This is a genomic window from Rhodoferax sp. SPJ4 (assembly GCF_058216275.1).
This window is the reverse complement of record NZ_JBYZMN010000004.1, coordinates 55501-166277: the sequence shown is the minus strand read 5'-3', so window position 1 is coordinate 166277 and position 110777 is coordinate 55501. Positions and strand designations below refer to the sequence as shown.

Sequence of the window (110777 nt, the reverse complement as noted above, 5' to 3'; positions counted from 1 at the left end):
AGCGGCGGGTGTGGGGGCTGGCGCGGGGGCGGTCACACCGCCCGAGCGGCCCAGGTGGGAGGGGGCGGCACCTTCGTGGAACTCGAAGTCACCGCGGAACATGGTCACCAGGTGTTCTTCCAGGCCCATCATCAGCGGGTGGACCCAGGTGTCGAACAAGACGTTGGCGCCCTCGAAGCCCATTTGCGGCGAGTAGCGGGCCGGGAAGTCCTGCACATGCACTGGCGCCGAAATCACCGCACAGGGAATGGCCAGCCGCTTGGCGATGTGGCGTTCCATCTGCGTGCCCAGCACCAGCTCGGGCTGCAGCTCGGCCACCTTGGCCTCGACCTCCAGGTAGTCGTCGGTGATCAGTGCCTCGATGCCATAAAGCTTGGCGGCCTCGCGCAGTTCGCGGGCAAACTCGCGCTGGTAGGTGCCCAGGCCGACCACGGTGAAGCCCAGCTCGGTGGCGGCCACCCGGGCCGCGGCCACCGCGTGGGTGGCGTCGCCGAACACGAACACGCGTTTGCCGGTCAGGTAGGTCGAGTCCACCGAGCGGGCGTACCAGGTGGCGCGGGCGGCCGCACCCTGCAGCGCGGTGTCGGCGTCCAGGCCGGCCAGACCGGCCACCTCGCTGATGAAGGCGCGGGTGGCGTGGGCGCCGATGGGGATGGTCTGGGTGCTGGGCTGGCCGAAGTTGCGCTGCAGCCATTGCACGGTTTGCGAGGCGGTTTCGGGGTAGAGGTTGACGTTGAAGTCGGCCTCGCCCAGCCGGGCCAGGTCGTCCGGCGTGGCCCCCAGCGGTGCCACCACGGCCACCGTGACGCCGATCTGCTCGAGCAGCTGCGAGATTTCGCGCACGTCGTCGCGGTGGCGAAAACCCAGCGCGGTGGGGCCCAGGATGTTGCAGCGCGGCCGCTGGCCAGCGGGCCGCGCTGCGCGCACCGTGCCGGGGGCGGGCCGGTGCGGGCTGGCCAGGGTGCGCACCAGTTGGTAAAAGGTTTCCGAAGCGCCCCAGTTTTCCTTGCGCTGGTAGGACGGCAGCTCCAGCGCCACCACCGGCACCGGCAGGCCCAGCGCGAGGGCCAGGCCACCGGGGTCGTCCTGGATCAGCTCGGCGGTGCAGGACGCGCCCACCAGCATGGCTTTGGGCTGGAAGCGGTTGTAGGCGTCGAGGGCGGCGGTCTTGAACAGCTGGGCGGTGTCGCCGCCGAGGTCGCGGGCCTGGAAGGTGGTGTAGGTCACCGGCGGCCGGGTGGGCAGCCGCTCGATCATGGTGAACAGCAGGTCGGCGTAGGTGTCGCCCTGCGGCGCGTGCAGCACGTAGTGCACGTCCTTCATGGCCGTGGCCACCCGCATCGCGCCCACATGGGGCGGTCCTTCGTAGGTCCACAGGGTCAGTTGCATGGGGTTGCCTCAGGCCACCAGCCGGGTTTGCCGCTGCAGCGGCCGGGTGAACAACTCGGCCAGGTCGGCCGCCTGGTCGTAGCCCTGGATGGGGGTGAAGACCAGTTCGATGGCCCACTTGGTGGTCATGCCTTCGGACTCCAGCGGGTTGGCCAGGCCCAGGCCACAGACCACGATGTCGGGCCGCAGTGCGCGGCAGCGGTCAAGCTGTTTGTCGACGTCCTGGCCTTCCGACAGAGCCGTGCCCGGGGGCAGCAGCGCCAGCTCTTCGGCCAGGTGCTGGCGGTGCAGGTAGGGGGTGCCGACCTCGGTCAGGCCCATGCCCAGTTCGCGGGCCAGAAAACGGGCCAGCGGGATCTCCAGCTGCGAGTCGGGGAAAAAGAACACCCGCTTGCCGCTGAGCAACAGCTTGTGGCGGGCCAGCGCTTGCTGGGCCCGGCTCTGTGCGGGCGCCACCACCGCGGCAAAGCGCTCGGCGGGCACCCGCCAGGCGTCGGCGGCGGCTTTCAGCCAGGCGGTTGTGCCTTCCACGCCCAGCGGGAAGGGCGCAGCCAGGCGCTGCGCACCGCGTGCCTCCAGGCCCCGGGCGGTGTCGGCCAGAAAAGGCTGGGCCAGCAGAAAACGGGTGTTCGGGCCGACCGGCGCCAGGTCGCTGGCGTGGCGGGGCGGGAAGAAGCGCACCGGGCCCAGGCCGAGCTGGTCGAACAGCCGCCCAAACTGGTCTTCCACCACGTCGGCCAGCGCGCCCACCACCAGCAGGCTGGGCGCGGCGTCGGGGGCCTCGGCGGGCAGCTCGGGCAGCATGGAGGCGAGGCAGGCGTCTTCGCCCTGGGTGAAGGTGGTTTCGATGCCGCTGCCCGAGTAGTTCAGGATGCGCACCTGCGGCGCGAAGCGGGTGGAGAGGCGGCCGGCGGCGCGCGACAGGTCGAGCTTGATGACCTCGGACGGGCAGGAGCCCACCAGAAACAGCAGCTTGATTTCGGGCCGGCGTTCCAGCAGCCGGGTGACCACGCGGTCGAGTTCGTCGTTGGCGTCGGACAGGCCTGCCAGGTCGCGCTCGTCGATGATGGCGGTGGCAAAACGCGGCTCGGCAAAAATCATCACCCCGGCGGCCGATTGCACCAGGTGGGCGCAGGTGCGCGAGCCCACCACCAGGAAAAACGCGTCCTGGATTTTGCGGTGCAGCCAGATGATGCCGGTCAGGCCGCAGAACACCTCGCGCTGGCCGCGCTGGCGCAGCACCGGCAGTTCGTCGCAGCCGGCGGCGGGCTCGACACGCAGCGGAATCACGGGGCTCATGCGGCCACCTCCGGGCGGGGGTGGTGGGGGGCGGCGCTGCCGGCCTGCTGCAACCGGGCGGCGCGCAGCTTCAGCAAAAACTGGGTGGCGTTGATGGCGTAGGCGGCGTAGGCGCACAAGGCCAGCTGCATCTGCTGGGTGACGTCCAGGCTGTGGGTCCACCAGGCCAGCAGGTAGGCGGTGTGCAGCGCCAGCACCAGCATGCTGAAAACGTCTTCCCAGAAAAAGGCGGCAGCAAACAGGTATTTGCCAAAGACCACCTTCTCCCAGATGCAGCCCGTCACCATGATGGCGTAGAGCAGGCCGGTCTTGACGACAATCGACGCGGTGGCGGCGGCCTCGCCCTGGCCGGTGGCCAGGAATTTCAGCACCAGCACCAGGCTGATCAGAAAGGCCAGGAACTGCACCGGCGCCAGGATGCCTTGCACCAGCGTCCAGCCGCTGGAATCGCGCCGGACCCGCTCTTCCGGGGTGTACAGCGGCGGCCGGGCGGCGGCCTGCCGGGGCGCTGGCAGCGGCATCTCGGGAGCGAATTCCTTGTCCATGGATGCACTCTAGGGACGCGCATGGAAACTGTCAATCTAAGTTGACGTAAATATTTATTGACATATCTAGGGGTTTTCGCCATCCTTCGATGAAGCCTTTGACACTACCGTGGCTGGGGGTTAAAAAGCAGCAACGTTCGCTGCCCGGCCGTGGGCAGCGAATCCCGGAGACAGTCAAACGCGGTCGAACAAAACAGTTTGGTCCCACGTACCTGCCAGGGCTTCGGCCCCGTGCCTTGACGCGCAAACCGACACCACTCTGGAGGAAACGCGCAATGGACGGAGTAGCAGGCGGCGGCGTTCGCCACACACCCACCTCCCGTGACGGCTGGGGCTCGAAAGAGTCCTCCTCCCGTCACACCAACGGGCACGACGATGGCAGGCCGTACCGCGAGGAAGCGGCCGACCGCATGCAGTGGTTGATGCGCACCATCGAGACCGAGATCATTCCTCGGCTGATGCTGGCGCACAAACCGGTGGACGAACACCTCAGCCCCCAGGGCGCACCCTGCGCCATGCCCACCCCACACGACGTGGCGGAGCTGGCCCGCGTGGTGCTGGAGCAGGGGGCCGAGGCCAGTGCGGTCTATGTGGCCGGGGTTCGGGCCAGCGGGGTTGCGCTGGACCACATCTACACCGAGTTGCTGGCGCCGGTGGCGCGCCGCCTCGGTGAGCTGTGGGAGGCCGACCTGTGTGATTTCACCCAGGTCACGGTGGGCCTGTGGCGCTTGCAGCAAGTCATGTACGACCTGAGCCCCATCTTCCAGCGGGGTGCGGCGCGGGGCGTGCCGCCCAAGCGCGCGATGCTGGTGCCGGTGCCCGGCTCGCAGCATTCGCTGGGGGTGTTCATGGTGTCGGAGTTTTTCCGCCGCGCCGGCTGGGACGTGTGGGGCGACCCCAAGGTCAGCCGGCAGGAGCTGCTGCAGGCCGCCAACAAGAGCTGGTTTGACGTGATCGGCTTCTCGGTCAGCACCGAAACCCAATTGCCCGAGCTGGCGTCGGTTATCCTTGCGCTGAGAGAAGTGTCGCGCAACCCGGCCGTGACCATCATGGTGGGCGGGCCGTTGTTGGCCCTGCGACCTGAACTGGTCAAGGGGGTGGGCGCCGATCTCTTGGCCAGCGACGCCTCGGAAGCTGTTTTCCGGGCGGAAAGTCTGGTCGGCCGGCCGGCCAGTCCCTGTTGACCTGTTGATGTGTCTGCCCAAGCCACACCTGACACCGGCAAGACGGCCCTGACGTAAAAGGAGTGGGTGGTTGTGAAGCTATTTGAAGCCCCGAAGCAGTCGCTTGGCGGGCTTGACGCTGAGACAGCAGCTCGCCTGATTGCCGCCGCGGCCGACGTCGCCCTGGTGGTGGACAGCGACGGCGTGATCCAGGACGTGTCCTTCGGCGGCGCGGAACTGCCCATTGACGGCATTGCCCAGTGGGTGGGTCGTCGCTGGGCCGACACCGTCACCATCGAGAGCCGGTCCAAGGTCACGGCCTTGCTGAAGGACGCCGACAACCCCGAAGCCCGTCGCTGGCGGCATGTCAATTACGCCTGCAAGGAAGGCGCCGACATTCCCCTGATGTACTCCGCCGTCCAACTCGGCCCCGACGGTTCCGTGGTGGCGCTGGGGCGCGACCTGCGCGGCATGGCCTCGCTGCAGCAGCGCCTGGTCGACGCCCAGCAGTCCATGGAACACGACTACCTGCGGCTGCGCCACATGGAAGCCCGCTACCGCCTGCTGTTCGACATGGCCTCGGACGGCGTGCTGGTGGTCGACGGCAGCAGCCACAAGGTGGTGGAAGCCAACCCCGCGGCCCTGCGCCTGCTGGGTTTGCCACCGAAGAAATTGATGGGTCAGTCGCTGGTCGAGCAGTTCAGCACGGCCAGTCGCAGCGATGTGGCCAGCCTGCTGGGCACCGTCATCGCCGACGGCCGGGCCGACGAGTTGCCGGTCAGCCTGGGCGGTCGCCCCGACAAGCTGGTGATGTCGGCCTCGGTCTACCGGCAGGACAGCGGCGCGCTGATCCTGGTGCACTTGCGAGCCCCCACGGCCGACCAGCCGGCCGCCGCCGACGGCACCACCGCGATGACCATGCGGGTGCTGGCGCAGGCACCCGACGCCTTCATCGTCACCGACATGGAGGGCCAGATCCTCACCGCCAACCCGGCCTTTCTGGCCATGTGCCAGCTGTCGCGGCTGGACCAGGTGCTGGGCGAGTCGCTCGACCGCTGGCTGGGCCGCTCCGGTGTGGACCTCAGCGTGCTGGTGGCCAACCTGAAGCAACGCGGTGCGGTGCGGCTGTTTTCCACCTCGGTGCGCGGCGTCAACGGCACGGTGATCGACGTGGAGATTTCCGGCATCGCCGTCACCACCGGCGAGCACCCCTGCCTGGGCTTCACCATCCGCGACGTCGGGCCCCGGATGGGATCGGACGCGCGGGTCCGGCGCGAGCTGCCGCGCTCGGCGGCCCAGCTCACCGAACTGGTGGGCCGGGTGCCCCTGAAAGACATCGTCGGCGAGACCACCGACATGATCGAGCAGCTGTGCATCCAGGCTGCGCTGGAGCTGACCCAGGACAACCGGGCCTCGGCCTCGGAGATGCTGGGCCTGTCGCGCCAAAGCCTGTACGTGAAGCTGCGCCGCTTCGGCCTCGGCGACCTGTCGCCCGACGGCGAGAAGTGAGGCCTGCTGCCGCCCGGTGCGGCGGCAGCGGCGGCTTTCCGGTGGGCCGCCACCGGATTAAGTGTAAATCTTAGTTGACAGTCAAAAGCGTCAAATGCAAGATGCTTGCATGGCTCTTCCCGCGCTCTCGGCCGTCACCGAACTGTTCAAACCCATCACCTGGTTTCCGCCGATGTGGGCCTTTGCCTGCGGCGTCGTGGCCTCGGGTGAGGGACTGGGTGCGCGGCCCCTGGTGATTGCCACCGGCGTGCTGCTCGCCGGGCCGCTGGTCTGCGCCACCAGCCAGGCCGTCAACGACTGGTTCGACCGCCATGTCGACGCCATCAACGAGCCGCACCGCCCCATTCCCTCGGGTCGCATCCCCGGCCACTGGGGCCTTTACCTGGCCGTGGCCTGGACGCTGTTGTCGCTGGTGGTGGCCAGCACGCTGGGCCTGTGGGGGTTTCTGGCCGGCGCGCTGGGCCTGTTGCTGGCCTGGGCCTACAGCGCACCGCCGCTGCGGCTCAAGCGCAACGGCTGGTGGGGCAATGCGGCCTGCGGCCTGTCTTACGAGGGCCTGGCCTGGGTCACCGGCGCGGCGGTGATGGCCGGCAGCACCCTGCCGGGCAGCCGCTCGCTGGCGCTGGCGCTGCTCTACAGCCTCAGCGCCCACGGCATCATGACGCTGAACGATTTCAAGGCCATCGAGGGCGACCGCCAGATGGGCATCGGCTCGCTGCCGGTGCGCCTGGGCGTGCAGAACGCCGCCCGCGTGGCCTGCTGGGTCATGGCCGTGCCGCAGGCGGTGGTGATCGCCCTGCTGTTCGCCTGGGGCGCGCCCTGGCATGCGATGGCGGTGGTGGCGCTGCTGGCTGGCCAGGGCCTGCTGATGCGGTATTTTCTGCAGGCCCCGGTGGCCCGCGCGCTGTTTTACAGCGGCTTCGGTGTGCCGCTGTTCGTCATCGGCATGATGGTCAGCGCCTTCGCGCTGCGGGCGGTGGGGGGTAGCGCACCATGACCGCGCCGGTGCCCACCATCGGCTGGGGTGGCATTGTCCGGCTGGGGCTGGTGCAGGCCTGCCTGGGCGCGGTGGTGGTGCTCGCCACCTCCACGCTGAACCGCGTCATGGTGGTCGAATGGGCGCTGCCGGCGCTGCTGCCCGGGGTGCTGGTGGCGGTGCATTACCTGGTGCAGGTGCTGCGGCCGCGGATGGGGTTTGGTTCCGACCTGGGGGCCCGCCGCACGCCGTGGATCGTCGGCGGCATGGCGGTGCTGTCCACCGGTGGCCTGGTGGCCGCGCTGGCCACGGCCATGATGGGCCGCCAGCCGGTGGCCGGCATGGCGCTGGCGCTGTTGGGTTTTGTGCTGATCGGTGTGGGCGTCAGCGCCAGCGGTACCTCGCTGCTGGTGCTGCTGGCCAAGCGGGTGGCCGACGCGCGCCGCGCCGCCGCTGCCACCACGGTGTGGGTGATGATGATTGCCGGCTTCGCCCTCACCGCCGGTGTCGCCGGCCACCTGCTCGACCCGTTTTCGCCCACCCGCCTGGTGGCGGTGGCGGCCGGTGTGTCGGCCCTGGCGATGGTGGTGACGCTGCTGGCCTTGCACGGGGTGGAGGGCCACCCTGCACCGGCCGCTGAGGTGCTGCCCGACCCCGGCCCGCGCCCGGCCTTCCGCGACGCGCTGCGCCAGGTCTGGGCCGAACCGCTGGCCCGGCAGTTCACCGTTTTTGTGTTCATCTCCATGCTGGCCTACAGCTCGCAGGACCTGATCCTCGAGCCCTTTGCCGGCGAGGTGTTTGGCTACACGCCGGGTGAGTCCACCCGGTTGTCGGGCCTGCAGCATGGCGGCGTGCTGGCCGGCATGCTGCTGATGGCCGCCGCCGGCAGCCTGTTCGCCGGCCGCCGCTGGGGCTCGCTGCGTCACTGGGCGGTGTACGGCTGCCTGGCCTCGGCATTGGCCCTGCTGGGCCTGGCCACGGCCGGCCTGATCGGGCCGCAGTGGCCGTTCAAAACCACGGTGTTTGTGCTGGGGCTGTCCAACGGCGCGTTTTCCATCGCCGCCATCGGCTCGATGATGCGGCTGGCCGGCGAAGGCCGGGCCTCCCGCGAAGGGGTACGCATGGGCCTGTGGGGGGCGGCGCAGGCGGTGGCCTTTGGCCTGGGCGGCCTGATCGGTACCGGCGCCAGCGACCTGGCCCGCTGGGCCCTGGGGTCGCCCTCGGCGGCCTACTCTGCGGTGTTTGTGTTCGAGGCGGCGCTGTTCGCGGTGGCCGCCCTGCTGGCCATGCGCCTGGGCCAGGTGGCCAGTGCCCGCGCCGAGCCGGTGGTTTCCCCTTCTGTCCCTGTTGCTGCGCTGCAGCCGAGGTCTTCGCCATGAACAGCACCGAAACCTTTGACGTGGTGGTGGTCGGTGGCGGGCCCGCCGGCGCCACCGCCGCCCATGACCTGGCGCGCCGCGGCCGCCGCGTGCTGCTGCTCGACCGGGCCGGCCGCATCAAGCCCTGCGGCGGCGCGATCCCGCCCAAGCTGATCGAGGAGTTCGAGATTCCCGACCAACTGCTGGTGGCCAAGGCCCGGGCCGCGCGCATGGTGGCGCCGTCCGACACCTGTGTGGACATGCCGATCGAAGGCGGTTTTGTCGGCATGGTCGACCGTGACCAGTTTGACGAGTGGCTGCGGGTGCGGGCGGCCGAGGCCGGGGCGGTGCGCCGCATCGGCAGCTTCGAGCGCCTGAGCCGCGACGCCGACGGCGTGTGTGTGCTGCACTACCAGGCCCGTGACCGCGCCGGCTCGGGCGAGGCGGTGGCGGCCCAGGTGCGGGCCCGCATGGTGGTGGGGGCCGACGGCGCCAAGTCCGGTGTGGGCCGGCAGGCCCGGGTGCCGGGCGCCGAGCGCAACGACTACTGCTTTGCGTACCACGAGATCATCCGCCGGCCGCAACACCCCCCGGCGGGCTACGACGGTGCGCGCTGCGACGTGTATTACCAGGGCAAGCTGTCGCCCGATTTCTACGGCTGGGTGTTCCCGCACGGCGACACGCTGAGCGTGGGCACCGGCAGCGCCGACAAGGGCTTTTCGCTGCGCGGTGCGGTGGGCCAGCTGCGCCGCCAGGCCGGCCTGGAAGGCGGCGAGGTGCTGCGCCGCGAGGGCGCACCGCTGCCCATGCGGCCGCTCAAGCGCTGGGACAACGGCCGCGACGTGGTGCTGGCCGGCGACGCCGCCGGTGTGGTGGCGCCGGCCTCGGGCGAGGGCATTTACTACGCGATGTGTGGGGGTCGGCTGGCCGCCGATGCGGTGGAGGCCGCACTGGTGAGTGGCAATCCGCAGGCACTGCGCCAGGCCCGTGCGCGTTTCATGAAATTGCACGGCACGGTGTTCCGGGTGCTGGGCATCATGCAGTGGTTCTGGTACTCGAGCGAGAAACGGCGCGAGCGCTTTGTCAGCATCTGCCGCGACAAGGACGTGCAGCAGCTGACCTTCGAATCCTACATGCACAAGAAGCTGGTGCGCAAAAAGCCGCTGGCCCATGTGCGCATCTTTTTCAAGGACCTGGCCCATCTGCTGGGCCTGGCCCATGTGTGAAGGCCGGTCATGAGCAGCGCCAAGCCAGTGGTGGTGGCCGCCGCTGCGGCGCTGGGCGTGGCCTTGCTGGGCGGCCTGATGACCGACATTGGCCCCTGGTATTTCGCGCTGCGGCAACCGGCCTGGAAGCCGCCGGACTGGCTGTTCGGCCCGGTCTGGACGCTGATTTTTGCGCTGGCCGCCGCGGCCGGCGTGAGTGCCTGGCGGCGGGCCCCCCGCCAGGCCGACCGCGAGTGGCTGCTGGCCTTGTTTGCATTGAACGGCTTTCTCAACGTGCTGTGGAGCCTGTTGTACTTCCGGCTGCGCCGGCCCGACTGGGCGCTGTGGGAGGTGGGTTTTCTGTGGCTGTCCATCCTGCTGCTGATGGTGGTGCTGTCGCGCTACGCCCGGCGGGCGACTTGGCTGCTGCTGCCCTATTTGCTGTGGGTCAGCGTGGCCGCCGCCTTGAACGCGGCCACGGTGCAGCTCAACGGGCCCTTCGGAGGCGCGCCATGACGCGCGGCGGGGGCGCCCATGCTTGAGCTGCGTGGCCTGGGCTGTGTGCGGGGCGGCCGGCCGCTGTTCAGCGGCGTCTCGGCCTGCGCCCGGTCGGGTGAGCTGCTGCGCATCCGCGGCGGCAACGGCGCGGGCAAAACCAGTTTGCTGCGCATGGTCTGTGGCCTGGCCCTGCCGGCCCAGGGCCAGGTGCTGTGGGGCGGTGAGCCGGTGCCGGGCTTGCGCGAGGCCTTGGGCCGCCAGCTGGTCTACATCGGCCATGCGGCGGCGCTGAAAGACGAGTTGTCGGCGCTGGAAAACCTGCACAGCGCGGCCCGCCTGGCCGGCCAACCCTGCAGCGACGCCCAGGCCTGGCGGGCGCTGGCCGACAGCGGCCTGCGGGGCCGCGAGCGCCTGCCGGTGCGGCTGCTGTCGCAAGGCCAGCGGCGCCGTGCCGCGCTGGCCCGGTTGGCCCTGCCGGCCCCGGCCGCGCTGTGGGTGCTGGACGAGCCCTTCAACGCCCTCGATGCCACGGCCAGCACCTGGCTGGCGGCCTGCATCAGCGGCCAGCTGCGGCGCGGTGGGGTGGTGGTGTTGACCAGCCACCAGGACACGCCGCTGGACGGCGGCGCCCACGAAGTGGCGGTGGCGCTGTGAGCACCGCTGTGGCCGCCGCGGCCCCGGCCCCGCTGGCCGGCGGGAGCCTGTGGACCGGCGTGAAGGAAATCTGCCTGCGTGACCTGCGCATCGCCTGGCGGCGCCGGTGGGACACCCTGGCCGCGCTGTTCTTTTTTGTGGTGGTGGCCAGCCTGTTCCCGCTGGGCGTGGGCCCCGAGCCGGCGCTGCTGCGCAGCCTGGCGCCCGGCGTGTTGTGGGTGGCGGCGCTGCTGGCCTCCATGCTGTCGCTGGGCCGTTTGTTCACCGACGATTTCCACGACGGCACGCTGGAGCAGCTGCTGTTGTCGGCCACGCCCTTGCCGCTGCTGGTGCTGGGCAAGGTGCTGGCGCACTGGCTGGGTTCCGGCCTGCTGCTGGTGCTGGTGGCGCCGCTGCTGGCGCTGCAGTTCGATCTGCCGGCCGAGGCCAGCGCGGTGCTGGTGGCCTCGCTGCTGCTGGGCACGCCGCTGCTGAGCCTGGTGGGTGCCATGGGCGCCGCGCTCACCGTGGGGGTGCGCGGCGGCAGCGTGCTGTTGTCGCTGCTGGTGCTGCCGCTGGTGGTGCCGGTGCTGGTGTTCGGCGCCGGTGCGGTCGAGGCGGCGCGCAGCGGCCTGGGCGTGGCGGCGCATTTTTCGCTGCTGGCGGCGATGGGGCTGGTGGCGCTGTTTCTGGCCCCGCTGGTCACCGCCGCGGCGCTGCGCATCGCACTGGACTGAGCCGCCGAGGTCGTCATGCAAGCCAAAACATTCCACTGGTTCCACTACGCCGCGCCCCAGCGCTTCCATGCCCTCACCGGCCCCTGGGTGGGCTGGTGTTTTGCGGCCGCGACGGTGCTGGCCATGGCCGGCCTGTGGGTGGGGCTGCTGGTGGCGCCCACCGACGCCCAGCAGGGCGAGGCCTACCGCATCATCTTTGTCCATGTGCCCGCCGCCTGGATGTCCATGGTGATTTACGTGGCCATGGCCTTCTGGGCCGGGGTGGGCCTGGTGTTCAACGCCAGGCTGGCGTCGATGATGGCGCTGGCCCTGGCGCCCACCGGCGCGCTGATGACTTTCCTGGCGCTGTGGACCGGCGCGCTGTGGGGCAAACCCACCTGGGGCGCCTGGTGGGTCTGGGACGCGCGGCTGACCTCCGAGCTGCTGCTGCTGTTTCTGTACCTGGGCTATTTGTCGCTGCACGCGGCGATCGAAGACAGCCGGCGCGCCGACCGCGCCGCCGGCCTGCTGGCGCTGGTGGGGGTGGTCAACGTGCCTGTCATCTATTTCTCGGTGCAGTGGTGGAACACCTTGCACCAGGGCGCGTCGGTCAGCATCAGCCGCGCGCCCAGCATGGCCACCCCCATGCTGCTGGGCATGCTGCTGATGGCGCTGGCCTTCTGGCTCTATGCCATCGCGGTGGCCTTGTCGCGGGTGCGTACGCTGGTGCTGGAGCGCGAACAACACACGGCCTGGGCGCGCCGGGCGGTGCAGGCCGAATGGGGGACCCCATGAACTGGCACAGCCTCTCCGATTTCCTGGCCATGGGCGGCCAGGGCCTCTACGTCTGGGGCTCGTTCGCCATGGTGGCCGCGGTGCTGGCGGCCGAGTTGCTACTGCTGAAGGCGCGGCGGCTGGCGCTGGCGCGCGCGCTGCAGCAAGATGCCGACTTCGGCGCGGCCGACCCGCACGGGGAGGGCGCATGAAACCCCGCAACAAACGCCTGGTGGTGGTGCTGCTGGGCCTGACCACGCTGGCCACCGCGTCGGCGCTGGTGCTCAACGCCTTCCAGAGCAACCTGGTGTTTTTTTTCAGCCCCTCGCAGGTGCAGGCCCAGGAGGCGCCCCGTGAGCGCAGCTTTCGCATCGGTGGCCTGGTGCAAGACGGCAGCCTGCAGCGCGCCCCCGGCGGGCTGACGGTGCGCTTTGTCGTGACCGACCTGGCCCACACCGTGCCGGTCAGCTACACCGGCCTGTTGCCCGATTTGTTCAAGGAAGGCAAGGGTGTGGTGGCCCAGGGCCGGCTCGGGCCCGACGGCGTGTTCCGCGCCGACCAGGTGCTGGCCAAACACGACGAGAACTACATGCCGCCCGAGGCCGCCGAGGCCTTGAAGCGGGCCCAGGCCGGTGTGCAGAGCGGCCAGCCGGCCACGCTGTCCAGTCTGTCGGGCGCGGCCACGGGCGTGCGGCCATGATCCCTGAGCTGGGCCATCTGGCGTTGATCCTGGCCTTGCTGGTGGCCACAACCCAGGCGCTGCTGCCGCTGTGGGGCGCAGCCCGCCACAACGCGGCCTGGATGGCGGTGGCCCGGCCGGCCGCGTTCGCGCAGTTCGTGCTGGTGGCGCTGGCCTTTGCCGCGCTGACCCAGGCCTTTGTGGCCCATGATTTCTCGGTGCGCTACGTGGCCCAGCACTCCAACTCGGCCTTGCCGCTGGCCTACCGCATCAGCGCGGTGTGGGGCGGGCACGAGGGCTCCATTTTGTTGTGGAGCCTGATGCTGGCTGGCTGGACGCTGGCGGTGGCGCTGCGCTCCCAGCAGCTGCCGCAGGCCATGGTGGCCCGAATCCTGGGCGTGATGGGCCTGGTGAGCTGCGGTTTTTTGCTGTTCACGCTGTTCACCTCCAACCCCTTTGTGCGCCTGGTGCCGGCCGCGGCCGACGGCCAGGACCTGAACCCGCTGCTGCAAGACCCCGGCATGGTCTTCCACCCGCCGCTGCTCTACATGGGCTACGTCGGTTTCTCGGTGGCCTTTGCCTTCGCGGTGGCGGCGCTGTTGTCGGGCCGGCTCGACAGCACCTGGGCCCGCTGGTCGCGGCCCTGGACCACCGTGGCCTGGAGCTTTCTCACCTTGGGCATCGCGCTGGGCAGCGCCTGGGCTTATTACGAACTGGGCTGGGGTGGCTGGTGGTTCTGGGACCCGGTGGAAAACGCCTCCTTCTTGCCCTGGCTGGTGGGCACGGCGCTGATCCATTCGCTGGCCGTCACCGAGAAACGCGCCAGCTTCAAGATGTGGACCGCGCTGCTGGCCATCCTGGCGTTTTCGCTGTCGCTGCTGGGCACCTTCCTCGTGCGCTCGGGCGTGCTGAGTTCGGTCCATGCCTTCGCCACCGACCCGGCGCGCGGCATCTTCATCCTGGCCTTTCTGGCCCTGGTGGTGGGCGGCTCGCTGGCGCTGTTCGCCTGGCGTGCGCCCAAGGTGGGCCTGGGCCATGGTTTTGGTGCGGTGTCGCGCGAATCCATGCTGCTGGCCAACAACCTGCTGCTGCTGGTGGCCGCCGCCGCGGTGCTGCTGGGCACGCTCTACCCGCTGGCCATCGACGCGCTGGGCCTGGGCAAGCTGTCGGTGGGGCCGGCCTATTTCGAAACCGTGTTTGTGCCCTTGATTTCACCGGCCTTGTTCCTGATGGGCGTGGGCCCCATCGCCCGCTGGCAACAGGCCTCGCTGCCCGAGCTGGGCCGGCGGCTGCGCTGGGCGCTGGCGGTCAGCCTGGCCAGCGCCTGCATCGCGCCGCTGGTGCTGGGCCAGTGGACGGTGATGCTGGGTTTTGGCCTGCTGCTGGCGGTGTGGATTGCCGCCACCGCGGGGGTCAGTCTGCACGGCAAACTGCAAGGCCACCGGCCGCGCGACTGGCCAGGCCGGCTGGCGCTGCAGTCGGGCAGCTATTACGGCATGCTGCTGGCCCACCTGGGGGTGGCGGTGTTTGTGGCCGGTGTCAGCCTGGTGCGCGGCCTGGAGGCCGAACACGACGTGCGCATGGCGCTGGGCGACACCACCACGCTGGCCGGTTACACCGTGCGGCTGGACCGCGTGCGCGAGGTTCAGGGGCCCAACTACACCGGCGCCCGCGCCACGCTGGCGGTGCTGCGTGACGGCGAGTTGCTGACGGTGCTGGAGCCGGAGAAGCGGCTGTACACCGTGAGCCGCATGCCCATGACCGAGGTGGCGATCGACCGCGGCTTCACCCGCGACCTCTATGTGTCGCTGGGCACGCCGGTGGGTGCCGACGCCTGGAGCGTGCGGGTCCACCACAAGCCCTTCATCAACTGGATCTGGGGCGGCTGTTTGCTGATGGGCCTGGGCGGCTTTCTGGCCGTGGGGGACAAACGCTACCGGCTGCGCCAGCAGCGAAAGATGGCGCCAGCGTCTGAACCGGTGGGCCACGCGCAGGCGCTGCAGCCCAGCGCCGCCCGGGTGGGGGGCTGAGCATGCGCCGCCACCTGTGGCCGCTGGCCTTGTTTGTGGTGCTGCTGGGTTTTCTGGCCGCCGGCCTGCGGCTGGACCCGAAGGCGCTGCCGTCGCCCCTGGTCAACCAGCCGGCGCCGGCCTTTTCGCTGCCCCAGGTGCACCACCCGGAGCAGCGCCTGGGCCTGGCCGATTTGCGCGGCCAGGTCTGGCTGCTCAACGTCTGGGCGTCCTGGTGTGTGGCCTGCCGGGCCGAGCACCCGCTGCTGGTGGACCTGGCGCGCAGCGCCGAGGTGCCACTCTATGGCCTCAACTACAAAGACCAGCGCGACGACGCGGTGCGTTGGCTGGCCCGCTTTGGCAACCCCTACCAGGCCTCGTTGTCCGACACCCAGGGCCTGGTGGGCATCGACTACGGTGTGTACGGCGTGCCCGAAACCTTTGTCATCGACCAGCAGGGCGTGATCCGCCACAAGCAGACCGGCCCGCTGACGCCCGAGGTGCTGGCCCAGACCATTCTGCCCCTGGTGCGGAGGCTGCGTGGTTAGGTGCTTGGCCATCGCCGTGGTGGCTGGGTTGCTGGCCATGCCGGCCCTCGCGCGCGAGGCGCAGCCGCTGGCCGAAGACCCGGTGCTGGAGGCCCGGGTGATGGCGATCGCGCAAGACCTGCGCTGCCTGGTGTGCCAGAACGAGACCATCGCCGCCTCGCAATCGGCGCTGGCCAGCGACCTGCGCCAGCAGGTGCGCAGCCAGCTGCAGCGTGGTGACTCCGAGGCGCAAATCCTCGACCACATGGTGGCCCGCTACGGCGACTTCGTGTTGTACCGCCCGCCGGTCAAGGCCCGGACCTGGCTGCTGTGGCTGGGGCCGTTTGCCCTGCTGCTGCTGGCCGGCGCCGCGCTGGCGCGCACCCTGAGGCGCCGCCCGGCGGAGGACGCCGCCGCACCGCTGAGCGCCGCCGACCGCCAGCGCGCCCACCGGCTGCTGGCCGGGGAGACGCCGCCATGACCGCCTTTGTGCTGGCCGCGCTGGCGCTGGTGGTGCTGGGCACCGCGCCGCTGCTGTGGCCGCTGCTGCGCCGCCCCGTCCAGACCCAGGGTGTCAGCGCCTCGGCGGCCAACCTGGCCGTGCTGCGCCAGCAGCTGGCCGAGCTGCAGCGCGAGCGCGCCACGCTGGGCGAGGCGCGGTTCGCCCTGGCCGAGCAGGGCTTGCAGCGCCGGGTGCTGGCCGAGGCTGGCCAGGTGGAGGCCGACCAACCGGCCCGGCCCGACCGCCGCACCGCGTGGCTGTTGGCGCTGCTGGTGCCGGCGCTGGCCGGGGCCTTGTACAGCCAGCTGGGCAGCGACGCCGCCCGCGCCAGCTGGGCCCCGGCGCCCGCCGCCAGCGAGGCCGCGATGGACGATGTCCAGGCCATGGTGGACCGGCTGGCCGAGCGCCTGGCCAGCGCGCCCCAAGACCGGGATGGCTGGGTCATGCTGGCCCGCTCGCAGGCGGCGCTGCAGCGTTTCCCCGAGGCCGCCCAGGCCTACCGCCGCGCGGCCGATCTGTCACCCGACGACGCCCAGCTGCTGGCCGACTTTGCCGATGTGCTGGCGGTGGCCCAGGGCAACAGCGCCGAGGGCGAGCCCGAGTTGCTGGTGGCCCGTGCCCTGCAGCTCGACCCGGCCAACCTCAAGGCCCTGGCGCTGGCCGGCAGCGCCGCCTACGCCCGTGACGATGTGGCCACGGCCCGCCGCCACTGGCAGCGCGCGCTGGCCCAGGCCGAGCCCGGCAGCCCGTTTGCGCTGGCGGTGGGCGACAGCCTGGCCCGCCTGCCCGCCGGCGTGGGCCCCGGCCCCGAACCCCGGGCCACCGCCCGGCCTGACAGCGCCAGGGTGGCCGGCCAGGTCAGCGGCCGCGTGAGCCTGGGGCCGGGCCTGGCGGGGCGTGTCGCGCCCAACGACACGGTCTTCATCCTGGCCCGGGCGGTGGACGGGTCGGGCGGTGCGCCGCGCATGCCGGTGGCCATCCTGCGCCGCACCGCGCGCGAGCTGCCCATCACCTTCACGCTGGACGACAGCCTGGCCATGTCACCGGCGTTCAAGCTGTCGTCCTTGAACCAGGTCGAGGTGGTGGTGCGGGTGTCCAAGACCGGCGATGCCACGCCGCGCTCGGACGACCTGCGGGTGGTGTCCGGGCCGGTGGCGGTGGGCGGCCGGCCGCTGACGCTGGTGATCCGCGACGGCGCGCCGTGACGCTGTCTGCCGCCGGCCCGTCCTCCGCGCCCACCGCGTACCCCGGGGCTGCCGCAGAATCAGCCCCCATGGCGTCCCCGTCCCCCGACCCCTTGTCCCTCGACCCTCTGGCCCGTGTGCCGGCCGACTGGCCGCACCGCGCGCTGAGCCGCTCGGTGGCCGTGGGCGGCCTGGACTGGCATGTGCAATGGGGCGGCCAGGGTCCGCTGCTGGTGCTGCTGCACGGCACCGGCTCGTCGGCCCATTCCTGGGCCGATGTGGTGCCGGCGCTGTGGCCGCTGGCCACCGTGCTGGCGGTGGACCTGCCCGGCCATGGCTTCACCACCGGCGCCAGCCCCGCCCAGCTAGCCTTGCCGCAGATGGCCCGCGAACTCGATGCCTTGCTGCACCAGCTGCAGCTGGGCGCGCCGGCGATGGTGGTGGGCCATTCGGCCGGTGTGGCGCTGGCGCTGCGCTGGGCCCTGAACAGCCCGCGGCCGCCGCAGGCCATCGCCGGCTTCAACCCCTCGCTGGTGCCGCCGCCGGCGCTTTACACCCGGCTGCTGGCGCCGGTGGTGTCGCCGCTGGCCACCGCGCCGTGGATGGCGGCCGGTCTGGCGCGGCTGGCGGCACGCGGCCACCTGGTGAACAGCATGCTCAGCTCCACCGGCTCCTCTGTGCCCGAGGCCCAGCGCCAGCGTTACGCCAGGCTGTTCAGCCAGCCCGCCCATGTGCAGGGCGCGATGGGTTTCATGGCCGCCACCGACCTGCCCGCCATCAACGCCGCCGGCCCGACGCTCCGCCTGCCGCTGACCCTGGTGGTGGGTGCACAAGACGCCTGGGTGCCCGAGCACCGGCTGCGGCCGGTGCTGGCGGCCTCGTTCCCGCAGGCCCGCGTGGAGCGCTGGCAAGGCGGCCATGTGTTGCACGAGGAGCAGCCCGAGCGGGCCGCCGCGCTGCTGGCCCGGCTGTGGGCCGAGGCCCTGGCCCGCGGCTGAGCGGCTAGGTGCGCGCCGCGGCCGCTGCGGTGGTGGCCTTGACCACCTGCGACAGCGCGGCCGGGCTGGCCTGCGGCAAGGGCAGGTAGACCGCCCCCATCTCGGCGGCCAGGGCGCGGGCCTGGGCCTGGGGCCGGGGCGAGGTGTCGACCAGCATCACCGTGAAGCGGGCCAGCCGCATCTGCCGGGCGGCGGCCAGCGCGTCGTCGAGTGCGCTGGCACGGCCGGGCAGACCCTGGCGGTTGATGTTGGCCACACCGTCGGTGAGCAGCACCACCACCGGCGTTTCGCCTTTCTTGGCCACCGCCTCGGCCAGCGCCACGCTGGCGTCGATGGCGCAGGCCAGCGGCGTGCCACCGCCGCCGGGCAGGCCGGCCAGGCTGCGTTTGGCCCGCACCAGCGAGCGGGTGGGCGGCAGCAGCAGTTCGCTGCCCTTGCCGCGGAAAGCGATCACCGCCACCCGGTCGCGCCGCACATAGCAGTCGGCCAGCAACAGCTCCACCGCGCCCTTGGTTTCGGCCAGCCGGGCCAGCGCGGCCGAGCCCGAGGCGTCCACCGCGAAGATGGTGATGGTGCCCATGCGCTGGCTCAGGCGGTGGATGTGGAAGTCTTCCGGCCGCACCAGCACCCGCCGGCCGCTGGCGGCGGGCGCGCTGGCCTGGCGCAGCCGCTGCCAGGGCGCGGCCGCGCGCAGGGTCTCGATCACGTTGAGCCGGGCGCCACCCACCGGTTCGCCGCGGCGCACACCAGCCGGCCGGCCACGCAGGCCGCCCTAGCGCAGCGCACCGGCCTTGCCGGCCGAGGCCGCCGCGCCGCGCGGCGTTTGCGCCAGCGCCAGCTGGGCCAGCAGCCCGGCGGGGATGGCGGCCTGGGCGGCGGCCAGCACCACGTCGTCGAGCGGCCGGTCGGGCAAAGGCGGGTTGGTGGAGGCCTCGGGTGGCTCTGGCGGCGCGTCGTTGTTGGTATCGGACGGCGGTGGTTGGGGTGGGGGCTCGCTGGCCTGGGCCGGCTCGGCTGGGGCGGCTTCGGGTGGCGGCTCGGTGGTGGGCAGCCGCTGGGCCCGCGGGGCCAGCACCAGCCGGGCGGCCAGCGCGGCGTCGGCGTCGGCCACCTGCGCGCGGCCGTCGAGCGCGGCGGCCAGCCGGGCCACCTGCACCGCCTGCAGCGAGGCCCGCAGCGAGGCAATGCCCAGCGCCAGCGCGGTGTGGCACAGGGCCTGCCAGACGCGGTCGGGCACGCTCACCTGGGGCCAGCGCGCGCGGGCCTGGGCCAGCGCGGCTTGCAGGTCGGCGGGGGGCGGGTCCAGATCGGCCAGCCCGGCGTCGTGCACGCTGAGCGCGTTCAGGTCGATCTGAAAGGCCAGCCGGTCGCACAGCGCGGCGGGGGCCTGTTCGTCGTCGGCCACGCCTTCGTCGAGCGCCACCACGCCCAGCCGGGCCGGGTGGCGGGTGGACACGCCTTCGCGCTCCACCGCCACCTGGCCGTTGTCGAGCACCGCCACCAGCCGGGCCACCGTGGTCGGCGGCAGCCGCTCGGCCATGGCCAGCAGCAGCACCCCGCCGTCGGCCTCGGCCAGCAGGCCACGGGCCTCCACCGGCCGGCCGGCCTGCAGCGTGGCCGGCAGGTCCAGGCCGCCCAGCAGCCGTTCGTCCTTGATGTGCAGCGGCACGCGGCGCCAGGGCTGGTCGGGCGCCAGCCGGCTGCGCAGCAGTGCCAGCCAGCGCTCACGCACCGGGCCGGCGGCGGCCCGCAGCGCGACGCCGCCGCACTGGGCCGGTGCCACCGCGAACAGCGTGGCGGCCAGCACCGCGTCGGCCCAGGGGGTGGCGAGGTCGGCCGGCAGCAGGCCCAGCGGCGCGTCGTCTTCCGCGTCAGACGCGACGGGGGGGGCGGCGGGGCTGGGGGGCATCAACCGGGCCGGTGCAGCGGCTCAGGCGGGGAACAGCGTGGCCATGGCGCGCTCGACCCGCACGGTGGAGCCGGCGTCGTCCAGCGGGTTGCGGCGCAGCCGGTGGCGCAGCGCCGACGGCGCGACGCGCTGCAGGTGGCGGTCGGCCACGGTGGCGTCACCCTCCAGCGCGGCCAGCGCACGGGCGGCGCGCATCAGCGTCAGTTCGCCGCGCAGGCCGTCGGTGCCCAGCGCCATGCACAGCTGGGCGGCGCGCTCCAGCGCGGCGTCGGGCACCACCACCTGGGGCAGCAGCTTGCGGCCGGCGAGGATTTTGCGGCGCACCTTGTCGTCGTCTTTTTTCCAGCGCTCGACAAAGGCGGCCGGCTCGCGGTCGAAGGCGTCGCGGCGTTTCACCACCTCGATGCGTTCGGGCAGGGCGGTGGGGGTACGCACCTCCAGCGACAGGCCGAAGCGGTCCAGCAGCTGCGGCCGCAGCTCGCCTTCTTCGGGGTTGCCGCTGCCCACCAGCACGAAGCGGGCCGGGTGGCGCACGCTCAGGCCTTCGCGCTCGACCACGTTCTCGCCCGAGGCGGCGACGTCGATCAGCAGGTCCACCAGATGGTCGTCGAGCAGGTTGACCTCGTCGATGTACAGAAAGCCGCGGTGGGCCCGCGCCAGCAGGCCGGGCTCGAAGGCCTTGACGCCCTGGGCCAGCGCGCGCTCCAGGTCCAGCGCACCAACCACCCGGTCTTCGGTGGCGCCCAGCGGCAGGTCGACCACCGGCACCGGGATCAGATGGGTCTTGGGCGGTTTGCCGTTTTTCAGGCTGGCGCATTGCTCGCAGCCGCCGGGCGCGGCGGCCGGGTCGCAGCCGTAGCGGCAGCCCAGCACCGCCGCCATCTTGGGCAGCAGCGCGGCAATCGCCCGCACCGCGGTGGACTTGCCGGTGCCGCGGTCGCCGAATACCAGCACGCCGCCGATGCCGGGGTCGACCGCCGCCATCAGGATGGCCTGCTTCATCTCGTCCTGGCCGACGATCGCGGAAAAGGGGAATGCCACTGCCATGGTCTGAACGCCTCGCTCGGGTGGGTGCGTGTCAATTCTTGTTGACACTTTATACCCCATCATCAGGGCTGGGGACGCCCTGCGCCACCCGTGTTTTCGCCAAGGCGCAGCCTACTTTTTCCAGCGCCGCGCGATGTCGGTGGCGTGGGCCAGGCCAGCAGCGCTCAGCCAGGCCAGCACCGCCCAGGCCGGCGCGCCGGCCAAGGCAGAGCGCAGCGCCAGCATCAAACACAGGCCAGACAGCAGGTTGCAGGCGTAATGGCGCGGCGCCACACCCCGCCCGGTGGCGCGCCAGAAAGCCCACAACGCCAGGGCCTCGGCCACCGTCAGCACGATGACGCCGTCCACCAGCATGGTCAGCGACAGCCACTCAGGCATGGCGCCCTCCGTGCGGTGGGCGTGGGTGGGGTTCAAAACACCGCATGGTCGCCACGTTCGTGCCGGGTGTGGCCTTGCAGCAGGGCCTGGTAATGGGCCCACAGCGTGTCGCTGCCGGTGGACGGGGTGGCGTCGGCGTCGTAGCGGCCGGTGGCCGGGTTCAGCACCAGCATGGACTCGGTGGCGTAGTAGCGGCCAATGCGGGCCAACTCGGCCTTGGCGGCCAGCGCTGGCAGCAGCCGCCCGGCCGTGCCCAGCACACCCACGATGCCGTCGAGCAGACTCAGCGGCACCTGCTTGAAACGCGGCGGCCGGCCCAGCAGCGCAAACAGCTGCTCGCCCTGCTGCCGCGGCGTGATGGCCGGCCCGGGCCCGCCGATGGGCAGCACCCGGTTGTGGCGCGTGACATCGTCCAGACAGCCGGCCAGGTAGTCGCCGAGGTCGGCGTCGCTGATGGGTTTGCAGGCGGTGAGGCGGCCGTCGCCAAACACCAGAAAAGGCTTGCCGCGTTTGACCCGCTCGACCTGCCCCGACAGCGACTTGAAGAAGGCGGTGGGCCGCACGATGGAATAGGTCAGGCCAGAGTCCACCAGCGTTTGCTCAAACGCCAGCTTGGCCTGCTGGAAAGCGAGCAAGGGCTTTTGCACGCAGATGGCCGACAACAGCACCGTCTGCGTCACCCCGGCCTGCCGGGCCGCCGCCAGCGCCAGCAGGTGGGCCTGGTGGTCGATGGCCCAGGCGTCTTTGGGCGCGCCGGTGCGGGAGGCCAGGCAGGACAGGAGGGCGTCAAAACGCTCGCCCTGGAAACCGTCGCGGGCCAGCGACACAGGGCAGGTGGCGTGGCCGAAGCGCAGTTCGGCGCCCGCCAGCCGCAACGCCAGGTCGGCGGTGGTCTGTGGGCCGGCCTGCGGCCGCACCAGGCACACCACCCGGTGCCCGCGCCGCACCAGCGCCCGCACCGTGGCCTGGCCAATGGTGCCGGTGGCGCCGAGGACGAAGACACGCTGGGGCATCAGGTCGGCCGCGCCGGGGCGTGGGTAGGGTGGGGCACGATGTTGTCAACAAAAGTTGACGTCATCTTAGCCACCACACCGGGCGGTGCAAGGGCGCCACCACCCGGAGCCCCAAAAACAAAACCCGCCGGGATGAAGCGGCGGGTTCAGCGTGGGGGACGGTGGACGTCAGAACGGAATGTCGTCGTCCATGTCGTCAAAGCCGCTGGGCGCGCGGGCGGCGGGGGCCTGGCGGGGCGCCGGGGCCGCGGCGCGCGGGGCCGGTGCGGCGGCGCGGGGGGCGTAGCCACCGCCGTCGTCGTCACTGCCGCCACCGGACGGGCCGCCCATGCCCTGGCGGCTGCCCAGCATCTGCATCTGGTCGGCGCGGATTTCGGTGGTGTACTTTTCCTGGCCGTCCTTGTCGGTCCACTTGCGGGTGCGCAGGCTGCCTTCCACATAAACCTGCGAGCCCTTGCGCAGGTACTCGCCGGCAATCTCGGCCAGCCGGCCGTTGAACACCACGCGGTGCCATTCGGTGGCTTCCTTCATTTCGCCGCTCTGCTTGTCCTTCCACTTGTCGGTGGTGGCGATGGTGACGTTGGCCACCCGGTCGCCGCTGGGAAAGCTGCGCATTTCGGGGTCGCGGCCCAGGTTGCCGACGATGATGACTTTGTTGACGGATGCCATGACTTCTCTCCAGGGAAGGTGCAATTATGCGGTCTGCGACCCGGCCGGTGTGCGCCGCGCGGTGGGGGCCGGCGCCTTCATCGGCCAGGCCACCACCAGCCACAGCAGCATGGCGCCGGTGCAGGCCATGAACAGGCCATGCAGACCCACATGCTTGAGCAGCAGGCCACCCAAGGCGCCGCCGGCGAAAAAGCCCAGCGACTGCAAGGTGTTGTAAAAACCCAGCGCGGCGCCACGGGCGTGGGGAGGGGCGGCGCGCGAGGCCATGCTGGGCTGGCTGGCCTCCAGCACGTTGAGGGCGCAGAAAAACACAAACAGCAGCGTGGCCAGCCAGCCGATGGTGGGCGCCTCGGCCACCCACAGCAGGCCCAGCTGCACCAGCGTGACGATGGCGATGCCAGCCAGGAACACCGCCCGCAGGTAGCCGCGTCGCTCCAGCGGGAACAGCGTGGCGCCCATCACCACGAACGAGCCCAGGATGGCCGGCAGGTAAACCCACCAGTGGTGGTCTTTGCCCAGGCCGGCCTGCACCAGCAGCGCCGGCACGGCCACCCACATGGCCAGCTGCACCGCGTGCAGCACGAACACACCCACGTTGATGCGGATCAGCTCGACATGGGTCAAGACCTCGGAAATCCTGCCCTTGGGCTGGTTGCGGTGCTCGACCGGCTCCGGCGGCACCAGCCACAGAATCACCGCCACCCCGCCCAGCGCCAACAGCCCGGTCAGCCCGAACAGGCCGCTCAGGTGGATGTGGGCGGCCAGCAGCGGTGCCAGGATCAGCGACACCGCAAACATCAGGCCGATGCTCATGCCCACCAGCGCCATGGCCTTGGTGCGCACCTCGTCGCGGGTCTGGTCGGCCAGCAGCGCCGTGACCGCGGCCGACACCGCGCCCGAACCCTGCAGCGCCCGGCCGATGGTGACCCAGGTCAGGCTGTCGGCCAGCGCGGCCAGCAGGCTGCCGGCGGCAAACAGCAGCAGGCCGAGCACAATCACCCGCTTGCGGCCAAAACGGTCGGAGGCCATGCCAAACGGCATTTGCAGCAGGCCCTGGGTCAGGCCGTAAATGCCCATGGCCAGGCCCACCAGCGCCGGGTCGTCGCCGCCGGGGTAGCGGGTGGCTTCCAACGCAAACACCGGCAGCACCAGAAACAGGCCCAGCATGCGCAGCGCGTAAATCAGCGCCAGTGACAGGCTGGAGCGCCGCTCCAGCGCGGTCATGGTGCCTGCCGCGGGGGCGGGGGGGGTCAAAGGGGGCGTGGACACGGTGCGTGACAGGGGCAAGAAAGGGGGGTGGCGGGCCGTGGCCCAAAAGCGGCAATTGTCCCCGAACTCCGGCGCCGGCGTGCGGCGGGGGCCGTCCTTCATTATCATGGTCGGTTGTCTTCCGATTGCCCACCTTGAATTCTTCGACCGACGGCCGCCATCTCGCCCCCCCTGACGCGGGCGCCTACCTGGGCCAGGCCCTGGCGGGGCAGCGCATCAGCATCCGCGGCGCGCGCACCCACAACCTGAAGAACATCGACATCGACCTGCCGCGCAACCGGCTGGTGGTGATCACCGGCCTGAGCGGCTCGGGCAAGTCCAGCCTGGCCTTTGACACGCTGTACGCCGAGGGCCAGCGCCGCTATGTGGAAAGCCTGAGCGCCTACGCCCGGCAGTTTTTGCAGCTGATGGACAAGCCCGATGTCGACCTGATCGAGGGCCTGAGCCCGGCCATTGCCATCGAGCAGAAGGCCACCAGCCACAACCCGCGCTCCACCGTGGGCACGGTGACCGAGATCCACGACTACCTGCGCCTGTTGTTCGCCCGCGCCGGCACGCCGCACTGCCCCGACCACGACCTGCCACTGCAGGCCCAGACGGTCAGCCAGATGGTGGACGCGGTGCTGGCGCTGCCGGAAGACACCCGGCTGATGGTGCTGGCGCCGATTGCCCGCGAACGCAAGGGCGAGTACGCCGAGGTGTTTGCCGAGATGCAGGCCCAGGGCTATGTGCGCTTCCGCGTCGACGGCCAGACCTTCGAGTACGACGACCTGCCCAAGCTGAAGAAGACCGAGAAGCACAACATTGACGTGGTAATCGACCGGGTCAAAGTGCGCCGGGCATCGACGGCCGCCGTGACGCCGTCCGCCGCCGCGCTGGGCCGCCCTGAGCAAGGCACGGCCCCCTCGGGGGGCAGCGAGGACACGCCAGTGCCGAGCGTGGGGGCCATGGAGCCCGATACCTTGCGTCAGCGCCTGGCCGAAAGCTTTGAAGCGGCGCTGCGGCTGGCCGAGGGCCGGGCCATCGCCGTGGAACTGGACAGCGCGCAGGAGCATTTGTTCAATGCCAAATTCTCTTGCCCGGTCTGCAGCTATTCCATCAGCGAGCTGGAGCCGCGGCTGTTCTCGTTCAACTCGCCGGTGGGCGCCTGCCCGACCTGCGACGGCATCGGCACCGAAGAGCACTTCGACCCGGCCCGGGTGGTGGCCTTCCCGTCGCTGAGCCTGGCCAGTGGCGCCATCAAGGGCTGGGACCGGCGCAACGCGCATTACTTCAGCCTGCTGGAAAGCCTGGCCAAGCATTACCAGTTCGACATCGAGGCGCCGTTCGAGTCACTGCCCGCCGCCACCCAGCAGGTGCTGCTGCAGGGCTCGGGCGACGAGGTCATCCGCTTCAGCTATTTGATGGACGGCGCCGGCGGCGCGGCCAAGAAGCTCACCAAAAAACACGCCTTCGAGGGCATCATTCCCAACATGGCGCGGCGCTACCGCGAGACCGACTCGGTGCTGGTGCGCGAAGACCTGGGCCGGCTGCGTTCCACCCAGCCCTGCTCGGACTGCGGCGGCACCCGGCTGCGCCGCGAGGCCCGGGCGGTCAAGGTGGGCGAGGGCGACCAGGCCCGGGCCATCTACCAGATTGGCCATGTGACGCTGCGCGAGTGCCTGGACTATTTCAAGACCCTGCAGCTGCACGGCGCCAAGGGCGAGATTGCCGGCCGGGTGGTGCGCGAAATCAGCGCCCGGCTGAGCTTTCTGAACGACGTGGGCCTGAACTACCTGAGCCTGGACCGCAGCGCCGAGACGCTGAGCGGTGGCGAGTCGCAGCGCATCCGGCTGGCCAGCCAGATCGGCTCCGGCCTGACCGGCGTGATGTACGTGCTGGACGAGCCCAGCATCGGCCTGCACCAGCGCGACAACGACCGGCTGATTGGCACGCTGCAGCACCTGCGTGACCTCGGCAACAGCGTGCTGGTGGTCGAGCACGACGAAGACATGATCCGCGCCGCCGACCATGTGGTCGACATGGGGCTGGGCGCCGGTGTGCACGGCGGCCGCATCATTGCCCAGGGCACCTGTGCCGAGGTCCAGGCCCACCCCGAATCGCTCACCGGCCGCTACATGGCCGGCACGCTGAAGATCGCCGTGCCTACCCAGCGCCATGTGCCCGACCCGGCCCAGGTCCTGCGCATCACCGGTGCCAGCGGCAACAACCTGAAAAACGTCAGCGTCGATGTGCCAGTGGGCCTGCTGACCTGCGTGACCGGGGTTTCCGGCTCGGGCAAGTCGACGCTGGTCAACAACACGCTGTACGCCGCGGTGGCGCGCCAGCTCTACCGCTCCCACGACGAGCCGGCGCCGCACGAGGCGCTGGACGGCATCGACCAGTTCGACAAGGTCATCAACGTCGACCAGTCGCCGATTGGCCGCACGCCGCGCAGTAACCCCGCCACCTACACCGGGCTGTTCACCCCCATCCGCGAGCTGATGGCCGAGATGAACATGGCGCGCGAGCGCGGCTACGGCCCCGGCCGCTTCAGCTTCAACGTGGCCGGTGGCCGCTGCGAGGCCTGCCAGGGCGACGGTGTGGTCAAGGTGGAGATGCACTTTTTGCCCGATGTGTATGTGCCCTGCGACGTCTGCCGCGGCCGGCGCTACAACCGCGAGACCCTGGAGGTCCAGTACAAGGGCAAGAACATCGCGCAGATCCTGGATTTGACGGTGGAGGCGGCCTACGCCTTCTTCAGCACCGTGCCCACCTTGGCGCGCAAGCTGCAAACGCTGCTGGACGTGGGCCTGAGCTACATCCAGCTCGGTCAGGCCGCCACCACGCTGTCGGGCGGCGAGGCCCAGCGGGTCAAGCTGGCGCTGGAGCTGTCCAAGCGCGACACCGGCCGCACGCTCTACATCCTCGACGAGCCCACCACCGGCCTGCACTTTGCCGACATCGATTTGCTGCTGAAGGTGCTGCACCAGCTGCGCGACGCCGGCAACACCATCGTCGTCATCGAGCACAACCTGGACGTCATCAAGACCGCCGACTGGCTGATCGACATGGGCCCCGAAGGCGGCGCCGGTGGTGGCCAGGTGCTGTGTGTGGGCACGCCCGAGACCGTGGCCGCCTGCCCCGAGAGCCACACCGGGCGCTACCTGAAGCGGCTGCTGGCCTGAGCCGGGGGCTGGCCGGGTGGCCCTGGCCCTGTGCCAAAATCGATCCGTGACCGACCTGCCCATGACCGCCCCCGCGACCGAAGACACCCCTGCCGCGCCGCCGGCCGCCGAGGCGGGCCGCAAGCGGCCCAAGCCGGGCGAGCGCCGGGTGCAAATCCTGCAGGCGCTGGCCGAGATGCTGCAACAGCCCGGCGCGGAGCGGGTCACCACCGCCGCGCTGGCCGCGCGCCTCGACGTCAGCGAGGCCGCGCTGTACCGGCACTTCGCCAGCAAGGCCCAGATGTTCGAGGGCCTGATCGAATTCATCGAGCACAGCGTGTTCAGCCTGATCAACCAGATCAGCGCCCGTGCGACCGACCTGCCCCAGGCGGGCGAGGGCCAGGCCGGCCAGATGGTCACCATGCTGTTGCAGTTTGCCGAGAAGAACCCCGGCATGGCCCGGGTCATGGTGGGTGACGCGCTGGTGTTCGAACACGAGCGGCTGCAGCAGCGCATGAACCAGTTTTTCGACAAGTTCGAGGCCAACCTGCGCCAGTGCCTGCGGCCGGCCGCAGCCGACGGTGCCTCACCCACCCCCACGGTGGACGCCCAGGTGCAGGCCTCGGTGCTGACCTCGTTCGCGGTGGGGCGCTTGCAGCGCTACGCCCGCTCCGGCTTCCGGCGTCTGCCGTCCGAGCAGCTGGACCGCAGCCTGACCCGCATGCTCTAGGCGCCAGGCCGCCCGCCACCACCCATGGCCAGCGGTCTGTTGCATGCTTGAGATTGACCTCGCCGGCAGCCGGGTGGCCCTGCACCCCAGCGGGGCGATGTTTCTGCCCGACCACCATTGCCTGCTGTTGGCCGACGCCCATTTCGGCAAGGCGCAGAGTTTTCGCCGGCTGGGTGTGCCGGTGCCCTGCGGCAGCACCGCCGAGACCCTGGCCGAGCTGAGTGCGCTGCTCACCGAAACCAACGCCGCCCGGCTGGTGTTTCTGGGCGACTTCCTGCATTCGGCCCGGGCCCAGGGCGGCGCCACGCTCACCGCGCTGGCCGACTGGCGTGCCGCCCACCCCGACCTGGAACTGACGCTGGTGCGTGGCAACCACGACGACCGTGCCGGCGACCCGCCGGCCCACCTGGGCATCGCCGTGGTGGACGAGCCGCTGCCGCTGGGCCCCTTCATGCTGTGCCACCACCCGCAGCCGCAGGCTGGCGGCTATGTGTTGGCCGGCCACTGGCACCCCTGTGTGTCGGTGGCCGGGGCTGGCCGCGACCGGCTGCGTCTGCCCTGTTTCTGGCTGGGTGATGCCGTCCGCCATCCGGTGGGGGTGTTGCCGGCCTTCGGCCAGTTCACCGGCATGCACCCGGTGGCTCGCCACCCCGGTGACCGGGTGTTTGCCATCGCCGGGGACCAGGTGCTGGCCGTGCCGGCCACGCCGCCACCGTCTCTGGCGCGCCGCCACTCCTGAAAAAAGCGGCCGCAGCCGGCAGGGTCGGGCCGGTTGGCACCACCCGCAGCGGCTCAAGGGGCTTTTCGAAGCCGATGACGGCTGTTGGCGGCAGATTCCGAGGGAAAACCCGCATGTTGACGGCCGATTTGTGCCTCTTTTCTTAGGCGGAAGGCTCTAAAAGCGGCAAATTTGGGCTCTCAAAGGGAAAATCCTGCAAAATAGCACGACCGTTCGTTTTGTAGGACCTTATGCCCACCGCCTCCCCGCAAACCAAACCGCCCCGCGCCACCGACAGGCCGGCACGCGGGTTGCACAAAGGCCAGCAGACCAAGGCCACCATCGTCGACGCCGCCCTGGGTCTGGCCACACAGATCGGCCTCGATGGCCTGAGCATCGGCGCGCTGGCCGAAGTCACCCAGATGAGCAAGTCGGGCGTGTTCGCCCACTTCGGTTCCCGTGAGGAACTGCAGATCTCGGTGATCCGAGAGTACCACGCGCGTTTCGAGGAAGAGGTGTTCTTCCCCGCCATGAGCCAGCCGCGCGGCCTGCCCCGCCTGAAGGCCATGTTCGACAACTGGATGAAGCGCACCTCGGTTGAGATCGACTCGGGTTGCATCTACATCAGCGGCGCGGTCGAGTTCGACGACCGGCCCGGCCCGGTGCGCGACGCGCTGGCCGGCTCGGTGCAGACCTGGCTGGCCGCCATCAACCGCGGCGTCGAACAGGCCAAGGACGCCGGCCACCTGAGCGCCGACGCCGACCACCGGCAGATGGCTTTCGAGATGCACGGCCTGATTCTGGCGCTGCACTACGAGGCCCGTTTCCTCAAGGTGCCGGCTTCCGTGACCCGGGCCCGCACCGGCTTTGACAACATCCTGGCCCGCTACGGCGCCGAGGGCGGCCTGCCGTCCCCGGCGCCCAGCCTGCGCGCCGTTTCTTCCACCCCTGTTTCCCCCCGTACCAAGGACTGACACCATGCCCTCCTACACCCCCCCGCTGCGTGACATGCAATTCCTGATGCACGAGGTTTTCAAGGTCACCGACGAGTTCAAGGCCCTGCCCAAGCACGCCGACGTGGACGCCGACACCATCAATGCGGTGCTGGAAGAAGGTGGCAAGTTCGCCGCCGAAGTGACCTTTCCGCTGAACATCAGCGGCGACGAAGAAGGCTGCACGCTGGACCGCGCGACCCACGAGGTCAAGGCGCCCAAGGGCTTCAAGGAGGCATACGCCCAGTACGTGGAAGGCGGCTGGGCCGCGTTGTCCTGCGACCCCGAGTACGGCGGCCAGGGCCTGCCCTTTGTGGTCAACCAGTGTTTCTATGAAATGCTGAACTCGGCCAACCAGGCCTGGACCATGTACCCCGGCCTGAGCCATGGCGCCTACGAGTGCCTGCACGCCCATGGCACCGACGAACAGAAGAAAACCTATTTGCCCAAGCTGACCAGCGGCGAGTGGACTGGCACCATGTGCCTGACCGAGCCGCATTGCGGCACCGACCTGGGCATGCTGCGCACCAAGGCCGAACCGCAGGCCGACGGCAGCTACAAGCTGACCGGCAACAAGATTTTCATCAGCGCCGGTGAACACGACATGGCCGCCAACATCGTGCACCTGGTGCTGGCCCGCCTGCCTGATGCGCCCCCCGGCAGCAAGGGCATCAGCCTGTTCATCGTGCCCAAGTTCAATGTGAACGCCGACGGCTCGCTGGGCTCGCGCAACGGCATTTACTGCGGCGGCCTGGAGCACAAGATGGGCATCCACGGCAATGCCACCGCGCAGATCGTGCTCGATGGCGCGGTCGGCACCCTGGTGGGCAAGCCGCACAAGGGCCTGGCCGCGATGTTCGTGATGATGAACGCCGCCCGCCTGGGCGTGGGCAACCAGTCGCTGGGCCTGACCGAGGTGGCCTACCAGAACGCGCTGGCCTACGCCAAGGACCGCATCCAGATGCGCTCGCTGTCCGGCGTCAAGGCTAAAGACAAGCCGGCCGACCCCATCATCGTCCACCCCGACGTGCGCAAGATGCTGCTGACCGCCAAGGCCTATGCCGAAGGCGGCCGTGCGCTGGCCATCTACTGCACCCTGCTGCTCGACAAGGAACTGAACCACCCCGACGAGAAGGTGCGGGCCGAGAGCGGCGAACTGGTGGCCATGTTGACCCCCATCGTCAAGGCCTTCCTGACCGACAACGGCTTCCAGGCCACCACCATGTGCCAGCAGGTCTTTGGCGGCCACGGCTACATCAAGGAGTGGGGCATGGAGCAGTTCGTGCGCGATGCCCGCATCAACATGATTTACGAAGGCACGAACACCGTGCAGTCGCTGGACCTGCTGGGCCGCAAGATCCTGGGCAACAACGGCGCCACGCTGAAGAAGTTCGGCAAGCTGGTGGCCAAGCTGGTGGAAGAAGAAGGCGTCAACGAGAAGATGGCCGAGTTCATCAACCCGGTGGCCTACCTGGGTGACCAGATGACCAAGTTCACCACCGAGATCGGCTTCAAGGGCTTCCAGAACGCCGACGAGGTGGGTGCCGCCGCGGTGGACTATTTGCGCGTGGCCGGCCACCTGGTGTTTGGCTACTTCTTCGCCCGCATGGCCCAGGTGGCGCTGCGCGAAATCGCCGCCGGCAACACCGACCCCTTCTACCCCGCCAAGCTGCAGACCGCGCGCTTCTACTTTGCCAAGCTCTTCCCCGAGACCACCATGCTGATGCGCACCGCCCGCACCGGCGCCAAGGTGCTGATGGACACCGACCTCGCCCTGGCCTGAGCCAGCGTTTCACCCCTGCGCCAGACCCGCCCCGCGCGGGCGGGTCTGGCGCCAGCCTCAGGAATAAAACATGTCCCGATTTCAAGTGAAAAAAGTGGCGGTGCTCGGCGCCGGCGTGATGGGCGCGCAGATCGCCGCCCACCTGGTCAACTGCAAGGTGCCGGTGGTGTTGTTCGACCTGCCGGCCAAGGAAGGCCCCAAGAACGGCATCGTCACCCGCGCCATCGACAACCTGAAGAAACTCAAGCCGGCCCCGCTGGGTGTGGCCGATGACGCTGTATTGATTGGCCAGGCCAACTACGAAGAGCACCTGGAGCAGCTGCGCGATTGCGACCTCATCATCGAGGCCATCGCCGAGCGCATGGACTGGAAGCTCGACCTGTACAAGAAGATCGCGCCCTTCGTCGCACCGCACGCCATCGTGGCGTCCAACACCTCGGGCCTGAGCATCACCAAGCTCAGCGAGGCCTTGCCCGAGGAAATCAAGCCGCGCTTTTGCGGCATCCATTTCTTCAACCCGCCGCGCTACATGTATTTGGTGGAGTTGATCAACACGCCCACCACCCAGCCGCAGATCCTGGACGACCTGGAGACCTTTGTCACCAGCGGCCTGGGCAAGGGCGTGGTGCGGGCCAAGGACACGCCCAACTTCATCGCCAACCGGGTCGGCATTGCCGGCATGCTGGGCACGATGAAAGAGGTGGAGAACTTCGGCCTGAGCTATGACGTGGTGGACGACCTGACCGGCAAGAAGCTGGGCCGCGCCAGTTCCGGCACCTTCCGTACCGCCGACGTGGTGGGCCTGGACACCATGGCCCATGTGATCAAGACGCTGCAGGACACGCTGAGCGAAGCCACCGACCCCTTCTACCCCAGCTTCGGCACCCCGCCGGTGCTGAAGAAGCTGATCGAGCTGGGCCAGCTGGGCCAGAAAACCAAGGCCGGTTTCTACAAAAAGGCCGGCCGCGACGTGCTGCGCTTTGACCTGGAGTCCGAAGAGTACGTGCCCGCCGGCCAGAAGGCCGACGAGGTCTACAGCCGCATGCTGAAAAAGCCGGCCGGCGAACGCCTGCGTTTGCTGCGCGAGAGCGAAGGCCCGCAAGGCCAGTTTTTGTGGGCGATTCTGCGCAACGGCTTCCACTACGCCGCGGTGCACCTGGCCACCATCGCCGAAAGCGCACGCGACATCGACTTTGCGATGCGCTGGGGCTTTGGCCTGAAGCAGGGCCCGTTCGAGCTGTGGCAAGAAGCTGGCTGGCGCCAGGTCGCGCAGTGGGTGAAGGAAGACATTGACGCCGGCAAGACGCTCTCCAGCGCGCCGCTGCCCGACTGGGTGTTCAACGGCCCGGTGGCCGAGGCCGGTGGGGTGCACACGCCGCAAGGCTCGTGGAGCGCGTCCGAGGCCCGCTTTGTGCCGCGCCGCCACCTGCCGGTCTATGACCGCCAGCATTTCCCCGAGAGCGTGCTGGGCGCCAACGCCGCCGACGCCAAGACCGCTGGCAAGACCCTGCACGAGGACGACGCCATCCGCCTGTGGACGCTGGACGACGAGGTGCTGATCGCCAGCATCAAAACCAAGATGCACGCCATCAGCCCCGACGTGGCCGAGGGCCTGGCGCTGGGCGTGGACATGGCCGAGAAAGACTTCAAGGGCCTGGTGGTCTGGTCGCCCGACGAGATGTTCTCGGTCGGTGCCGACCTGCAGGCCATGATGCCGGCCTTCATGGTCGCCGGTGTCAGCGCCATTGAGGGCGCCGAGCACGAACTGCAGAAGGCCATGCTGAAGATGCGCTACGCCGGTGTGCCCACCGTGTCGGCCATCCGTGGCCTGGCGCTGGGCGGCGGTTGCGAGCTGGCCGTGTACTCGGCCAAGCGGGTGGTGGCGATGGAAAGCTACATCGGCCTGGTGGAAGTGGGCGTGGGCCTGGTGCCCGGCGCCGGCGGCCTGGCCTACATCGCCCGCCGGGCGGCCGAGAACGCCGCCACCTCGATGAACAAGGACCTGCTGCCCTTCCTCACCGAAGGCTTCACCGGTGCCGCCATGGCCAAGGTGGGCACCAGCGCGCTGGAAAGCCGCAAGCTGGGCTATGTGCTGGACAGCGATGTCATCGTGCCCAACAAGGACGAGCTGCTGTATGTGGCCATCAACGAGGCCAAGGCCATGTTCAACGCCGGCTACCGCCCGCCGCACCGCCGCCCGTTTGCCGTGGCCGGCCGCAACGGCCTGGCCACCATCAAGGGCCAGCTGGTCAACATGCGCGACGGTGGCTTCATCAGCGCGCACGACTTCCACATCGCCAGCCTGATCGCCGGCGTGGTCTGTGGTGGCGACATCGACGGCGGCACGCTGGTGACCGAGGAGTACCTGTTGGCGCTGGAGCGCAAGGCCTTCTGTTCGCTGATCACCCACCCGAAAACGCAAGAGCGCATCATGGGCATGATGTCCACCGGCAAGCCGGTGCGCAACTGACGCCGCCACACGCCCACCATGGCTGACGCTACCCCCCGTCCCAACCGCCTGGCGCGCCAGCTGGCCCGGCTGGACAAGCTGCCCGCGCCGCTGCGCCGGCGCTTGCGAAACCTGGCCTTGCGCCGCGCCGTGCCCTTCACCGGCACGGCCGGTCTGGACTTTGTGGTGATGACCCCGGAGAAGGTGGAGATTGCCATCGCCAACCGGCGCAGCGTGCAAAACCACATCCAGGGCGTGCACGCCGCGGCCATGACGCTGCTGGCGGAAACCGCCACCGGCATGGTGGTGGGCATGAACGTGCGCGACGACTGCCTGCCGCTGGCCAAGGCGCTCAGCGTGCAGTTCAAGCGCCGCACCCAGGGCGACATGCGGGCGGTGGCGCATTTGAGCGCGCCGCAGCGCGCGCTGATGCGGTCGCAGGACAAGGGCGAGGTGGTGGTCCCGGTGACCGTGACCGACGCCTCGGGCGAACAGCCCATCGTGTGTGAATTCATCTGGGCCTGGGTGCCGTCGACCAAGTCGGCCGCGCCCCAGCCCACCCGCGTCCCGGCCTGAGCCCGGCGCCTTTCCAGAATCCCAAAGGAGTGACCCCATGAAACAAGTGCAAGACGCCTACATCGTTGCCGCCACGCGCACGCCCATCGGCCGCTCGCACCGCGGTTCCTTCCGCAACGTGCGGCCCGACGACCTGTTGGTGCGCGCGCTGCAATCGGCGCTGACCCAGGTGCCCACGCTGGACCCCAAGGCGATCGAAGACATCGTTTGCGGCTGCGCCATTCCTGAAGGCCCGCAGGGCCTGAACATCGCCCGCATCGGCGCGGTGCTGGCCGGCCTGCCCACCAGCGTGGGTGGCATCACCGTCAACCGCTTCTGCGCCTCCGGCGTGTCGGCAGTGCAGATGGCGGCCGACCGCATCCGCGTCGGCGAGGCCGACGTGATGGTTGCCGCCGGCGTGGAAAGCATGAGCCTGGTGCCCATGAGCGGCAACTCGCCCTCGCTGTCGCCCGCCATGTTCGGCAACGACGAGAACATCGGCATCGCCTACGGCATGGGCCTGACCGCCGAGAAGGTGGCCAACCAGTGGAAGGTGAGCCGCGAAGCGCAGGACGAGTTCGCCTACCGCTCGCACATGAAGGCGATTGCGGCGATGAAGGACGGCGAGTTCACCGACGAGATCACGCCGTTTGAAGTGACCGAGCGCACACCCAACCTGGACACCGGCGAAGTCACCACCACCACCCGCACCGTCAGCCTGGACGAGGGCGCCCGGCCCGACACCACGGTCGAAGGCCTGGCCAAGCTGCGTGCGGTGTTTGCGGCCCGCGGCTCGGTCACCGCCGGCAACAGCTCGCAAACCTCGGACGGCGCCGGCGCACTGATCCTGGCCAGCGGCGACGCGGTCAAGCGTTTCGGCCTGACGCCACTGGCCCGCTTCGTCAGCTATGCCTCCAAGGGCGTGCCGCCCCACATCATGGGCATCGGCCCCATCGAGGCGATTCCCGCCGCGCTGCGCTACGCCGGCCTGCAGCAGGACGACATCGACTGGTTCGAGCTGAACGAGGCCTTTGCCGCGCAGTCGATTGCCGTCATCAACTCGCTGGGTCTGGACCCGAGCAAGGTCAACCCCATGGGCGGCGCGATCGCGCTGGGCCATCCGCTGGGCGCCACCGGTGCCATTCGTGCGGCCACCGTGGTGCATGCGCTGCGCCGGCACAACAAGAAATACGGCATGGTGACGATGTGTGTGGGCATGGGCCAAGGCGCCGCCGGCATCTTCGAACGCGTCTGATCCGCTGCTGCGCGGGCGATCTGCGGCGTTGCGGGGCCCGTCGGGACATCCTCACGACCCTCAAGGTCGCTCCGGTGCCCCGCCACCCGCGCCTTGCATCTCATCCCGCTCGCGACGCGGCTGGAGGCTGCGGACAGCGTGGGTGGGAAAGTCACCGGGGCGGCAGTGTGAATCTGCAAAAACCGGCACACTGCGCAGCATGACTGTGCATGTGTTTGACCAAGCGCTGGCCCTCGCGGCGCAAGCGGGGGGTGACTTTGTGGGCACCCCCAGCCCGGCCTACTGGAACATGGTGGGCCCTTATGGCGGCATCACCGCCGCCATGCTGCTCAATGCGGTGCTGTTGCACCCGCAGCGGCTGGGCGATCCCTTGTCACTGACCATCAACTACGCCAGCGCGGTGGGCGCCGGCCCGGTGCGTGTGGTGGCGCGGCCGGTGCGCACCAACCGTTCCACCCAGCACTGGGTGCTGGAACTCTGGCAGGCCGGCAGCGAGGGCACGGAAGAAATGGTGTCCACCGGCACCGCGATGACCTCGGTGCGCCGCAGCACCTGGAGCCTGGACGAGTTGCCCATGCCACCGGTGCCACGGCCCGAGGCGGTGGCACCCATCCCGATGTTTGCCGAGGTGCAGTGGATCCACCGCTACGAGATGCGGCCGGTGGCCGGCCCCATCCCCACGGTCTGGGACGGTGGCGGCACGGACAGCGTCACCCGGCTGTGGGTGCGCGACGCCGCGCCGCGGCCGCTGGACTTTCTGTCGCTGACCGCGATGTCCGATGTCTTCTATCCCCGCATCTGGTTGCGTCGCGCGCGGCGGGTCCCGGTGGGCACGGTCACGTTGACCATTTACTTCCATGCCGACGCGGCGCAACTGGCGGCCACCGGCACCGGTTTTCTGCTGGCCCAGGCCCAGGCACAAGGGTTCCGCAACGGCTTTTACGACCAGGCGGCGCAGCTCTGGAACGAGGCAGGCGAGTTGCTGGTCACGACGCACCAGCTCGCTTACTACAAGGAATAGACATGACCCCCACGCTCCGCACTGACGTGTCGTTGCTGCCCCCCGAGGGGGTGCATTTCGCCTTGGGGCGGCCCGGCGGCGAAACACCATGACCCATGGCGTAGCCCTCATTGTGGGCGCCGGTGACGCCACCGGCGGCGCCATCGCCCGGCGTTTCGCCCGCGGTGGCCTCACGGTGTGTGCGGTGCGGCGCGACGCCGACAAATTGCAGCCGCTGCTGGAGCAGATCCGGGCCGACGGCGGCACCGCCCACGGCTTTGGCTCCGACGCCCGCAAGGAAGACGCGGTGGTGGCACTGGTGGCGCAGATCGAGGCCGACATCGGCCCCATCGAGGCCCTGGTGTTCAACATCGGCGCCAACGTGCGCACCCCGGTGATGGAAGAAACCGCGCGGCGCTATTTCAAGATCTGGGAGATGGCGGCCTTTGGCGGTTTTCTCTACGGCCGCGAGGTGGCCAAACGCATGGTGGCGCGCGAACGCGGCACCATTCTCTTCACCGGCGCCACCGCGTCCACCCGCGGTGCGGCCGGCTTTGCCGCCTTCTCCGGTGCCAAGATGGCCTTGCGCGCCTTGGCGCAAAGCATGGCGCGCGAGCTGGGGCCACAAGGCATCCATGTGGCCCACACCCTGATCGACGGCGCCATCGACACCGAGTTCATCCGCACCCTGTTCCCGGCCACCTACGCGCTGAAAGACAAGGACGGCATCCTCAATCCCGACCACATCGCCGAGAATTACTGGATGCTGCACCAACAGCCGCGCGACGCCTGGACCCACGAGATGGACCTGCGGCCGTGGATGGAAACCTTTTGACGCTGCCGCCCCACAACACTGGAGACCCCATGGCCAAGACCCTCGAGTTCTACTTCGATTTCGGCAGCCCCGCGGCCTACCTGGCCCACACCCAGTTGCCCAAGCTCAGTGCGGAGACTGGCGCCACCGTGGTCTACAAACCCATGCTGCTGGGCGGTGTGTTCCAGGCCACCGGCAACCGGCCGCCGATCGCGGTGCTGCCCAAAGGCACCTATGTGTTCACCGACTTCGGCCGCTTTGCCCGCCGCTACGGCGTGCCGCTGGTGCTGAACAGCAACTTCCCCATCATCACCACCACGTTGATGCGCATCGCCATCGCCCTGCAGCTGCGCGCTGACCCGCGCTTCGCCGAGTACATGGACACCATCTACCGGGCGATCTGGGTCGACAACCACAACCTCAACGACCCGGCGGTGGTGGCCGAGGTGCTGACCCGGGCCGGCTTTGACGCCGCCGCACTGCTGGCCTTGTCGCAGGAGCAGGAAGTGAAAGACGCGCTGAAAGCCGCCACCGAGGCCGCCGTGGCCCGGGGCGTGTTTGGCGCGCCCACCAGCTTTGTCGGCGACCAGATGTTCTGGGGCCAGGACCGGCTTGATTTCGTGCGCGAGGCGCTGGCCGCCTGAGCGTTTTCCTCACCCACTTGCAAAGACCCTCCATGAGCGACATCCTGACCCACGTCGAAGCCGGCGTGATGACCCTGACCCTGAGCCGGGTCGACAAGAAGAACTCCATCACCGCCGCCATGTACGCCACCATGGCCCTGGCGGTGCACGAGGCCGGCAGCCGCGACGACGTGCGGGTGCTGGTGATGCAGGGCCACGAAAGCATCTTCTCGGCCGGCAATGACATCGCCGACTTTCTGAACAACCCGCCCGCCACCGAAGACGCGCCGGTGTTCCAGTTCCTGCGTGCCATCAGCGGCATGGCCAAGCCGGTGGTGGCCGCAGTGGCCGGCCCGGCGGTGGGCATTGGCACGACGATGCTGTTCCATTGCGACCTGGTCTATGCCGGCGACAACGCGGCCTTTGCCATGCCCTTCGTCAACCTGGGCCTGTGCCCCGAGGCCGCTTCCAGCCTGCTGGCGCCGGCGCTGCTGGGCTACCACCGCGCAGCCGAGGCGTTGCTGCTGGGCGAGCCCTTCAGCGCCGAAACCGCGCTGGAGTATGGCCTGGTGAACCGCATCGTGCCACCCACCGAGGTCAACGCGCTGGCCCACAAGCAGGCACTGAAGCTGGCTGCCAAGCCGCTCAGCTCGCTGATCGAAACCAAGCGCTTCATGAAGCTGGGCCAGGCCGGCGCGGTGGCCAAACGCATCAGTGACGAAGCCGAGGTGTTCGGCCGCATGCTGCGCGAACCCGCCGCCCGCGAAGCCTTCACCGCCTTCATGGAAAAGCGCAAGCCCGACTTCACCAAAGTGTGAAGGCGGGCAGGCCGTAGGCCCGCCGGCGCAGCCGGTATTGGGCTTTCGCCAAAAGCGCAAGCCCGACTTCCCAAGGTGTGAAGGCGGGCGGGTCGCAGGGAATACCCTGGCGCTGCCGCTGTGCAACCGCCCAACGGGCGGTTCACAATCGGCGCTTCAGCCGCGCTTGCCCCACGGAACCCCTCGTGTCCTCACTGAACGACTTTTTGCGCACCAGCATCTGGGCACGGGCCCTGACGCCGGACGAGGTCGACCAGGTCTGTGCTGAGAGCTGGGAAAAGGCGGTGCCCGCTGGCGCCACGGTGCTGGGCATGGGTGAGGATGGCCTCTTCTGGCCTGGCCTGATCGAGGGCCTGTGCAAGATGTCGGTGTCGACCCCCGACGGGCGTTTGTCCACCTTCACCGGCTCGGCCGCCGGGGCCTGGTTTGGCGAAGGCACCTTGTTGAAACAGGGCCGCTGGCGTTACGACGTGGTGGCCGTGCGCGACACCCTGGTGGCCTGTGTGCCCCGCGCCAGTTTCCAGCGCCTGGTGAACACCAGCCTGCCGTTCAACCAATTCCTGACCTCGCACCTGAACGCCCGGCTGAGCCTGTTCATCAGCCTGGTGGAGTACGACCGCTTGCACTACCCCGATGCCCGCGTGGCGCGGTGTCTGGCCAGCCTGTTCGACCCCGACCTCTACCCCCAGGCTGGGCCGTTTGTGCAGCTGAGTCAAATGGAAATTGGCCTGCTGGCGGCGGTGTCTCGCCAGCGCGCCCATGCCGCTTTGCACGCGCTGGAAAAGGCCGGTCTGCTGCGCATCGAGTTCGGTGGTGTCACGGTGCTGGACCTCGACGGCCTGCGTGGCCACTGGGGCGAGGCCGAGGGCCGGCCCGCGGTGCGCTTGGCCAAGGGGTGAAGGGCATGGACCCGCTCGACCCGCTGCCGAACGACGCCGTGGCCGGTGGTGGCCTGCTGCACCGCCGGGTGTTCATGCGCCGTGGCCTGGTGCTGGCCTCGGCGGTGGCCGGTGCGGCGGCCCATTCACAAGAGCCGCCGCCCTGGACCACCCAGCCTGGGCAGGGCTTTCTGCCCTATGGCCAGCCGGCCCCGCAGGAGCAGGCGGTGGTGCGCCGCATTGGCCTGAACTTCCCCAGTTCCCCCGGCAACGGCGCGGCCTGGACGCCGCTGGAGCGTTTGCAAGGCATGGTCACGCCCACCGGCCTGCACTTTGTGCGCAGCCACAACGGCACACCGGCCATCGACCCCGCCCGCCACCAGCTGGTGATTCATGGCCGGGTGCGCCAGCCGCTGCAGTTCAGCATGGAGGCGCTGCTGCGTTACCCGCTGCGCTCGCAGCTGCTGTTTCTGGAGTGCGCCGGCAACAGCAGCGCGGGCTGGTTCGAGGAGCCGGTGCAGCGCCCGGTGGGCCTGGTGCACGGCCTGGTGTCGTGCAGCGAATGGACCGGCGTGCCGCTGTCGCTGCTGCTGGACGAGGCCGGTGTGTTGCCTGGCAGTGGCTGGCTGGTGGCCACCGGCGCCGACGCCGGTGCCATGCAGATGAGTTTGCCGTTGACCAAGGCCATGGACGACTGCCTGGTGGCGCTGTACCAGAACGGCGAGCGGCTGCGGCCGGAAAACGGCTACCCGGTGCGGCTCATCGTGCCGGGCTGGAAAGGCGTGCTCAGCGTCAAGTGGCTGCGCAGCCTGCAGGTGGCCGATCAGCCGGCGATGGCGCGCAACGAAACCGCCCGCTACACCGAGCTGCTGCCCAACGACCAGGCCCGCCAGTTCAGCTTTGTGATGGACACCAAGTCGGTCATCACCTCGCCGTCGCACGGCCAGCGCTTGCAAGGCCCCAACCTCTACCAGCTGCAAGGCCTGGCCTGGAGCGGCCATGGCCGCATCCGCCGGGTCGAGGTGTCGGCCGACGGCGGCGCCAGCTGGGCCGAGGCCGAGTTGCAAGACCCGGTGCTGCCGCGCTGCCTGACAGGCTTCCGCGCCGCCTGGCGCTGGAACGGCCAGCCCGCGCTGCTGCAAAGCCGGGCCACCGACGAGTGGGGCCAGGTCCAGCCCACCCGCGAAGCCCTGGTGGCGGCGCGTGGCCGGCGCGGCTTTTACCATTACAACGCCATCGTGTTGTGGGAGGTCGATGAGAACGGCGATGTCAGCCACAGCCATGGCTAAGTCGCTCGTCGTGCTGCTGCTGACCGCCGCCCTGGGCACGGCCGGGGCCCAGCCCCGTGGCGGCCAGCCGGTCGATGCCGCCACGCTGGCCGCGTTGGAGCGCACGGTGTTTGCCGATGGCCGCGGCCTGCCGCCCGGCCAGGGCACGGTGGCCGAGGGCCGGGTGTTGTACGCCGCCCGCTGCGCCGCCTGCCATGGCGACAAGGGGGAGGGCGGCCGCGACGGCGGGCCGCTGGTGGGCCGGGCGCCGCTGGCCGGCAACAGCCACCCCACCAAGACCCTGGGCCAGTACTGGCCTTATGCCACCACGCTGTTCGACTACATCCGGCGTGCCATGCCGATGGCCCAGCCGGGCAGCCTGCGCGACGCCGAGGTCTATGCGCTGACAGCCTATTTGCTGGCCGAAAACGGGGTGGTGGGCGCCGACGCGGTGATGGACGCCACCCGCCTGCCGGCGGTTCGCATGCCCAACCGCGACGGCTTTGTGAGCACCCCGCTGCCGCCGCGCCGCTGAGCTTTCACGCGCAGGCCGGGGGAGTTTGGCCGGCAAGGGTATTTTTACCAAGCAAATGCTTGCTAAAAATAATCGGGTTTGGTATGGTTTCGCCCATGCACATTCCCGATGCGTTGCCGGCCCTGATGGACGGCGCCCCCGCCGACCTGACCGAGCCCGCCGCCACCCCTGAAAAACGCCCCCGCGGCCGGCCGCGCAAAACCCTGGACGAGCGCGACGACGGCAACCGCCGCCAGCACCTGATCAGCTCGGCCGCCAAGCTGTTTCGCCGCAAGGGCTTTGACGCCACCTCCACCCGCGACATCGCCGCCGCGGTGGGCATGGGCAGCGGCTCGCCCTTCTACCACTTCAAGAGCAAGGGCGAGCTGTTGTTCGCCGTCATGGAGTCGGGCATGGCCTCGGCCATTGCCTCGCAGGCCGAGGTGCTGGGGCGGGCCGCCGCCGATGGGCTGGATGCGCGCGGCCAGCTGGCGCTGCTGGTGCGCCACCATTTCCAGGTGCTGCTGGGGCCGCGCAGCGACTTCATCCCGGTGATGCTGTACGAGAGCCGTTCCATCACGCCGCGCCAGCGTGGCCTGCTGGCCACGCTGCAAAGCGAATACGAGGCGCCCTGGGTGCCGGTGCTGCAGGCCCTGCACGCCAGCGGGCAAATCCGCGCCGATGTGAAGCTGGCTCGGCTGCTGATGTTTGGCGCGCTGAACTGGTCGGCCCAGTGGTACGACCGACGCAAGGGCGCGTCGCTCGACGAGCTGGCCGAGGCCGCGCTGTCCTTGTTCATTCAGGAGAAGCCATGAGCTACCGTTCTGTCTTCAAGCCCGGCCTGCTGGCCGGCCAGGTGGTGGTGGTCACCGGCGGCGGCTCCGGCATTGGCCGCTGCACCGCCCACGAGCTGGCCGCGCTGGGCGCCCATGTGGTGCTGGTGGGCCGCAAGCTCGACAAGCTGCAGCATGTGGCCACCGAGATCGCGGTGGACGGCGCCGCCCATGTGGGCCATGTGAGCTTTCACAGCTGCGACATCCGTGACGAAGAGGCGGTGCGCAACACCGTGGCCGCCATCGTGCTGGCCCATGGCCGCATCGACGGCCTGGTCAACAACGCCGGCGGCCAGTACATCACGCCGCTGGAGAGCATCTCGGCCAAGGGCTGGCAGGCGGTGGTGGACACCAACCTCACCGGCGGCTTTCTGATGGCCCGTGAGTGTTATTTGCAAAGCATGCAGGCGCAGGGCGGGGCCATCGTCAACATCGTGGCCGACATCTGGGGCTCCATGCCTGGCATGGGCCACAGCGGCGCGGCCCGCGCCGGCATGGTCAGCTTCACCGAGACCGCGGCGCTGGAATGGGCCCGCAGCGGCGTGCGGGTGAATGCGGTGGCGCCCGGCTACATCGCCTCCAGCGGCATGGACCATTACCCCCCCGAGGCCGGCGACATGCTGCGCCAGATGCAGGCCACGGTGCCGCTGGGCCGCTTCGGCAACGAGGCCGAAACCTCGGCCGCCATCGTGTTCCTGCTGTCGCCCGCGGCGTCATTCATCTCCGGCTCGGTGCTGCGGGTCGACGGCGCCCGGCCCCAGGTGCGCATGGGCTGGGGCCAGGGTGTGCCGTCCGCCGAGGTGCAGGCGCGCCCGGCGGTGAAGCCCTTCGACGGTTTCCACCGCGCGCAAACCCCCCAGGTGCTGCAGCGATGACGGTGTTTCGTTCGGCCTGGAACGCCCAGGGCGAGGCCGCCCAGCAGCGCCGCGCCGCCATGCTGGCCCGCATCGCGCAGTGGCGGGCGCTGGAGCAGCGGGCCGTGGCCGCCTCGGAAAAGTCCCGCCCCACCTTCGAGAAACGCGGCCAGCTGCTGCCACGCGAACGCATCGCCTTGCTGGTGGACGCGGGCGCGCCATGGCTGCCGCTGTGCAGCCTGGCCGGTTACGGCCAGGACAACCGCGACAAGGAACGTTCAGTGCCTGGCGGCGGGGTGGTGGCCGGCATCGGTTGGGTCAGCGGCGTGCGCTGCATGGTGGTGGCCAGCGACTCCGGCATCGAGGCCGGTGCCATCCAGCCCATGGGCCTGGACAAGATTTTGCGGGTGCAGGAGATCGCGCTGCAGCAGCGCCTGCCGTTTGTGCACCTGGTGGAGAGCGCCGGCGCCAACCTGATGCGTTACCGGGTGGAGGGCTTTGTGCATGGTGGCGCGCTGTTCCGTAACCTGGCCCGGCTGTCGGCCGCCGGCCTGCCCGTCATCACCGTGCAGCACGGCTCGGGCACCGCCGGTGGCGCCTACATGCCGGGGCTGTCCGACGTGGTCATCATGGTGCGGGGCCGCTCGCGCGCCTTTCTGGCCGGCCCGCCTTTGCTGATGGCCGCCACCGGCGAGCGGGCCACCGAAGAAGAGCTGGGCGGGGCCGAGATGCATAGCACCGTCTCTGGCCTGGGCGAGCACCTGGCCGAGGACGACCGCCACGCGCTGGGCCTGGCCCGCGAGGTGGTGGCGCGCAGCGCGGCAGCCACCGCGCTGCGGGCGGCCGCGCCGGCGCCGCTGTACCCGGCCGACGAGTTGCTGGGCCTGATGTCCGACGACCTGCGCCAGCCGGTGGACATGCGCGAGGTCATGGCCCGCATCGCCGACGGCTCCGAGCTGCTGGAATTCAAGCCGCTGTACGGCGCGGCCACGCTGTGTGTGCAGGCCCGCATCGGCGGCCATGCGGTGGGCCTGGTCAGCAACAACGGGCCCATCGACGTGGCCGGCGCCAACAAGGCCACCCATTTCATCCAGCGCAGCTGCCAGCTGGGCCAGCCGCTGGTCTATTTGCAGAACACCACCGGCTACATGGTGGGCCGCGACAGCGAGCAGGCCGGCATGATCAAGCACGGCAGCAAGATGATCCAGGCCGTCACCAACGCCAGCGTGCCCCAGCTCACCGTGCAATGCGGCGCCTCGTTCGGCGCCGGCAACTACGGCATGTGTGGCCGGGCCTACGCGCCGCGCTTTTTGTTCAGCTGGCCCAGCGCCAAAACCGCGGTGATGGGCGGCGAGCAGGCCGCCCGCACCATGCAAATCGTCACCGAGGCCGGCCTGGCCCGCAAAGGCCTGACGCCCGACCCGGTGCAGGCCCAGGCCCAGTTCGAGCAGATCGTGGCCATGTTCGAGGCCCAGGCCGACGCCTTCACCACCTCGGGCCTGCTGCTCGACGACGGCGTGATCGACCCGCGCGACACCCGGGCGGTGCTGACGCAATGCCTGGACCTCTGTGCCGATGCCGCCGGCCGCGCGCTGCAGCCGCTGTCGTTCGGCGTGGCGCGGATGTGAGCCACGGAGCCGCCCCGCCATGGCCGAGCCGCTGACCCATTTGCTCAACCCCACGGTGCCGCCGCGGCTGGCCGCCATGCTGCACGGCGCCTGGCCGGCCTTTGATCGCGCGGCCTTTCTGGCCGACGTGGCACCCGGCTACGAGGCCCTGGCGTTGATGCCACGTGGCCAGCGCATGGCCCAGGCCTTGCACCGCCATTTGCCGCCGGCCTACCCGGAGGCGCTGGCCATCCTGCTGGCCGCCATGGGCCCTCCCATGGGGCTGGATGCCGCCGGCGAGCCGGTGGCCAGCGGCAGCGGCCACAGTGCCTTTCTGTACCTGCCGCACAGCCTGTTCATTGCCCAGCATGGGCTGGGCCATTTCGAGTTGTCGATAGCCGCGCAACACGCGCTGACCCAGCGCTTCACCGCCGAGTTCTGCATCCGCCCCTACCTGGAACACCACCCCGACGCCACACTGGCCCGGCTGATGGCCTGGACCAGCGACCCCAGCGCCCATGTGCGCCGGCTGGCCAGCGAAGGCGCCCGGCCGCGCCTGCCCTGGGCGCCCCGGCTGCGCGCCTTTGTGCGCGACCCGGCGCCCTTGCTGCCGCTGCTCGACCGGCTGAAAGACGACCCCTCGTCCTATGTGCGGCGCTCGGTGGCCAACCACCTCAACGACATCGGCAAGGACCACCCGGAACTGCTCACCACGGTGGCGCGCCGCTGGTTGCTGGACGCGCCGGTAGCACGTCAGCGCCTGGTGCGCCACGCGCTGCGTTTTGCCGTCAAGCGCGGCGACGCCGACGCGCTGGCCGTTCTGGGCCTGGCCCACGCGGTGGACCTGAGCGTTCAGCAGGTGCGCATCGCGCCAGCGCAAGCCCGCATCGGCGGCGCGGTGGCCATCGACCTGGCCCTGCACAACCCCGGCCCGAAGGCCCAGCGGGTGCTGGCCGACCTGCGGGTGCATTACGCCAAGGCGGACGGCAGCCACCGCGCCAAGGTGTTCAAGCTCAAGACGCTGGACCTGCCCGCCGGCGCCACCCAGCCTTTGCACAAACGCCTGTCGCTGCAGCAGATGAGCACAAGGCGCCACCACCCCGGCCTGCACCGCGTCGAGCTGGTGCTGAACGGCCGGGCCCAGGCCCTGGGCGAGTTCGAGCTGTTGGCCGAGGCCTGAACCCGTCCGTCCCTTTTTTCACGAAGACCCACCATGCACTTCACCCACGAACACCTCGAAATCCAGCGCACGCTGAAGCGCTTCATCGACGACCAGATCAACCCCCATGTGGACGAATGGGAGGCCGCCGAAATCTTCCCGGCCCACCAGGTATTCAAGCGCCTGGGCCAGCTGGGCCTGCTGGGGCTGACCAAGCCCGAGGTCCATGGCGGCGCCGGCCTGGACTACTCCTACGGCCTGGCCATGGCCGAGGCGCTGGGCCACATCCATTGCGGCGGTGTGCCCATGGCGATTGGCGTGCAGACCGACATGTGCACGCCGGCGCTGGCGCGTTTTGGCAGCGAGGAACTGAAGCGCGAGTTCCTGGCCCCGGCGATTGCCGGCGACACCGTGGGCTGCATCGGCGTCAGCGAGCCGGGCGCGGGCAGCGACGTGTCGGGCATCAAGAGCTTTGCCCGCAAGGACGGCGACGACTACGTCATCAGCGGCCAGAAGATGTGGATCACCAACAGCCTGCAGGCCGACTGGATGTGCATGCTGGTCAACACCGGCGAGGGGCCGGTGCACAAAAACAAAAGCCTGGTCATCGTGCCCCTGCGCGAGAACGGCAAGCTCTTGCCCGGCATCGAGGTGGCGCAGAAGATCCGCAAGATCGGCATGCACGCCAGCGACACCGGGCTGATCTATTTCGACAACGTGCGGGTGCCGCAGCGCCACCGCATCGGTGCCGAGGGCGCGGGCTTTGTCTACCAGATGCAGCAGTTCCAGGAAGAGCGGCTGTGGTGCGCCGCCAGCTGTTTGCAGTCTTTGAACAACTGCATCGAATGGACCATCGAGTGGGCGCAGCAGCGCCAGCTGTTCGGCGCTTCGCTGGCCGACCAGCAATGGGTGCAGTTCAAGCTGGCCGAGGCCAAAACCGAGGTGGAGAGCCTGCGCGCGCTGACCTACCGCGCCTGCGATCTGTACGTGCAAGGCCAGGACGTGACCGAGCTGGCCTCCATGGCCAAGCTCAAGGCCGGCCGGCTCAACCGCATCGTGCCCGACACCTGCTTGCAGTTCTGGGGTGGCATGGGCTTCACGCTGGAGAACAAGGTCTCGCGGCTGTACCGCGACGGCCGGCTGGCGTCGATTGGCGGCGGCGCCGACGAGGTGATGCTGCAAATCCTGTCCAAGATCATGGGCATCGCCAAACGCCCTGCGCCGCAATGAAGCGGCTGCTGGTTGCGAACCGGGGTGAGATCGCGCGGCGGGTGATCCGCACCGCGCAGGCCATGGGCATTGCCACCGTGGCCGTGTATTCCGACCCCGATGCCCAGGCCCTGCATGTGGGCGAAGCCACTACAGCGGTGGCGCTGGGGGGCGAGGCCTCGGCCGACAGCTATTTGCGCATCGACAAACTGATCGCCGCCGCGCAGGCCAGCGGTGCCGACGCGGTGCATCCGGGCTACGGTTTTTTGAGCGAGAACGCCGACTTTGCGCAGGCCGTGCTGGACGCCGGCCTGGTCTGGGTCGGCCCGCCGCCCGCCGCCATCCGCGCGCTGGGCAGCAAGGCCAGCGCCAAGCAACTGGCCCTGGCCCATGGTGTGCCGGTGCTGCCCGGCTACCAGGGCGATGACCAGCGCGACGAACGTTTTGCGCAAGAGGCCCAGCGCATCGGTTGCCCGGTGATGGTCAAGGCCACAGCCGGCGGTGGTGGGCGTGGCATGCGGCTGGTGAACGACCCGGCGCAGCTCGTTGCGGCGCTGGCCAGCGCGCGCAGCGAGGCCCTGAGCAGCTTTGGCAGCGCCGAGCTGCTGATCGAGCGGGCCTTGCTGGCGCCCCGCCATGTGGAGGTGCAGGTGTTTGCCGACGCGCTGGGCCACTGCATCCACCTGGGCGAGCGCGACTGCTCGGTGCAGCGCCGCCACCAGAAGATCATCGAGGAATCGCCCAGTCCGGCGGTGGGCCCGGCGCTGCGTGAACAGATGGGCCGCTGCGCGGTGGCGCTGGCCCAGGCGGCCGGGTATGTGGGCGCGGGCACGGTGGAGTTTCTGCTCGATGGGGGGGCGTCGAGCGTCGCCGGGCCGCCCCAAGACGCGAGGCCCCCCTCGGGGGGCAGCGAACCACACGCAGTGGGGAGCGTGGGGGCCTTCTACCTGATGGAGATGAACACGCGGCTGCAGGTGGAGCATCCGGTGACGGAGTTGGTCACAGGGCTCGACTTGGTCGAGTGGCAACTGCGCGTGGCCCGTGGCGAACCGCTGCCGCTCACCCAAGATCAAGTGCAGTTCCAGGGCCATGCGGTCGAGGTGCGGCTGTGCGCCGAAGACGCACACTTCATGCCCCACACCGGCACCGTGCAACGCTTCGTGCCACCCACCGGTGTGCGCTTTGACCATGCGCTGGCCGACGGCCAGATCGTGTCGCCGCATTACGACGCCATGCTGGGCAAGCTCATTGCCCACGGCCCCGACCGCCATGCGGCGCTGGACCGGTTGCACGCTGCGCTGGCCCAGACCGAGGTGCTGGGCCTGCCCACCAACCGGGCTTTTCTGCAGGCCTGCGTCCAACACCCGGTGTTCCGCGCCGGCCAGGCGCTGATTCCCTTTCTGGCGGAGCAGGGCGATGGCCTGCGCGCCACCCTGGCCCAGGCCGCGTTGGCCCCGCGCCTGGTGGCCTGTGTGGCGGTGCACCTGGCCCACAGCCCGGCCGGCCATGGTCTGCCTTTGCCCTTTGGCAAACCACTGCGCTTTGACGCAGACGGCGACACGCTGGCACTCACCGTGCTGGAAACCGGGCCCGGCGCGCTGCAGCTCAGCCACCAGGGCCAGACCCACGCCGTGGCATGGCAGGCCAGCGGCCCGCAGCAATGCCGCGTGACGCTGGACGGGGTGGGCCACGCGGTGGCCAGGGTGGCGCTGCCCGACGGCCGCTGGCATGTTCAGGTGGACGGTGCCGAGCTGTGGCTGCAAGACCTGAGCTGGGCGCCACCGGCCGCCGCCGTTGACGCCGGTCAGGGTGCGGAGTTGCGTGCGCCCTTCAACGGCAAATTGATCGCCCTGCCGCAGCCGGCGGGCAGCAGGGTGCGGCGTGGCGACACGCTGGCGGTGGTGGAGTCGATGAAGCTGGAGCATGCCCTGCCCGCGCCCTGCGACGGGGTGGTGGCGGCAGTGGCCGTGGCCCTGGGCCAGCAGCTGGCGCCGGGCCAGCGGCTGCTGACGGTGGAGGTGGCGGCATGACTCACCCCCTGGCCGCCGAGCTGGCAGCACTCACCGACAGCGTGGCCCGCTTCGCCCGCCGCGAGGTGGCCCCCCACGCCACGGCCTGGGACGAGGCCGGCGAGTTCCCGCGTGGCCTGTACCGCCAGGCGGCCGAGCTGGGCCTGCTGGGCCTGGGCTACCCCGAGGCGCTGGGTGGCACGCCGGCGCCCTGGAAGCTGCGCATGGCCATGGCGCAAACCTTTTGCCGGGTGGGCGCCAGCGGCGGCGTGTTTGCCAGCCTGTTCTCGCACAACATCGGCCTGCCGCCGGTGCTCAGCCATGGCAGCCCCGCGCTGCAGGCCGAGGTGGTGCCCCCGGTGCTGCGCGGCGAGCAGATTGCCGCGCTGGCCATCACCGAGCCGGGCGGCGGCTCGGACGTGGCGGCGCTTAAAACCACCGCCCGCCGCGACGGCGGCGACTACGTGGTGAATGGCGACAAAGTTTTCATCACCTCCGGCATGCGGGCCGACTGGCTGACGGTGGCGGTGCGCACCGGTGGGCCGGATGAACGGGGCGCCCGCGGCCTGTCCATGCTGCTGGTGCCGGGCGACGCGGCGGGCCTGTCGCGCAGCCGGCTGCAGAAAATGGGCTGGCTGAGTTCGGACACCGCCCAGCTGCGTTTTGACAATGTCCGCGTGCCGGCGCGTTACCTGCTGGGCGAGGAGGGCGCGGGCTTCAAGATCATCATGGGCAACTTCAATGCCGAGCGCTTGTCGATCGCGGTGGCGGCGCTGGGTTTTGCCCAGGCCTGCCTGGACGAGGCGCTGGACTGGGCCCGCCAGCGCCACACCTTTGGCCAGCCGCTGGTGCAGCACCAGGCCGTGCGCCACAAGCTGATGGACATGCAGATGCGCATCGAGTCCACCCAGGCCTGGGCCGACGCGCTGACCGACCGCGCCGACGCCGGCGACATGGCACCGGCCTGGGTGGCCAGCGTCTGTTTGCTGAAAAACCACGCTACGCAAACCCTGCAGTTCTGTGCCGACCAGGCGGTGCAAATCCTCGGCGGCATGGGCTTCATGCGCGGCACCGTCAGCGAGCGTCTGTACCGCGAGGTCAAGGTGCTGATGATTGGCGGCGGCGCCGAAGACATCATGAAAGACCTGGCGGCCAAGCAGCTGGGCGTGTGACCACAAACATTCCACCATGACCAAGATCCCCGCTTCCCTGATTGAATTCGAGCCCGAGTTCTTCAACCTGGTACGCCATGTGTTTGACGAGCGCATCAGCTTCAACCGTTTCATCGGCCTGCAGCTGCAAAGCCTCACGCCCACCCACACCACCGCCCGCATCGCGATGAAGCCCGACCTGGTGGGCAACTTCGCCCACCAGCGCATGCACGGTGGCGTGACCAGCGCCTGCCTGGACGCCGCTGGCGGCATTGCCGCGCTGGCCTCGGTGTGCGCCCGCCACATGGACGACGCGCCGGCCAAGCGCATGGAGCGCTTTGGCAAGCTGGGCACCATCGACCTGCGGGTGGATTTTTTGCGGCCGGTGGTGGGCGAGATGTTCACCGTCCACGCCGAGGTGCTGCGCAGCGGCTCGCGGGTGGCCACCACCCGCATGGAATTCTTGAACCAAGACGGCACGCTGCTGTCGGCCGCGATGGCGGCCTACATCGTGTCCTGAACCCCTGAAGGAGCTGCCATGGGCGACAAAGCCATCCTCACCTGTTCCATCACCGGTGTGCTGACCGACCCCGGCCAGCACCATGTGCCGGTGACGCCCGAGCAACTGGCCGCCGAGGCCCGCCGCGCCATGGACGCCGGCGCCAGCGTGGTGCATGTGCACTTTCGCAACCAAACTCCCGGCCAGGGCCATCTGCCCAGCTGGGACCCGGCCGTGGCCAAGGCCTGTGTGGACGCGATGCGCGTCGCCTGCCCGGGGCTGATCATCAACCAGACCACCGGCGTGGTGGGCCCCGATTACCAGGGCGCACTCGACTGCCTGCGCGCCACCCGGCCCGAGATGGCCGCCTGCAACGCCGGCTCGCTGAACTACCTGAAGGTGCGCAGCAACGGCCAATGGGCCTGGCCGCCCATGTTGTTCGACAACCTGCCCGCCAAGGTGCAGGCCTTTCTGGACGTGATGGCCGAGACCGGTACGCTGCCCGAGTTCGAGTGCTTCGACGTGGGCATCGTGCGCTGCGTGGAGATGTACCAGCAGACCGGCATGTACAGCGGCCCGTTGGAGGTGAACTTTGTGATGGGTGTGGAGTCCGGCATGCCGGCCGACCCTGATTTGCTGCCCATTCTGTTGAAGCTGTTGCCCGAGGGCGCGCGCTGGCAAACCACATTGATCGGCCGCCAGGAGATCTGGCCCACTCACCGCCGCACCGCCGAGCTGGGCGGCCATTTGCGCACGGGCCTGGAAGACACGTTTTACCTGCCCAGCGGTGACAAGGTCACCTCGAATGCGCCGCTGATCGCACAGCTGGCAGCTTACGCCCGCGAGGCCGGCCGCGAGGTGGCCAGCCCGGCCGAAGCCCGCGCCCTGATGGGTCTGCACTGAGGCATCAGCTGGCGGCCAGCGACTTGAAGGCCGTGTAGGTGGCAATGCCCAGCAGCGTCAGCGCCAGGCTGCCGGCCACATGCACGGCGATGCCGGTGAACGCCATCACCAGGTCGCCCCGCTGCAAATTGGCCACCACCTCGGCCGAGAAGGTGGAAAAGGTGGTCAGCCCGCCCAGAAAGCCAGTGATGATGAGCAGCCGCCATTCCGGCGACAACTGCGGGTTGCCCGCGAAGAAGGCCACCGCCAGCCCGATCAGATAACCCCCCACCAGGTTGGCCGCCAGCGTGCCCGGCGGCACCGCCGGCCACAGCGCGTTGAGCCAGCCGCCCAGCTTCCAGCGCAGCAAGGCGCCCAGGGCCGCGCCCAGGGAGATCGAAAAGACGGAGGCGATCATGGGGACTTTCTGTGGTTCGCTGGGGGGTCGGGGTGAATGTAGCAAACCGCTGGCGTGGCGGTCTGGGCAGCCTCTGGTTTGCAACAAGTTTTTGATTTAGGTATGATGATCATCATGTCAAAATCGATTGCCAACGCCAGAGCCGCTGCCAAAGAGGCCACACACGACCGCATCGTGTCCGTGGCCGCCCGGACCATCCGTCGCAGCGGTTATGACGGCACCGGCGTCGCCGACATCATGAAGGAGGCCGGCTTGACGCATGGCGCCTTCTATGCACACTTCGCCTCCCGGGAGGCCATGCTGGCCGAAGCGGCAAGCAAAGCCTGCGCGGAGTCCGCAGCGGCGGCGGCCGAGGTGGCAGCCAAGCAGCCTCCAGGGGCTGCGCTGGCTGCCATGCTGGACGCCTACCTTTCCAAAGCCCATGTCCAAAATGCAGAGCACGGCTGCCCCTTGGCTGCTCTGGGTTCCGAGACCTCGCGCCAGGCGCCCGAAGTGCGTCGCGTGGCGACCCGGCACATCAAGGAAATGATCGACCTGGTCGCCCGGCAGTCGCCGGACTGGGGGCGTCCCAAGGCCCATGAACAGGCGCTCGTGACGCTGTCCACCATGGTGGGTGCCTTGCTGTTGGCGCGTGCGGTGGACGATCCAGCGTTGTCGGACAGCCTGCGAGAAGCGGCGCTTCAGCATCTGCTGCCCGTTGCGCATTGAACCGCTTGATGACCATGGTCATTTCGCGCGAATTTAAATATGATGAACATCATGCCAGTATGGCGTGAAGTCTTCGCCACACACCGAACTTCCCAACCCGAAACGCTGACGGAGAAATGCATAACCATGACGAACCCCAAGATTGCCCTCGTGACCGGTGCCTCGTCGGGCATTGGCCAAGCCGCCGCTGAACGGCTCGCCAAGGTCGGCTACAGGGTTTACGGCACGAGCCGACGGGGTGGTGAGGCGAGCGGGCGGGCCTTCGAGATGCTGCCGCTGGATGTGACCAGCGACGCGTCGGTGACCGCTGCGGTGGCGCAACTGATGCAGCGGGAGGGCCGCATCGACCTGCTGGTCAACAACGCCGGGTTCGGTGTCGCGCCTGCCGGTGCCGAGGAAAGTTCCATCGAGCAGGCCCGGTTGATTTTCGACACCAACTTCTTCGGGCTCATCCGGATGACGCGCGCCGTCTTACCCCACATGCGCCGGCAGGGGGCGGGCCGCATCATCAACATTGGTTCGGTGCTGGGTTTCTTGCCCATGCCCTATGGCGCGCTGTATGCCGCCACCAAGCATGCCATCGAAGGCTATTCCGAGTCGCTCGACCATGAGCTGCGCACACTGGGTGTCCGGGTCTCGGTGATCGAGCCGGCCTACACCAAGACGCCATTCGACGCCAACCTGCTGGAACCCGACGCCAAGCTCGACGCCTACCGTGAAGTTCGCGCCGCCATGAACCGGCGCGTGAAGGAGGCGATGGCTGCTGGGGCGCTGCCTGGCGTCGTGGCCGACGTGGTGCTCCAAGCGGCCAGCGCCACCCGACCCAAGCTCCGTTACACCGCCGGCGGGCTCGCGAACCGTTTGCGGCTGCTGCGCCGGTTCGCACCGGCCTGGCTGATGGATGCCGGGATTCGAAAAGACCTGCGGCTCGATGTGGCGCAAGGCGTGAACTGACCATGAAAGCATTCATCGCCGACCGCTATGAAAAAAAGAGCGCGTTGCGCCTGGCAGACATGCCGATGCCGACGCTGCGCGACGACGAAGTCCTGGTTGAGGTGCACGCCGCCAGCGTGAACCTGCTGGACGCCAAGATCCGGGCCGGGGAGTTCAAGCTCATCCTGCCTTACCGCCTGCCCCTCATCCTGGGGCACGATGTCGCCGGTGTCGTGGTGAAGGTGGGCCCCCGGGCGGGCCAATTCAAGGTGGGCGACGAGGTGTACGCACGCGCCGATGACTTCCGGATCGGCAGCTTCGCCGAGTTTGTCCCGATCAAGGCCTCATCGCTGGCGCTCAAGCCCAGGGGCCTGACGATGGAAGAAGCCGCCGCCATCCCGCTGGTAGGTTTGACGGCGTGGCAGGCACTGGTTGAGAAGGCCCAACTGAAGCCAAGGCAGAAGGTTTTCATCCAGGCCGGTTCCGGCGGCGTGGGCACTTTCGCCATCCAGTTGGCCAAGCACCTCGGCGCCAGCGTCGCCACGACAACGAGCACCGCCAATGTCGCGCTGGTCAAGAGCCTGGGTGCCGATGTGGTGGTCGACTACAAGCACCAAGACTTTGAAGGTGTTTTGCACGACTACGACCTGGTGCTGAACAGCCAGGATGGCCAGACGCTGGACAAGTCCCTCCGGGTGCTCAAGAGCGGCGGAACGTTGCTTTCCATCTCCGGCCCGCCAGACCCCGAGTTTGGCAAGGCGATCGGCGCACCTTGGTTCGTGAGGCTGGTGATGCGCGGGCTGAGCGCGGGCGTCCGGCGAAGGGCAAGCCGTCGCGGTCTGCGCTATGGCTTTCTGTTCATGAAGGCGGACGGCGCCCAGTTGCAGCAGATCACCCGCCTCATTGAAGCGGGCGCGATCCGCCCCGTCATCGACAAGGTGTTCCCCTTCGAGTCCACCAACGAGGCCCTGGCCTATGTTGAGTCCGGTCGCGCGAAGGGCAAGGTCGTCATCCGGGTCAAGTGAGCCCGAGGCCGGCCGGCCTCACTTGCCGATCCACTGGGTCACGTGCTGCCACAGGCGCAGCAGCAGGCCGGCGCGTTCCACATCGGCCTGGGCAACGAGCGGGGCTTCGCCCACCGGCTTGCCGTTGGCGGTGGCCACCACCTTGCCGATCACGGCACCCTTGGCCACCGGCGCCTCCAGGCCCGGCTGCAGCGTCACCGCGGTTTGCAATTGCAGGCCGCGCGGCACGGTCAGCACCCAGGGGGCGCCTAGGCCGGCCGCCACCGTGTCTGCCTTGCCAAAGCCGACCTTGGCGGTGCCAACCACCGTGTTGGGCTGGATCGGGGTGGCTTTCTCGAAGTTGCTGAAGCCCCAGCCGAGCAGCGTGCGGGTTTCGTCGGCCCGGGCCTGGGCGCTGTTGGTGTTGAGGATGACGGTGATCAGCCGCATGCCGTTGCGCTTGGACGAGGTGACCAGGCAGTAGCCGGCCTCTTCGGTGTGGCCGGTCTTCAGGCCGTCCACGGTGGGGTCGGTGTAGAGCAGGGCGTTGCGGTTGCCTTGCTTGATGCCGTTGTATTTGAAATCGTGTTCCGCGTAGATGGGGTAGTAGTCGGCACTGTCGCGGATGATGGCGCGGGCCAGGATGGCGAGGTCACGCGCAGACGACTTGTGCGCCGGGTCGGGCAGGCCCGTAGGGTTGACGAAGTTCGTGTGGGTCATGCCCAGGCGCTGGGCTTCGGCGTTCATCAGCTTGGCAAAACCCGCTTCTGAGCCGGCCATGTGCTCGGCAATGGCCTTGGACGCGTCGTTGCCCGACTGGATGATGATGCCGCGCAGCAGGTCGATCACCGTGGCCTGGCTGTTCAGCGGCAGGTACATGCACGACTCGGCGCTGGTGCCGCGGCACCAGGCGTTCTGGCTGACCGAGACCAGGTCGGTGGGTTTGAGCTTGCCGGCGCGCAGCGCCTGCTCGACCAGGAAGCTGGTCATCATCTTGGTGAGCGACGCGGGCGGCAGCGCTTCGTCGGCATTGGCCGAGGCGAGCACCTCGCCGGAGTCGTGGTCCATCAGCAGCCAGGCCTTGGCGGGCAGCGCCGGTGGGTTGGCCGCCAGGGCCGTCTGCGCGGCCAGGGGCGGCAGCGCGTTCGCGGTGGCCGCGGCTTTCTTGTGCGCCGCGGGCTTGGACGCGTGGCGTGCCGCCGCGAGCGAGGCGGTGCTGGGCAGCAGGGCGCCCACGGTGAGGGCGACGACGACAGGGAGGAGGGAGAAGGTCTTGGTTTGCATGGGGTTCACGGGAAGGTCGCGAATTGTCGCGGATCGGCGCCGCCGATCGCACGGATCAGGCCTGCGCAATGGCAAAAGTCCGGCCCTGTGGCATGGCCAAGACACAGTTGGTGACAAAGTCGGTCGCTGCGAGCATGACCCACCGCCCCCCGCGCAGGGCCGTCTGGGTGGCCCGCCACTCACAGCGACAACACATGCCCCTGCCGTGGATCGCCCTGGCCCTGCAGCACCTGCTGGTGGGCTGCGGCCACAGCCGCTTCGCCCATGTGGGTTTGCACCACCAGCCAGGGCGCGGCGGGCCGGCTGACCTGCTGCACAAAGCCATGCCAGGCCTGGGCCAGCCGCTCGGCAAAACCGGCTGGGCCCCAGTCGCGCATGCGCTGCTTGGCCTGGGCCGGGGCGAAGAACAGCACCGGCTTGGGGCCGGGCAGGTCGCGGCTACCGCCCAGCTGGTCGACATGGGTGCCGCCCACCGCGCAGCTGTGGGCCAGCGCGCCAAAGCGGCCGTGGATGGCCTGGCGCAGCGGGCCGCTGCCGGCAAAGTCCACGTACACACAGGGTGTGTCGGCCGGCAGGCTGTCGAGCTGGTCGTAACGCAGCACCTGGTCGTACACGCCCAGGCTGTCGCAAAAACCCACATGGGCGGCCGAGGTCAGGCCCACCACCCGCACTTCGGGGCGCTTGGCCAGCTGGGCGGCGGTGGCGTAGGCGGTTTTGCTGCTGGCCGACGACAGCAACACCACGCCGCGCGCGCTGCCCTCGCCGCCCTGGTTGATGCCAAAGAAGTGGTGCTCGGCCAGAAAGTCGTCGATCAGCCAGGCGGTGAGGAACAGCGGGCGCAGCAGCGCTTCCAGCGGCTCGTGGGCCGGGTCGTGCAGCGGGTCGGCCGCGCAACGCAGGTACTGGTTGTAGACCGGGTGCAGCGCCGTGCGGTGGGGCGCGCCGTCAAAAAAGCCCTGGGCCGATTCGCGCACCGGGCTCAGCACCGCGTGCGAGGCCATGGGCCAGTAACCGTACAGCCGCTCGCCCACCACCGCGGCCGGGCTGCGGCTTTCCACCACCACGCCAAAGCCCCAGACCGGGATCAGGCCCCAGGGGGCATCGGGCGGGTCGCCGGCCTCGGGGGTCACCGGGAAAAACTGCCAGTACTGCATGGCCTCGCCGAAGGCGGCGTAGGTGATGTTGTTGGCGGTGTAGGCAAATTGCACGATGCGCACCCGCACCTGGCCCTCGTCCAGCGGCGCGTCGGGTCGCACCACGCAGCGGGTGCTGGCGAGCTGGGTTTTGTGAACCTGGAACTGGGTGGTGCTCATGCGGTGGCCTTCAGAAGTTGCGGGGCGTTGGCCATGGCGGCCGCCGCCTGTTCGCGCAGCTCGCCCAGCAAGGCCAGTTTGGCCGCGTCGTCCGGGGCCACGCTGGCGGTGAGCTTGCCAAAACCGTCCAGCCGGCTGTCGCGCATCCAGGCGCGCAGGGGCTTGTCCTGGTTCCAGCGCATCTGGTTGAGCATGTTGACCTGGGTGGACCGCACATAGCCGGCCACGCTGCGCGGAAAGGGCACGGGCGTGCAAAGCTGGTTTCTGGCCGCATCGTCCGCGCCATGCGCTTCCAGGTAGGCGCACACGGCCGCGCTGAACGACACCAGCGGCGCCCGCACCAGCTGGGGCACGATCTTGCCAGTCTGGAAGATGGGCTCGCTGGGCCTGGGCGCCACCGCCGAGGCGGTGCAGTGGATGTACAGCGTGGTGGCGGCGTCCATGGCCACCGGGCCCTGTTCCAGCACCAGGGCCTGGGGGGTGATGGCGCTCACGCGGCCTTGGCGAATCACCTGGGTGATGTGCCGCAGCTGCGCCACCTCGCCCTCGGACAGCGTGGCGTAGTGAAACATGCGGGGCATCACGCTGCGGTCTATGCGCAGCATCTGGCCCTCGGCTTCCAGCCGGGTGAACAGGTCGTCCACGTCGCGGGCCTGGGCCAGGGCCCGGAAGGCCTTGACCTGGCCGCCGATGGAGTGCTCGAAGAATTCCATGCCGGGCTGGGTGCTCAGGCGGTTGATGACCCAGGAGTCGCGTGGCACCACCCAGTGGATGGCCTCGGGCGCCACGCCGGTGGCCAGCAGCCACAGCGCCACGTCCATGCCCGTCTTGCCCGCGCCCAGGATGCAAAAGCGTTCCGGGGGCGGGGCGCCGTCCTGGCCCCAGCGGGTGAGCTGGGTGGGGGTGAGCAGGCGCACGCCGGCGGCCACCTCAAAGCGCGGCGGGTGGGTGGCCGGCACGTCGGGGCTGAAGTGGCGCGAGTCCACCCATTTGCGCCGCACGGTGACGGTGGTGGTCTGGCCGCTGAGCCGCGACACCACCTGGGCCTGCGGGCCGCCGCTGGCCAGGCAGTCGCTCATGGGCAGAAAGCGCACCCGGCCGCTGGGCAACAGGCGCTGCTGCATCACCTGCTGGAAATAGCCGCAGACCTCGGCGCCGCTGGCCAGCTCGTGCAGGCCGGCGTTGGGGCCCTGGGTGTCCTTGTGGCCGCTGCCCAGTGGCAGCGAGTTCACGCCGTAAAAGGCCGAGGGCTGGTGCAGCGTGACAAAAGGGTAGGCGTCGTTCCAGTGGCCACCGGGCTGCGCCCGCTGGTCCACCAGCGTGATGTGGGCGTCGCTTTCCTGCAGCAGGGTGTCGGCAAAGGCCAGGCCGGTGGCGCCGGCGCCGATGACCAGGTAGTCGGTGTCAAACGGGGCCACAGGCGGTCCTTGGGGTTGTCTGCCGCATCGTAAGAGGCCCGGGGCCGTGGGCACCATCGGGGCAAACCATGCGGACCAGGCGCAGGGGCAAAGGCCATGCCGGCCCCGTAATTCGGCAATTCGTCACGCCGCCCGCGGCTCGGCGGTGCTGTTTGCACTCAACTTTGGCGGTGATGCGTCGAAAATCCTGCCAGTTTCAACCAAAAGTATTCATTTTTGCTTCAAGAGGCTTCTTTTTAGAGCCAAAAAGACCAAAGGAACGGCATGTCGAATTTCTCCAATGCATGGGCCAAAACACTGGCCCTGGTGGCCGCGATGGGCAGCCTGGCCTTGAGCGGCTGTGGCGGTGGCGGCGATGACGCGGCGGCCCTGGCCACCCCCACCAAGGCCAGCGTGGCCGCCCCCAGCGACGGCCCGGCCGCCAGTCCGGCCCCGACGCTGGGCCAGATGGTGGCCGTGCCCGGGGCCACGGTGGTGGGCCTGGCCTGGCTGGACAGCCACACCGCCGAGCTGACCGTGGCCAGCAACGCCTTTGTGGCGCCGGTCAAGGTCGAGGTGATGTTGCCCGCGGGTTACCTCACCGACACCCGCCGGCGCTGGGCCTCCACCTATTACCTGGGGGGCACCAACCACGACCAGACCACCTTCCGCAAGGACTACAGCGCCTACGACCTGGTGAAGGCCTACCCCTCGCTGGTGGTGTCGCCGAGCGGCAATTCCGGCTACTGGAGCGACTGGTTCAACAACGGCGCCGGTGGCCCACCGCGCTACGAGACCTTTGTGATCCAGCAGCTGATGCCGCTGATCGACGCCAACTTTCGCACCCTGGCCGACCGGGCCCAGCGCGCTGTGATGGGCGACTCCATGGGCGGCTATGGGGCGCTGATGCTGGCCGCCCGCCACCCTGACCTGTTTGGCGCGGCCGCCAGCCTGTCGGGCACGGTGGACACCAACTTCCCCACCGGGGACGCGGCGGTGTCGGTCAGCCCGCTGCTGCAGACCAGCGCGCCCGACTCGGTGTACGGCCCGCGGCTGACCCAGGAGGTGCGCTGGCGCGGCCACAACCCCTGGGACCTGGCGCGCAACCTGCGAGGCGTCGACCTGCAGGTGTTCACCGGCAACGGGCTGTTGGGCACGGCCCAGGGCGAGGGTGGCACCGATGTGGCCGGCTGTGCGCTCGAAATCGGGGCGATCCAGCCGGAGAGCGTGAACCTGCACAACCAGCTGAACGCGCTGGGCATTGCCCATGCCTGGACGCCGCTGGACTGGGGTTGCCACAGCGTCTCGCTGTTCCGCTACGAGATTGCCCAGGCCGTGGCCCGCTTCCAGCAGGTCTTTGCCCAGGCCCCGGCGGCGCCGGCCGCATTCGACTTCCAGGCCATCGAACCCCGTTTCGCGGTGTACGGCTGGTCGGTCGAGGCCGACCCGGCCCGGGCGCTGGAGTTCATGAACCTGCGGGACGTCAGCGCCACCGGGCTGAGCTTGATTGGCAGTGGCCAGACCCGCGTCACCACCCCGGCGCTGTTCCGTGGCAACAAAACCGTGGACGTCGCCATCGACGGGGTGGTGAAGAAGCTGCGCCCCGACGCCGCCGGCCGGCTCACCTTCACGGTGGACCTGGGGCCGGCCAACGCCCAGCAGGCCTATTTGCTGGGCAGCATCAACGACGCCCGGATTCGCCAGGTGCGCTTCACCCCGCGCTGACGCGGGGGGCAGGCCCCGTCTTCGAATGGACCCACGGGGTCCGCCCACCGGCGGACCCCGTTTGTTTTGGCGCGGGCCTGGCAGGAATGCCGCTTTTCCGGCCGCAGGGGTCAGGACAAACCCGAATCGGTACTTGACAGTACCGATCCAGGGTTATAAATTACATCATTCAATGGCACAGTCAGATGAGAGATCATCGACCGAGGGCGCCAAAACCAGGTTTTGAGCCCCGCTGCCATCCCCGCACCGAACTTTTGAGAGGTTTCCATGCACACCCACACCGAGCACGCCATCGTTCCCCGTGAAAAGCTCGATTTCGGGCTGGACGGTGACATCCCCCGTCACTGGCTGAACAACGACCCCTTCAAGTCGCGTTTTTTTGACGCCATGTCGACCTTCTTCCCCGAAGGCGAGCGCTTCTTCATCACCTGCGTGCGCGACTTCCGCGACCAGATCACCGACCCCAAGCTGCTGGCCGAGGTGAAAGACTTCACCCGCCAGGAAGGCCAGCACGGCATGGTGCACCGCCAGTTCAACAACCGCGTCAAGGCCCAGGGCGTGGACGTGGACCGGATTGAAAAACTCACCGTGTTCTGGTTGTTCAAGGTGCTGCGCGGCGTGTTCAGCCGCAAAACCACGCTGGCCATCACCGCCGCCTTCGAGCACATGACCGCCTTGATGGCCCATGGCTTTGAGGAAGCCAAGGTGCTGGAACAGGCCGACCCGCGCATCCGCGCCATGTACACCTGGCATGCCATCGAAGAGGTGGAGCACAAGGCGGTGGCCTTTGACGTGATGCAGAAGGTGGCCCATGTGGGCTACTTCCGCCGCGTGTTTGCGCTGGCCGTGACCACCGTCTTCTTCCCGGTGGGCACCTTCATCGCCATCAACCGCATGCTCAAGGTCGACGGCTTTGGCCTGTTCAAGCGCTTGGGCATGATGGCCAAAGGCGCCTGGTGGATGTACAAGCCGGGCGGCCTGTACATGCCCATCCTGGGCCACTTCATGGCCTATTTCAAACCCGGCTTCCACCCCTGGCAGACCGGCCAGATCCACGGCTACGACGCCTGGCTGGAAGTCTTCAACCGCACCGGCGACCCGATCGCCGCCAGCGACGCGGCGCTGCTGTCGCCGGTCTGATCCACCGGCCTGGGGCGGCGCAATTGCGGGGGCTTTCCCCCGCAATTTGGCGTTTGGCAGGGTGACGGTCCCCTTATCCTGAAAGGGACAACCAGCCGTTTACCCCATCGCATGTCCCACATCGCCGAGCAGCTCGCCGTCCAGATGGCGGAAATGACGGTGTCGCGCAACCGTGACCACCTCGATCTCACCCTGGTCAGCGCCCTGCACGAGCTGCTGCATCCCTTGCAGGTGGCCCTGTACGGCGTGGGCGGCGACGCCGACACCGAGGTCTGGCTGACCCGGGGCCGCCTGCGCCGCGGTGACCTGGTGCCCTGCACCGACCCGCTGTGGGCCACCCCCGACACCCTGCCGCCGCTGGACAAGCACCCCGACCGCCTGGCCTGTTTGCGCACCCTGGAGATGGCCGTCTTGCCCGGCCCACCGGTCTGCACCCTGTTGCCCCTGGGCACCCGGACCCAGACCCTGGGGGTGATTGAGCTGCTGACCGAGCAGCCGCTGGGTGAACGCGAGCTGCGGACGCTGCAGGCCATTCTGCGTTTGTATTGCAACTTCCACGCGGTGCTGGACTACAGCGAGCGCGACGCCCTCACCGGTTTGCTGAATCGCAAGACCTTTGACGAGAACGTCATGCGCATGCTGGCCGCCGCAGAGCCGCTGCCCGAGCCGCCGCTGGCCGGGGTGGAGCAACGCCGACCGGCCGGGCCGGCGCCGCTGTGGCTGGGCATCATCGACATCGACCATTTCAAGCAGGTCAACGACCGCTTCGGCCACCTGATCGGTGACGAGGTATTGCTGCTGTTGGCCCAGCTGATGCGCGGCAGTTTCCGCCACCACGACCAGATTTACCGCTTCGGTGGCGAGGAGTTCGTGGTGCTGATGCGCAGCCCCGACACCACCTCGGCCAGCGCCGCCCTGGAGCGGCTGCGTCGCAGCGCCGAGCTCTGCGATTTCCCGCAGGTGGGCCACATCACGGTGAGCGTGGGCTTCACCGAGCTGCGCGAGGGCGACACCCCCAGCGAGGCCATCGAGCGCTCCGACAAGGCGCTGTACCACGTCAAGCGCCATGGCCGGAACCGGGTGGCGGGCCACGCCGAGCTGGTGCAGGCCGGGCACCTGGCCGACGCCGACCGGGCCACGGCGGTTGATTTCTTCTAGCGTGCGGCGCAGCCCCATGAAAAAAGCCACCCTCGGGTGGCTTTTTTCTGGGGCGATGGGCCTTCAGTTCTTGGCGTAGTCCGACACCACTTTCCATTTGCCGTCCTGGATTTGCGACATCCGTGACTTGTCGCTGCCCAGGCGCTTGGTGGGGCTGAAGGTCAGCTCCGAGCCGCCAAAGATGTCCGGCGGCACGGTCATGGTGTCCATGGCCTTGATGAAGCTGTCGGTGGTCAGGTTGGGACCGGCCTTCTGCGCGGCGCGGATGAAGGTGTCGATGGCGTTGTAGCCGTAGACCGAGAACACCGTGGGGTCTTCGTTGAACTTGGTCTTGTACTTGTTGGCCCAGAAGCGGATGGGCTGCGAGGCCTCGTCCAGGTAGGGGTTTTGCACCGTGTGGGTGGCGTACAAGCCGTTCATGGCCGGGCCACCCAGCTTGTGGATCAGGTCGGTGTAGGAGGCGCTCGACCCCAGGAACACCGGGTTGAAACCGGTCTTGCGGCTCTCGCCGATGGTGCCAATGGTTTCGCGGATGATGGTGCCCAGCACCACGAACTCGCAGCCGGCGGCCTTCATCTTGGCCACCTGCGACGAGAAGTCGGTGGCGCCGCGCTTGAACGAGGTTTTCTCGGTCAGCTCCATGCCCGAGGCCTTGAGGCCGGCCTCGGCGCCGCGCAGCACCTCCAGGCCGAACTCGTCGTCCTGGTAGATCGCGCAGATTTTGCTGACCTTCTTTTCCTTGACCAGCACCGGCAGGGTCTGGCGGATCTGGTCGTAGTAGGTGGCGGCGAACGAGTACTTCAGGCGGTGGAAGGGCTCGTACATTTCACGCGCCGCCGTCACCGGAAAGAAGTTGATCACGTTCTTCTCGAACTGCACCGGCATCGCGGCCAGGTTTTGCGCCGTGCCGATGTGGGCCACCATGGCAAAAATCTTGTCCTGGTTGACCAGCTTCTGCGCCGCCAGCACCGCCTTCTTGGGGTCATAGCCCGAGTCTTCGATGCCCAGCTTGATCTTGCGGCCGTTCACGCCGCCCTGCTCGTTGATCTCGTCCACCCGCAGCATCATGCCCAGGCGCACCTGCTTGCCAAAGCCGGCCAATGGGCCCGACAAGTCCTGGATGGAGCCCAGCGTGATCTCGGTCTTGCTCACGCCCTGGGATTGCGCCATGGCCGACGCGGCGAGCAAGGTGCCGGCCGCAAGGGCCAGCAGCGATTTGGTGTTCATGGAAACAACTCCTTCAAGTGGTCAACGGGTTATACGGTGCGGTTTTTCGGCCAGACAGGGCACTAACCCTAGGGGGTGGGCGCCATGGCCTTGGCGGGTGTGGGGCGATCAGCGGTACATGGCCTCGATCTGCGGCGCGTACTTCTTCTGCACCAGCGCGCGCTTGAGTTTCATGGTCGGCGTCAGCTCCTCGTCTTCGGCCGAGAGCTGGGTGTCGAGCAGGAAAAACTTCTTGATCTGTTCGACCCGAGCGAACTGGGCATTGACCCGGTCCAGCTCGGCCTGGATCAGCGCCTGCACCTCGGGCGAACGGGTCAGGCTGGCGTAGTTGGAGAAAGGCACGTCGTGGTCTTGCGCGTACTTCTCCACGTTGTCCTGGTCGATCATCACGATGGCCGTCAGGTAGGCGCGCTTGTCGCCGATCACCACCGCGTCGGTGATGTAGGGCGAGAACTTCAGCTCGTTCTCCAGCTCGCTGGGGGTGATGTTCTTGCCGCCGGCGGTGATGATGATGTCCTTCATCCGGTCGGTGATCTTGAAATAGCCGTCAGCATCGACCACGCCCACGTCGCCGGTGTGCAGCCAGCCCTCCGAATCGATGGTTTCGGCGGTTTTTTCGCGCTGGTTCAGATAGCCCATGAAGACATTCGGGCCGCGCACCATGATCTCGCTGGTGACCGGGTCCAGCTTGACCTCGTTGTAGGCCGCGGCCGGGCCGATGGAGCCGGGCTTGATGCCACTGGCGGGCACGCCGGTGGAGGCACCACAAGACTCGGTCATGCCCCAGACCTCCAGCATGGGCACGCCCAGCGCCAGGTACCAGCGGATCAGCTCGGGCGAAATCGGCGCCGCGCCGGTCACCAGCAGCCGCGCGCGGTGGATGCCGATGAGCTTGCGCACGTTGTTCAGCGCCAGCCAGCGCGCCAGGTGGAACTGCAGCTTCAGCAGCCCCCCCACCGGTTGCTTGGCCAGCACCAGGTCGGCGATGCGGCCGCCCACGCCAATGCTCCAGCCGTAGGCGGCCTGCTGCAGCCGGCCCGATTCCTTGAGCGCGATCATCACGCCGGAGTAGAACTTCTCCCAGACCCGGGGCACGGCGGTGAACACCGTGGGCGCGATCTCGCGCACGTTTTCTGGCACGGTTTCCGGGTTCTCGACGAAGTTGAGTTTGGCGCCGGTGTAGAGCGCGTGGTACTCGCCGCCCATGCGCTCGGCGATGTGGCACAGCGGCAGGAAACACATGCGCTCGTCGTCTTCGCCCTGGGCCACCAAGGTGTTGTAGCCGTGCGCGGTGTAGACCAGGCCGCCATGGCTGTGCATCGCGCCCTTGGGTTTGCCGGTGGTGCCCGAGGTGTAGACCAGGATGGCCAGGTCGCCTGGCCGGCAGGCCTTGACCCGCGCGTCCAGCGCCGCCGGGCGGCTGGCCAGGTGTTCGCAGCCACGGCGGCGCAGCTCGGCCAGGCTGATCACCATGGGGTCGTTGAGCGCGCGCAGGCCGGTCATGTCAAACACCACGATGTGGCGCAGCAGCGGCAGGCGGTCGCGCACCTCCAGCGCCTTGTCGAGCTGCTCATCGTTTTCCACGAACAGGATGCGGGTGGCCGAGTCGTCGCACAGGTAATGCGTCTGGGCCGGTGCGTCGGTGGGGTAGATGCCGTTGGACACGCCGCCGCAGCTCAGCACCGCCAGGTCGGCCAGCACCCAGTCGATGACGGTGTTGGACTGGATGGACGCGCATTGCCCGGCCTCGAAGCCCAGCGCCAGCAGGCCGTGGCCGATTTCGCGCACCGCGTCACCGGTCTGCCGCCAGCTCAGGCTGTGCCAGATGCCCAGCTCCTTCTGCCGCAGCCAGACCTTGTCGCCGCGCTGGGCCACCGCGTTCCAGAAGATGGCGGGGATGGTGTCGCCCGGCATGGCGATGCCGGTGGCAGGTTGGACATGGCTGAGATCCCAAAGCACAGACATCGGCTTATCTCCAGTTCTTCTTCTTCTTCCAGCGCCGCTCACCGCGCTGGCCGGCTTCTTTCAGGCCGAGGTAAAACTCTTTGATGTCGTCTTTCTCGCGCAGCACGGCACAGCTGTCTTCCATCACGATGCGGCCGTTCTCCAGCACATAGCCGTAGTCCGAGGCGTTGAGTGCCATGTTGGCGTTTTGCTCCACCAGCAGCATGGTGGTGCCGCGCTCACGGTTGATGCGCACCACGATCTCGAAGATCTCCTTGGTCAGCTTCGGGGAAAGGCCCAGGCTGGGCTCGTCGAGCAAGATCAGGTCGGGCGCGGCCATCAGCGCGCGGCTGATGGCCAGCATCTGCTGCTGGCCGCCCGACAGCAGGCCGGCGTCCTGGGCGGCACGCTCCTTCAGGATGGGGAAGTAGCCGAACACCGTCTCGATGTCGCGGGCCACGCCGTCGCGGTCTTTGCGGGTGTAGGCGCCCATCAGAAGGTTGTCGCGCACACTCAGCAGCGGAAACACCTCGCGGCCTTCGGGCACATGCGACAGGCCCTGCTGCACGATGCGCGCCGGGTCCTGAGCGGTGATGTCCTGGCCCTGGAAAGTGATGCTGCCGCGGCTGGGGTCGATGATGCCGGAGATGGTTTTGAGGATGGTGGTCTTGCCGGCGCCGTTGGAGCCCAGCACGGTGGCGATCTCGCCGCGCCGCACCTGCAGGCTGGCGCCGCGGATGGCCTTGATGGGGCCGTAGGCGCTCTCCACATTCATCAGCTTCAGCACCACGCCGTCGTCGGCGGCGGGGCTGGTGGCGGGCACGGCGCTCATCGCGTGGCCCCCACGGTCGCCGGCCGGCGCAGCGAGGACACGTCGTCCACCGTGCCCAGATAGGCCTCGATCACCCGCGCGTCGGTCTGCACCTCGCGGGGTGAGCCCAGCGCCAGCACCTCGCCCTGGTTCATCGCCAGCACCCGGTCGGAGACCTTGGACACCAGCGACATGTCGTGCTCCACCATCAGCACGGTGATGCCCAGCTCGGCCTGGATGTCCTGGATCCAGAAGGCCATGTCGTCGGTTTCTTCCACGTTCAGGCCGGACGAAGGTTCGTCGAGCAGCAGCAATTTCGGCTCGGTGCACAGCGCCCGCGCCAGCTCCACCACCTTGCGCACCCCATAGGGCAGGCCGGCCACCATGGAGTCGCGGTGGTGTTGCAGGTCGAGGAAGTCGATCACCTGCTCGGCCTTCTCGCGGGCCAGCAATTCGGCCTGCCGCACCTGGCCGGTGAACAGCATGTCCTTGACCCAGCCGGTGCGGCGGTGGGTGTGGCGGCCGATCAGCAGGTTGTGCAGCACCGTGGCGTGCTCGAACAGCTCGATGTTCTGAAAGGTACGGGCAATGCCCAGGCCGGCCACGGTGTGCGGTGCCTGGTCGGTCAACACCAGGGGCGCCGTGCCGCCATGCCAGGCGATGGTGCCGGTGGTGGGCGTGTAGATGCGGCTGATCAGGTTGAACACCGTGGTCTTGCCGGCACCGTTGGGGCCGATCAGCGTGAATACCTCGCCGCGCCGGACGTCGAAGCTGACCTGGTTCACCGCCAGCACGCCGCCGAAGCGCACGCTGAGGTTCTGGGCGGAAAGCAGTAGGTCACTCATGGCTGTTCGCGGTGTGCAAGGAAAGGCCGCAGCGCCGGGCCGCCCCAAGCAAGGCACGGCCCCCTCGGGGGGAAGCAAACCACACGAAGTGGGGAGCGTGGGGGTACACGTTCATCATTTCAGACGATCCGACTTTTGGAAGCTCTTTTGCCGCTTGAACATGCCCTGGCGGTAGAACGGGAACAGCTGCAAATAGGTGCGCACCTTGAGCCAGCGGCCGTACAAGCCCAGCGGCTCGAACAGCACAAAGGCAATCAGCACCGAGCCATACACCACCGCCTGCAGGCCGGGCGCCTGGCCGATGGCATCGGGCAGGAAGTCCTTGCTGAGCGAAATCAGCTGTGGCATGGTGATGAGGAAGATGGCGCCCAGAAAAGCCCCGTGCACCGAGCCCACACCACCGATGACGATCATCAGCAGCAGGTCAATCGACTGCAGGATGTTGAACTGATCGGGGCTGATGAACTGCAGCTTGTGGGCATACAGCGCCCCGCCAATGCCGGCCAGCCCGGCCGACAGCGCGAACGACAGCGTTTTGTAGCGGGCCAGGTGGATGCCCATGCTTTGCGCCGAAATTTCCGAGTCACGGATGGCCACAAAGGCCCGGCCGGTGGGGGAGCGCAGCAGGTTCAGAATGGCCAGCGTGGCGGCCACGGTGATGGCCAGGCACAGGAAGTAAAAGCCCTCGCCCGAATCGAGCTTGAAACCGAACAGCACCGGTACCTTGATGTGGATGCCGGCGTTGCCCCCGGTCACCGACTCCCAGCGCGCAAAACCTTCCTCGACGATGAAGCCAAAGGCCAGCGTGGCAATGCCCAGGTAGATGCCTTTCACCCGCAGCGCCGGCAGCCCCACCACCAGACCCACCAGCGCCGACAGCACGGCCGCACAGCCCAGCGCCACCGGGAAGGGCCAGCCGGCGTTGGTCAGCACCGCCTGGGTGTACGCACCCACGCCCAGAAAGGCCGCGTGGCCCAGCGAGAACAGCCCGGTGTAGCCGGCCAGCAGCATCAGCCCCAGGCCGACGATGGAATAAATCAGCACAAAGGTCAGCTGGGCCAGCCAGTACTCGGCAAACAGCCAGGGCGCGGCCAGCAGCAACAGCCCCAGCGCGCCATACCAGAACACATGGCCGCCGTGTTTGGCCAGGTTCAGGTCCTGGCCGTAGTCGGTTTTGAAGAGAAACCTCATACTTTTTTCCGCAGTTTCTCGCCGAACAAGCCGTTGGGTTTGACCATCAGCATCACCAGCACCACGATGTAGGGTGCGGTGTCCTTGAAGCCATCGGGCAAATAGAAGCCGGACAGCGATTCCACGATGCCGATCACCAGCCCGCCGACGATGGCGCCGGGCAGGCTGCCGAAGCCGCCCACCACCGCCGCCGGGAAAGCCTTCAGGCCGATGAAGCCCATGTTGGCGTGCACAAAGGTGATGGGTGCCAGCAACAGGCCGGCGATCGCCGCCACCGCCGCCGCCAGTCCCCAGACCAGGCCGTTGATGCGTTTCACCGGAATGCCCATGTAGTAGGCCGCCAGCTGGTTCTGCGACGAGGCCTGCATGGCCACGCCCAGCTTGCTGTACTTGAACATCGCAAACAGCACCAGGCACAGCACCACGGTGGTGGCGATCACCGCCATCTGCTCCACGTTGAGCACCAAGGGGCCCACATTCCAGATCTGGTCCTTGTAGGGCACGGGCAGGGTGTGGGTGTCGGTGCCGATGCCGGGGATCATGGTGATCAGCCCGCGCGCCACGTAGCCGATGCCAATCGTCAGCATCACCACCGAGAACGCCGGCTGGCCGAGGATGGGCCGGATCACCAGCCGCTCCAGCGCCACACCGAAGGCCGCCATGGCCACGATCGCGCTGAGCACCGACAGCCAGAACGGCATGCCCATGAAGGTCATGAAAGCCAAGCCGCAGAACGCGCCCAGCATCATCAGGTCGCCCTGGGCAAAGCTCACCGTTTCGGTGGCCTTGTAGATCAGCACAAACCCGAGCGCGATCAGGCCGTAGATGCAGCCTTGGGCCACACCGCTGATCACCAACTGCACAAACTGCACGCTGTCTCCGTCCTTGTTGGGTTGCTGCGCTGAGGCAGTCGCTGGGTTATACCTGCCTGCCTGTGGCTTGTGCTCAGGGTGTACCCGATGGGCTGTCATCCATGCGTCACCGCCTCGGTGGCGGGGGGTAAAACCCGTTAGATTGGCAGGGAAATCGCACCGGCCCGGTGCGCCTGTCAACGCCTCTTTTCTGGAGATGCCCATGAGCGTTCATGTCAGCCGCGAAGGCCAGGTCACCGTGGTCACGCTGGACCGGCCCGAGGTGCGCAACGCGGTCGACGGCGACACCGCCCGCGCGCTGTACCAGGCCTTTGTGGCCTTTGACGCCGACCCCGAGGCCCGCGTGGCGGTGTTCCATGGCGCGAACGGCCATTTCTGCGCCGGCTGGGACTTGCAGCATGGGGCCCGGCTGGCCGCCCAGGCGCCCGGCAGCGCGCACGAGGTGCTGAGCCAACTCAACTTCGGTGCCGACGAATCCGCGGTGTCGCCTGTGGGTTCTTTGGGGCCCATGGGGCCTTCCCGTTTGCTGCTGTCCAAGCCGGTGATCGCCGCCATCAGCGGCGCGGCGGTGGCCGGTGGTATGGAGCTGGCGCTGTGGTGTGACCTGCGGGTGATGGAGGAAGACGCCTACTTCGGCGTCTACTGTCGGCGTTTCGGTGTGCCGCTGATCGACGGCGGCACGGTGCGCCTGCCCCGGCTGATCGGCATGGGCCATGCGATGGACCTGATCCTCACCGGCCGCAAGGTCGAGGCCGCCGAGGCGCTGGCCATGGGCCTGGCGAACCGGGTGGTGGCCAAAGGCAGCGCACGCGAGGCGGCGCTGGCCCTGGCCCAGCAGCTGTGCAAATTCCCGCAGCCCACGATGCGGGCCGACCGCCTGAGCGCCCACCGCCAGTGGGACCTGCCACTGGAAGCCGCACTGCAGCAGGAATGGGAGGCCGGCAAGGCCTGTTTGCCCGACGCCTTTGCCGGTGCCGCCCGCTTCAGCGCGGGCGAGGGCCGGCATGGCCGCTTCGGGCCGGACTGAGCGGCGTCAGCCGTTCTTGGCGATGGGCCGGGGTTTGCCGCTGTCGTCGATCGCCACATAGGTCAGCGAGGCCTCGGTGACCTTGATGTAGCTGCCCTGAGTCTGAAAGCGCTCGGCGAACACCTCCACCTGCACCGTGATCGAGGTGTTGCCTACCCGCGAGACATGGGAGAAAAAGCTCAGGATGTCGCCCACCCGCACCGGCTGCTTGAAGATGAACTGGTTCACCGCCACCGTGGCCATGCGGCCCTTGACGGCGCGGGCCGCCATCACCGCACCGGCCAGGTCGACCTGGGCCATGACCCAGCCACCGAAGATGTCGCCGTTGGCGTTGCAGTCGGCTGGCATGGGGATGACCTTGAGCACCAGGTCTTTGTCGGTGGGCAGTGACACGGGCGCGCAGGGGTTGTTGGACATGGGCACAATCTCGTCAAAATAACCACTCCGATTGTCTCCCATGCGCCGCAGCGGCGAATCCAGCCCCCACGCCTCCTTTCCCGGCGCGCCCCCCGCGCCGCCCCGCACCCACACCGACTGGCAAACGCTGCAGCGGCTGTTTCCCTACCTGTGGCAGTACAAGTGGCGGGTGATGGCCGCGCTGGCCTTCATGGTGGGCGCCAAAGTGGCCAACGTGGGCGTGCCCCTGCTGCTGAAGAACCTGGTCGACACCATGAGCTTCAAGCCCGGCGACCTGCAGGCGGTGCTGGTGGTGCCGGTGGCGCTGCTGGTGGCCTATGGCCTGCTGCGCTTGTCCACCTCGCTGTTCACCGAACTGCGCGAGCTGGTGTTTGCCAAGGCCACCGAGGGCGCGGCGCGCAGCATCTCGCTCAAGGTGTTCCGCCACCTGCACGCCCTGAGCCTGCGTTTCCACCTGGAGCGCCAGACCGGCGGCATGACACGCGATATCGAGCGTGGCACCCGCGGCGTGCATTCGCTGATCAGCTACTCGCTGTACAGCATCATTCCCACGCTGATCGAGGTCACGCTGGTGCTGACGCTGCTGGCGGTGAAGTTCGACGTCTGGTTTGCCTGGATCACCATCATCGCGCTGGTGTTCTACGTGGCCTTCACCGTCACCGTGACCGAATGGCGCACCAAGTTCCGCAAGCAGATGAACGAGCTGGACTCGTCGGCCCACAGCCGCGCCATCGACTCGCTGCTGAACTACGAGACGGTCAAGTACTTCAACAACGAGGACTTCGAGGCCCGCCGCTACGACGAGAACCTGGCGCGCTACCGCAAGGCCGCCATCAAGAGCCAGACCACGCTGTCCATGCTCAACACCGGCCAGCAGCTCATCATCGCCATCAGCCTGGTGGCCATGCTGTACCGCGCCACACTGGGCGTGGTCGACGGCCGCATGACGTTGGGCGACCTGGTGATGATCAACGCCTTCATGATCCAGCTCTACATTCCGCTGGGCTTTCTGGGTGTGCTGTACCGCGAGATCAAGCAAAGCCTGACCGACCTGGAAAAGATGTTCACGCTGATGGAAAAAGAGCGCGAGATCGACGACCGTCCGGGCGCCCAGCCGCTGCGCCTGGGGGCTTCGCCCGAGGTGCGCTTCGAGCAAGTGAGTTTTGCCTACGAGCCCTCCCGACCGATCTTGCACGACGTGAGTTTCACCATCCCGCCCGGCAAGACGGTGGCGGTGGTGGGCCCGTCGGGCGCAGGCAAATCCACGCTGTCGCGGCTGCTGTTCCGCTTTTACGACGTGCAGCGGGGCCGCATCCTGATCGACGGCCAAGACCTGCAGCAGGTCACCCAGAGCAGCGTGCGCCAGGCCATCGGCATCGTGCCGCAGGACACGGTGTTGTTCAACGACACGGTGGAATACAACATCGCCTACGGTCGCCCCGGTGCCGGCCGGGCCGAGGTGGAGGAGGCCGCCCGCTCGGCCCACATCCATGGCTTCATCAGTGCCACGCCCAAGGGTTACGACACCATGGTGGGCGAGCGTGGCCTCAAGCTGTCGGGTGGCGAGAAACAGCGGGTGGCGATCGCCCGCACGCTGCTGAAAAACCCGCCGGTGCTGATCTTCGACGAGGCCACCTCGGCGCTGGACTCGGCCAACGAGCGCGCCATCCAGGCCGAGTTGAAAAGCGTGGCCGAGAACAAGACCACGCTGGTCATTGCCCATCGGCTGTCCACCGTGGTCGATGCCCACGAAATCCTGGTCATGGACGCCGGCCGCATCGTCGAGCGGGGCACCCACAACGCGCTGCTGGCGCTGGGCGGCCGCTACGCCCGCATGTGGGAGATGCAGCAGGCCTCGGCCGACACCGTGCCGGGCAACTGAGCCGGTTCAGCTCACCCGCACAAACCGGGCCACCGACGGAACGCCTGCCGCGTCGCTGACGAACAGCATGTAGTAGCCCGGTGGCACCAGGGCACTCGAGCTTGGCACGGCGACGGTCAGACCGTTGAGCACCGGCGTCACCTTCAGCTTGATGGCGCGCTGGTGCATGTCGTTGCCATGGGTGGTGGCCGCCGGGGCCACCAGCACGGCGCTGACCATGCCGTCGCGGTCGGTGCTCACCGCGAACGACTGGCCGTAGCGCACGCTGGACGGTGCCGCCGTGATCTTGGGTTGTGGACCTCTGAACAGGTAGGGCGGGGAGTAGACCTGTGCCTTGTGCTGGAACGCGGCCTGGGCCGAATAGTCCATGTCGTCCTGCGACAGCAGCACGCTGGCGTCAGGCAACAGAATGGCCGTGCCGTGGTAGGCCGACTGCACCGCGTGTTTGGCCACCGGTTTCCAGTTGCCGGTGGGGTCGAGTGCGGAGGTGCTGTACAGCTCGGACTGGAACACCGGGTCTTCATAGCCGTACAGCCCCTTGTTGCCGCCCACCGTCAGCATGCTGCCATCGGGCAACAGCACGGTGTTGGCGTTGTGCCGGGGTGTTTGCCACGCGGGAAATGGGGTCCATCCCGCGGCGGGGTTGAAGCCGTCCAGCGACTCGTTGGCCGCCAGTGGCTTGTTCTGGGTGTCCGAATAGGCGTAGCCGCCCGCCACCATGATGCGTTGCTGCGGCACCGTGCGTGACGCGTCGGTGTAGGAAATGCCGTTGCCCAGGTACTGGTGGTCGCTGGTCATGGCCGGCAAATTGCCCCAGTTCCAGGTGGCCGGATCCAGCTGGAAACTGCTGGAGGCCACCGGGCCAGCTTCCAGCATTTTTCCGGAAGGTAACAGAAACTGCAGTGGGTACAGGCCCGACGCGTTGTGCACCGACACCGCATTGATCTGGCCGATGCCGTCGATGTTGGTGTCGGGCGTGAACACTTCAACGACGTTGTTGATGGCGTTGGAGCCGGTCTCGTCGATGCCGCTGGTGATGACCACGCGGTTGTTGGCCAGCTGGGTCACCGTGGGGTACCAGCGGCCGCGAACCATGTTGGGCTGCCGGGCCCAGGTTTCGGCGGTGGGGTTGAAGGTATAGCTGCTCAATGGCCCGGCCCAGCCGCCGTAGCCCGGGGCGGCGTTGGGGTCGGGGTAGCGCAGGTTGCCACCGGCCACAAAGACGCGCCCGTCGCTCAGGATGGTCTGGCCCGCACACCAGAGGTTTTCTGGCGGCGGCAGGTTGTGGCCCAGCCGGGTGACCGGGTCCCAGACGTGGCCCACGCCATCGCGTGACTTGGCGGGGTTGTGGTAGTTCACCGGGTCATAGGACCAGAACAAGACCTTGCCGGTGTGCAGCACGACGGCCGTCACGCCCACCACCGGAATCACAAAGGGCGCGCTCCAGCGCCCCACCACCAGCGGGTCGTCGGCGGCAACCTGGGCCAAGGCGGGCCGGCTGCCCGTCAGCGAGGCCAGTGCCTGGGTCAGGGTGGCGCGCCACCAGCCGACCGGCGCATTCCGTTTGAAGGCCGCTTTCTTGGCGCGCTCGTCGTCCTGCAAGGACTGGGCGGCCGACACCACCCACCCGTCCGCCGGCACCTTGTGCACCCCCTTCTCCACCTCGCACTGCCGCGCACGGCTCTGGCGGTGCTGGTCTGCATGGCGGCGACCCAGTTGGTCTTTTTCCTGGTCGTATTTCTTTTGCTCGACATCGGCGGGCTGGCAGGCCCGCGCGGTCTTGACCGGCGCAGGCCCGGAGGCCGGCGGCGGCTGGGCCGCCTGGGCCCACACGGCCAGCGGCAGGCCCCAGGCGACGCCGGCCATGGTGGCCGCCGCCAGGCAGGTCAGTTTTCGGGTGAAGCAGCAGGGGTGGGTCATGGGGGGTACCGGGTGAGGAGGGTGGGCGCGCCCACAGGCGGGACAAGGCCAAAGAGGGCCGCAGGTGCAGCCTGACGGACGAACAGCGGCCACATCCCAATGTAAAAAGCCGGCGGCCCGGCGCTCCGTGCGCCACCGAACGGGGCGACGGCCGTGGACGCCCGCGATGTGCATTTGTGACGCCAATGTCAAAGTTTCGCCGCGGAAGGCGGCGGCCCTGTGCCAGGCCTTGCGGGGGCACAATGCCCCCATGAAAAACATCCTCGTCCTCGGCGGCTCCGGTTTCGTCGGCAGCCATGTCTGCGAAAAGCTCGCCCGCCAACAATGGCGGGTGACCGTGCCCTCCCGCCGCGCCGGCAACGCCAAACACCTGCAAATGCTGCCGCTGCTGCAGGTGGTGGAGGCCGACGTGCACGACCAGGCCGCGCTGACCCGGCTGGTGGCCGGCCACGACGCGGTGGTCAACCTGATCGCCATCCTGCATGGCAACGAGGCGGCCTTTCAGCGCGCCCATGTGGACCTGCCCACCAAGCTGGCCCAAGCCTGCGCCGCCACCGGTGTGACCCGGCTGGTCCATGTCAGCGCCCTGGGTGCGGCCGCCACCGGCCCGTCGATGTACCAGCGCAGCAAGGCCGCCGGCGAGTCGGTGTTGTGGGCCGCCGGCCTGCGCCTGAGCGTGCTGCGTCCCAGCGTGATTTTTGGTGCCGAAGACAAATTCACCAATTTGTTCGCCAGCCTGCAGCAGCTGGCCCCGGTGCTGCCGCTGGCCGGCAGTGGCACGAAGTTCCAGCCGGTGTGGGTGGAAGACGTGGCCGAGGCGGTGCTGCGCTGTTTGGTGAACGACGCCACCGTGGACCAGATCTACGAAGCCTGTGGCCCCGAGGTGCTGACGCTGAAAGCCCTGGTGCAGCTGTCGGGCCAGCTGGCCGGCGTCAACGAGGGCCGGGGCCGGCCGGTCTGGCCGCTGCCGCGCGCGGTGGGCTGGCTGCAGGCGCTGCTGATGGAGCTGGCGCCCGGCCAGCCGCTGATGAGCCGCGACAACCTGGCTTCCATGCAGGTGGACAACGTGGCCAGTGGCCAGGCCGCGGGCCTGGAGGCGCTGGGCATCACGCCCGAGTCGCTGCGGGCGGTGGCGCCCGGCTACCTGGGCCGGCGCGGCCCGCGCAGCGGCCTGCTGGCCATGCGCAAGACGGCCGGGCGGTTTTAAATTCGGTCAAAGCGCGCCCCCCGGCGCGGACGAAGGAGGTGTTCCATGGGCTTGCGTCTGGTCATCGGCAACAAGAACTACTCGTCCTGGTCCATGCGGCCCTGGGTGCTGATGCGCCAGGCCGGCATCCCGTTTGACGAGGAGCTGCTGCGCTTCGACGCTTTCACGCCCGGTTCGCAGTTCAAGCAGCGCATGGGGGCGCTGAGCGCGGCCGGCAAGGTGCCGGTGCTGATCGACAACTCGCCCGCCGGTGGCGGCGTTGGGCTGGTGGTCTGGGACTCGCTGGCGATCGCCGAGTACCTGGCCGAGCGTTTCCCCGAGCGGGCGCTGTGGCCCGCCGACGCGGTGGCCCGCGCCCGCGCCCGAAGCGCCTGCGCCGAGATGCATGCGGGCTTTGCCGCGTTGCGCAGCCACTGCCCGATGAACATCGAAGCCCGCCTGCCCGAGGTCGGTGAGCGGCTGTGGGCCGAGCAGCCGGCGCTGCGGGCGGACGTGGCGCGGGTGGTGGCGCTGTGGGGCGAACTGCTGGCCGCGCACGACGGGCCGCTGCTGTGTGGGGCGTTCAGCATCACCGACGCGTTTTTTGCGCCGGTCTGCACCCGCATCCAGACCTATGCGTTGCCGGTGCCGGCCGACATCGGGGCCTATTGCGAGCGGGTGCTGGCCCTGCCCGGCGTGGCCGACTGGGTGGCCGGCGCACTGGCCGAGCAGGACTTTGTGGCTTTTGGCGAGCCCTACCGCAGCGCCCGCTGAGCCCTACACTTTCGCGATGCAGATTTACAGGGTGGGGGGCGCGGTGCGTGACGCCTGTCTGGGCTTGCCGGTGCAAGACCACGACTGGGTGGTGGTGGGCGCCACGCCCGAGGCCATGGTGGCGGCCGGCTACACGCCGGTGGGCAAGGATTTCCCGGTGTTTTTGCACCCGCGCAGCCACGAGGAGTACGCGCTGGCCCGCACCGAGCGCAAGACCGCCCGTGGCTACAAGGGCTTTGCGGTCCAGGCCTCGCCCGAGGTCACGCTGGAGCAAGACCTGGCCCGGCGCGACCTGACCATCAACGCCATGGCCCAGCCGGCCGAGGCTGGCCCCTGCGAAGGCCTGATCGACCCCTATGGCGGCCAGGCCGACCTGCAGGCCAAAACCCTGCGCCACGTGACAGACGCCTTCCGCGAAGACCCGGTGCGCATCCTGCGTGTGGCCCGCTTTGCGGCCCGCTTCACCGCGTTCACGGTGGCGCCCGAGACGCTGGCGCTGATGCGTGAGATGGTGCAAGCAGGCGAGGCCGATGCGCTGGTGGCCGAGCGGGTCTGGCAGGAGCTGAGCCGCGGCCTGATGGAAGCCCGGCCCTCGCGCATGTTCGACGTGCTGCGCGACTGCGGCGCGCTGCAGGTGCTGCTGCCCGAGGTGGACCGGCTGTGGGGCGTGCCGCAGCGCGCCGAGCACCACCCCGAGGTCGACACCGGTGTGCACCTGATGCTGGTGCTGGACATGGCGGCCCGCCTGCAGGCCCCGCTGGCGGTGCGCTACGCCTGCCTGGGCCACGACCTCGGCAAGGGCACCACCCCGCCCGACCAGTGGCCACGCCACATCGGCCACGAGGAGCGCAGCGCCCGGTTGCTCAAGGGCCTGGGCGAACGGCTGCGTGTGCCCACCGACTGCCGCGAACTGGCCGAGGTGGTGGCGCGTGAGCACGGCCACATCCACGGCAGCGGCGGCTTCGGCGCGGCGGCGCTGCTGCGGCTGCTGGAGCGCTGCGACGCGCTGCGCAAGCCGGCGCGCTTCGACGAGGTGTTGCTGGCCTGCGAGTGCGACGCCCGGGGCCGGGGCGGGCTGGCCGAGTCGGCCTACCCCCAGCGGGAGCGGCTGCGCCAGGTGCTGGACCTGGCCTTGGCCGTGTCCACCGCGGCGGTGGCGGCCCAGGCCCAGTCCGAGGGTTTGTCGGGCAAGGCGGTGGGGGAACGCATCCAGGCCGCCCGGTTGGCAGCGCTGGTGGCTGCGGGGTACTAGCTAGAGCAGCTTGGCAATGCCCGCCGCCGCCATGCTCAGCAGCACGGTGGTGGTCAGCGGGATGAACCACTCGCGGCCGAACAGCCGGAAACGAAAGTCACCGGGCAGCTTGCCAAAGCCGAACTTGCCCAGCAACGGCGACAGGCCGTTGATCAGCAGCAGCGCGAGGAAGGTGACGATGAGCCAGCGGAACATGGGGCCATTCTCGCCGGCTTGGACGCCGCGGTGTTCACAGCGTGTGGGTGCGGTCGCCCTGGGCAAAGCCCAGCGGCTCCCAGGGCTCGCCCTTGAAGAAACCCATCACCTTGAACAGCTCGCCCATCTCGTGCTCTGTCATCAGCTTTTGCGCCATCGCGCGCTCGGCCAGGGGGGCGTCGACCAGCCGGTCCAGCAGGCCGCAGTTCATCAGAAAGCGGGCCTGGTTGCAGTAGCCCAGCACCGGCAGGCCGGCGTCCTGGGCGGCCAGCGCCAGGCCGGTGAAATTCACGTGCGCGGTGATGTCTTTGAGGCCCGGCGCGCTCAGCGGGTCTGCGTCGGTCTGGTGGGCGCGGTGGCAAATCAGCGTGCCCATGTGGCGCTGCGGGTGGAAGTACTCGGCCCCGGGAAAGCCGTAGTCGATGAACAGCGCCGCACCCTTTGTCAGCCGGTCGGCCAGCGTGGCAATGAAGGCCTCGGCCTGGGGGTGGATCTCGGTGACGTAGTCATGCTCACCTGCAATCGCCAGCGGCGGCCGCAGCTCGGTGGGGCGGTCTGCCCAGGCGAATGCGCCATCCTGCAGCGCCACGCCGCGCTCGTGCCAGACGCCGCCCAGCCGGGCCAGCAACTGCACCGGCATCGCGTCCAGCACCTCGTTGCCCACCACCACACCGGCAAAGCGCTCGGGCAGGGCGTCGGCCCAGACCAGCTTGCCCGCATGGGCGGCCAGGGTGGTTTGCTGGCGTTCGCGCAGGCTGGCCGACAGCTCAACGATGGTGTAGGTCTGCACCGCGTCGCCCAACGTGTCGAGCAGCTGCAGCGCCAGCGCGCCCGAGCCGGCGCCGAATTCCCACACCGCGTCGGTGCCGGTGTGGGCCAGCATCTCGCCCACCTGGGCCGCCAGGGTCTGGCCGAACAGCGGCGTGAGTTCCGGCGCGGTGACGAAGTCGCTGCCCGACGACGGCAGCTGGCCGAACTTGCGCAGGCCGTTGGCGTAATAGCCCAGGCCGGGCGCATACAAGGCCTCGGCCATGAAGGCATCAAAGCCCAGCCAGCCACCGGCGGCGGTGATTTTTTGGCGCAGGCGCTGGGCCAGCCGCTCGGACAGGTCCTGGGCCGGGGTGCCTGGCGGGGGCGCGGTCGTTAAACTGTGGTCTTTGCTCACCCGGCCATTGTCCCCGATGGCCCGTCCCTTCCCCACCCATGACCACCCCTGTTCTGCCCCGCACCGTGCTGGTCACCGGCGCCGCCAAGCGTCTGGGCCGCGAGATCGCGCTGACGCTGGCCGCGGCCGGCTGGCGGGTGGCCGTGCATTACCGGGGTTCGCGCGACGAGGCGTTGCAAACGGCGGCCGACTGCGCGGCGCTGACGCCGGGCGCGGCCGCCTTCGGCGCCGACCTGAGCGACGAGGCCGCGGTGCGCAGCCTGCTGCCGGCGGTGCTGGCCGAACTGGGCCAGGTGGACGCACTGGTCAACAGCGCTTCCACCTTCGAGCACGACACCGCCGAGAGCTTCAGCTTTGCCATGCTGGACAAGCACCTGCGTGGCAACACCGGCGCGCCCATCCTGTTGGCCCAGGCGCTGCACCAGCACTTGGCCGGCCGCGACGACGGCCCCGCGATGGCCCGCGGCGCGGTGGTGAATCTGCTGGACCAGAAACTCTGGAACCCCAACCCCGATTTCTTGAGTTACACGCTGTCCAAGGCCGCGCTGGAGTCTGCCAACACCTTGCTGGCGCTGGCGCTGGCGCCCCGGCTGCGGGTGGTGGGCGTGGCCCCGGGCCTGACGCTGACCAGCCACATGCTCAGCGACGCGCAGTTCCAGGCCCTGCACCAGCTCAGCCCGCTGGGCCGCTCGTCCACCCCGCAGGACGTGGCCGGCGCGGTGCGTTTTGCGCTGGACAACCAGTCCATCACCGGTACCACGCTGCTGGTGGACGGCGGCCAGCATTTGATGAAATTCGAGCGTGATTTTTCCGTGATGTGAGCGCACGCTCATCTTCCAACCCCATGTTCAATTCAAAAGGTACCCAAATCCTCACGCTGTCGGGCTTGCGCTTCAACGCCAACCTGGGCATCCTGGCGCATGAGCGGCAGGCGCCGCAGCCCATCCAGGTCGACGCCGAGCTGAGCCTGGGCACCCAGCCCTTGCTGCCACGCGACGACGACATCGGCCATGTGCTGGACTACCGCAAGGTGCGGCAAATCATCATCGACGAGTGCACCGCCGAGCATGTGAATTTGCTGGAAAGCCTGATCGGCAAGCTCAGCCACCGGCTGATGCAATTGCCTGGCGTGGTGGGCGTGCGGGTGAAAATTGCCAAGCTGGAAATCTTTGCCGATTGCGAAGTCGCCATCCGGGTCGAGTCCGGGCAATGGTGAACACCAAGGAAACTGTATGAGCGCCGTATGGATTGAGCCCGAAGCCCCGCCTCTGGGCCAGCGCGCCAAGATCGAGCGCGAAACCCACAAGCTGGAAAAGCGGCTGTGCCGCCAGATGGGCCAGGCCATCGTCGACTTCAACATGATCGAAGAAGGCGACAAGGTCATGGTCTGCCTCAGCGGCGGCAAGGACAGCTACGGCATGCTGGACATTTTGCTGAAGATGCAGGCCCGCGCGCCCATCGATTTCAGCATCGTGGTGGTGAATCTCGACCAGAAGCAGCCCGGTTTTCCCGAGCACATCCTGCCGGCCTATTTGACCGAGCTGGGTGTGCCCTTCCACATCGAGAACCAGGACACCTACTCCATCGTCAAGGACAAGATCGCGCCCGGCAAAACCATGTGCAGCCTGTGCAGCCGGCTGCGCCGCGGCATTTTGTACCGGGTGGCCGACGAGCTGGGCGCGACCAAGATCGCGCTGGGCCACCACCGCGACGACATGCTGCAGACCTTTTTCCTCAACATGTTCTTTGGTGGCAAGCTCAAGGGCATGCCACCCAAGCTGGTGAGCGACGACGGCCGCCACATCGTCATCCGCCCGCTGGCCTATGTGGCCGAGAAAGACCTGAGCCGCTGGGCCGAGCACAAGGCTTTTCCCATCATCCCCTGCACGCTGTGTGGCAGCCAGGAAAACCTGCAGCGCAAGCAGGTCGCGGCCATGCTGCGCGAGTGGGAGAAGAAGCACCCCGGCCGCATCGAGAGCATGTTCACCGCGCTGCAAAACGTCGTGCCCTCGCATTTGATGGACCGCAACCGCCACGACTTTGCCGGCCTGCAGCCCACCGGCGTGCCCGACCCCGATGGCGACCGCGCCTTTGACGCCGACGACGAGCGGCCCGGCTTCAGCCCCAGCGGCCTGCCAGCGCTGCAGGCCATTCCGCTGCACCGGGTCAGCGACGGGGACTGAGATGCGGCGCCTGGGCCTCTGGTGCTTGCTGGCCGCGGCCGCCTGGCTCGGTGGCCTGGCCGGCTGTGCCAGCCCCCGGGTCAACAGCGAGGTCCAGGCCTTTTCGTCGCTGCCGGCACCGCCGCTGGGCGGCTACCGCTTCGAGCAGCTGCCCTCGCAGCAGGCCGACGCGGCCCGCCAAGGCCTGCACGAGGTCATGGCCCAGGCGGCCCTGACGCGGGTGGGCCTGAACCGCGACGAGCACGCCCCGCGCTACAGCCTGTGGCTGGGCGTGGCCAGCACCGTGGTGTCACTGAACAGCTGGGACGACCAGTTCTGGGCCCCCACCCGCTATGGCTGGGGCCCTTACTGGCGGCCCGGCGTGCCGCTGTACGCACCGGCTTTCCCGAGCGCACCACGCTACCGCCACGAGGTGACGCTGGTGCTGCGCGACCTGGCCAGCCAGAAGGTGGTGTTTGAAACCCGTGCCGTGCACGAGGGCTACTGGCGCCAGGCCGAGCGGGTGCTGCCTGCGTTGCTGGACGCCGCGTTGCGCGATTTTCCCAAGCCACCCAGCGGCGTGCGTTACCTGGACGCCGAGCTGCCACGCTGACCCTCACCCACTCCTTCATGCAAGCCCTTCGACTGATCGCGGTGCGCCACGGCGAAACCGCGTGGAACCGCGACACCCGCATCCAGGGCCATTTGGACATTGGCCTCAACGACCATGGCCGCTGGCAGGCCGAGCAGCTGGCCCTGGCCCTGGCCGACGAGGCGATCGACGCCATTTACACCAGCGACCTGGCGCGCGCCCACGACACCGCCGCCGCGGTGGCCCGGGCCACCGGCGCGCCGCTGGTGCGCCATGCCGGCCTGCGTGAGCGGGTGTTCGGCCAGTTCGAGGGCAAGACCTTTGACGAGATCAGTGCGCTGTGGCCCGACCAGGCCGAACGCTGGCGCCGCCGCGACCCGGGTTTTGCGCCGGACGGCGGCGAGTCGCTGCTGGCTTTCCGTGAGCGGGTGCTGGCCACGGTACAGGCCCTCACCGCGCCCCACACCGAGGGCCAGGTGATGGTGGTGGCCCATGGTGGGGTGATGGACCTGCTGTACCGCGCCGCCACCGGCCAGGAGTTGCAGGCGCCCCGCACCTGGCTGCTGGGCAACGCCGCCATCAACCGGTTGCTGGCCACGCCCGACGGCCTGACGCTGGTGGGCTGGGCCGACACCCGCCACCTGGACGGCGCGGTGCGCGACGAGTCCAGCACCTGAGGGCGGCAGCCGGGCGCTGTCACCTCGATGTCAGCCGGCGTGCCCGGCCTGGCGACAATTTGGCCATGACAAACCGCCCGCCCGACGATGCCACCCCGCTCTGGCCATTGCAGGCCCTGATGCTGCTGGCCGCCGCGGTGGCCACGGTCAGCGGGGCCTGGCCGCTGGGCCTGCTGCACTGGGTGAGCAAACCCGCGGTGATGGCGGTGGCGTTGCTGTGGGTGGTGCTGCGTGCCCGCCGCCAGCAGGCCCAGGGCCGGCTGGACCGCCGCTTCACCGGCTGGCTGATGGCCGCCCTGCTGTTCTCGCTGGGCGGCGATGTGTGTTTGATGCTGCCGGGCGACCTGTTCATTCCCGGCCTGGCGTCTTTCCTGCTGGCCCATTTGTGCTACCTCGCGCTGCTGCGCCGGGGGGTGGCCTGGTTTCCCAGCCGGGCCGCGCTGTGGGGCGTGCTGACGATTGCCGTGGCGATGTATGCGCTGATGTGGGGCCCGCTGCGCGAGCCGGCCCTGCGGACGGCGGTGGCCGCCTATGTGGGCGCCATCGGCCTGATGGTGGCGCAGGCCGTCGGCAGGGCCCAGTCGCTGAAGACGCCGGCGGCGCGCGGCGTGGCGCTGGGCGCGGCGATCTTCATGCTCAGCGACACGCTGATCGCCATCGACCGCTTTCTGCAGCCTTTGCCGCTGGCGTTGGTCTGGATTCTGCTCACCTACGGCCTGGCGCAGTGGCTGATCGTGCGCCACGCCCAGCCGTCGCAGCCGCCCGTCACCTGAGGGCCTCAGTCGGGCAGCAGGTCGCCCATCTGGCTGGGCGGCACCACACCCAGGTGGCGGTAGGCCGCCAGCGTGGCGATGCGGCCACGCGGCGTGCGCTGCAAATAGCCTTGCTGGATCAGATAGGGCTCGATCACGTCCTCGATGGTGTCGCGCTCTTCACCGATGCTGGCGGCGATGTTGTCCAGCCCCACCGGGCCACCGTCGAAGCGGTGGATCACGGCCTCCAGCAGCTTGCGGTCCATCACGTCAAAACCTTGTGGGTCCACGTCCAGCATGGCCAGCGCGCGGTTGGCCATGTCCAGCGTGATCTCGCCCGTGCCCTTGACGTCGGCGTAGTCGCGCACCCGGCGCAGCAGCCGGTTGGCGATGCGCGGCGTGCCACGCGAGCGGCGGGCGATTTCCATGCCGCCCTCGTAGTCGATGGGGGCGTTCAGCAGCCGCGCGCTGCGTGCCACGATCAGCGCCAGCTCCTGCGGGGTGTAGAACTCCAGCCGGGCGACGATGCCGAAGCGGTCACGCAGCGGGTTGGTCAGCATGCCGGCGCGGGTGGTCGCACCCACCAGCGTGAAGGGCTGCAGGTCCAGCTTGATGCTGCGCGCCGCCGGGCCCTCGCCGATCATGATGTCGATCTGGTAGTCCTCCAGCGCGGGGTAGAGGATTTCTTCCACCACCGGGCTGAGGCGGTGGATCTCGTCGATGAACAACACGTCGTTCTTCTCGAGGTTGGTCAGCAGCGCCGCCAGGTCCTTGGGTTTTTCCAGCACCGGGCCGCTGGTCTGCCGCAGGTTGACGCCCAGCTCGTGGGCAATGATGTGCGACAGCGTGGTCTTGCCCAGGCCGGGTGGGCCGAACAGCAGCACATGGTCCAGCGCCTCCTCGCGCTTGCGCGCCGCGCCGATGAAAATTTCCAGCTGCTCGCGGGCCTTGGTCTGGCCCACATAGTCGTCGAACAGCTTGGGCCGCAGCGCCCGCTCGATCGCCTCCTCGTTGGGCGAGGTGGGGGCGGGCGACACCACGCGGGATACCGGCGCGGGCGCGAAATCGTCGGTCTTGATGGTCATGGTGCCCCCACGCTTGTCACTTCGTGTACTGCGCTGGACGTGCCTCCGCAAGACGCGATGGCTCTTCGTGCTGTCCAAGCCTGCGCAGGCAGGCTTGGAGCCGCAGCACTCAGCCCCGAGGGGGCCGTCGCTTGCTCGGGGCGGCCCTTCGCTGCGCGGCGTTCAGATGCGGGCATGGTCATTTCGCCAACGCCTTCAACGCCAGCTTGATGCCGTCGCTCACGCCCACATCGGCCGGCAAGGCCTTCAAGGCCTGGGCGGCTTCCTTTTCGCTGTAGCCCAGGGCCACCAGGGCCTGCAGGATGTCGGCCTGGGCATCGCTGGCCAGGCTGACCGGGGCGCCGATGTCGGCGCCCAGCTTGCCCTTGAGTTCCAGCAGCAGGCGTTCAGCGGTTTTCTTGCCGATGCCGGGCACCTTGACCAGCCGGCCCACCTCCTGCTGGGTGATGGCCTGGGCCAGTTCGGCCACGCCCATGCCCGACAGCACCGACAGCGCCATGCGCGGGCCGATGCCGGAGATCTTGATCAACTGGCGGAAGGCGTGGCGTTCGGTGTGGGTGGCAAAACCGTACAGCAGCTGGGCGTCCTCGCGCACCACCATGTGGGTCAGCAGCGTGACTTTCTCGCCCAGGCCGGGCAGGTTGTAGAAGGTGCTCATGGGCACGTCGACCTCGTAACCCACGCCCTGGCAGTCCACCAGGATCTGGGGCGGGTTTTTCTCGCCGAGGATGCCGCTCAATCTGCCTATCATTGCTGTCCTTTTGCGGGATTATCAGCTTGATTCTCAGACACACCTTTTCGCCCCCCAACAACACCCGGCTGGCCAACCTGTGCGGCACCACCGACGAGCACCTGCGCACCATCGAGGACGCGCTGGAGGTGAAGATCGCCCACCGCCACGAGCAGTTCAAGGTCGATGGCCCGAAGGCCAAGGCCACCCGGGCGCTGGAGGTGCTGCAGGCGGTGTACGAGATCGCCGGCCGGCCGGTGCCGCCCTACACCCTGCAGCTGATGCTGGCGGGCGACGGCCCGCTGGTGGTGGGCAATGGCGACGGCCCGGCGCTGGCCACCCGGCGCAGCGACCTGCGGCCGCGCACGCCCAACCAGGCGGCCTATTTGGACCACATCGCCGGCAATGACATCACGCTGGGCATCGGCCCGGCCGGCACGGGCAAAACCTATTTGGCGGTGGCCAGTGCGGTGGACGCGCTGGAACGCAGCGCGGTGCAGCGCATCGTGTTGACCCGGCCGGCGGTGGAGGCCGGCGAACGGCTGGGCTTTCTGCCCGGCGACATGGCGCAAAAGGTCGACCCCTATCTGCGCCCGTTGTACGACGCGCTCTATGACCTGATGGGTTTCGAGAAGGTGCAAAAGGCCTTTGAGCGCCAGCAGCTGGAGATTGCGCCGCTGGCCTTCATGCGCGGCCGCACACTGAACAACGCCTTTGTGATCCTGGACGAGGCGCAGAACACGACGCCGGAGCAGATGAAGATGTTCCTGACCCGCATCGGTTTTGGCGCCAAGGCGGTGATCACCGGCGACGTGAGCCAGATCGACCTGCCCAAAGACCAGCTCAGCGGCCTGATCGACGCCGAGCGGGTGCTGGGCCGGGTCAAGGGCATCGCCATCTGCCGCTTCACCAGCGCCGACGTGGTGCGCCACCCGCTGGTGGCCCGCATCGTCGACGCTTACGACGCCCAGCGCACCCGGGTGGACTGAGATGGCCCTGCCCACACTGAGCCTGTCGCTGCAGTTTGGCGCGCTGGCCGACGCCGTGCCCCACCGCGCAGCCCTGCCCAGGCACAAGGTGGCGCGCTGGGTGCGCCATGCGCTGGACTCTGACGCCGAGATCACGGTGCGCATCGTCGACGCCGACGAAGGCCAGGCGCTGAACCGCGACTACCGGCACAAGGACTACGCCACCAACGTGCTGACCTTTGACTACGCCCAACAGCCTGTGGTGATGGCCGACCTGGTGCTGTGTGCGCCGGTGGTGGCGCGCGAGGCGGCCGAGCAGGGCAAGCCGCTGGCCGACCACTACGCGCACTTGCTGGTCCATGGCGCGCTGCACGCCCAGGGCTGGGACCACGAGACCAGCGAGGCCGACGCCCAGGCCATGGAGGCCCAGGAGGTGGCCATCCTGGCCCGGCTGGGCGTGGCCAACCCCTACGCTTGAGCGTCCGGTGTCTCGGTGCGCTGGCGCCAGGCGCGCAGCGCCGGCAGCGACTGGCGGTAGTGGTAGGCGGTCTGTTCGTCGCTGTAGCGGTGGTCTTCCCCCACCGGGCAGCGGTTGCGGGCCAGGCAGCGGTCTGCGCAGGACGAGCCGGGCGCCAGCCGGTGGTCCAGGCAGGCCTGAAAATTCCACACCGGCGTCAGCGCCCCCGCAGGGCAGGCCGACAGACAGGGCTGGTCGGCGCAGCTGAGGCAGGGCGAGGCCTGCTCACGCCGCGGCGTCAGCGGCAGCCGGGTGTCGGCCAACACCACCGCGCGGTAGGCGAACCAGCTGCCCCAGTCCGCGTCCACCCCGACCATGAAGGGCGAGCGGTGGTGCCAGCCCGCCAGTTCGCCCAGCCGCTGCAGGCCCACCACCTGCGGCCCCGGAAACAGCTGGCGCCAGCGGTGGCCGGCCAGTGGGCCGGCAAAACAATCGGCCAGGCATTCGCCCACGAAGTCGTCCACCGGGTGGGCGCCGTGCATGCCACGCTGCTGCAGCGCCTGCCAGAACCGCCGACCCTGGTGGCCCAGCAACAGCAGCTGGGTGGCGCCCGTACGCTCGGCCTCGGTGGCCGCCAGCTGGGCCACCACCTCGGCCGGCAAGGCGTCCAGCGCCATCACGGCCTGCAGGTTCAGACCCTGCGCGGCCAATCCACTCAGGGCAGCGAGGGGCGGGGCGGCCGTCATGGCGGGGCTCAGATCAGGTCGCGGGCATCGCCGAAATGGGCTTCGACGTCGCTGGGCAGCAGCTGGATGCTGGCCCGCAGCCCGGGCACGGCACTCATCAGCGCCTGCTCGACGCTGGTGCGCACCGCGGCGGCCCGGCCCAGCGTCCAGCTGGCGGGCATGTGCATGTGCAGGTCGACAAAGCGGCGCTGGGCGGCTTTGCGTGAGGTCAGGTGGTCGAAGCGGATGATTTCCACCTCGCCGCGGCGGTGCTCGAACTGCTTCAGCGTGGCGCGTATGGTGTCCAGCACCTCGGGCTCCAGCGCCTCGTCCATCAGGCCCTGGGACGACTGCCAGATCAAATGCCCGCCCTCGCGCAGGATGTTCAGCGCCACCAGAATCGCCACCACCGGGTCCAGCCACAGCCAGCCGGTGGCCGCCACCGCGCCAATGCCCACCACCACGCCGATGGAGGTCCAGACGTCCACCACCAGGTGGCGGGCGTCGGCCTCCACCGCCAGGGCGCCGGCCGTGCCGTCGGCCTGATGGGCCTTGGCCGCGCCAAACATCACCCAGGCCAGCAGGCCGTTGAAGGCCGAACTCACCAGCGACAACGCAATGCCCCAGCCCGCCGCCTCGATGGGCTGGGGGTTGAGCAAACGCAGCGCGGCTGCCCAGATGATGCCCACCGAGGCGCCGATGATCAGCACGCCCTCGAAGCCCGACGAAAAATACTCGGCCTTGTGGTGGCCGTAGGGGTGGTCTTCGTCGGCCGGCCGCTGGGCGATGGTGACCATGGTCAGCGCAAAAATCGCGCTGGCCAGGTTGACGAAGGACTCCATCGCGTCCGACAGCAGGCCCACCGAATCGGTCACCCACCAGGCGGCCATCTTCAGCGCAATGGTCAGCACCGCCACGCCCACCGAGCCCCACAACAGGGTTCGGGGAGAGATTCGGGTCAGGACAGCCGGCGCGCGCATCCGGGCATTTTGCCTTGACATGGCGCACGCCCGGGCCACGGCCGGCTTGACAGGAGGGCTGTTGGCCCGCTAAGGTGATGTTGTGAAAATCAAACAAATGTTTTGGGCAGGCGTGCTGCTGCTCACCAGCGGCTGGGCGGTGGCCCAGGCCCTGCCGGTGGCTGCGGAGCGTGCCGGCACGGTCAAGCTGGTCAAGGGCGATGTGCGGGTGACGGGCGCGCAAGGCGAACACCCCCTGCACTCCGGCGATCCGGTGGCGGTGGCCGACCGCATCTCCACCGGCGCCGATGGCTCGGCCAGCGTGGTCTTGCGCGACGGCACCACCTTGGTGGTGGGCCCCCGCAGCCGGCTGGACCTGAGCGCTTTCAGCTTCGACGCCAGCACCCAGAACGGCAACCTGCTGGTCTCGCTGGTTCAGGGCTCGCTGCGCATGATCACCGGTCTGATCGCCAAGGTGAACCCGGACGGGGTGTCGGTCACCACCAAGACCGCCACCATCGGTGTGCGCGGCACCGATTTCATCGTGCAGACCGAAGAGTAAATCCCAGATGTTGCGTGTGTGGAGGCGATGGGCCGGCGCCGGCCTGCTGGGCGTGTCTGCGTGGTTGGCCGGTTGTGCCAGCCCCGGCACCCAGGTCATTCTGTTGCCGCAGGCCGACGGCTCGCCGTCGGCGGTGATCGTCAATTCGGCCGGGGGCCAGCAGACCCTGTCCACCCCTTACCAGAGCGCCGATGCCCGAAACGGGACACGCGGCGCGCCCTCGGTGCGGCAGTCCAGCCCGGCCGAGGTGGGGAAGGCTTACGGTCCCTTGTTCGACCAGGCCCCCGCCAAGCCGGCCAAGTTCGTGCTGTATTTCAAGTCGGGCTCGCTGGAGCTGACGGCCGAGTCGCGCATCACGCTGTTCAACGCCATGGACGACGCGCTGCGCCGCAGTGGCGCCGACATCATGATCGTCGGCCACACCGACACCCTGGGCTCGGACGCCTACAACGACGGCTTGTCGGAAAAACGCGCCCAGCTGGTCGAGTCCATGCTGGTGGCGCGCGGCTTCACCACCACCCGCCTGCAGGCGGTGGGGCGCGGCGAACACCAGCCGGCGGTGGTCACCCGCGACGGGGTCAACGAGCCCCGCAACCGGCGGGTCGAGATCCTGGTGCGCTGAAACCCGCGCAGCGGGCCGTCAGGCGGTCAGCGTGACCCGGACGAATTTGCGTTTGCCCACCTGCAGCACACAGGTGCCGGCGTTCAGCTTCAGGCCCTTGTCGCTGACCACCACCGAGTCCACCCGCACACCACCGCCGTCGATCAGCCGGTTGGCTTCCGAGCCCGAGGGCGCCAGGCCGGCCTGCTTCAGCAGCGCGCCAATGCCCAGCGGGGCGCCGGCCAGCGTCAGTTCGGGGATGTCGTCCGGCACGCCGCCCTTGCTGCGGTTGGCGAAGTCCTGCTCGGCGGCGTCGGCCGCAGCGGCCGAGTGGAAGCGGGCGGTGATTTCCTTGGCCAGCGCCACCTTGGCGTCCTTGGGGTTGCGGCCGCCGGCCACCTCGGCCTGGAGCGCGGCGATGTCCGCCAGGCTCTTGAAACTCAGCAGCGTGTACCAGCGCCACATCAGGTCGTCGCTGATGCTCAGCACCTTGGCGAACATGGTGTTGGCGTCTTCGCTGATGCCGATGTAGTTGTTCTTGCTCTTGGACATCTTGTCCACGCCGTCCAGGCCTTCCAGCAGCGGCATGGTCAGGATGCACTGGGGCTCCTGGCCGTACTCGGCCTGCAGGTGGCGGCCCATCAGCAGGTTGAACTTCTGGTCGGTGCCGCCCAGTTCCAGGTCGGATTTCAAGGCCACCGAGTCGTAGCCTTGCATCAGCGGGTACAGGAATTCGTGCACGCTGATCGACTGGCCGCCGTGGAAGCGCTTGTGGAAGTCGTCGCGCTCCATCATCCGGGCCACGTTGTAACGGCTGGCCAACTGGATCATGCCGCGCGCGCCCAGCGCGTCGCACCACTCGCTGTTGTAGCGCAGCTCGGTGCGCTGGGGGTCGAGGATTTTGTCGGCCTGGGCCCGGTAGGTCTCGGCGTTGCGCTGGATCTGCTCCGCGGTCAGCGGGGGCCGGGTGGTGTTGCGGCCCGAGGGGTCGCCGATCATGGAGGTGAAGTCGCCGATCAGAAAGATCACCTGGTGGCCCAGGTCCTGCAGCTGGCGCAGCTTGTTCAGCACCACGGTGTGGCCCAGGTGGATGTCGGGGGCGGTCGGGTCCAGCCCCAGTTTGATGCGCAGCGGCTGGCCACTGGCCTCCGAGCGCTGCAGCTTTTTGACCCACTCGTCCCTGGGCAGCAGTTCCTCGCAGCCGCGCAGGCTCACCTGGAGGGCCTGGGCCACGGTGTCGCTCAACGGGGCGGGTTCCGGGCTGGGTGCAGAAGCGTTTTGGGGCTGGGAAGTCATTAGGGTTTTCTTCAGATGGGGCCGTGCGTGGCCCTTATATACTGGCGGGCGACCGCGAGCCTGGATTTTAATTGGCACGCAACGTGCATGTCGGCATTTCGCAACAATGCCGAATTCCAGTGGCAACGCACCGACAAACACCTGAGGACGATTCCTTTGCAACACCTTGGTCTGATCGCCGCTGGGCGCGCCCTGAGTCTTTCCCTGCTGAATTCCCTCCAACGCCACCCCAAGCGCCTGACCGCCGTGGTGGCCGCTGTGCTGTTGGGCGGTGGCGGCGGCGCTTTCGCCGTGGCCTCGCTGGCGCCCGACGCCGCGTCGCTGCCGGTGCGCGAGGTGCTGGAAGCCCCGCAAGAACGCCGCGTGGCCTCGCAACTGGCCCAACTGGACGATTTCAGCTTCAAGCTCTACCGCTCCGAGCTCAGCCGCTCCACCGATTCGGCGCAGTCGCTGCTGGCCCGCCTGGGTGTGGACGATCCGGCCGCCGTGGCCTTTTTGCGCAACCAACCCGACGCCCAGAAGAACCTGCTGGGCCGGGCTGGCCGTTCGGTCACCGCCGAGGTGGCCGACAACAACGCACTGCAAAAGCTCACCGCCCGCTGGACCTCGGACGAAGAAGGCAACTTCCACCGCCTGGTGATCGAGAAAACCCCCAGCGGCTTTGCTTCGCGGGTCGAATTGGGCAGCTTCACGTCGTCCAGCCGACTGGCCAGCGGCACCATCAACACCTCGCTGTTCGCCGCCACCGACGACGCCCGCATCCCTGACTCGGTGGCGATCAAGCTGGCCGAGATTTTTGCCGGCGACATCGACTTCCACCGCGCGCTGCGCAAAGGCGACCGTTTCTCCGTGGTTTATGAAACCCTGGAAGCCGACGGCGAGCCGGTGCGCGCCGGCCGTGTGCTGAGCGCCGAGTTCGTCAATAACGGCAAAACCTACCAGGCCATGTGGTTCCAGGAGCCGGGCCAGCGCGGCAGTTACTACACGCTGGACGGCCAGAGCCTGCGCAAGGCCTACCTGGTGTCGCCCTTGGCCTTCTCCCGCATCAGCAGCGGCTTTTCGATGCGCTTCCACCCCATTCTGCAGAAGTGGAAAGCCCACCTCGGCGTGGACTATGCCGCACCCACCGGCACCGCCGTGCGCACCGTCGGCAATGGCGTGGTCGATTTTGCCGGCGTGCAGAACGGCTTTGGCAATGTGGTCATCGTCAAGCACCAGAACGGCCATTCCACCGTCTACGCCCACCTGAGCCGCATCAACGTGCGCAAGGGCCAGAGCGTGGAGCAGGGCCAAACCGTGGGCGCCGTGGGTTCCACCGGCTGGGCCACCGGTCCGCACCTGCACTTTGAGTTCCGCGTCAACGGCATGCACCGTGACCCGCTGACCCTGGCCCGCCAGTCCGAGGCCATTCCGGTGTCGGTGTCGGCCCGCCCGGCTTTTGAGCGGGCCGCGGCCCTGGTGCGGCCCCAACTGGCCGCCGCCCGCACGGCGGCACTGGCCAGCGCCGAGTGAGGGTGGGGTGAGAAGCGTCACCCCTTTCCTGTACGTCTCGTTTAGACGGTGCCGTTGAACTAAACTTTTTGGCAATCCGGCAGTCACAGCATGTCAGGGGTTTCCGTTGCTGACCTGTTCCATGGACTGGTGCGGCGGGACGGTTCCCAACAACCGAGAGACAACATGCCAATGAACAAGCATTCCGGCGTCCCATGGGCGGTGGGTCAATCAGGCCGCCGCCGGGCTTTGCTGGTGAGCGCTGCGGCGCTGGTCGGCTGCCTGGGCATGGCGGTGCACGCCAAAAGTCCACCGAAAGAAGTGCCGCTGAAAGGTGTCGACGTGTTTGTCGACCAGCCCGACAACCTGGCCACCCGCGTCAAGGTGCAAACCGATGCCAAGGGCCGCTTTGAGGTGGCCGTCCCGAAGCCCGGCATGTACCGGGTGGTGGTGCAGACCACCGACCTCAAGCCCGGTGACAAACCGGCCGACCCGTCCCGTGTCGGCCCCATGGGCCTGCGCCACGCCTCGGTCTGGGGGCAGGATAGGCAGAGCTATGGCAAGTACAACTACATCACGGTGTACTTGGACCCTTCGTTGAGTTCAGGTGGCACGAGCATGAACCAGAAACTGGTCAACGGCCGCACCATGGGGGTGTTCGTCACCGTGTACAAGCCGGGTGAAATGGTCAAGGGCCGGGTTGAGGGTTCGCCATGAAGACCCGGTCATGTGCGGGGCTGTGGGCCGCGGTGCTGCTGGCCAGCCCTTCATGGGTGATGGCCCAGATTCCCAAGAGCCCCGAGGGCCTGGCGGCCGCACGGGATTGTTACCAATGCCACCGGGTGGAGCCCTTCAAGCCGGGCGAGGGCATGACCTTGGGCCCACCGTTCAAGCTGGTGGCCCAGCGTTACCGGGGGCAAAAGAATGCTGAAGCCTATCTGGTGAAAAAGGTCTTGGGCGGCGCCATTGGCACCTGGGGTGGCAACGGCATGCCACCGCAGCCCATCACCGAGGCCGAAGCCCACACGCTGGTGCGATGGGTGCTGCGGCTGAAATAAGCGCCCCGCCGTCGCTGGGTAGCCACCACTGTGACATGAAAAAAGCGCCCTGGAGGCGCTTTTCTTTTGGGCTGAATGCATGAGCGGCATTTTGGGTGGTCCATGAAAAACGGGGCCGAAGCCCCGTCGTGCATGTGAATGCCTGGGCGGCGTGAGCCGCCCAAGAATCAGATGAACTTGCCGAAGGTGCCGTTGGTGATGGCACCAGCGATGGCCACTTCCTGGATGGCGGTGGTCAGCGGGGTGATGGCGGGGTAGAACATGTCGCCCACCGGAGCACCTGCACCGTTCAGGGTGCTTTCGAAGCCGGTGGCGGCCAGCACGTTGTTGAACGGCAGGTCGTTGCTCAGCTTGTCACCACCACCCACGCCGGCGACGATGTCGTCAACGTACAGGATCTGGTCGGTGCCGTTGGTCACGAGGTCCAGCGTCGAGTTCAGGTTGTCACCGTCGAGCAGCAGGCCGGCGCCGGGGACGCCGCGGCCACCGTTTTCGGCGGCATTGGCCAGGGCACCGGTGTAACCTTGTTCGGACACCAGGTACTGCAGGTAGTCTTCCGACAGCAGGCCACCGCTGTAGGCGCCGATGAAGGCCGTGGTGGCGGCGTAGCTGCCGGTCACGATTTCACGGGTCGGGCCGTTCAGAGGCGTGCCTTCGGACAGGGCGACCGGACGGGTGGCCAAGTCATACAGCACCAGTTCATCACCGTAGCTGTTGCCGCCAATCAGCGACTGCACCGGGCCAAAGGCCGGGGTACCGTACAGCTGGGTCAGCAGAATGTTCTGGGTGCCGCCGCCTTCGACTTGCGAGCCGGAGATGCCGCCAACGTTTTCGCCCAGGCCGGGGATGCCGTAGGTGGCGTTTTCAGCGGCGAACAGCAGGCCGCCGATGGGGCCGTCGCTGGTGCCGTACACGCTGCCGTTGCCGCCTTCAGCGGAGGTGCCGCCTGGCAGGCCCGGCAGGCCACCACCCAGTGCGTCCAGACCTGGCAGTCCGCCAGCGCCCGGCAGACCACCGCCCAGTGCATCGAGGCCTGGCAGGGTGGGCAGGCCACCGCTGCTGCCGCCACCGTTGCTGGAGATTTCGCCGGAGGCCGAGTTGCCATTGCCGTCGTTGACGCTGCCGCTGGCGCTGCCGCCGTCGGCCGCTGCGTTGGTCTGGGTCAGACCGCCGAGCAGGTCGGTGGGCAGAGGCAGGCTGTCCAGGCCAGGCAGACCGGGCAAGCTGGGCAAGCCAGGCAGGCCGGAAGCGCCGCCCGTCAAGCCGGCCAACAGGGTTTCAATAGGATTAGACATGTTTTAGCTCCAATGTGTTCGTGATCAAGAGGCGGCTGCGTCTTTGATGGCCGCACGAATGCGGGGGTAGGTACCGCAACGGCACAGATTGGCCTGCATGGCGTCGGTGATTTCTTGGTCGGACGGGTTGGGAATGCGTTGCAGCAACTCGTACGCCGTCATCAACTGGCCAGCTTGGCAGAAGCCGCACTGGGCCACGTCAAATTTCTTCCAAGACGCTTGCAGCTTGGCACCCAGTGCCGTGGCGCCCAGGCCTTCGATCGTGGTGATCTCGTGGCCAGCGGCGTCGCTGATGCGGGTCACGCAGGAACGAAACTTCTTCTTTTGCGTGGTCGGCTGGGTGCCGCTGAAGCGGCTGGCTTCCGAGTACGGGCTGTTGGTGGCAACGGTGTTGCCAGCCGCCACGATGGGGGTGGAGGAGTTGCAGGTGCAAGCACCGCAAACGCCCACGCCACAGCCGTACTTGGGGCCGGTCAGGTCCAGCTTGTCACGCAGGATGTACAGCAGGTATTCGTTGGCATCGGCTTCGACGGTGGTCGGCTTGCCGTTGATGGTGAGGTTGTAGGTTCCCATGATGTTTTTGCTCCTGTTGGATTAGCGGTCGGTCAGCGGTGCGGAGGGCGAACCGTAAATCGGGAACTCCTCGGCGTGGTGCGACTTCAGCGACGGGCGAACCACGCTGTTGATGTGGCCCCAGGCGTTGGCGACAGCGCCAAAGCCAGAGGGTGCACACAGTTCGCCGGCGCCACCAACACGGCTGTCGTTGATATTGACAAATTTGGCTTCGTGCGAGTAGCTGCACTCGCGCATGCGGTTCCAGTAGTAGTTCAGGAAGGTGCTTTGGTCGGCCGCACCATCGGTGAACGTGATCTTGGAGAAGTAGACCAAGGCGACACCGTCAGCGATGGCGCCTTCACCCATGGAAGCCAGACCCGACGGGTTGGTGACCTTGCCCACATCCATGGCGCTCCAAGCCTTCTTGACCGTCGGCGGGGTGACAGCAATGTCGGCGCCCACAGGCAATTCAGACAACACGATCTGGCAGGCAGCGCTGTTCCACTCTTCGTGGATACCAAAGCCCAGGCCCATGGTGACAGTGCGGTTGGGGTTGGCGTTGTTGGCGTTCACCAAAGCCAATTGCTCGTCCCAGGTTTTCTTCAGTTCTTCCATGCAGCCCTTGATGCGCTCGGACTTCATGTACTTGAGGCGCAGACCGAAACGCTCTTGGCCGGTCTGACGAGCCACTTCGTCCATGAACACTTCCTTGCCGCCCTGGCCACCCACCGAGTACACCGCACGCATGGCGCCGGTGGGGAACGGTGCCACGACTTCGCGGAACTGCTCGTTGGTGGTGAAGCTGTAGGGGGACGGGGCCGACAACGGGAAGTAGTCGAAACCGGTCTGGTTGGTCGACGACAGCGTGTCTTCGGTCTGGGTGTTGTCCACGCCGGAAGGCAGTTCGCACAGAATGGAGACGAACTTGTGGTTCATGCTCAGAATCGTCTTGCCATCGGAACCGATGTTGACGATGTAGCGGCTGAAGGTGGGCGGACGGTAGGGGCACAGACGGATGTCGTCGTTGCGCGACCACATCACCTTGACCTTGTTGGTCTTCACGCCACGCTTGTTCACCAGGCCACCCATCTTGCGGACGGCGTCGGCCACGCGGGCCGATTCAGCAGAGGATTCCACCAGCAGGTTGCGACCGAAGTGGCCATAACCCTGGGTGACGTTCAACAGCACCTTGGTGGGGGCGGCGTCCAGGCCGATTTGCTGGGCCAGTGCCTGACGGTTGTACTTTGGCACTTGCGATGCCCACCAGGCTTCGGCACCGGTGGCAGCGCCGCCGGCATCACCGAACACTTCGCAGACACCGGCCTGGGTGCCCAGCGTGCCTTGGTGGTGGAAGTTCACCAGAATGCCACCCTTGATTTGCTTGGCGGCCAGCAGCTTGGCGCCGACGGGGTCAGGACCCACGGCGTCTTTCAGCTTCTGGTTCAGCATGGGGGTGCTGAAACGGGCGGCGGTGCCGGGGTTCCAGGTGATCAGGTTGTTCTTCATGATCACGTCACGGGCGTCCAAGGCTTCGCCCATGGTGTCGCACACAATGCCGACGCCGGTGTAGATGGTGAAACCATTCTTGCCGGAGTCGAAGGGGATCACGGCCTTGACCTTGGGGCACAGGGCCTTGATCTTGGCGATTTCCACCGTCTTCGGGGTGCCACGGGTTTGCAGCGAGTGCATGACCAGGCAGTTCAGCGCGTCTTGGTTGGTGTCAACCGTGTATTTGCGGGTACCCGAGTAGATTTCATCGCTGTCCAGGCGGGCGATGCCGGTGCCGGGCACGAAGGTGCCGACGTTGCCGGAACGGGTCATGCCCTTGCCGAGCAGACCACCGTAGGTGAAGGTGGAGGCGAAAGGCTTGGAGGCCGGGGTGGTGGCGGCGATTTCAGCGGCCTTGGCGACGATGTTGGCCAGCGTGGCACCACCGTTGGCCACAGCGCGGGCCTTCAGGTCGGCGGCAGCGGCGCGGACCGGATCGGTCAGCAAACGGGTGGAGCCGGATGCACCCACCAGGGTGGTGGTGAATTCAGTGGCTTGCGCGGTGGTGAACGATTTGGGAACGATGTCACTGGGGTTCAGGCCCAGTTCGGCGGCGGTCAAAATGGCCAGCGAGGTCAAGATGCCCTGGCCGGATTCCACGCGGGGAATCGTCAGCACGATCTTCTTGGCAGCGGTGTCGATCGACAGGTAGCTGTTGATCTTGACCGGCGCGGCATCGGCGGCGACGGCGTCGTCCGAACCGGTGACCAACTTGGCGCCAACGGCCACGGCAGCCGGGGTGGCAACCGCCCAAGTCATGAAATCCCGACGGTCCACCGTGGAGGCGGTGGCTTCGGAGCCTGTGTTTTCGCTTTGCGAGGCGAGCAGTTCAGTGTTCATAGTACCTTCTGTAGTGCTAAAGGTTTAGGAAAATCCCAGCGCTGAGTGTAGGAAGGTCACCCCCCAAGACCGCTAGGGAAAACCACTAATCAGGGTTTACCACTATTAAACATTCGTGAAATTTGGCACAGATCTGTCTCAAATTGAGACTTTCTCCGTGAAATTTGCCCTTTTTTGGCGTAGTTGACAGCTGGCTGACGAGCACTTTGGTGTTACTTTTTGTACAAGTAAGCTGCTCGGGTATTCATTTGGCCCCGTTTCGGGGCTGACCGACCGTTCATTCGGCCTTCCGGACGGATTTTTGGCGCCGTTTCGGTGCGGTACCACTTTAGAAATAGCCAGGGGTGTGAAAAAAGCCCACCTTCGGTGTGCTTTCAGGGAAACCCCGGTGTTTTGTCGGTCGCGTCGCTGGGCGGGGAGCGACGATGCGTTGCCGCGCTGACCGAAGGGTCAGGGGCGTGTCTGGCCGGATTCGCCGTCCTTGCGGGGCGGCATGTCCAGGGTCAGCGAGGCAGGCTCGTCGCCAGGACCGCCCAACATGGCGCGGCGGGGTTCGACTTTCTGCAGCACCAGGCCGTCGATCACCACGCTGCCAATCACAAAGGGCTTGGCTGGCTTGCCGTCCACCGCGATCAGCGCGGCGGCCTCGGCATCACGGCTGGACACCACGCCCAGCAACACCAGCCGGCTGGCGGTGCTGGGGGCCACGGTGGCGACCGTAGGGGTCTCCACCGCACCCAGCATCCGGGCCACGGCTGCGGGGTTGACCTGGGCCGCACCACTGGCCTCGCTGCCCACGGTGGAACTTGTCAGCCGGGGGGCATTCAAAAAGCGGCCGCTCCACTGCAAACCCCAGGCCACGGCGCTGCCCACGGCCAGTGCCCAGACCAGAAACGACAGGGTGACCGGCAGGAATTTGCTTTGCATGCTGCGATTATGATGCAGCCTATACCCGCCCCCGAGGCGCTTCACCACACTGGATACCGTCTTCATGAGCTCGCTGAAAAAGTCCCTGGCCCGTGGTTTTACCCTCATCGAACTGATGGTGGTGTTGGTGATCATTGGGGTGCTGGCGGCGTTGATCGTGCCCAATGTGCTGGACCGCGCCGACGACGCCCGGGTCACCGCGGCCCGCACCGACGTCAACAACCTGATGCAGGCGCTGAAGCTGTACAAGCTCGACAACCAGCGCTTCCCCACCGGCGAGCAGGGCCTGCAGGCGCTGATCGTCAAGCCCACCACTGGCCCCATCCCGCCGAACTGGAAGCCCTACCTGGACAAGCTGCCCAAGGACGCCTGGGGCGCACCCTTCCAGTACCTGAACCCTGGCCTGCACGGCGAGGTGGATGTGTTCTCCTTCGGCGCCGACGGCCAGCCCGGCGGTGAGGGCAAGAACGCCGACATCGGCAACTGGCAGTAAGAAGGGGCCTTCGGCCACCGGCCATGCCCACACCACGCGCCGTCTGCCGGGGCTTCACCCTGCTGGAGTTGCTGGTGGTGGTGGCGCTGATTGCCATCGCCACGGCCGGTGTCAGCTTTGCCATTCGCGATTCCTCCGAGGCCTTGATCGAACGCGAGGGCCAGCGCTTGGCCGCCTTGCTCGACACCGCTCGGGCCCGTTCGCGCACCCTGGGCTCGCCGGTCTACTGGCGACCCACCACCGGTGGTTTCCGTTTTGACGGCCTGCCGGCCGGCGCCCTGGCCGAGGTCTGGCTGAACGAGGGCACGGTGTCGCGCGGCGCCAACCTGCTGGTGCTGGGCCCCGAGCCCATCCTGGCCCGCCAGGGGGTGATCATCGAACTGCAGGGACGCAGCCTGCTGGTGGCCACCGACGGCGTGCGGCCTTTTGCTGTGGGGCCAGTCGCCCAATGAGTTCCCGAGCTCGCCAAGCGCTGCGCGGCTTCACGCTGGTGGAGGTGCTGGTGGCGCTGGGCATCGTGTCGATTGCCCTGCTGTCGGGCATGCAGGCCAGCAACGCGCTGACCCGCAACGCCCAGCGCCAGGCCGACGCCTTGCTGGCCCAGCTCTGTGCCGAAAACGAGCTGGTCAAGGTGCGCCTGGCCCAGCAGCTGCCCGGCATCGGTGAAAACAGCTTCAGTTGCACCCAGGGGGGGCGCACCTTCGACGGCAAACTGATTGTGGCCACCACGCCCAACCCCAGCTTTTTGCGGGTCGACGCCCAGGTGTTCGATGGCGAGTTCAGCTTGCTGCGCATATCCACCGTGCTGGGGCGGTTCTGACATGAGGCGCCCGATCTTCAAGCGCCGTGCGCGTGGTTTCACGCTGGTGGAACTGCTGGTCACCATCACCATCATGGCCTTGATGACGGTGCTGAGCTGGCGTGGCCTGGACGGCATGCTGCGCACCCGCGACCAGGTGCAGACCCGCACCAACGACGTGTTGACCCTGCAGACCGGCCTGACCCAGTGGACGGTGGACCTCGACAACCTGGCCGAGACCCAGGTGGTCAGCGCCATCGACTTCGACGGCAGCGTGCTGCGCATGACCCGGCGCGACGCCACCACACCGGCCGAAGGGCTGCGGGTGGTGGCCTGGACCCGGCGCCAGGCCGGCGAAGGTGGGCGCTGGGTGCGCTGGCAGTCGCAGAACGTGCGCACCCGGCAAGACCTGCTGGTGGCCTGGCAAAAAGCCATCCAGTGGGGCCGCGAACCGCGGGCCGACGACCTGGCGCAGGAGATCCCGCTGGCCGGCATCGACCAGTGGCAGCTGTTTTACTACCGCGACAACGCCTGGACCAACCCGCAATCCTCGGCCTTGACCGGTGGCCCAGCGGCCCGGCCCGGTGCGGTGGCGGCCGCGCCCACCGCCGCGGGTGTGCCGCAGTTCACCGCCATTCCCGACGGCGTGCGGCTGATGCTCACGCTGTCCGAAGGCCAGCCCTACACCGGCCTGATCACCCGCGACTGGGTGCGGCCGCAGCAGGGCGGAGGCAAAACCTCATGAGGCGCGAACGCCAGGCCACAGGCCGCCAGCGCGGCGCAGCCCTGCTCACCGCCATGCTCACCGTGACGCTGGTGGCCACCTTTGCCGCCTCGTCGCTGTGGCAGCAGTACCGCAGCGTGGAAGTGGAGGGCGCCGAGCGCGAGCGCATCCAGGCCGCCTGGGTGCTGACCGGCGCGCTGGACTTCGCCCGGCTGATCCTGCGCGAAGACGCCCGCACCGGCGGCTCCGACAACCTGTCCGAGCCCTGGGCCGTGCCGCTGGCCGAGTCGCGCCTGTCCAGCTTTCTGGCGGCCGACCAGAAAAACAACGCCGCCGACAGCACCGACCCGGCCAGCGAGGTCTTTCTGTCCGGCCAGATCGTCGACGCGCAGTCGCGCCTCAACGTGGCCAACCTGGCCGATGGTGCGGTGGTGTCCGAACTGGGCCTGCAGGCCTTCGGCAAGCTGTTCCAGGTGCTGGGCCTGCCGGAGGCCGAACTGAAGGTGCTGGCCGGCAACTGGGCCCGCACCTTCACCAGTGGCATTGGCGTTGGCGACGGCGCGCCCGCGCCGCTGCGGCCGCAGCGGGTCGACCAGCTGGTGTGGCTGGGCCTGACCGACACCACCGTGGCCCGGCTCAAGCCCTATGTGGTGGTGCTGCCCTTCCGCACCCCGGTCAACCTGAACACCGCCAGCGTGGAGGTGATCTACGCCATCATCCCGTCGCTGTCCATGGCCGAGGCGCGCAAGCTGGTCGAGCAGCGCACCCAGTCGCCGTTCAAGTCGCTGTCCGAGGTTGGGCTGTTCATGCCCGAGATCGCCGGCCTGCTGACCGAGAGCCAGCAAAGCGTGGCCAGCCGCCTGTTTGAGGTCTATGGCCGCCTGCGCATGGACAAGACGGTGATCCAGGAGCTGTCGCTGGTGCGGCGGGACAATTTGGACGTCATCACCGTCTACCGCGAACGCACCGCGCTGGTGGACAACCCCAAGCCGTGACCCGTGACCCGACCTTTAGAATGAACCGATGTCCTCGCTGATCGTCGCCCTGAACCCTCCTTCGAGCCGAGCAGGCGTCGACGTCACCTACGCAGTCACCCAGGATGGGCAAACCCTGGCCAGCCATGGCACGGTGGCCATCAACCTGTTGCCGCCCAGCACCGAGCTGGTGGCTGTGGTGCCGGCCCGCATGCTGTCCTGGCACCGGCCCAGCATCCCCAAGGCACCGGCCAACCGCCTGGCCGAGGTGTTGCAGGGCGCGCTGGAAGAACAACTGCTGGACGATCCGGCCAGCCTGCACTTTGCCTTGCAGCCCGGGGCCCGGGCCTTGCAAGGCAGTGGCGAGCCCATCTGGGTCGCGGCCTGCGACAAGGCCTGGCTGCGCGGTGCGCTGCAGGCCCTGGAAGCGGCCGGCCGCCGCATCACCCGGGTGGTGCCCGAGATGGTGCCGGGCAGCGGCGAATGCTGGGTCAGTGGCACGCCGCAGTCGGCCTGGTGTGTGATGTCCGATGGCGGCGGCGTGTCGGTGCTGCCGCTGGAAGCCAGCCCGGCCAAACCGCTGGTGCCGGTGTTCGCCGAGCCGGCGGTGGCCGCGCTGGCCGAAAAGACGCTGGGTGTCAAAGTCGGCCTGCGCCAAAGCGTGCAGCAGCTGGTGGTGGCCGCCCGCAGCGACTGGAACCTGGCCCAGTTCGACCTGATTTCCGCCGGCCGCAAGGTCGGCACCGACCGGCTGATGCATGGCTGGGAGGTGTTTGCCCGGGCGCCGCAGTGGCGGGCCGTGCGCTGGGGCCTGGGCGCGGCGCTGGCCATCCAGTTCCTGGCCATCAACGGCTGGGCCTGGAAGGAAAACAGCGCGCTGTCGGCCAAGCGGGCCCAGCTGAAACAAACCTTTGCCGAGACCTTTCCGCAGGTCAAACCCATTGTTGACCCGGTCGCCCAGATGAGCCGCGAGGTGGCCTCGCTGCAGCAGGCGGTGGGCCAGGCCACGCCGCGTGACCTGGAGGTCATGCTGTCGCAACTGGCCACGGCGCTGCCCGATGGCCGCGCCCCGTCATCGCTGGAGTTCAGCACCGGCGAGCTCAAGCTCAAGGGCCTGACCCTCAGCGGGCCCGAGCTCAACACCATCGAGGCGCGGCTCAAGGAGGCGGGCTACTTCGCCTTCACCCAGGACAACGGCCTGACGGTGCGCTTCAACACCGGCAAGGGCGGTCGCTCATGAGCCGGCTTGCCAATTCAGGCCTGGGCCAGGCCTGGGCCAAGCTGCCCTCGGAGGTTCGCCGCCTGGTGCTGGCCGGCGCCGGTGTGGTGCTGCTGGCCTGTGTGCTGCTGTTCATGCTGATACCGTCCATCAAGGTGCTGCGCTACGCCACAGCCGATCACCAGGCGCTGGACGTGCAGCTGGATTCGGTGCGTGCGCTGGCGGCCCAGGCCCAGGCCATCCAGAACGAACCCAAGCCCAGCCATGACGAGGCCATTCGCTTTGTCGAGAACTCGGCCAAGCAGCGGCTGCTGGGCACGGCCCAGGTCACCGTGAGCGGCGACCGCGCCACGCTGACGCTCAACAACAGCAAGCCCGAGGCCTTGTCGGCCTGGCTGACCGATGCCCGCACCAACGGCCGCCTGCTGCCCATCGAGGCCAAGCTGACCCGCTCCGAGGCGGGCTGGAGCGGCCAGCTGGTGCTGAACCTGCCGGCGCCCAAGTGAAGCCCATCTCGCGCCAGGCCAGCCGTGGCCGCCTGCTGCTGTGGCTGGGGGCGGTGCTGGGCGGGGTGCTGGCGCTGCTGATCTGGATGCCAGCCACCTGGCTCACCGGCGCGGTGGCCAGTGCCACCCAGGGCCGGCTGGTGCTGGACGAGGCCCGCGGCAGCGTCTGGAACGGCTCGGCCCGGCTGGTGCTCACCGGCGGCGAGGGCAGCCGCGATGCCGCGGCCCTGCCCGGCCGGGTGGAATGGCAGCTGCGCCCGGTGCTGCTGGGCGCCACCCTGGCGCTGAGCCTGCCCTGCTGCGCCGAGCAGCCGGTGGCGATCGATCTGGTGCCCGAATGGGGCGGTGGCCAGGTGCGGGTGGGCCCGGCCAAACTCAAATTGCCCATGGGCTGGCTGGCCGGCCTGGGCACACCCTGGAACACGGTGCAGCTGCAGGGCGAGCTGACCCTGGCCAGCGCCGGGCTTGACCTGCGCTGGGTCCAGGGCCGGCCGGTGCCGCAAGGCCAGGTGCGGCTGGAGGCGCTGGACGTGGCCTCGCGTTTGTCCACGCTGCGGCCGCTGGGCAGCTACCGGCTGGACCTGTTGGCCCCCGGGGCAGCGGCCAACCCCACGCTGAAGCTGGAGACCCTGGGCGGCGCGCTGCTGCTGTCGGGCCAGGGCGAGGTGGCGCGCGGGCACCTGCGCTTCAATGGCGAGGCCAGCGCGGTCGAGGGCCGCGAAGCGGCGCTGGCCAATTTGTTGAATATCATCGGGCGCAGAAACGGGCCCCGTTCCATCATCTCAGTGGGTTAGCCTCATGAACCAATTTCGACTTGCTACAGTTTCCGTAGCTATCCTCGCCCTTTTGACGGCGGGCAGCGGGCCATTGCATGCCCAGTCGGCGGCCGGTGCGGCGAGCGCGGCGGCGGGGGATGCCGAGGCCAAACCCAAGGCCAAGAAGGCCGCCTCGGCCCGCGCCGGTGACCGCGTGACACTGGACTTTGCCAACGCCGACATCGAGGCCGTGGCCCGCACCATCGCCACCATCACCGGCCGCAACGTGGTGGTCGATCCCCGCGTCAAGGGCACGGTGAGCCTGGCCAGCGACCGGCCGGTGTCGCCGGCCATGGCCTTCAACCAGTTCCTGGCCGCGCTGCGGCTGCAGGGCTTCACCGTGGTGGAAAGCTCCGGCCTGTACAAGGTGGTGCCGGAGGCCGACGCCAAGATTCAGGGCGGCAGCGTCAGTGTGGGTGAGGCGCCTTCGGGCGCCCGGGTGGCGGGCAACCAGATTGCCACGCAGATCTTCAAACTCAACTTCGAGTCGGCCAACAACCTGGTGCCCATTCTGCGGCCGCTGATCAGCCCCAACAACACCATCAACGTCAACCCCGGCAACAACTCGCTGGTGATCACCGACTACGCCGAAAACCTGCAGCGCATGGGCCGCATCATCGCGGCGATGGACGTCTCCAACGCCACCGACGTCGAGATCATCCCGCTGCGCTACGCCATCGCGGCCGACATGGCGCCGCTGATCCAGCGCCTGATCGATTCCGGCGGTGGCGCCGGCGGGGCCGCTCCCGGCGGCCAGGCCGACACCTCGTTCCGCACCACCATCGCGGTGGAGTCGCGGGCCAATGCGCTGATCGTGCGCACCGCCAACGTGGCGCGGATGTCGCTGGTGCGCAGCCTGGTGGCCAAGCTGGACCAGCCCACCTCGACCAGCCCGACCGGCAACGTCTACGTGGTCTACCTGAAAAACGCCGAGGCCACCAAGATCGCCGCGGTGCTGCGCGCCCTGACCTCCGGGCAGGGCGGTGGCAGCACGGTGGGGTCTTCCAGCCCGGCCCCCTCGGTCCCCAACGCTGGTGCCGGCGGGGCCTCGCCGCTGGCAACGGCCGCGGCCCTGGGGGCCGGCGGTGCGGCCGGGGGTGGCGCGGGTGGCGGCTCCTTTGGCAGTTCCAGCAGCCAGCCGTCCACCGGCGGCCAGATCCAGGCCGACCCGTCGATCAACGCGCTGATCATCACCGCCTCGGAGCCGCAGTACCGCCAGTTGCGCGCGGTGATCGACAAGCTCGACGGCCGGCGTGCCCAGGTCTTTGTGGAAAGCCTGATCGTCGAGGTCAATGCCGACAAGGCCGCCCAGTTCGGCGTGCAGCTGCAAAGCCTGCTGGGCAATGTGGGTGGTGGCACGGTGGGCGTGGCTGGCAGCAACTTCAGTTCCGGCGGCGGCAACGTGCTGGCGCTGCAGGCCGGCGCCGCGGCGGGCAACCTGTCGCTGGGCCAGGGCTTCAACGTGGGCGTGGCCTCGCGCATGTCCAACGGCAAGTACGTGCTGAACGCGCTGGCCAATTTCCTGGAAACCAACGGCGCCGGCAACATCCTGTCCACACCCAATCTGCTCACGCTGGACAACGAAGAGGCCAAGATCGTCATTGGCCAGAACGTGCCCTTTGTCACCGGCTCCTTCACCAACACCGGCGCGGTGGGCGGCTCGGTCAGCCCCTTCCAGACGGTGGAGCGCAAGGACGTGGGCCTGACGCTGCGCGTCAAGCCGCAGATCAGCGAGGACGGCACGGTGCGCATGCAGATCTTCCAGGAGGTCTCCAGCGTTGATCCGGCGTCCATCACGTCGCAACAGGGCCTGACCACCAACAAGCGCTCCATCGAGTCCAACGTGCTGGTCAACGACGGCTCCATCGTGGTGCTGGGTGGCCTGATCACCGACGAGTACTCGGGCAATGTGCAGCAGGTGCCCATCCTGGGCAACCTGCCCATCATCGGCAACCTGTTCAAGTCGCAAACCCGCAGCCGCAAGCGCACCAATTTGATGGTGTTTCTGCGGCCGGTGGTGGTGCGTGACGCCGACGCCACCGAGAAGCTGGCGCTGGACCGCTACGACCTGATGCGCAAGCGTGAGGTGGAGGGCCAGCCCACGCCCAACGCGGTGATGGACATCAACGAGTCGGCCACGCTGCCGGCCCGCCTGCCCGGTGGCAGGCTGCCGCCACCTCCTGGCAGCCCCAAGTAACCCGACGCTTCATCCGACGTTTTCTGAGCAAGGTCCCCCGTGCGCTACCCGCTTCCCTATGCCTTTGCGCGCACCCACAAGCTGCTGCTGCAGGACGATGGGCGTGACCTGACCCTGTGCCGGTCAGACGCCACATCGCCCGCCGCGCTGGGCGAGGTGATGCGCAAGTACGAGATCCGCAGCCTGCAGAAGATCGGCAACGACGAGCTGGTGCAGCGCATCAGCGCGGCCTACTCGCAGGGCGAGTCCAGTGCGGCCACCGTGGTCAGCGAGGTCGAGAACGATGCCGACCTGTCGCGCATGATGCAAGACCTGCCGGCGGTGGAAGATCTGCTGGAGTCGGCCGACGACGCGCCCATCATCCGCATGCTCAACGCGCTTTTGACGCAGGCCGCGCGCGATGGCGCCAGTGACATCCACATCGAGCCCTACGAACGCCATTCCAGCGTGCGCTTCCGTGTCGACGGCACGCTGCGCGAGGTGGTGCAGCCCAACCGGGCGCTGCACGCCGCGCTGATCTCGCGCCTGAAGATCATGGCCGAGCTGGACATCTCCGAGAAGCGGTTGCCGCAGGACGGCCGCATCAGCCTGCGCATCGGCACCCGGGCGGTGGACGTGCGGGTCTCCACGCTGCCCAGCGCGCACGGCGAGCGGGCGGTGCTGCGTTTGCTCGACAAGAGCGAAAGCAAGATCAGTCTGGAAGCGGTGGGCATGCAGGGCGACGTGCTGGAGCGGCTGGAAGACCTGATCGGCCAGCCCCACGGCATCATCCTGGTGACCGGCCCCACCGGCTCCGGCAAGACCACCACGCTGTACGCCGCCCTGAGCCGGCTCGACGCCACCCGCAGCAACATCATGACGGTCGAAGACCCGATCGAATACGAGCTGCCCGGCGTCGGCCAGACCCAGGTCAACGCCAAGATCGAGCTGACCTTTGCCAAGGCCTTGCGCGCCATCCTGCGCCAGGACCCGGACGTCATCATGATCGGCGAAATCCGCGATTTCGAAACCGCGCAAATCGCCATCCAGGCCTCGCTGACCGGCCACCTGGTACTGGCCACGCTGCACACCAACGACGCCGCCAGCGCGGTGACCCGACTCACCGACATGGGCGTCGAGCCTTTCCTGCTCAGCAGCTCGCTGCTGGGCGTGCTGGCCCAGCGCCTGGTGCGCAAACTGTGCACCAGCTGCCATGGCGCCGGCTGCGCCGAGTGTGGCCAGTCGGGCTACCAGGGCCGCACCGGCGTGTTCGAACTGCTGGTGACCGACGACCACATCCGCTCGCTGATCCACAGCCAGTCGGCCGAGGCCGACATCCGCGCCGCCGGCCTGCAGTCCGGCATGATGCTGATGCGCGATGACGGCGAGCGCCTGGTGCGCGCCGGCATCACCACCCGCGAAGAAGTTGTGCGGGTCACGAGAGATTGAACATGGCCCCCACGCTCGTCACTTCGTGTACTGCACTGCCCCCCGAGGGGGCGCGTTTTTCCTTGGGGCGGCCCAGCGGAAAAACTGCTGTTCGCGCTCGTCGCCTCGTCTAAAGAGCGCCCATGCCCGCCTACACATTTGAAGCCCTGGACGCCCAGGGCCAGACCCGCAAGGGGGTGCTGGAGGCCGAGACCGCCAAGGCCGCGCGCGGTCTGCTGCGGGCCCAGGCCTTGGTGCCGCTGTCGGTGGAGCCGGTCAAGGGCGGCGGTGCGCCGGGCACCAAGACCGGCGGCAGCGGGCTCAACATCACGCTGTGGACCAGCCGCATCTTCAACGCCACCGGCCTGGCCATCTGGACCCGGCAGGTCGCCGGCCTGGTGTCGTCCGGCCTGCCACTGGAGCGGGCACTGACCGCGCTGTCGGAAGAAACGTCGGATGAACGCCAGCGCAACCTGGTGGCCTCGCTGCGCTCCGAGGTCAACAGTGGCTCCAGCTTTGCCCGCGCGCTGGCCCAGCACCCGCGCGAGTTCAGCGACATCTACACCGCCGTCATCGGCGCCGGCGAGGCCTCGGGCAACCTGGGCCTGGTGCTGGAGCGGCTGGCCGACGACCTGGAAGAGCGCCAGTCGCTCAAGGGCAAGCTGATTGGCGCGGCGCTGTACCCGGCCATCGTGACGCTGATCGCCATCGTCATCGTGATGTTTCTGGTCGGCTATGTCGTGCCGCAGGTGGCCACGGTGTTCGCCGGCAGCAAGCGGGCCCTGCCCATTCTGACGGTGATCATGCTGCAGATCAGCGACGTGGTGCGCAACTACGGCTGGCTCGCTGCGCTGGTGCTGGTGGCGGGCGGCATCGGTGCCCGCATCGCCTTGGCCAACGAGGTGGTGCGCGAGCGTTTTGACGCCGCCTGGCTGAACCTGCCGGTCATCGGCAACCTCACCCGGGGCTACAACGCCGCCCGCTTCACCAGCACGCTGGCCATGCTGGCTGGCGCCGGTGTGCCCATTCTGAAAGCCCTGCAAGCCGCCGCCGAAACCCTGGGCAACCGGGCCATGCGGCTGGACGCGCTCGACGCGCTGGTGCTGGTGCGCGAAGGTGCGCCGCTGGCCAGCGCGATGGCGCAGAAAAAGCGTTTCCCCGGGCTGGTGAGCATGTTCGCCCGGCTGGGTGAGCAGACCGGCCAGCTGCCGGTGATGCTGCAGCGCGCCGCCAAGCAGCTCAGCGCCGAGGTGCAGCGCCGCGCCTTTGCGCTGGCCACCATCCTGGAACCGCTGCTGATCGTGGTCATGGGCATGGTGGTGATGCTGATCGTGCTGGCCGTGCTGCTGCCCATCATCGAGCTGAACCAGCTCGCCCGCTGACCATGGCCGCTTCGCTCGAAGGCAAGCTGGTGGTCGCGATTTCGTCGCGCGCGCTGTTCGACTTCGAGCCCGAGAACCAGCTGTTCGAGCGCGGCGACGACCGTGCCTACATGCGCTTGCAGCTGGAGCGGCTGGAGCAGCCAGCGCCGCCCGGCGTGGCTTTTTCGCTGGTGCAAAAACTGCTGGCCTTCAATGGCGCGGACAGCCAGCGGGTCGAGGTGGTGATTCTGTCGCGCAACGACCCGGTGTCGGGCATGCGGGTGTTCCGCTCGGCCCAGCATTACGGCCTGCCCATCGAGCGTGGCACCTTCACCCGCGGCCAGCCGCCCTGGCGCTACCTGAAGCCGCTGCACGCCAACCTGTTCCTGTCAGCCCATCTGAGCGATGTGCGCGCCGCGCTGGACGCCGGCGTGCCGGCGGCCCAGGTCTACCCGCATTCGGCCCGTGCCAGCGGCGCCCACCCCAACGAGGTGCGGATCGCCTTTGACGGCGACGCGGTGCTGTTCTCCGACGAGGCCGAGCGGGTGTTCCAGACCCAGGGACTCTCGGCCTTCCAGCAGCATGAAAAAGACAAGGCCAGCCTGCCGCTGTCGGCCGGGCCGTTCAAGCCGCTGCTGACCGCCTTGCACCAGCTGCAGCAGGCCGGTACCCCGGCCATGCGGGTGCGTACCGCACTGGTCACCGCCCGCAGCGCACCGGCCCATGAGCGGGCCATCCGCACGCTGATGGACTGGAACATCGCGGTTGACGAGGCCATGTTCCTCGGCGGCCTGCCCAAGGGCGAGTTTCTGCGCGAGTTCGAGCCGGACTTCTTCTTCGACGACCAGACCGGCCACATCGAATCGGCCGCCCGGCATGTGCCGGCCGGCCATGTGGCCAGCGGTGTGGCCAACGCACCCAAAGACCCGCCTTGACGGGCCGGCGGCGGCCGGGGTGGAACCTTGGCCGCTGCCTCCCCTCCAACCCGGCGGCGCTGCGCTGCGCCGCCATCCACCCCGGGGTTTCATCGCATGAGTTTTGCCACCCGCATCGCCACCACGCTGGCCGAGGCCAACACCACCCGCCGCAAGGTGGTGGCCTTGTCGCTGCCCTATTTCCAGTCCAGCGAAAAATGGAAGGCCCGTGGCTTGCTGGCTGCCATCGTGCTGCTCAACCTGGGCTCGGTGTATTTGCTGGTGCTGCTGAACGACTGGAACAA

110 protein-coding genes (2 of these 110 only partly in view) are annotated in these 110777 nt (G+C 68.4%); 77 read left to right on the top strand and 33 right to left on the bottom strand.

Annotation, left to right across the window (positions count from 1 at the left end; genetic code table 11):
* The 3 genes in view from bchB to bchF are tightly spaced (at most 9 nt apart) and all read right to left on the bottom strand, a layout consistent with a single transcriptional unit that may run on beyond the window.
* Positions 1-1389: the 5' portion of a ferredoxin:protochlorophyllide reductase (ATP-dependent) subunit B gene (gene bchB / locus AC4BAR_RS13925; protein WP_490628484.1), read on the bottom strand. The gene continues 225 nt to the left of window position 1, outside the view; only the first 1389 of its 1614 coding nucleotides appear in the window; it begins with the start codon at positions 1387-1389; its stop codon lies off the left edge, out of view.
* Positions 1390-1398: 9 nt separating this feature from the next.
* Positions 1399-2688, bottom strand: a complete 1290-nt coding sequence (locus AC4BAR_RS13920) for a ferredoxin:protochlorophyllide reductase (ATP-dependent) subunit N (RefSeq protein WP_490628483.1) — start codon at positions 2686-2688, stop codon at positions 1399-1401.
* On the bottom strand, positions 2685-3233 hold the full coding sequence (bchF, locus tag AC4BAR_RS13915) for a 2-vinyl bacteriochlorophyllide hydratase (protein WP_490628482.1): 549 nt from the start codon (positions 3231-3233) through the stop codon (positions 2685-2687). The genes AC4BAR_RS13920 and bchF overlap by 4 nt, the downstream gene beginning before the upstream one ends.
* 275 nt (positions 3234-3508) lie before the next feature.
* Here bchF and AC4BAR_RS13910 point away from each other — a divergent pair, with 275 nt between their 5' ends.
* The 16 genes from AC4BAR_RS13910 (at position 3509) to bchO (ending at position 17964) form a co-directional block, all read left to right on the top strand.
* Positions 3509-4417, top strand: coding sequence for a cobalamin B12-binding domain-containing protein (locus tag AC4BAR_RS13910; RefSeq protein ID WP_490628481.1), 909 nt, complete (start codon positions 3509-3511; stop codon positions 4415-4417).
* Positions 4418-4489: 72 nt separating this feature from the next.
* The gene (gene ppsR / locus AC4BAR_RS13905; protein ID WP_490628480.1) at positions 4490-5905 is read left to right on the top strand and encodes a transcriptional regulator PpsR; all 1416 of its coding nucleotides are present in this window, start codon (positions 4490-4492) and stop codon (positions 5903-5905) included.
* Positions 5906-5999: 94 nt separating this feature from the next.
* Positions 6000-6902 (top strand): chlorophyll synthase ChlG, encoded by a 903-nt coding sequence (gene chlG / locus AC4BAR_RS13900; RefSeq protein WP_490628479.1) that lies wholly within the window; start codon positions 6000-6002, stop codon positions 6900-6902.
* Positions 6899-8260 carry a BCD family MFS transporter gene (locus tag AC4BAR_RS13895; protein ID WP_490628478.1) on the top strand — a complete coding sequence of 454 codons (1362 nt, stop codon included), beginning with the start codon at positions 6899-6901 and terminating at the stop codon, positions 8258-8260. Before chlG ends, AC4BAR_RS13895 begins: the two co-directional genes overlap by 4 nt.
* Positions 8257-9465 (top strand): geranylgeranyl diphosphate reductase, encoded by a 1209-nt coding sequence (locus AC4BAR_RS13890; protein WP_490628477.1) that lies wholly within the window; start codon positions 8257-8259, stop codon positions 9463-9465. Before AC4BAR_RS13895 ends, AC4BAR_RS13890 begins: the two co-directional genes overlap by 4 nt.
* A gap of 9 nt (positions 9466-9474) precedes the next feature.
* The gene (locus AC4BAR_RS13885; RefSeq protein WP_490628476.1) at positions 9475-9960 is read left to right on the top strand and encodes a TspO/MBR family protein; all 486 of its coding nucleotides are present in this window, start codon (positions 9475-9477) and stop codon (positions 9958-9960) included.
* An 18-nt stretch (positions 9961-9978) separates the two neighbouring features.
* On the top strand, positions 9979-10596 hold the full coding sequence (gene ccmA, locus AC4BAR_RS13880; protein ID WP_490628475.1) for a cytochrome c biogenesis heme-transporting ATPase CcmA: 618 nt from the start codon (positions 9979-9981) through the stop codon (positions 10594-10596).
* Positions 10597-10664: 68 nt separating this feature from the next.
* Complete coding sequence (ccmB, locus tag AC4BAR_RS13875) at positions 10665-11312, top strand: heme exporter protein CcmB (protein ID WP_490628657.1); 648 nt, start codon at positions 10665-10667, stop codon at positions 11310-11312.
* A gap of 15 nt (positions 11313-11327) precedes the next feature.
* Positions 11328-12086 carry a heme ABC transporter permease CcmC gene (ccmC, locus tag AC4BAR_RS13870; RefSeq protein ID WP_490628474.1) on the top strand — a complete coding sequence of 253 codons (759 nt, stop codon included), beginning with the start codon at positions 11328-11330 and terminating at the stop codon, positions 12084-12086.
* A complete protein-coding gene (gene ccmD / locus AC4BAR_RS13865) occupies positions 12083-12277 on the top strand; it encodes a heme exporter protein CcmD (protein WP_490628473.1) in 195 nt (64 codons plus the stop codon). Before ccmC ends, ccmD begins: the two co-directional genes overlap by 4 nt.
* The gene (ccmE, locus tag AC4BAR_RS13860) at positions 12274-12765 is read left to right on the top strand and encodes a cytochrome c maturation protein CcmE (RefSeq protein WP_490628472.1); all 492 of its coding nucleotides are present in this window, start codon (positions 12274-12276) and stop codon (positions 12763-12765) included. Before ccmD ends, ccmE begins: the two co-directional genes overlap by 4 nt.
* Positions 12762-14774 (top strand): heme lyase CcmF/NrfE family subunit, encoded by a 2013-nt coding sequence (locus tag AC4BAR_RS13855; protein WP_490628471.1) that lies wholly within the window; start codon positions 12762-12764, stop codon positions 14772-14774. Before ccmE ends, AC4BAR_RS13855 begins: the two co-directional genes overlap by 4 nt.
* A gap of 2 nt (positions 14775-14776) precedes the next feature.
* Complete coding sequence (locus AC4BAR_RS13850) at positions 14777-15301, top strand: DsbE family thiol:disulfide interchange protein (RefSeq protein ID WP_490628470.1); 525 nt, start codon at positions 14777-14779, stop codon at positions 15299-15301.
* A 4-nt stretch (positions 15302-15305) separates the two neighbouring features.
* Positions 15306-15761 (top strand): cytochrome c-type biogenesis protein, encoded by a 456-nt coding sequence (locus tag AC4BAR_RS13845; RefSeq protein WP_490628469.1) that lies wholly within the window; start codon positions 15306-15308, stop codon positions 15759-15761.
* Positions 15758-16987, top strand: a complete 1230-nt coding sequence (gene ccmI / locus AC4BAR_RS13840) for a c-type cytochrome biogenesis protein CcmI (RefSeq protein ID WP_490628468.1) — start codon at positions 15758-15760, stop codon at positions 16985-16987. The genes AC4BAR_RS13845 and ccmI overlap by 4 nt, the downstream gene beginning before the upstream one ends.
* Before the next feature lie 68 nt (positions 16988-17055).
* Positions 17056-17964, top strand: a complete 909-nt coding sequence (gene bchO, locus AC4BAR_RS13835; protein ID WP_490628467.1) for an alpha/beta fold hydrolase BchO — start codon at positions 17056-17058, stop codon at positions 17962-17964.
* 4 nt (positions 17965-17968) lie between these two features.
* On the opposite strand, the gene AC4BAR_RS13830 is transcribed toward bchO, so the two are convergent.
* From AC4BAR_RS13830 to AC4BAR_RS13800, 7 genes are all read right to left on the bottom strand, one after another.
* Positions 17969-18709 carry a VWA domain-containing protein gene (locus AC4BAR_RS13830; RefSeq protein ID WP_490628466.1) on the bottom strand — a complete coding sequence of 247 codons (741 nt, stop codon included), beginning with the start codon at positions 18707-18709 and terminating at the stop codon, positions 17969-17971.
* 27 nt (positions 18710-18736) lie between these two features.
* A complete protein-coding gene (locus tag AC4BAR_RS13825) occupies positions 18737-19873 on the bottom strand; it encodes a hypothetical protein (RefSeq protein WP_490628465.1) in 1137 nt (378 codons plus the stop codon).
* Positions 19874-19894: 21 nt separating this feature from the next.
* A complete protein-coding gene (gene bchI / locus AC4BAR_RS13820; RefSeq protein WP_490628464.1) occupies positions 19895-20920 on the bottom strand; it encodes a magnesium chelatase ATPase subunit I in 1026 nt (341 codons plus the stop codon).
* A 111-nt stretch (positions 20921-21031) separates the two neighbouring features.
* Positions 21032-21298, bottom strand: coding sequence for a hypothetical protein (locus AC4BAR_RS13815; protein ID WP_490628463.1), 267 nt, complete (start codon positions 21296-21298; stop codon positions 21032-21034).
* A gap of 32 nt (positions 21299-21330) precedes the next feature.
* Complete coding sequence (locus tag AC4BAR_RS13810; RefSeq protein WP_490628462.1) at positions 21331-22311, bottom strand: NAD(P)H-binding protein; 981 nt, start codon at positions 22309-22311, stop codon at positions 21331-21333.
* A gap of 168 nt (positions 22312-22479) precedes the next feature.
* Positions 22480-22980, bottom strand: coding sequence for a single-stranded DNA-binding protein (ssb, locus tag AC4BAR_RS13805; RefSeq protein WP_490628461.1), 501 nt, complete (start codon positions 22978-22980; stop codon positions 22480-22482).
* A gap of 24 nt (positions 22981-23004) precedes the next feature.
* Positions 23005-24204, bottom strand: a complete 1200-nt coding sequence (locus AC4BAR_RS13800) for an MFS transporter (protein WP_490628460.1) — start codon at positions 24202-24204, stop codon at positions 23005-23007.
* A gap of 179 nt (positions 24205-24383) precedes the next feature.
* Here AC4BAR_RS13800 and uvrA point away from each other — a divergent pair, with 179 nt between their 5' ends.
* The 24 genes from uvrA to AC4BAR_RS13680 all read left to right on the top strand — a co-directional run bounded on the left by uvrA (position 24384) and on the right by AC4BAR_RS13680 (position 52016).
* The gene (gene uvrA / locus AC4BAR_RS13795; RefSeq protein WP_490628459.1) at positions 24384-27416 is read left to right on the top strand and encodes an excinuclease ABC subunit UvrA; all 3033 of its coding nucleotides are present in this window, start codon (positions 24384-24386) and stop codon (positions 27414-27416) included.
* Positions 27417-27477: 61 nt separating this feature from the next.
* Positions 27478-28125: a nucleoid occlusion factor SlmA gene (gene slmA, locus AC4BAR_RS13790; RefSeq protein WP_490628656.1), complete on the top strand. Its 648-nt coding sequence runs from the start codon at positions 27478-27480 to the stop codon at positions 28123-28125.
* A 43-nt stretch (positions 28126-28168) separates the two neighbouring features.
* Complete coding sequence (pdeM, locus tag AC4BAR_RS13785; protein WP_490628458.1) at positions 28169-28864, top strand: ligase-associated DNA damage response endonuclease PdeM; 696 nt, start codon at positions 28169-28171, stop codon at positions 28862-28864.
* A 230-nt stretch (positions 28865-29094) separates the two neighbouring features.
* Positions 29095-29817, top strand: a complete 723-nt coding sequence (locus AC4BAR_RS13780) for a TetR/AcrR family transcriptional regulator (protein WP_490628457.1) — start codon at positions 29095-29097, stop codon at positions 29815-29817.
* Between the two features lie 4 nt (positions 29818-29821).
* Positions 29822-31618, top strand: coding sequence for an acyl-CoA dehydrogenase C-terminal domain-containing protein (locus tag AC4BAR_RS13775; RefSeq protein ID WP_490628456.1), 1797 nt, complete (start codon positions 29822-29824; stop codon positions 31616-31618).
* 70 nt (positions 31619-31688) lie between these two features.
* Complete coding sequence (locus tag AC4BAR_RS13770; RefSeq protein ID WP_490628455.1) at positions 31689-34088, top strand: 3-hydroxyacyl-CoA dehydrogenase/enoyl-CoA hydratase family protein; 2400 nt, start codon at positions 31689-31691, stop codon at positions 34086-34088.
* Positions 34089-34106: 18 nt separating this feature from the next.
* Positions 34107-34643, top strand: coding sequence for a DUF4442 domain-containing protein (locus AC4BAR_RS13765; protein ID WP_490628454.1), 537 nt, complete (start codon positions 34107-34109; stop codon positions 34641-34643).
* A gap of 37 nt (positions 34644-34680) precedes the next feature.
* Positions 34681-35877: an acetyl-CoA C-acyltransferase gene (locus AC4BAR_RS13760; RefSeq protein ID WP_490628453.1), complete on the top strand. Its 1197-nt coding sequence runs from the start codon at positions 34681-34683 to the stop codon at positions 35875-35877.
* 199 nt (positions 35878-36076) lie between these two features.
* Entirely contained in the window at positions 36077-36898 is an 822-nt protein-coding gene (locus AC4BAR_RS13755) for an acyl-CoA thioesterase (protein WP_490628452.1), read from the top strand.
* Positions 36899-36986: 88 nt separating this feature from the next.
* Positions 36987-37712, top strand: a complete 726-nt coding sequence (locus tag AC4BAR_RS13750; protein WP_490628451.1) for an SDR family oxidoreductase — start codon at positions 36987-36989, stop codon at positions 37710-37712.
* 29 nt (positions 37713-37741) lie between these two features.
* Positions 37742-38335: a 2-hydroxychromene-2-carboxylate isomerase gene (locus tag AC4BAR_RS13745; protein ID WP_490628450.1), complete on the top strand. Its 594-nt coding sequence runs from the start codon at positions 37742-37744 to the stop codon at positions 38333-38335.
* 32 nt (positions 38336-38367) lie between these two features.
* Positions 38368-39132 (top strand): enoyl-CoA hydratase, encoded by a 765-nt coding sequence (locus AC4BAR_RS13740; RefSeq protein WP_490628449.1) that lies wholly within the window; start codon positions 38368-38370, stop codon positions 39130-39132.
* Positions 39133-39317: 185 nt separating this feature from the next.
* Positions 39318-40031 carry a Crp/Fnr family transcriptional regulator gene (locus AC4BAR_RS13735; RefSeq protein WP_490628448.1) on the top strand — a complete coding sequence of 238 codons (714 nt, stop codon included), beginning with the start codon at positions 39318-39320 and terminating at the stop codon, positions 40029-40031.
* A gap of 5 nt (positions 40032-40036) precedes the next feature.
* Positions 40037-41299 carry a sulfite dehydrogenase gene (gene soxC / locus AC4BAR_RS13730; RefSeq protein WP_490628447.1) on the top strand — a complete coding sequence of 421 codons (1263 nt, stop codon included), beginning with the start codon at positions 40037-40039 and terminating at the stop codon, positions 41297-41299.
* A complete protein-coding gene (locus AC4BAR_RS13725) occupies positions 41292-41813 on the top strand; it encodes a c-type cytochrome (protein WP_490628446.1) in 522 nt (173 codons plus the stop codon). The genes soxC and AC4BAR_RS13725 overlap by 8 nt, the downstream gene beginning before the upstream one ends.
* A 95-nt stretch (positions 41814-41908) precedes the next feature.
* Positions 41909-42607 (top strand): TetR/AcrR family transcriptional regulator, encoded by a 699-nt coding sequence (locus AC4BAR_RS13720; RefSeq protein ID WP_490628445.1) that lies wholly within the window; start codon positions 41909-41911, stop codon positions 42605-42607.
* The gene (locus tag AC4BAR_RS13715) at positions 42604-43500 is read left to right on the top strand and encodes an SDR family oxidoreductase (protein ID WP_490628444.1); all 897 of its coding nucleotides are present in this window, start codon (positions 42604-42606) and stop codon (positions 43498-43500) included. The genes AC4BAR_RS13720 and AC4BAR_RS13715 overlap by 4 nt, the downstream gene beginning before the upstream one ends.
* A complete protein-coding gene (locus tag AC4BAR_RS13710) occupies positions 43497-45107 on the top strand; it encodes an acyl-CoA carboxylase subunit beta (RefSeq protein ID WP_490628443.1) in 1611 nt (536 codons plus the stop codon). Before AC4BAR_RS13715 ends, AC4BAR_RS13710 begins: the two co-directional genes overlap by 4 nt.
* A 19-nt stretch (positions 45108-45126) precedes the next feature.
* Positions 45127-46266 (top strand): DNA alkylation repair protein, encoded by a 1140-nt coding sequence (locus tag AC4BAR_RS13705; protein WP_490628442.1) that lies wholly within the window; start codon positions 45127-45129, stop codon positions 46264-46266.
* A gap of 33 nt (positions 46267-46299) precedes the next feature.
* Positions 46300-47475, top strand: a complete 1176-nt coding sequence (locus AC4BAR_RS13700) for an acyl-CoA dehydrogenase family protein (RefSeq protein ID WP_490628441.1) — start codon at positions 46300-46302, stop codon at positions 47473-47475.
* On the top strand, positions 47472-49484 hold the full coding sequence (locus tag AC4BAR_RS13695) for an ATP-binding protein (protein WP_490628440.1): 2013 nt from the start codon (positions 47472-47474) through the stop codon (positions 49482-49484). Before AC4BAR_RS13700 ends, AC4BAR_RS13695 begins: the two co-directional genes overlap by 4 nt.
* Positions 49481-50635 carry an acyl-CoA dehydrogenase family protein gene (locus AC4BAR_RS13690; protein WP_490628439.1) on the top strand — a complete coding sequence of 385 codons (1155 nt, stop codon included), beginning with the start codon at positions 49481-49483 and terminating at the stop codon, positions 50633-50635. Before AC4BAR_RS13695 ends, AC4BAR_RS13690 begins: the two co-directional genes overlap by 4 nt.
* Before the next feature lie 16 nt (positions 50636-50651).
* Positions 50652-51134: a thioesterase family protein gene (locus tag AC4BAR_RS13685; RefSeq protein WP_490628438.1), complete on the top strand. Its 483-nt coding sequence runs from the start codon at positions 50652-50654 to the stop codon at positions 51132-51134.
* A gap of 18 nt (positions 51135-51152) precedes the next feature.
* The gene (locus AC4BAR_RS13680) at positions 51153-52016 is read left to right on the top strand and encodes a beta-keto acid cleavage family enzyme (protein ID WP_490628437.1); all 864 of its coding nucleotides are present in this window, start codon (positions 51153-51155) and stop codon (positions 52014-52016) included.
* Positions 52017-52020: 4 nt separating this feature from the next.
* On the opposite strand, the gene crcB is transcribed toward AC4BAR_RS13680, so the two are convergent.
* Positions 52021-52413: a fluoride efflux transporter CrcB gene (gene crcB / locus AC4BAR_RS13675; RefSeq protein ID WP_490628436.1), complete on the bottom strand. Its 393-nt coding sequence runs from the start codon at positions 52411-52413 to the stop codon at positions 52021-52023.
* 102 nt (positions 52414-52515) lie between these two features.
* On the opposite strand from crcB, the gene AC4BAR_RS13670 reads away from it, so the two are divergent.
* From AC4BAR_RS13670 to AC4BAR_RS13660, 3 genes are all read left to right on the top strand, one after another.
* Positions 52516-53121 (top strand): TetR/AcrR family transcriptional regulator, encoded by a 606-nt coding sequence (locus AC4BAR_RS13670; RefSeq protein ID WP_490628435.1) that lies wholly within the window; start codon positions 52516-52518, stop codon positions 53119-53121.
* A gap of 126 nt (positions 53122-53247) precedes the next feature.
* Positions 53248-54075, top strand: a complete 828-nt coding sequence (locus AC4BAR_RS13665) for an oxidoreductase (RefSeq protein WP_490628434.1) — start codon at positions 53248-53250, stop codon at positions 54073-54075.
* Between the two features lie 2 nt (positions 54076-54077).
* Positions 54078-55079, top strand: a complete 1002-nt coding sequence (locus tag AC4BAR_RS13660; RefSeq protein ID WP_490628433.1) for an NADP-dependent oxidoreductase — start codon at positions 54078-54080, stop codon at positions 55077-55079.
* 18 nt (positions 55080-55097) lie between these two features.
* Here AC4BAR_RS13660 and AC4BAR_RS13655 read toward each other — a convergent pair whose 3' ends face one another.
* The 3 genes from AC4BAR_RS13655 to AC4BAR_RS13645 form a co-directional block, all read right to left on the bottom strand.
* The gene (locus AC4BAR_RS13655) at positions 55098-56342 is read right to left on the bottom strand and encodes a D-alanyl-D-alanine carboxypeptidase family protein (RefSeq protein WP_490628432.1); all 1245 of its coding nucleotides are present in this window, start codon (positions 56340-56342) and stop codon (positions 55098-55100) included.
* A 179-nt stretch (positions 56343-56521) separates the two neighbouring features.
* Entirely contained in the window at positions 56522-57655 is a 1134-nt protein-coding gene (locus AC4BAR_RS13650) for a DUF2855 family protein (protein WP_490628431.1), read from the bottom strand.
* Entirely contained in the window at positions 57652-59073 is a 1422-nt protein-coding gene (locus AC4BAR_RS13645; RefSeq protein ID WP_490628430.1) for an NAD(P)-binding protein, read from the bottom strand. The genes AC4BAR_RS13650 and AC4BAR_RS13645 overlap by 4 nt, the downstream gene beginning before the upstream one ends.
* Before the next feature lie 264 nt (positions 59074-59337).
* On the opposite strand from AC4BAR_RS13645, the gene AC4BAR_RS13640 reads away from it, so the two are divergent.
* From AC4BAR_RS13640 to AC4BAR_RS13630, 3 genes are all read left to right on the top strand, one after another.
* Positions 59338-60777 carry an alpha/beta hydrolase gene (locus AC4BAR_RS13640; RefSeq protein WP_490628429.1) on the top strand — a complete coding sequence of 480 codons (1440 nt, stop codon included), beginning with the start codon at positions 59338-59340 and terminating at the stop codon, positions 60775-60777.
* A 267-nt stretch (positions 60778-61044) separates the two neighbouring features.
* Positions 61045-61917, top strand: a complete 873-nt coding sequence (locus tag AC4BAR_RS13635; protein ID WP_490628428.1) for a metal-dependent hydrolase — start codon at positions 61045-61047, stop codon at positions 61915-61917.
* 111 nt (positions 61918-62028) lie between these two features.
* Complete coding sequence (locus tag AC4BAR_RS13630; RefSeq protein ID WP_490628427.1) at positions 62029-63075, top strand: GGDEF domain-containing protein; 1047 nt, start codon at positions 62029-62031, stop codon at positions 63073-63075.
* 63 nt (positions 63076-63138) lie between these two features.
* Here AC4BAR_RS13630 and AC4BAR_RS13625 read toward each other — a convergent pair whose 3' ends face one another.
* The 6 genes from AC4BAR_RS13625 to AC4BAR_RS13600 all read right to left on the bottom strand — a co-directional run bounded on the left by AC4BAR_RS13625 (position 63139) and on the right by AC4BAR_RS13600 (position 69965).
* On the bottom strand, positions 63139-64302 hold the full coding sequence (locus AC4BAR_RS13625; protein ID WP_490628426.1) for an ABC transporter substrate-binding protein: 1164 nt from the start codon (positions 64300-64302) through the stop codon (positions 63139-63141).
* Between the two features lie 108 nt (positions 64303-64410).
* A complete protein-coding gene (locus tag AC4BAR_RS13620; protein ID WP_490628425.1) occupies positions 64411-66267 on the bottom strand; it encodes an AMP-dependent synthetase/ligase in 1857 nt (618 codons plus the stop codon).
* A 4-nt stretch (positions 66268-66271) separates the two neighbouring features.
* Positions 66272-67078: an ABC transporter ATP-binding protein gene (locus tag AC4BAR_RS13615; RefSeq protein WP_490628424.1), complete on the bottom strand. Its 807-nt coding sequence runs from the start codon at positions 67076-67078 to the stop codon at positions 66272-66274.
* The gene (locus tag AC4BAR_RS13610) at positions 67075-67902 is read right to left on the bottom strand and encodes an ABC transporter ATP-binding protein (protein ID WP_490628423.1); all 828 of its coding nucleotides are present in this window, start codon (positions 67900-67902) and stop codon (positions 67075-67077) included. The genes AC4BAR_RS13615 and AC4BAR_RS13610 overlap by 4 nt, the downstream gene beginning before the upstream one ends.
* Before the next feature lie 114 nt (positions 67903-68016).
* The gene (locus tag AC4BAR_RS13605; RefSeq protein WP_490628422.1) at positions 68017-69093 is read right to left on the bottom strand and encodes a branched-chain amino acid ABC transporter permease; all 1077 of its coding nucleotides are present in this window, start codon (positions 69091-69093) and stop codon (positions 68017-68019) included.
* A complete protein-coding gene (locus tag AC4BAR_RS13600) occupies positions 69090-69965 on the bottom strand; it encodes a branched-chain amino acid ABC transporter permease (RefSeq protein WP_490628421.1) in 876 nt (291 codons plus the stop codon). Before AC4BAR_RS13600 ends, AC4BAR_RS13605 begins: the two co-directional genes overlap by 4 nt.
* A 202-nt stretch (positions 69966-70167) precedes the next feature.
* Here AC4BAR_RS13600 and AC4BAR_RS13595 point away from each other — a divergent pair, with 202 nt between their 5' ends.
* Positions 70168-70992, top strand: coding sequence for a crotonase/enoyl-CoA hydratase family protein (locus AC4BAR_RS13595; RefSeq protein ID WP_490628420.1), 825 nt, complete (start codon positions 70168-70170; stop codon positions 70990-70992).
* A 6-nt stretch (positions 70993-70998) separates the two neighbouring features.
* Here AC4BAR_RS13595 and AC4BAR_RS13590 read toward each other — a convergent pair whose 3' ends face one another.
* Positions 70999-71409: an acyl-CoA thioesterase gene (locus AC4BAR_RS13590; RefSeq protein ID WP_490628419.1), complete on the bottom strand. Its 411-nt coding sequence runs from the start codon at positions 71407-71409 to the stop codon at positions 70999-71001.
* Between the two features lie 40 nt (positions 71410-71449).
* On the opposite strand from AC4BAR_RS13590, the gene AC4BAR_RS13585 reads away from it, so the two are divergent.
* On the top strand, positions 71450-73291 hold the full coding sequence (locus tag AC4BAR_RS13585) for an ABCB family ABC transporter ATP-binding protein/permease (RefSeq protein ID WP_490628418.1): 1842 nt from the start codon (positions 71450-71452) through the stop codon (positions 73289-73291).
* 6 nt (positions 73292-73297) lie between these two features.
* Here AC4BAR_RS13585 and AC4BAR_RS13580 read toward each other — a convergent pair whose 3' ends face one another.
* Entirely contained in the window at positions 73298-75211 is a 1914-nt protein-coding gene (locus AC4BAR_RS13580) for a galactose oxidase early set domain-containing protein (RefSeq protein WP_490628417.1), read from the bottom strand.
* A gap of 250 nt (positions 75212-75461) precedes the next feature.
* On the opposite strand from AC4BAR_RS13580, the gene AC4BAR_RS13575 reads away from it, so the two are divergent.
* Genes AC4BAR_RS13575 through AC4BAR_RS13565 form a run of 3 tightly spaced genes read left to right on the top strand, consistent with a single transcriptional unit; the run spans position 75462 to position 78423 of the window.
* The gene (locus AC4BAR_RS13575; RefSeq protein WP_490628416.1) at positions 75462-76418 is read left to right on the top strand and encodes a complex I NDUFA9 subunit family protein; all 957 of its coding nucleotides are present in this window, start codon (positions 75462-75464) and stop codon (positions 76416-76418) included.
* A 45-nt stretch (positions 76419-76463) separates the two neighbouring features.
* Positions 76464-77171: a glutathione S-transferase family protein gene (locus AC4BAR_RS13570; protein ID WP_490628415.1), complete on the top strand. Its 708-nt coding sequence runs from the start codon at positions 76464-76466 to the stop codon at positions 77169-77171.
* A 16-nt stretch (positions 77172-77187) separates the two neighbouring features.
* Positions 77188-78423, top strand: a complete 1236-nt coding sequence (locus tag AC4BAR_RS13565; protein ID WP_490628414.1) for a multifunctional CCA addition/repair protein — start codon at positions 77188-77190, stop codon at positions 78421-78423.
* On the opposite strand, the gene AC4BAR_RS13560 is transcribed toward AC4BAR_RS13565, so the two are convergent.
* Positions 78424-78618: a DUF2905 domain-containing protein gene (locus AC4BAR_RS13560; protein WP_490628413.1), complete on the bottom strand. Its 195-nt coding sequence runs from the start codon at positions 78616-78618 to the stop codon at positions 78424-78426.
* 34 nt (positions 78619-78652) lie between these two features.
* The gene (locus AC4BAR_RS13555; protein WP_490628412.1) at positions 78653-79783 is read right to left on the bottom strand and encodes a class I SAM-dependent methyltransferase; all 1131 of its coding nucleotides are present in this window, start codon (positions 79781-79783) and stop codon (positions 78653-78655) included.
* Positions 79784-79821: 38 nt separating this feature from the next.
* Here AC4BAR_RS13555 and AC4BAR_RS13550 point away from each other — a divergent pair, with 38 nt between their 5' ends.
* The 6 genes from AC4BAR_RS13550 to AC4BAR_RS13525 all read left to right on the top strand — a co-directional run bounded on the left by AC4BAR_RS13550 (position 79822) and on the right by AC4BAR_RS13525 (position 83987).
* Positions 79822-80604, top strand: a complete 783-nt coding sequence (locus AC4BAR_RS13550; RefSeq protein ID WP_490628411.1) for an SDR family oxidoreductase — start codon at positions 79822-79824, stop codon at positions 80602-80604.
* 23 nt (positions 80605-80627) lie between these two features.
* Complete coding sequence (locus AC4BAR_RS13545; RefSeq protein WP_490628410.1) at positions 80628-80999, top strand: dihydroneopterin aldolase; 372 nt, start codon at positions 80628-80630, stop codon at positions 80997-80999.
* A gap of 16 nt (positions 81000-81015) precedes the next feature.
* The gene (gene ttcA, locus AC4BAR_RS13540; protein WP_490628409.1) at positions 81016-81966 is read left to right on the top strand and encodes a tRNA 2-thiocytidine(32) synthetase TtcA; all 951 of its coding nucleotides are present in this window, start codon (positions 81016-81018) and stop codon (positions 81964-81966) included.
* Between the two features lies 1 nt (position 81967).
* A complete protein-coding gene (locus AC4BAR_RS13535) occupies positions 81968-82558 on the top strand; it encodes a DUF4136 domain-containing protein (protein WP_490628408.1) in 591 nt (196 codons plus the stop codon).
* A 17-nt stretch (positions 82559-82575) separates the two neighbouring features.
* Positions 82576-83214, top strand: coding sequence for a histidine phosphatase family protein (locus tag AC4BAR_RS13530; protein WP_490628407.1), 639 nt, complete (start codon positions 82576-82578; stop codon positions 83212-83214).
* Between the two features lie 65 nt (positions 83215-83279).
* Positions 83280-83987, top strand: a complete 708-nt coding sequence (locus tag AC4BAR_RS13525) for a lysoplasmalogenase (RefSeq protein ID WP_490628406.1) — start codon at positions 83280-83282, stop codon at positions 83985-83987.
* A 5-nt stretch (positions 83988-83992) separates the two neighbouring features.
* Here the strand turns inward: AC4BAR_RS13525 and ruvB are convergent, their stop codons facing one another.
* On the bottom strand, positions 83993-85051 hold the full coding sequence (gene ruvB, locus AC4BAR_RS13520) for a Holliday junction branch migration DNA helicase RuvB (RefSeq protein WP_490628405.1): 1059 nt from the start codon (positions 85049-85051) through the stop codon (positions 83993-83995).
* 178 nt (positions 85052-85229) lie between these two features.
* On the bottom strand, positions 85230-85802 hold the full coding sequence (ruvA, locus tag AC4BAR_RS13515) for a Holliday junction branch migration protein RuvA (RefSeq protein ID WP_490628404.1): 573 nt from the start codon (positions 85800-85802) through the stop codon (positions 85230-85232).
* Positions 85803-85828: 26 nt separating this feature from the next.
* Between ruvA and AC4BAR_RS13510 the strand changes: the two genes are divergently transcribed.
* Both AC4BAR_RS13510 and ybeY read left to right on the top strand, forming a co-directional pair.
* Positions 85829-86770, top strand: a complete 942-nt coding sequence (locus AC4BAR_RS13510; RefSeq protein ID WP_490628403.1) for a PhoH family protein — start codon at positions 85829-85831, stop codon at positions 86768-86770.
* Between the two features lies 1 nt (position 86771).
* Positions 86772-87227, top strand: a complete 456-nt coding sequence (gene ybeY, locus AC4BAR_RS13505) for an rRNA maturation RNase YbeY (RefSeq protein ID WP_490628402.1) — start codon at positions 86772-86774, stop codon at positions 87225-87227.
* On the opposite strand, the gene AC4BAR_RS13500 is transcribed toward ybeY, so the two are convergent.
* The gene (locus AC4BAR_RS13500) at positions 87218-87952 is read right to left on the bottom strand and encodes a hypothetical protein (RefSeq protein WP_490628401.1); all 735 of its coding nucleotides are present in this window, start codon (positions 87950-87952) and stop codon (positions 87218-87220) included. The two genes, ybeY and AC4BAR_RS13500, sit on opposite strands and share 10 nt — an antisense overlap.
* Positions 87953-87960: 8 nt before the next feature.
* Positions 87961-88911 (bottom strand): cation diffusion facilitator family transporter, encoded by a 951-nt coding sequence (locus AC4BAR_RS13495; protein WP_490628400.1) that lies wholly within the window; start codon positions 88909-88911, stop codon positions 87961-87963.
* A gap of 97 nt (positions 88912-89008) precedes the next feature.
* Between AC4BAR_RS13495 and AC4BAR_RS13490 the strand changes: the two genes are divergently transcribed.
* Complete coding sequence (locus AC4BAR_RS13490; RefSeq protein WP_490628399.1) at positions 89009-89452, top strand: FecR family protein; 444 nt, start codon at positions 89009-89011, stop codon at positions 89450-89452.
* 52 nt (positions 89453-89504) lie between these two features.
* The gene (locus AC4BAR_RS13485; protein ID WP_490628398.1) at positions 89505-90074 is read left to right on the top strand and encodes an OmpA family protein; all 570 of its coding nucleotides are present in this window, start codon (positions 89505-89507) and stop codon (positions 90072-90074) included.
* 18 nt (positions 90075-90092) lie between these two features.
* Here the strand turns inward: AC4BAR_RS13485 and tyrS are convergent, their stop codons facing one another.
* Complete coding sequence (gene tyrS / locus AC4BAR_RS13480) at positions 90093-91349, bottom strand: tyrosine--tRNA ligase (RefSeq protein ID WP_490628397.1); 1257 nt, start codon at positions 91347-91349, stop codon at positions 90093-90095.
* A gap of 87 nt (positions 91350-91436) precedes the next feature.
* Between tyrS and AC4BAR_RS13475 the strand changes: the two genes are divergently transcribed.
* The 3 genes from AC4BAR_RS13475 to AC4BAR_RS13465 all read left to right on the top strand — a co-directional run bounded on the left by AC4BAR_RS13475 (position 91437) and on the right by AC4BAR_RS13465 (position 93898).
* Entirely contained in the window at positions 91437-92861 is a 1425-nt protein-coding gene (locus tag AC4BAR_RS13475; RefSeq protein WP_490628396.1) for a M23 family metallopeptidase, read from the top strand.
* A 171-nt stretch (positions 92862-93032) separates the two neighbouring features.
* Positions 93033-93557 (top strand): hypothetical protein, encoded by a 525-nt coding sequence (locus AC4BAR_RS13470; protein WP_490628395.1) that lies wholly within the window; start codon positions 93033-93035, stop codon positions 93555-93557.
* Complete coding sequence (locus tag AC4BAR_RS13465) at positions 93554-93898, top strand: c-type cytochrome (protein WP_490628394.1); 345 nt, start codon at positions 93554-93556, stop codon at positions 93896-93898. Before AC4BAR_RS13470 ends, AC4BAR_RS13465 begins: the two co-directional genes overlap by 4 nt.
* Before the next feature lie 167 nt (positions 93899-94065).
* Here AC4BAR_RS13465 and AC4BAR_RS13460 read toward each other — a convergent pair whose 3' ends face one another.
* The 4 genes from AC4BAR_RS13460 to AC4BAR_RS13445 all read right to left on the bottom strand — a co-directional run bounded on the left by AC4BAR_RS13460 (position 94066) and on the right by AC4BAR_RS13445 (position 99063).
* Positions 94066-95193 carry a hypothetical protein gene (locus tag AC4BAR_RS13460; protein WP_490628393.1) on the bottom strand — a complete coding sequence of 376 codons (1128 nt, stop codon included), beginning with the start codon at positions 95191-95193 and terminating at the stop codon, positions 94066-94068.
* A 24-nt stretch (positions 95194-95217) separates the two neighbouring features.
* A complete protein-coding gene (locus tag AC4BAR_RS13455) occupies positions 95218-95766 on the bottom strand; it encodes a (2Fe-2S)-binding protein (protein ID WP_490628392.1) in 549 nt (182 codons plus the stop codon).
* Positions 95767-95787: 21 nt separating this feature from the next.
* Positions 95788-98055, bottom strand: a complete 2268-nt coding sequence (locus tag AC4BAR_RS13450; protein ID WP_490628391.1) for a hypothetical protein — start codon at positions 98053-98055, stop codon at positions 95788-95790.
* A gap of 531 nt (positions 98056-98586) precedes the next feature.
* A complete protein-coding gene (locus AC4BAR_RS13445) occupies positions 98587-99063 on the bottom strand; it encodes a type II secretion system protein N (RefSeq protein ID WP_490628390.1) in 477 nt (158 codons plus the stop codon).
* Between the two features lie 64 nt (positions 99064-99127).
* On the opposite strand from AC4BAR_RS13445, the gene gspG reads away from it, so the two are divergent.
* The 13 genes from gspG to AC4BAR_RS13380 form a co-directional block, all read left to right on the top strand.
* Entirely contained in the window at positions 99128-99556 is a 429-nt protein-coding gene (gspG, locus tag AC4BAR_RS13440; RefSeq protein WP_490628389.1) for a type II secretion system major pseudopilin GspG, read from the top strand.
* Positions 99557-99579: 23 nt separating this feature from the next.
* Positions 99580-100008: a prepilin-type N-terminal cleavage/methylation domain-containing protein gene (locus tag AC4BAR_RS13435; RefSeq protein ID WP_490628388.1), complete on the top strand. Its 429-nt coding sequence runs from the start codon at positions 99580-99582 to the stop codon at positions 100006-100008.
* Positions 100005-100376 carry a type II secretion system minor pseudopilin GspI gene (gspI, locus tag AC4BAR_RS13430; protein WP_490628387.1) on the top strand — a complete coding sequence of 124 codons (372 nt, stop codon included), beginning with the start codon at positions 100005-100007 and terminating at the stop codon, positions 100374-100376. Before AC4BAR_RS13435 ends, gspI begins: the two co-directional genes overlap by 4 nt.
* 1 nt (position 100377) lies before the next feature.
* Positions 100378-101100: a PulJ/GspJ family protein gene (locus AC4BAR_RS13425; protein WP_490628386.1), complete on the top strand. Its 723-nt coding sequence runs from the start codon at positions 100378-100380 to the stop codon at positions 101098-101100.
* The gene (gene gspK / locus AC4BAR_RS13420) at positions 101097-102074 is read left to right on the top strand and encodes a type II secretion system minor pseudopilin GspK (protein WP_490628385.1); all 978 of its coding nucleotides are present in this window, start codon (positions 101097-101099) and stop codon (positions 102072-102074) included. The genes AC4BAR_RS13425 and gspK overlap by 4 nt, the downstream gene beginning before the upstream one ends.
* Before the next feature lie 28 nt (positions 102075-102102).
* Positions 102103-103293 (top strand): type II secretion system protein GspL, encoded by a 1191-nt coding sequence (gene gspL, locus AC4BAR_RS13415; protein WP_490628384.1) that lies wholly within the window; start codon positions 102103-102105, stop codon positions 103291-103293.
* On the top strand, positions 103290-103778 hold the full coding sequence (locus AC4BAR_RS13410; protein ID WP_490628383.1) for a type II secretion system protein M: 489 nt from the start codon (positions 103290-103292) through the stop codon (positions 103776-103778). The genes gspL and AC4BAR_RS13410 overlap by 4 nt, the downstream gene beginning before the upstream one ends.
* Positions 103775-104572 carry a type II secretion system protein N gene (gspN, locus tag AC4BAR_RS13405; protein WP_490628382.1) on the top strand — a complete coding sequence of 266 codons (798 nt, stop codon included), beginning with the start codon at positions 103775-103777 and terminating at the stop codon, positions 104570-104572. Before AC4BAR_RS13410 ends, gspN begins: the two co-directional genes overlap by 4 nt.
* Before the next feature lie 52 nt (positions 104573-104624).
* Entirely contained in the window at positions 104625-106790 is a 2166-nt protein-coding gene (gspD, locus tag AC4BAR_RS13400) for a type II secretion system secretin GspD (RefSeq protein WP_490628381.1), read from the top strand.
* A gap of 39 nt (positions 106791-106829) precedes the next feature.
* Positions 106830-108218, top strand: a complete 1389-nt coding sequence (locus tag AC4BAR_RS13395) for a GspE/PulE family protein (RefSeq protein ID WP_490628380.1) — start codon at positions 106830-106832, stop codon at positions 108216-108218.
* 122 nt (positions 108219-108340) lie between these two features.
* Positions 108341-109579: a type II secretion system inner membrane protein GspF gene (gene gspF, locus AC4BAR_RS13390; protein WP_490628379.1), complete on the top strand. Its 1239-nt coding sequence runs from the start codon at positions 108341-108343 to the stop codon at positions 109577-109579.
* A gap of 2 nt (positions 109580-109581) precedes the next feature.
* Positions 109582-110493: a 5'-nucleotidase gene (locus AC4BAR_RS13385; protein WP_490628378.1), complete on the top strand. Its 912-nt coding sequence runs from the start codon at positions 109582-109584 to the stop codon at positions 110491-110493.
* Positions 110494-110589: 96 nt separating this feature from the next.
* Positions 110590-110777, top strand: the 5' portion of a protein-coding gene (locus AC4BAR_RS13380) for an ABC transporter ATP-binding protein/permease (RefSeq protein ID WP_490628377.1). The gene runs 1597 nt beyond the window's last position; only the first 188 of its 1785 coding nucleotides appear in the window; it begins with the start codon at positions 110590-110592; its stop codon lies off the right edge, out of view.

Excerpts from the sequence above, each read along its gene's own strand:
- AC4BAR_RS13920 (WP_490628483.1), bottom strand. The coding sequence starts at position 2,688 with ATGAGCCCCGTGATTCCGCTGCGTGTCGAGCCCGCCGCCGGCTGCGAC.
- bchF (WP_490628482.1), bottom strand. The coding sequence starts at position 3,233 with ATGGACAAGGAATTCGCTCCCGAGATGCCGCTGCCAGCGCCCCGGCAG.
- AC4BAR_RS13910 (WP_490628481.1), top strand. The coding sequence starts at position 3,509 with ATGGACGGAGTAGCAGGCGGCGGCGTTCGCCACACACCCACCTCCCGT.
- chlG (WP_490628479.1), top strand. The coding sequence starts at position 6,000 with ATGCAAGATGCTTGCATGGCTCTTCCCGCGCTCTCGGCCGTCACCGAA.
- AC4BAR_RS13895 (WP_490628478.1), top strand. The coding sequence starts at position 6,899 with ATGACCGCGCCGGTGCCCACCATCGGCTGGGGTGGCATTGTCCGGCTG.
- AC4BAR_RS13890 (WP_490628477.1), top strand. The coding sequence starts at position 8,257 with ATGAACAGCACCGAAACCTTTGACGTGGTGGTGGTCGGTGGCGGGCCC.
- AC4BAR_RS13885 (WP_490628476.1), top strand. The coding sequence starts at position 9,475 with ATGAGCAGCGCCAAGCCAGTGGTGGTGGCCGCCGCTGCGGCGCTGGGC.
- ccmA (WP_490628475.1), top strand. The coding sequence starts at position 9,979 with ATGCTTGAGCTGCGTGGCCTGGGCTGTGTGCGGGGCGGCCGGCCGCTG.
- ccmC (WP_490628474.1), top strand. The coding sequence starts at position 11,328 with ATGCAAGCCAAAACATTCCACTGGTTCCACTACGCCGCGCCCCAGCGC.
- ccmD (WP_490628473.1), top strand. The coding sequence starts at position 12,083 with ATGAACTGGCACAGCCTCTCCGATTTCCTGGCCATGGGCGGCCAGGGC.
- ccmE (WP_490628472.1), top strand. The coding sequence starts at position 12,274 with ATGAAACCCCGCAACAAACGCCTGGTGGTGGTGCTGCTGGGCCTGACC.
- AC4BAR_RS13855 (WP_490628471.1), top strand. The coding sequence starts at position 12,762 with ATGATCCCTGAGCTGGGCCATCTGGCGTTGATCCTGGCCTTGCTGGTG.
- AC4BAR_RS13850 (WP_490628470.1), top strand. The coding sequence starts at position 14,777 with ATGCGCCGCCACCTGTGGCCGCTGGCCTTGTTTGTGGTGCTGCTGGGT.
- ccmI (WP_490628468.1), top strand. The coding sequence starts at position 15,758 with ATGACCGCCTTTGTGCTGGCCGCGCTGGCGCTGGTGGTGCTGGGCACC.
- bchO (WP_490628467.1), top strand. The coding sequence starts at position 17,056 with ATGGCGTCCCCGTCCCCCGACCCCTTGTCCCTCGACCCTCTGGCCCGT.
- AC4BAR_RS13825 (WP_490628465.1), bottom strand. The coding sequence starts at position 19,873 with ATGCCCCCCAGCCCCGCCGCCCCCCCCGTCGCGTCTGACGCGGAAGAC.
- bchI (WP_490628464.1), bottom strand. The coding sequence starts at position 20,920 with ATGGCAGTGGCATTCCCCTTTTCCGCGATCGTCGGCCAGGACGAGATG.
- AC4BAR_RS13815 (WP_490628463.1), bottom strand. The coding sequence starts at position 21,298 with ATGCCTGAGTGGCTGTCGCTGACCATGCTGGTGGACGGCGTCATCGTG.
- AC4BAR_RS13810 (WP_490628462.1), bottom strand. The coding sequence starts at position 22,311 with ATGCCCCAGCGTGTCTTCGTCCTCGGCGCCACCGGCACCATTGGCCAG.
- ssb (WP_490628461.1), bottom strand. The coding sequence starts at position 22,980 with ATGGCATCCGTCAACAAAGTCATCATCGTCGGCAACCTGGGCCGCGAC.
- AC4BAR_RS13800 (WP_490628460.1), bottom strand. The coding sequence starts at position 24,204 with ATGACCGCGCTGGAGCGGCGCTCCAGCCTGTCACTGGCGCTGATTTAC.
- slmA (WP_490628656.1), top strand. The coding sequence starts at position 27,478 with ATGACCGCCCCCGCGACCGAAGACACCCCTGCCGCGCCGCCGGCCGCC.
- pdeM (WP_490628458.1), top strand. The coding sequence starts at position 28,169 with ATGCTTGAGATTGACCTCGCCGGCAGCCGGGTGGCCCTGCACCCCAGC.
- AC4BAR_RS13780 (WP_490628457.1), top strand. The coding sequence starts at position 29,095 with ATGCCCACCGCCTCCCCGCAAACCAAACCGCCCCGCGCCACCGACAGG.
- AC4BAR_RS13775 (WP_490628456.1), top strand. The coding sequence starts at position 29,822 with ATGCCCTCCTACACCCCCCCGCTGCGTGACATGCAATTCCTGATGCAC.
- AC4BAR_RS13770 (WP_490628455.1), top strand. The coding sequence starts at position 31,689 with ATGTCCCGATTTCAAGTGAAAAAAGTGGCGGTGCTCGGCGCCGGCGTG.
- AC4BAR_RS13765 (WP_490628454.1), top strand. The coding sequence starts at position 34,107 with ATGGCTGACGCTACCCCCCGTCCCAACCGCCTGGCGCGCCAGCTGGCC.
- AC4BAR_RS13760 (WP_490628453.1), top strand. The coding sequence starts at position 34,681 with ATGAAACAAGTGCAAGACGCCTACATCGTTGCCGCCACGCGCACGCCC.
- AC4BAR_RS13755 (WP_490628452.1), top strand. The coding sequence starts at position 36,077 with ATGACTGTGCATGTGTTTGACCAAGCGCTGGCCCTCGCGGCGCAAGCG.
- AC4BAR_RS13750 (WP_490628451.1), top strand. The coding sequence starts at position 36,987 with ATGACCCATGGCGTAGCCCTCATTGTGGGCGCCGGTGACGCCACCGGC.
- AC4BAR_RS13745 (WP_490628450.1), top strand. The coding sequence starts at position 37,742 with ATGGCCAAGACCCTCGAGTTCTACTTCGATTTCGGCAGCCCCGCGGCC.
- AC4BAR_RS13740 (WP_490628449.1), top strand. The coding sequence starts at position 38,368 with ATGAGCGACATCCTGACCCACGTCGAAGCCGGCGTGATGACCCTGACC.
- soxC (WP_490628447.1), top strand. The coding sequence starts at position 40,037 with ATGGACCCGCTCGACCCGCTGCCGAACGACGCCGTGGCCGGTGGTGGC.
- AC4BAR_RS13725 (WP_490628446.1), top strand. The coding sequence starts at position 41,292 with ATGGCTAAGTCGCTCGTCGTGCTGCTGCTGACCGCCGCCCTGGGCACG.
- AC4BAR_RS13720 (WP_490628445.1), top strand. The coding sequence starts at position 41,909 with ATGCACATTCCCGATGCGTTGCCGGCCCTGATGGACGGCGCCCCCGCC.
- AC4BAR_RS13715 (WP_490628444.1), top strand. The coding sequence starts at position 42,604 with ATGAGCTACCGTTCTGTCTTCAAGCCCGGCCTGCTGGCCGGCCAGGTG.
- AC4BAR_RS13710 (WP_490628443.1), top strand. The coding sequence starts at position 43,497 with ATGACGGTGTTTCGTTCGGCCTGGAACGCCCAGGGCGAGGCCGCCCAG.
- AC4BAR_RS13705 (WP_490628442.1), top strand. The coding sequence starts at position 45,127 with ATGGCCGAGCCGCTGACCCATTTGCTCAACCCCACGGTGCCGCCGCGG.
- AC4BAR_RS13700 (WP_490628441.1), top strand. The coding sequence starts at position 46,300 with ATGCACTTCACCCACGAACACCTCGAAATCCAGCGCACGCTGAAGCGC.
- AC4BAR_RS13695 (WP_490628440.1), top strand. The coding sequence starts at position 47,472 with ATGAAGCGGCTGCTGGTTGCGAACCGGGGTGAGATCGCGCGGCGGGTG.
- AC4BAR_RS13690 (WP_490628439.1), top strand. The coding sequence starts at position 49,481 with ATGACTCACCCCCTGGCCGCCGAGCTGGCAGCACTCACCGACAGCGTG.
- AC4BAR_RS13685 (WP_490628438.1), top strand. The coding sequence starts at position 50,652 with ATGACCAAGATCCCCGCTTCCCTGATTGAATTCGAGCCCGAGTTCTTC.
- AC4BAR_RS13680 (WP_490628437.1), top strand. The coding sequence starts at position 51,153 with ATGGGCGACAAAGCCATCCTCACCTGTTCCATCACCGGTGTGCTGACC.
- crcB (WP_490628436.1), bottom strand. The coding sequence starts at position 52,413 with ATGATCGCCTCCGTCTTTTCGATCTCCCTGGGCGCGGCCCTGGGCGCC.
- AC4BAR_RS13670 (WP_490628435.1), top strand. The coding sequence starts at position 52,516 with ATGATGATCATCATGTCAAAATCGATTGCCAACGCCAGAGCCGCTGCC.
- AC4BAR_RS13665 (WP_490628434.1), top strand. The coding sequence starts at position 53,248 with ATGACGAACCCCAAGATTGCCCTCGTGACCGGTGCCTCGTCGGGCATT.
- AC4BAR_RS13660 (WP_490628433.1), top strand. The coding sequence starts at position 54,078 with ATGAAAGCATTCATCGCCGACCGCTATGAAAAAAAGAGCGCGTTGCGC.
- AC4BAR_RS13655 (WP_490628432.1), bottom strand. The coding sequence starts at position 56,342 with ATGCAAACCAAGACCTTCTCCCTCCTCCCTGTCGTCGTCGCCCTCACC.
- AC4BAR_RS13650 (WP_490628431.1), bottom strand. The coding sequence starts at position 57,655 with ATGAGCACCACCCAGTTCCAGGTTCACAAAACCCAGCTCGCCAGCACC.
- AC4BAR_RS13640 (WP_490628429.1), top strand. The coding sequence starts at position 59,338 with ATGTCGAATTTCTCCAATGCATGGGCCAAAACACTGGCCCTGGTGGCC.
- AC4BAR_RS13635 (WP_490628428.1), top strand. The coding sequence starts at position 61,045 with ATGCACACCCACACCGAGCACGCCATCGTTCCCCGTGAAAAGCTCGAT.
- AC4BAR_RS13630 (WP_490628427.1), top strand. The coding sequence starts at position 62,029 with ATGTCCCACATCGCCGAGCAGCTCGCCGTCCAGATGGCGGAAATGACG.
- AC4BAR_RS13625 (WP_490628426.1), bottom strand. The coding sequence starts at position 64,302 with ATGAACACCAAATCGCTGCTGGCCCTTGCGGCCGGCACCTTGCTCGCC.
- AC4BAR_RS13620 (WP_490628425.1), bottom strand. The coding sequence starts at position 66,267 with ATGTCTGTGCTTTGGGATCTCAGCCATGTCCAACCTGCCACCGGCATC.
- AC4BAR_RS13615 (WP_490628424.1), bottom strand. The coding sequence starts at position 67,078 with ATGAGCGCCGTGCCCGCCACCAGCCCCGCCGCCGACGACGGCGTGGTG.
- AC4BAR_RS13610 (WP_490628423.1), bottom strand. The coding sequence starts at position 67,902 with ATGAGTGACCTACTGCTTTCCGCCCAGAACCTCAGCGTGCGCTTCGGC.
- AC4BAR_RS13605 (WP_490628422.1), bottom strand. The coding sequence starts at position 69,093 with ATGAGGTTTCTCTTCAAAACCGACTACGGCCAGGACCTGAACCTGGCC.
- AC4BAR_RS13595 (WP_490628420.1), top strand. The coding sequence starts at position 70,168 with ATGAGCGTTCATGTCAGCCGCGAAGGCCAGGTCACCGTGGTCACGCTG.
- AC4BAR_RS13590 (WP_490628419.1), bottom strand. The coding sequence starts at position 71,409 with ATGTCCAACAACCCCTGCGCGCCCGTGTCACTGCCCACCGACAAAGAC.
- AC4BAR_RS13585 (WP_490628418.1), top strand. The coding sequence starts at position 71,450 with ATGCGCCGCAGCGGCGAATCCAGCCCCCACGCCTCCTTTCCCGGCGCG.
- AC4BAR_RS13580 (WP_490628417.1), bottom strand. The coding sequence starts at position 75,211 with ATGACCCACCCCTGCTGCTTCACCCGAAAACTGACCTGCCTGGCGGCG.
- AC4BAR_RS13575 (WP_490628416.1), top strand. The coding sequence starts at position 75,462 with ATGAAAAACATCCTCGTCCTCGGCGGCTCCGGTTTCGTCGGCAGCCAT.
- AC4BAR_RS13570 (WP_490628415.1), top strand. The coding sequence starts at position 76,464 with ATGGGCTTGCGTCTGGTCATCGGCAACAAGAACTACTCGTCCTGGTCC.
- AC4BAR_RS13565 (WP_490628414.1), top strand. The coding sequence starts at position 77,188 with ATGCAGATTTACAGGGTGGGGGGCGCGGTGCGTGACGCCTGTCTGGGC.
- AC4BAR_RS13560 (WP_490628413.1), bottom strand. The coding sequence starts at position 78,618 with ATGTTCCGCTGGCTCATCGTCACCTTCCTCGCGCTGCTGCTGATCAAC.
- AC4BAR_RS13550 (WP_490628411.1), top strand. The coding sequence starts at position 79,822 with ATGACCACCCCTGTTCTGCCCCGCACCGTGCTGGTCACCGGCGCCGCC.
- AC4BAR_RS13545 (WP_490628410.1), top strand. The coding sequence starts at position 80,628 with ATGTTCAATTCAAAAGGTACCCAAATCCTCACGCTGTCGGGCTTGCGC.
- ttcA (WP_490628409.1), top strand. The coding sequence starts at position 81,016 with ATGAGCGCCGTATGGATTGAGCCCGAAGCCCCGCCTCTGGGCCAGCGC.
- AC4BAR_RS13535 (WP_490628408.1), top strand. The coding sequence starts at position 81,968 with ATGCGGCGCCTGGGCCTCTGGTGCTTGCTGGCCGCGGCCGCCTGGCTC.
- AC4BAR_RS13530 (WP_490628407.1), top strand. The coding sequence starts at position 82,576 with ATGCAAGCCCTTCGACTGATCGCGGTGCGCCACGGCGAAACCGCGTGG.
- AC4BAR_RS13525 (WP_490628406.1), top strand. The coding sequence starts at position 83,280 with ATGACAAACCGCCCGCCCGACGATGCCACCCCGCTCTGGCCATTGCAG.
- ruvB (WP_490628405.1), bottom strand. The coding sequence starts at position 85,051 with ATGACCATCAAGACCGACGATTTCGCGCCCGCGCCGGTATCCCGCGTG.
- ruvA (WP_490628404.1), bottom strand. The coding sequence starts at position 85,802 with ATGATAGGCAGATTGAGCGGCATCCTCGGCGAGAAAAACCCGCCCCAG.
- ybeY (WP_490628402.1), top strand. The coding sequence starts at position 86,772 with ATGGCCCTGCCCACACTGAGCCTGTCGCTGCAGTTTGGCGCGCTGGCC.
- AC4BAR_RS13500 (WP_490628401.1), bottom strand. The coding sequence starts at position 87,952 with ATGACGGCCGCCCCGCCCCTCGCTGCCCTGAGTGGATTGGCCGCGCAG.
- AC4BAR_RS13495 (WP_490628400.1), bottom strand. The coding sequence starts at position 88,911 with ATGCGCGCGCCGGCTGTCCTGACCCGAATCTCTCCCCGAACCCTGTTG.
- AC4BAR_RS13490 (WP_490628399.1), top strand. The coding sequence starts at position 89,009 with ATGTTTTGGGCAGGCGTGCTGCTGCTCACCAGCGGCTGGGCGGTGGCC.
- tyrS (WP_490628397.1), bottom strand. The coding sequence starts at position 91,349 with ATGACTTCCCAGCCCCAAAACGCTTCTGCACCCAGCCCGGAACCCGCC.
- AC4BAR_RS13475 (WP_490628396.1), top strand. The coding sequence starts at position 91,437 with ATGTCGGCATTTCGCAACAATGCCGAATTCCAGTGGCAACGCACCGAC.
- AC4BAR_RS13470 (WP_490628395.1), top strand. The coding sequence starts at position 93,033 with ATGAACAAGCATTCCGGCGTCCCATGGGCGGTGGGTCAATCAGGCCGC.
- AC4BAR_RS13465 (WP_490628394.1), top strand. The coding sequence starts at position 93,554 with ATGAAGACCCGGTCATGTGCGGGGCTGTGGGCCGCGGTGCTGCTGGCC.
- AC4BAR_RS13460 (WP_490628393.1), bottom strand. The coding sequence starts at position 95,193 with ATGTCTAATCCTATTGAAACCCTGTTGGCCGGCTTGACGGGCGGCGCT.
- AC4BAR_RS13455 (WP_490628392.1), bottom strand. The coding sequence starts at position 95,766 with ATGGGAACCTACAACCTCACCATCAACGGCAAGCCGACCACCGTCGAA.
- AC4BAR_RS13450 (WP_490628391.1), bottom strand. The coding sequence starts at position 98,055 with ATGACTTGGGCGGTTGCCACCCCGGCTGCCGTGGCCGTTGGCGCCAAG.
- AC4BAR_RS13445 (WP_490628390.1), bottom strand. The coding sequence starts at position 99,063 with ATGCAAAGCAAATTCCTGCCGGTCACCCTGTCGTTTCTGGTCTGGGCA.
- gspG (WP_490628389.1), top strand. The coding sequence starts at position 99,128 with ATGAGCTCGCTGAAAAAGTCCCTGGCCCGTGGTTTTACCCTCATCGAA.
- AC4BAR_RS13435 (WP_490628388.1), top strand. The coding sequence starts at position 99,580 with ATGCCCACACCACGCGCCGTCTGCCGGGGCTTCACCCTGCTGGAGTTG.
- gspI (WP_490628387.1), top strand. The coding sequence starts at position 100,005 with ATGAGTTCCCGAGCTCGCCAAGCGCTGCGCGGCTTCACGCTGGTGGAG.
- AC4BAR_RS13425 (WP_490628386.1), top strand. The coding sequence starts at position 100,378 with ATGAGGCGCCCGATCTTCAAGCGCCGTGCGCGTGGTTTCACGCTGGTG.
- gspK (WP_490628385.1), top strand. The coding sequence starts at position 101,097 with ATGAGGCGCGAACGCCAGGCCACAGGCCGCCAGCGCGGCGCAGCCCTG.
- gspL (WP_490628384.1), top strand. The coding sequence starts at position 102,103 with ATGTCCTCGCTGATCGTCGCCCTGAACCCTCCTTCGAGCCGAGCAGGC.
- AC4BAR_RS13410 (WP_490628383.1), top strand. The coding sequence starts at position 103,290 with ATGAGCCGGCTTGCCAATTCAGGCCTGGGCCAGGCCTGGGCCAAGCTG.
- gspF (WP_490628379.1), top strand. The coding sequence starts at position 108,341 with ATGCCCGCCTACACATTTGAAGCCCTGGACGCCCAGGGCCAGACCCGC.
- AC4BAR_RS13385 (WP_490628378.1), top strand. The coding sequence starts at position 109,582 with ATGGCCGCTTCGCTCGAAGGCAAGCTGGTGGTCGCGATTTCGTCGCGC.